The sequence below is a fragment of the Brevundimonas sp. genome, from assembly GCF_052436175.1.
Lineage (GTDB): Bacteria > Pseudomonadota > Alphaproteobacteria > Caulobacterales > Caulobacteraceae > Brevundimonas.
The window spans coordinates 1-113935 of sequence record NZ_JBQVNM010000001.1 but is presented as its reverse complement, the minus strand read 5'-3'; the positions used below and the strand labels follow the sequence as shown (position 1 = coordinate 113935).

99 protein-coding genes, 4 pseudogenes and 1 riboswitch (1 of these 104 cut by a window edge) are annotated in these 113935 nt (G+C 69.0%); of the genes and pseudogenes, 54 read left to right on the top strand and 49 right to left on the bottom strand.

The window, feature by feature from the left end; translation table 11 throughout:
* The 8 genes from ACT6QK_RS00515 to ACT6QK_RS00480 form a co-directional block, all read right to left on the bottom strand.
* Positions 1 to 866, bottom strand: partial view of a phage portal protein gene (locus ACT6QK_RS00515; RefSeq protein WP_444595863.1) — the 5' portion only. Its footprint begins 385 nt before the window's first position; the window shows 866 of its 1251 coding nt (coding positions 1-866); the start codon lies at positions 864 to 866; its stop codon lies beyond the left edge, outside the window.
* Positions 867 to 901: 35 nt separating this feature from the next.
* On the bottom strand, positions 902 to 2602 hold the full coding sequence (locus tag ACT6QK_RS00510) for a terminase large subunit (protein WP_444595862.1): 1701 nt from the start codon (positions 2600 to 2602) through the stop codon (positions 902 to 904).
* A gap of 1 nt (position 2603) precedes the next feature.
* Positions 2604 to 3236: a P27 family phage terminase small subunit gene (locus tag ACT6QK_RS00505; protein ID WP_444595861.1), complete on the bottom strand. Its 633-nt coding sequence runs from the start codon at positions 3234 to 3236 to the stop codon at positions 2604 to 2606.
* A gap of 247 nt (positions 3237 to 3483) precedes the next feature.
* Positions 3484 to 3852 (bottom strand): hypothetical protein, encoded by a 369-nt coding sequence (locus ACT6QK_RS00500; RefSeq protein ID WP_444595860.1) that lies wholly within the window; start codon positions 3850 to 3852, stop codon positions 3484 to 3486.
* A gap of 104 nt (positions 3853 to 3956) precedes the next feature.
* Complete coding sequence (locus ACT6QK_RS00495; RefSeq protein WP_444595859.1) at positions 3957 to 4964, bottom strand: hypothetical protein; 1008 nt, start codon at positions 4962 to 4964, stop codon at positions 3957 to 3959.
* A 296-nt stretch (positions 4965 to 5260) separates the two neighbouring features.
* Complete coding sequence (locus tag ACT6QK_RS00490; RefSeq protein ID WP_444595858.1) at positions 5261 to 6949, bottom strand: DNA primase family protein; 1689 nt, start codon at positions 6947 to 6949, stop codon at positions 5261 to 5263.
* Positions 6946 to 8799, bottom strand: coding sequence for a bifunctional DNA primase/polymerase (locus ACT6QK_RS00485; RefSeq protein WP_444595857.1), 1854 nt, complete (start codon positions 8797 to 8799; stop codon positions 6946 to 6948). Before ACT6QK_RS00485 ends, ACT6QK_RS00490 begins: the two co-directional genes overlap by 4 nt.
* A complete protein-coding gene (locus ACT6QK_RS00480; protein ID WP_444595856.1) occupies positions 8796 to 10019 on the bottom strand; it encodes a DNA-methyltransferase in 1224 nt (407 codons plus the stop codon). Before ACT6QK_RS00480 ends, ACT6QK_RS00485 begins: the two co-directional genes overlap by 4 nt.
* A gap of 48 nt (positions 10020 to 10067) precedes the next feature.
* On the opposite strand from ACT6QK_RS00480, the gene ACT6QK_RS00475 reads away from it, so the two are divergent.
* On the top strand, positions 10068 to 10496 hold the full coding sequence (locus ACT6QK_RS00475) for a hypothetical protein (protein ID WP_444595855.1): 429 nt from the start codon (positions 10068 to 10070) through the stop codon (positions 10494 to 10496).
* Positions 10497 to 10512: 16 nt separating this feature from the next.
* On the opposite strand, the gene ACT6QK_RS00470 is transcribed toward ACT6QK_RS00475, so the two are convergent.
* The 5 genes from ACT6QK_RS00470 to ACT6QK_RS00450 all read right to left on the bottom strand — a co-directional run bounded on the left by ACT6QK_RS00470 (position 10513) and on the right by ACT6QK_RS00450 (position 11862).
* The gene (locus tag ACT6QK_RS00470) at positions 10513 to 10704 is read right to left on the bottom strand and encodes a hypothetical protein (RefSeq protein ID WP_444595854.1); all 192 of its coding nucleotides are present in this window, start codon (positions 10702 to 10704) and stop codon (positions 10513 to 10515) included.
* Complete coding sequence (locus ACT6QK_RS00465; protein WP_444595853.1) at positions 10691 to 10813, bottom strand: hypothetical protein; 123 nt, start codon at positions 10811 to 10813, stop codon at positions 10691 to 10693. The genes ACT6QK_RS00470 and ACT6QK_RS00465 overlap by 14 nt, the downstream gene beginning before the upstream one ends.
* Before the next feature lie 84 nt (positions 10814 to 10897).
* A complete protein-coding gene (locus tag ACT6QK_RS00460) occupies positions 10898 to 11197 on the bottom strand; it encodes a hypothetical protein (RefSeq protein ID WP_444595852.1) in 300 nt (99 codons plus the stop codon).
* A 3-nt stretch (positions 11198 to 11200) separates the two neighbouring features.
* Positions 11201 to 11581, bottom strand: coding sequence for a hypothetical protein (locus tag ACT6QK_RS00455; protein ID WP_444595851.1), 381 nt, complete (start codon positions 11579 to 11581; stop codon positions 11201 to 11203).
* Positions 11578 to 11862 carry a hypothetical protein gene (locus ACT6QK_RS00450; protein ID WP_444595850.1) on the bottom strand — a complete coding sequence of 95 codons (285 nt, stop codon included), beginning with the start codon at positions 11860 to 11862 and terminating at the stop codon, positions 11578 to 11580. Before ACT6QK_RS00450 ends, ACT6QK_RS00455 begins: the two co-directional genes overlap by 4 nt.
* Before the next feature lie 48 nt (positions 11863 to 11910).
* On the opposite strand from ACT6QK_RS00450, the gene ACT6QK_RS00445 reads away from it, so the two are divergent.
* The 12 genes and pseudogenes from ACT6QK_RS00445 to ACT6QK_RS00390 all read left to right on the top strand — a co-directional run bounded on the left by ACT6QK_RS00445 (position 11911) and on the right by ACT6QK_RS00390 (position 19779).
* Positions 11911 to 12768, top strand: coding sequence for a helix-turn-helix domain-containing protein (locus ACT6QK_RS00445; RefSeq protein WP_444595849.1), 858 nt, complete (start codon positions 11911 to 11913; stop codon positions 12766 to 12768).
* A 179-nt stretch (positions 12769 to 12947) separates the two neighbouring features.
* The gene (locus ACT6QK_RS00440) at positions 12948 to 13367 is read left to right on the top strand and encodes a hypothetical protein (protein WP_444595848.1); all 420 of its coding nucleotides are present in this window, start codon (positions 12948 to 12950) and stop codon (positions 13365 to 13367) included.
* Positions 13367 to 13876, top strand: a complete 510-nt coding sequence (locus tag ACT6QK_RS00435) for a hypothetical protein (RefSeq protein ID WP_444595847.1) — start codon at positions 13367 to 13369, stop codon at positions 13874 to 13876. The genes ACT6QK_RS00440 and ACT6QK_RS00435 overlap by 1 nt, the downstream gene beginning before the upstream one ends.
* Positions 13876 to 14085, top strand: coding sequence for a hypothetical protein (locus ACT6QK_RS00430; protein ID WP_444595846.1), 210 nt, complete (start codon positions 13876 to 13878; stop codon positions 14083 to 14085). Before ACT6QK_RS00435 ends, ACT6QK_RS00430 begins: the two co-directional genes overlap by 1 nt.
* Positions 14040 to 14801, top strand: a pseudogene (locus ACT6QK_RS00425) (ParB/RepB/Spo0J family partition protein); the annotation flags it as partial. The gene ACT6QK_RS00430 and the pseudogene ACT6QK_RS00425, both read left to right, overlap by 46 nt.
* 1191 nt (positions 14802 to 15992) lie before the next feature.
* Positions 15993 to 16235 (top strand): annotated as a pseudogene (locus tag ACT6QK_RS00420) (MucR family transcriptional regulator); the annotation flags it as partial.
* The gene (locus ACT6QK_RS00415; RefSeq protein WP_444595845.1) at positions 16235 to 16660 is read left to right on the top strand and encodes a hypothetical protein; all 426 of its coding nucleotides are present in this window, start codon (positions 16235 to 16237) and stop codon (positions 16658 to 16660) included. The pseudogene ACT6QK_RS00420 and the gene ACT6QK_RS00415, both read left to right, overlap by 1 nt.
* Positions 16657 to 16848, top strand: a complete 192-nt coding sequence (locus ACT6QK_RS00410; RefSeq protein WP_444595844.1) for a hypothetical protein — start codon at positions 16657 to 16659, stop codon at positions 16846 to 16848. Before ACT6QK_RS00415 ends, ACT6QK_RS00410 begins: the two co-directional genes overlap by 4 nt.
* Complete coding sequence (locus tag ACT6QK_RS00405; RefSeq protein ID WP_444595843.1) at positions 16845 to 17684, top strand: DUF3850 domain-containing protein; 840 nt, start codon at positions 16845 to 16847, stop codon at positions 17682 to 17684. Before ACT6QK_RS00410 ends, ACT6QK_RS00405 begins: the two co-directional genes overlap by 4 nt.
* Before the next feature lie 124 nt (positions 17685 to 17808).
* On the top strand, positions 17809 to 18075 hold the full coding sequence (locus tag ACT6QK_RS00400; RefSeq protein ID WP_444595842.1) for a hypothetical protein: 267 nt from the start codon (positions 17809 to 17811) through the stop codon (positions 18073 to 18075).
* Positions 18076 to 18421: 346 nt separating this feature from the next.
* The gene (locus tag ACT6QK_RS00395; RefSeq protein WP_444595896.1) at positions 18422 to 18718 is read left to right on the top strand and encodes a helix-turn-helix domain-containing protein; all 297 of its coding nucleotides are present in this window, start codon (positions 18422 to 18424) and stop codon (positions 18716 to 18718) included.
* Positions 18604 to 19779 carry a tyrosine-type recombinase/integrase gene (locus ACT6QK_RS00390; protein WP_444595841.1) on the top strand — a complete coding sequence of 392 codons (1176 nt, stop codon included), beginning with the start codon at positions 18604 to 18606 and terminating at the stop codon, positions 19777 to 19779. Before ACT6QK_RS00395 ends, ACT6QK_RS00390 begins: the two co-directional genes overlap by 115 nt.
* Positions 19780 to 19836: 57 nt before the next feature.
* Here ACT6QK_RS00390 and ACT6QK_RS00385 read toward each other — a convergent pair whose 3' ends face one another.
* From ACT6QK_RS00385 to ACT6QK_RS00375, 3 genes are all read right to left on the bottom strand, one after another.
* Entirely contained in the window at positions 19837 to 20385 is a 549-nt protein-coding gene (locus ACT6QK_RS00385; protein WP_444595840.1) for a hypothetical protein, read from the bottom strand.
* Positions 20386 to 20493: 108 nt separating this feature from the next.
* The gene (gene gltB, locus ACT6QK_RS00380; RefSeq protein WP_444595839.1) at positions 20494 to 25017 is read right to left on the bottom strand and encodes a glutamate synthase large subunit; all 4524 of its coding nucleotides are present in this window, start codon (positions 25015 to 25017) and stop codon (positions 20494 to 20496) included.
* A complete protein-coding gene (locus tag ACT6QK_RS00375; protein WP_444595895.1) occupies positions 25014 to 26453 on the bottom strand; it encodes an NAD(P)-dependent oxidoreductase in 1440 nt (479 codons plus the stop codon). The genes gltB and ACT6QK_RS00375 overlap by 4 nt, the downstream gene beginning before the upstream one ends.
* A gap of 262 nt (positions 26454 to 26715) precedes the next feature.
* Between ACT6QK_RS00375 and ACT6QK_RS00370 the strand changes: the two genes are divergently transcribed.
* Positions 26716 to 29553, top strand: a complete 2838-nt coding sequence (locus tag ACT6QK_RS00370; RefSeq protein ID WP_444595838.1) for a M16 family metallopeptidase — start codon at positions 26716 to 26718, stop codon at positions 29551 to 29553.
* Positions 29554 to 29753: 200 nt separating this feature from the next.
* Here ACT6QK_RS00370 and ACT6QK_RS00365 read toward each other — a convergent pair whose 3' ends face one another.
* Genes ACT6QK_RS00365 through ACT6QK_RS00355 form a run of 3 tightly spaced genes read right to left on the bottom strand, consistent with a single transcriptional unit; the run spans position 29754 to position 35645 of the window.
* Positions 29754 to 31193, bottom strand: a complete 1440-nt coding sequence (locus ACT6QK_RS00365; RefSeq protein WP_444595837.1) for an efflux transporter outer membrane subunit — start codon at positions 31191 to 31193, stop codon at positions 29754 to 29756.
* On the bottom strand, positions 31193 to 34435 hold the full coding sequence (locus tag ACT6QK_RS00360; protein WP_444595836.1) for an efflux RND transporter permease subunit: 3243 nt from the start codon (positions 34433 to 34435) through the stop codon (positions 31193 to 31195). The genes ACT6QK_RS00365 and ACT6QK_RS00360 overlap by 1 nt, the downstream gene beginning before the upstream one ends.
* A gap of 4 nt (positions 34436 to 34439) precedes the next feature.
* Positions 34440 to 35645: an efflux RND transporter periplasmic adaptor subunit gene (locus ACT6QK_RS00355; protein ID WP_444595835.1), complete on the bottom strand. Its 1206-nt coding sequence runs from the start codon at positions 35643 to 35645 to the stop codon at positions 34440 to 34442.
* Between the two features lie 159 nt (positions 35646 to 35804).
* Here ACT6QK_RS00355 and ACT6QK_RS00350 point away from each other — a divergent pair, with 159 nt between their 5' ends.
* The 10 genes from ACT6QK_RS00350 to ACT6QK_RS00305 all read left to right on the top strand — a co-directional run bounded on the left by ACT6QK_RS00350 (position 35805) and on the right by ACT6QK_RS00305 (position 47215).
* The gene (locus tag ACT6QK_RS00350; protein WP_444595834.1) at positions 35805 to 36371 is read left to right on the top strand and encodes a TetR/AcrR family transcriptional regulator; all 567 of its coding nucleotides are present in this window, start codon (positions 35805 to 35807) and stop codon (positions 36369 to 36371) included.
* A 502-nt stretch (positions 36372 to 36873) separates the two neighbouring features.
* Positions 36874 to 38634 (top strand): dihydroxy-acid dehydratase, encoded by a 1761-nt coding sequence (ilvD, locus tag ACT6QK_RS00345; protein WP_444595833.1) that lies wholly within the window; start codon positions 36874 to 36876, stop codon positions 38632 to 38634.
* A gap of 3 nt (positions 38635 to 38637) precedes the next feature.
* Positions 38638 to 39645, top strand: coding sequence for a ketol-acid reductoisomerase (gene ilvC, locus ACT6QK_RS00340; protein ID WP_444595832.1), 1008 nt, complete (start codon positions 38638 to 38640; stop codon positions 39643 to 39645).
* 26 nt (positions 39646 to 39671) lie between these two features.
* Positions 39672 to 41399 (top strand): acetolactate synthase 2 catalytic subunit, encoded by a 1728-nt coding sequence (gene ilvG, locus ACT6QK_RS00335; RefSeq protein ID WP_444595831.1) that lies wholly within the window; start codon positions 39672 to 39674, stop codon positions 41397 to 41399.
* A complete protein-coding gene (locus ACT6QK_RS00330; protein WP_444595830.1) occupies positions 41399 to 41653 on the top strand; it encodes an ACT domain-containing protein in 255 nt (84 codons plus the stop codon). Before ilvG ends, ACT6QK_RS00330 begins: the two co-directional genes overlap by 1 nt.
* The gene (gene leuC / locus ACT6QK_RS00325; RefSeq protein WP_444595829.1) at positions 41653 to 43089 is read left to right on the top strand and encodes a 3-isopropylmalate dehydratase large subunit; all 1437 of its coding nucleotides are present in this window, start codon (positions 41653 to 41655) and stop codon (positions 43087 to 43089) included. Before ACT6QK_RS00330 ends, leuC begins: the two co-directional genes overlap by 1 nt.
* Positions 43082 to 43687, top strand: a complete 606-nt coding sequence (gene leuD / locus ACT6QK_RS00320; protein WP_444595828.1) for a 3-isopropylmalate dehydratase small subunit — start codon at positions 43082 to 43084, stop codon at positions 43685 to 43687. The genes leuC and leuD overlap by 8 nt, the downstream gene beginning before the upstream one ends.
* Positions 43687 to 44790, top strand: a complete 1104-nt coding sequence (gene leuB, locus ACT6QK_RS00315; protein WP_444595827.1) for a 3-isopropylmalate dehydrogenase — start codon at positions 43687 to 43689, stop codon at positions 44788 to 44790. Before leuD ends, leuB begins: the two co-directional genes overlap by 1 nt.
* Before the next feature lie 374 nt (positions 44791 to 45164).
* Positions 45165 to 46448, top strand: a complete 1284-nt coding sequence (locus tag ACT6QK_RS00310; RefSeq protein WP_444595826.1) for an ammonium transporter — start codon at positions 45165 to 45167, stop codon at positions 46446 to 46448.
* Between the two features lie 83 nt (positions 46449 to 46531).
* The gene (locus ACT6QK_RS00305) at positions 46532 to 47215 is read left to right on the top strand and encodes a TorF family putative porin (protein ID WP_444595825.1); all 684 of its coding nucleotides are present in this window, start codon (positions 46532 to 46534) and stop codon (positions 47213 to 47215) included.
* Between the two features lie 111 nt (positions 47216 to 47326).
* Here ACT6QK_RS00305 and ACT6QK_RS00300 read toward each other — a convergent pair whose 3' ends face one another.
* The 3 genes from ACT6QK_RS00300 to ACT6QK_RS00290 are packed head-to-tail and all read right to left on the bottom strand — an operon-like array spanning position 47327 to position 49026.
* Positions 47327 to 47962: a DUF1190 domain-containing protein gene (locus tag ACT6QK_RS00300; RefSeq protein ID WP_444595824.1), complete on the bottom strand. Its 636-nt coding sequence runs from the start codon at positions 47960 to 47962 to the stop codon at positions 47327 to 47329.
* Positions 47963 to 47966: 4 nt separating this feature from the next.
* Positions 47967 to 48317 carry a DUF350 domain-containing protein gene (locus ACT6QK_RS00295; RefSeq protein WP_444595823.1) on the bottom strand — a complete coding sequence of 117 codons (351 nt, stop codon included), beginning with the start codon at positions 48315 to 48317 and terminating at the stop codon, positions 47967 to 47969.
* Between the two features lie 46 nt (positions 48318 to 48363).
* Positions 48364 to 49026, bottom strand: a complete 663-nt coding sequence (locus tag ACT6QK_RS00290) for a YjfK family protein (protein ID WP_444595822.1) — start codon at positions 49024 to 49026, stop codon at positions 48364 to 48366.
* Between the two features lie 130 nt (positions 49027 to 49156).
* Between ACT6QK_RS00290 and ACT6QK_RS00285 the strand changes: the two genes are divergently transcribed.
* The 8 genes from ACT6QK_RS00285 (at position 49157) to ACT6QK_RS00250 (ending at position 60939) form a co-directional block, all read left to right on the top strand.
* The gene (locus ACT6QK_RS00285) at positions 49157 to 49831 is read left to right on the top strand and encodes a YjfI family protein (RefSeq protein WP_444595821.1); all 675 of its coding nucleotides are present in this window, start codon (positions 49157 to 49159) and stop codon (positions 49829 to 49831) included.
* A gap of 15 nt (positions 49832 to 49846) precedes the next feature.
* A complete protein-coding gene (locus ACT6QK_RS00280; protein WP_444595820.1) occupies positions 49847 to 50587 on the top strand; it encodes a PspA/IM30 family protein in 741 nt (246 codons plus the stop codon).
* Positions 50588 to 50740: 153 nt separating this feature from the next.
* Complete coding sequence (locus ACT6QK_RS00275) at positions 50741 to 51934, top strand: glutathionylspermidine synthase family protein (RefSeq protein WP_444595819.1); 1194 nt, start codon at positions 50741 to 50743, stop codon at positions 51932 to 51934.
* Positions 51935 to 52074: 140 nt separating this feature from the next.
* Positions 52075 to 54420 (top strand): beta-glucosidase BglX, encoded by a 2346-nt coding sequence (gene bglX, locus ACT6QK_RS00270; RefSeq protein ID WP_444595818.1) that lies wholly within the window; start codon positions 52075 to 52077, stop codon positions 54418 to 54420.
* Positions 54421 to 54488: 68 nt separating this feature from the next.
* A complete protein-coding gene (locus tag ACT6QK_RS00265; protein WP_444595817.1) occupies positions 54489 to 55625 on the top strand; it encodes a beta-ketoacyl-ACP synthase III in 1137 nt (378 codons plus the stop codon).
* Positions 55625 to 56302: an iron-containing redox enzyme family protein gene (locus ACT6QK_RS00260; protein ID WP_444595816.1), complete on the top strand. Its 678-nt coding sequence runs from the start codon at positions 55625 to 55627 to the stop codon at positions 56300 to 56302. The genes ACT6QK_RS00265 and ACT6QK_RS00260 overlap by 1 nt, the downstream gene beginning before the upstream one ends.
* Positions 56299 to 57237 (top strand): DUF6999 family protein, encoded by a 939-nt coding sequence (locus ACT6QK_RS00255; RefSeq protein WP_444595815.1) that lies wholly within the window; start codon positions 56299 to 56301, stop codon positions 57235 to 57237. Before ACT6QK_RS00260 ends, ACT6QK_RS00255 begins: the two co-directional genes overlap by 4 nt.
* 54 nt (positions 57238 to 57291) lie before the next feature.
* A complete protein-coding gene (locus ACT6QK_RS00250; protein ID WP_444595814.1) occupies positions 57292 to 60939 on the top strand; it encodes a hydantoinase B/oxoprolinase family protein in 3648 nt (1215 codons plus the stop codon).
* Between the two features lie 159 nt (positions 60940 to 61098).
* On the opposite strand, the gene ACT6QK_RS00245 is transcribed toward ACT6QK_RS00250, so the two are convergent.
* Positions 61099 to 61548, bottom strand: coding sequence for a tRNA (cytidine(34)-2'-O)-methyltransferase (locus tag ACT6QK_RS00245; protein ID WP_444595813.1), 450 nt, complete (start codon positions 61546 to 61548; stop codon positions 61099 to 61101).
* 194 nt (positions 61549 to 61742) lie between these two features.
* On the opposite strand from ACT6QK_RS00245, the gene petA reads away from it, so the two are divergent.
* From petA to ACT6QK_RS00205, 8 genes are all read left to right on the top strand, one after another.
* Positions 61743 to 62294, top strand: a complete 552-nt coding sequence (gene petA / locus ACT6QK_RS00240; RefSeq protein ID WP_444595812.1) for a ubiquinol-cytochrome c reductase iron-sulfur subunit — start codon at positions 61743 to 61745, stop codon at positions 62292 to 62294.
* Positions 62295 to 62302: 8 nt separating this feature from the next.
* Positions 62303 to 63631 (top strand): cytochrome b, encoded by a 1329-nt coding sequence (locus ACT6QK_RS00235; RefSeq protein WP_444595811.1) that lies wholly within the window; start codon positions 62303 to 62305, stop codon positions 63629 to 63631.
* A gap of 5 nt (positions 63632 to 63636) precedes the next feature.
* Positions 63637 to 64512 (top strand): cytochrome c1, encoded by an 876-nt coding sequence (locus tag ACT6QK_RS00230; protein WP_444595810.1) that lies wholly within the window; start codon positions 63637 to 63639, stop codon positions 64510 to 64512.
* A gap of 325 nt (positions 64513 to 64837) precedes the next feature.
* Positions 64838 to 66514, top strand: a complete 1677-nt coding sequence (locus tag ACT6QK_RS00225; protein WP_444595809.1) for a M28 family metallopeptidase — start codon at positions 64838 to 64840, stop codon at positions 66512 to 66514.
* A gap of 134 nt (positions 66515 to 66648) precedes the next feature.
* Positions 66649 to 68553 (top strand): DNA helicase RecQ, encoded by a 1905-nt coding sequence (recQ, locus tag ACT6QK_RS00220; RefSeq protein WP_444595808.1) that lies wholly within the window; start codon positions 66649 to 66651, stop codon positions 68551 to 68553.
* Positions 68554 to 68633: 80 nt separating this feature from the next.
* Entirely contained in the window at positions 68634 to 70247 is a 1614-nt protein-coding gene (locus ACT6QK_RS00215; RefSeq protein WP_444595807.1) for a M28 family peptidase, read from the top strand.
* A 44-nt stretch (positions 70248 to 70291) separates the two neighbouring features.
* Positions 70292 to 71941, top strand: a complete 1650-nt coding sequence (locus ACT6QK_RS00210; RefSeq protein WP_444595806.1) for a DUF4166 domain-containing protein — start codon at positions 70292 to 70294, stop codon at positions 71939 to 71941.
* Complete coding sequence (locus ACT6QK_RS00205) at positions 71938 to 72069, top strand: hypothetical protein (protein WP_444595805.1); 132 nt, start codon at positions 71938 to 71940, stop codon at positions 72067 to 72069. Before ACT6QK_RS00210 ends, ACT6QK_RS00205 begins: the two co-directional genes overlap by 4 nt.
* An 18-nt stretch (positions 72070 to 72087) precedes the next feature.
* Here the strand turns inward: ACT6QK_RS00205 and ACT6QK_RS00200 are convergent, their stop codons facing one another.
* From ACT6QK_RS00200 to ACT6QK_RS00150, 11 genes are all read right to left on the bottom strand, one after another.
* On the bottom strand, positions 72088 to 73677 hold the full coding sequence (locus tag ACT6QK_RS00200; protein WP_444595804.1) for a hypothetical protein: 1590 nt from the start codon (positions 73675 to 73677) through the stop codon (positions 72088 to 72090).
* A gap of 17 nt (positions 73678 to 73694) precedes the next feature.
* On the bottom strand, positions 73695 to 74795 hold the full coding sequence (gene ychF, locus ACT6QK_RS00195; protein ID WP_444595803.1) for a redox-regulated ATPase YchF: 1101 nt from the start codon (positions 74793 to 74795) through the stop codon (positions 73695 to 73697).
* An 84-nt stretch (positions 74796 to 74879) separates the two neighbouring features.
* Positions 74880 to 75356 carry a copper chaperone PCu(A)C gene (locus ACT6QK_RS00190; RefSeq protein WP_444595802.1) on the bottom strand — a complete coding sequence of 159 codons (477 nt, stop codon included), beginning with the start codon at positions 75354 to 75356 and terminating at the stop codon, positions 74880 to 74882.
* Between the two features lie 49 nt (positions 75357 to 75405).
* The gene (locus ACT6QK_RS00185) at positions 75406 to 75867 is read right to left on the bottom strand and encodes a copper chaperone PCu(A)C (RefSeq protein WP_444595801.1); all 462 of its coding nucleotides are present in this window, start codon (positions 75865 to 75867) and stop codon (positions 75406 to 75408) included.
* A gap of 11 nt (positions 75868 to 75878) precedes the next feature.
* Entirely contained in the window at positions 75879 to 77240 is a 1362-nt protein-coding gene (locus tag ACT6QK_RS00180) for a PepSY-associated TM helix domain-containing protein (protein WP_444595800.1), read from the bottom strand.
* On the bottom strand, positions 77240 to 79327 hold the full coding sequence (locus ACT6QK_RS00175; protein ID WP_444595799.1) for a TonB-dependent receptor family protein: 2088 nt from the start codon (positions 79325 to 79327) through the stop codon (positions 77240 to 77242). The genes ACT6QK_RS00180 and ACT6QK_RS00175 overlap by 1 nt, the downstream gene beginning before the upstream one ends.
* Before the next feature lie 110 nt (positions 79328 to 79437).
* Positions 79438 to 79836, bottom strand: coding sequence for a DUF2946 family protein (locus ACT6QK_RS00170; RefSeq protein WP_444595798.1), 399 nt, complete (start codon positions 79834 to 79836; stop codon positions 79438 to 79440).
* 63 nt (positions 79837 to 79899) lie between these two features.
* Positions 79900 to 80580 (bottom strand): redoxin domain-containing protein, encoded by a 681-nt coding sequence (locus ACT6QK_RS00165; protein WP_444595797.1) that lies wholly within the window; start codon positions 80578 to 80580, stop codon positions 79900 to 79902.
* Between the two features lie 29 nt (positions 80581 to 80609).
* Positions 80610 to 82853, bottom strand: coding sequence for a protein-disulfide reductase DsbD family protein (locus ACT6QK_RS00160; RefSeq protein ID WP_444595796.1), 2244 nt, complete (start codon positions 82851 to 82853; stop codon positions 80610 to 80612).
* 41 nt (positions 82854 to 82894) lie between these two features.
* Positions 82895 to 83335: an OmpA family protein gene (locus ACT6QK_RS00155; protein ID WP_444595795.1), complete on the bottom strand. Its 441-nt coding sequence runs from the start codon at positions 83333 to 83335 to the stop codon at positions 82895 to 82897.
* A gap of 108 nt (positions 83336 to 83443) precedes the next feature.
* On the bottom strand, positions 83444 to 83791 hold the full coding sequence (locus ACT6QK_RS00150) for a YMGG-like glycine zipper-containing protein (protein WP_444595894.1): 348 nt from the start codon (positions 83789 to 83791) through the stop codon (positions 83444 to 83446).
* 178 nt (positions 83792 to 83969) lie between these two features.
* On the opposite strand from ACT6QK_RS00150, the gene ACT6QK_RS00145 reads away from it, so the two are divergent.
* From ACT6QK_RS00145 to ACT6QK_RS00135, 3 genes are all read left to right on the top strand, one after another.
* Complete coding sequence (locus ACT6QK_RS00145) at positions 83970 to 84341, top strand: hypothetical protein (protein WP_444595794.1); 372 nt, start codon at positions 83970 to 83972, stop codon at positions 84339 to 84341.
* Positions 84342 to 84468: 127 nt separating this feature from the next.
* On the top strand, positions 84469 to 85356 hold the full coding sequence (locus ACT6QK_RS00140) for a diacylglycerol/lipid kinase family protein (RefSeq protein WP_444595793.1): 888 nt from the start codon (positions 84469 to 84471) through the stop codon (positions 85354 to 85356).
* Positions 85357 to 85381: 25 nt separating this feature from the next.
* Positions 85382 to 86239, top strand: coding sequence for a metallophosphoesterase family protein (locus tag ACT6QK_RS00135; RefSeq protein WP_444595792.1), 858 nt, complete (start codon positions 85382 to 85384; stop codon positions 86237 to 86239).
* Positions 86240 to 86338: 99 nt separating this feature from the next.
* Here ACT6QK_RS00135 and ACT6QK_RS00130 read toward each other — a convergent pair whose 3' ends face one another.
* From ACT6QK_RS00130 to ACT6QK_RS00120, 3 genes are all read right to left on the bottom strand, one after another.
* Positions 86339 to 86515 carry a DUF1328 domain-containing protein gene (locus tag ACT6QK_RS00130; RefSeq protein ID WP_444595791.1) on the bottom strand — a complete coding sequence of 59 codons (177 nt, stop codon included), beginning with the start codon at positions 86513 to 86515 and terminating at the stop codon, positions 86339 to 86341.
* Between the two features lie 203 nt (positions 86516 to 86718).
* Complete coding sequence (locus ACT6QK_RS00125) at positions 86719 to 87138, bottom strand: hypothetical protein (protein WP_444595790.1); 420 nt, start codon at positions 87136 to 87138, stop codon at positions 86719 to 86721.
* Positions 87138 to 87515: a DUF883 family protein gene (locus ACT6QK_RS00120; protein WP_444595789.1), complete on the bottom strand. Its 378-nt coding sequence runs from the start codon at positions 87513 to 87515 to the stop codon at positions 87138 to 87140. Before ACT6QK_RS00120 ends, ACT6QK_RS00125 begins: the two co-directional genes overlap by 1 nt.
* Positions 87516 to 87695: 180 nt before the next feature.
* On the opposite strand from ACT6QK_RS00120, the gene ACT6QK_RS00115 reads away from it, so the two are divergent.
* Positions 87696 to 88649 (top strand): aldo/keto reductase, encoded by a 954-nt coding sequence (locus ACT6QK_RS00115; RefSeq protein WP_444595788.1) that lies wholly within the window; start codon positions 87696 to 87698, stop codon positions 88647 to 88649.
* Here ACT6QK_RS00115 and ACT6QK_RS00110 read toward each other — a convergent pair.
* On the bottom strand, positions 88633 to 90486 hold the full coding sequence (locus tag ACT6QK_RS00110; RefSeq protein WP_444595787.1) for a TonB-dependent receptor plug domain-containing protein: 1854 nt from the start codon (positions 90484 to 90486) through the stop codon (positions 88633 to 88635). The two genes, ACT6QK_RS00115 and ACT6QK_RS00110, sit on opposite strands and share 17 nt — an antisense overlap.
* Positions 90487 to 90652: 166 nt before the next feature.
* A riboswitch (cobalamin riboswitch) is annotated at positions 90653 to 90845 on the bottom strand.
* A 79-nt stretch (positions 90846 to 90924) separates the two neighbouring features.
* Between ACT6QK_RS00110 and mutS the strand changes: the two genes are divergently transcribed.
* Entirely contained in the window at positions 90925 to 93612 is a 2688-nt protein-coding gene (gene mutS / locus ACT6QK_RS00105; RefSeq protein WP_444595786.1) for a DNA mismatch repair protein MutS, read from the top strand.
* Between the two features lie 128 nt (positions 93613 to 93740).
* On the opposite strand, the gene ACT6QK_RS00100 is transcribed toward mutS, so the two are convergent.
* The 3 genes from ACT6QK_RS00100 to ACT6QK_RS00090 form a co-directional block, all read right to left on the bottom strand.
* A complete protein-coding gene (locus tag ACT6QK_RS00100; protein ID WP_444595785.1) occupies positions 93741 to 94175 on the bottom strand; it encodes an IPTL-CTERM sorting domain-containing protein in 435 nt (144 codons plus the stop codon).
* Between the two features lie 148 nt (positions 94176 to 94323).
* Complete coding sequence (locus ACT6QK_RS00095; protein WP_444595784.1) at positions 94324 to 95319, bottom strand: IPTL-CTERM sorting domain-containing protein; 996 nt, start codon at positions 95317 to 95319, stop codon at positions 94324 to 94326.
* Positions 95320 to 95434: 115 nt separating this feature from the next.
* The gene (locus ACT6QK_RS00090; protein ID WP_444595783.1) at positions 95435 to 96445 is read right to left on the bottom strand and encodes a helix-turn-helix transcriptional regulator; all 1011 of its coding nucleotides are present in this window, start codon (positions 96443 to 96445) and stop codon (positions 95435 to 95437) included.
* Between the two features lie 329 nt (positions 96446 to 96774).
* Between ACT6QK_RS00090 and ACT6QK_RS00085 the strand changes: the two are divergent.
* A pseudogene (locus tag ACT6QK_RS00085) lies at positions 96775 to 97062 on the top strand (DNA mismatch repair protein MutS); the annotation flags it as partial.
* Between the two features lie 126 nt (positions 97063 to 97188).
* On the opposite strand, the gene ACT6QK_RS00080 reads toward ACT6QK_RS00085, so the two are convergent.
* Positions 97189 to 97791: an IPTL-CTERM sorting domain-containing protein gene (locus ACT6QK_RS00080; protein ID WP_444595782.1), complete on the bottom strand. Its 603-nt coding sequence runs from the start codon at positions 97789 to 97791 to the stop codon at positions 97189 to 97191.
* A 218-nt stretch (positions 97792 to 98009) separates the two neighbouring features.
* Positions 98010 to 98720 carry a CAP domain-containing protein gene (locus ACT6QK_RS00075; protein WP_444595781.1) on the bottom strand — a complete coding sequence of 237 codons (711 nt, stop codon included), beginning with the start codon at positions 98718 to 98720 and terminating at the stop codon, positions 98010 to 98012.
* 151 nt (positions 98721 to 98871) lie between these two features.
* Between ACT6QK_RS00075 and glnD the strand changes: the two genes are divergently transcribed.
* Positions 98872 to 101586, top strand: a complete 2715-nt coding sequence (glnD, locus tag ACT6QK_RS00070; RefSeq protein WP_444595780.1) for a [protein-PII] uridylyltransferase — start codon at positions 98872 to 98874, stop codon at positions 101584 to 101586.
* 110 nt (positions 101587 to 101696) lie between these two features.
* Positions 101697 to 103295: a murein biosynthesis integral membrane protein MurJ gene (gene murJ / locus ACT6QK_RS00065; protein ID WP_444595779.1), complete on the top strand. Its 1599-nt coding sequence runs from the start codon at positions 101697 to 101699 to the stop codon at positions 103293 to 103295.
* On the opposite strand, the gene ACT6QK_RS00060 is transcribed toward murJ, so the two are convergent.
* The 3 genes from ACT6QK_RS00060 to ACT6QK_RS00050 form a co-directional block, all read right to left on the bottom strand.
* A complete protein-coding gene (locus ACT6QK_RS00060; protein ID WP_444595778.1) occupies positions 103296 to 103490 on the bottom strand; it encodes a Trm112 family protein in 195 nt (64 codons plus the stop codon). It lies immediately after the preceding gene.
* A 103-nt stretch (positions 103491 to 103593) separates the two neighbouring features.
* The gene (locus ACT6QK_RS00055) at positions 103594 to 104250 is read right to left on the bottom strand and encodes an LON peptidase substrate-binding domain-containing protein (protein WP_444595777.1); all 657 of its coding nucleotides are present in this window, start codon (positions 104248 to 104250) and stop codon (positions 103594 to 103596) included.
* A gap of 7 nt (positions 104251 to 104257) precedes the next feature.
* Complete coding sequence (locus tag ACT6QK_RS00050; RefSeq protein WP_444595776.1) at positions 104258 to 105169, bottom strand: tetratricopeptide repeat protein; 912 nt, start codon at positions 105167 to 105169, stop codon at positions 104258 to 104260.
* 206 nt (positions 105170 to 105375) lie between these two features.
* Between ACT6QK_RS00050 and ACT6QK_RS00045 the strand changes: the two genes are divergently transcribed.
* Positions 105376 to 105981: a hypothetical protein gene (locus ACT6QK_RS00045; RefSeq protein WP_444595775.1), complete on the top strand. Its 606-nt coding sequence runs from the start codon at positions 105376 to 105378 to the stop codon at positions 105979 to 105981.
* Between the two features lie 77 nt (positions 105982 to 106058).
* Here the strand turns inward: ACT6QK_RS00045 and pyrF are convergent, their stop codons facing one another.
* Positions 106059 to 106817, bottom strand: a complete 759-nt coding sequence (gene pyrF / locus ACT6QK_RS00040) for an orotidine-5'-phosphate decarboxylase (RefSeq protein WP_444595774.1) — start codon at positions 106815 to 106817, stop codon at positions 106059 to 106061.
* 95 nt (positions 106818 to 106912) lie between these two features.
* Between pyrF and ACT6QK_RS00035 the strand changes: the two genes are divergently transcribed.
* Entirely contained in the window at positions 106913 to 107611 is a 699-nt protein-coding gene (locus ACT6QK_RS00035; protein WP_444595773.1) for a MarC family protein, read from the top strand.
* 99 nt (positions 107612 to 107710) lie between these two features.
* Here ACT6QK_RS00035 and ACT6QK_RS00030 read toward each other — a convergent pair whose 3' ends face one another.
* Positions 107711 to 108520 carry an SDR family NAD(P)-dependent oxidoreductase gene (locus ACT6QK_RS00030; RefSeq protein WP_444595772.1) on the bottom strand — a complete coding sequence of 270 codons (810 nt, stop codon included), beginning with the start codon at positions 108518 to 108520 and terminating at the stop codon, positions 107711 to 107713.
* A 1-nt stretch (position 108521) separates the two neighbouring features.
* Positions 108522 to 108992, bottom strand: coding sequence for an Rrf2 family transcriptional regulator (locus ACT6QK_RS00025; protein WP_444595771.1), 471 nt, complete (start codon positions 108990 to 108992; stop codon positions 108522 to 108524).
* Between the two features lie 199 nt (positions 108993 to 109191).
* Between ACT6QK_RS00025 and ACT6QK_RS00020 the strand changes: the two genes are divergently transcribed.
* From ACT6QK_RS00020 to ACT6QK_RS00005, 4 genes and pseudogenes are all read left to right on the top strand, one after another.
* Positions 109192 to 111156 (top strand): potassium transporter Kup, encoded by a 1965-nt coding sequence (locus tag ACT6QK_RS00020; protein ID WP_444595770.1) that lies wholly within the window; start codon positions 109192 to 109194, stop codon positions 111154 to 111156.
* Positions 111080 to 112573, top strand: coding sequence for an RsmB/NOP family class I SAM-dependent RNA methyltransferase (locus tag ACT6QK_RS00015; protein WP_444595769.1), 1494 nt, complete (start codon positions 111080 to 111082; stop codon positions 112571 to 112573). Before ACT6QK_RS00020 ends, ACT6QK_RS00015 begins: the two co-directional genes overlap by 77 nt.
* A 50-nt stretch (positions 112574 to 112623) precedes the next feature.
* Entirely contained in the window at positions 112624 to 113298 is a 675-nt protein-coding gene (gene rpe, locus ACT6QK_RS00010) for a ribulose-phosphate 3-epimerase (RefSeq protein ID WP_444595768.1), read from the top strand.
* Positions 113295 to 113935 (top strand): annotated as a pseudogene (locus ACT6QK_RS00005) (heparinase); the annotation flags it as partial. The gene rpe and the pseudogene ACT6QK_RS00005, both read left to right, overlap by 4 nt.

Genomic DNA, 113935 nt, shown 5'->3' with positions numbered 1-113935 from the left:
CCCCACATCCGCGCCATATCGAGGACGTTGAAGGTCCGGCTTTCGATATGCTGCGACGCCTTGTTGTCGTGCTGCAGGAACTTGACGTCCATTTCCTGATCGACCACGGCGACGTCGCCCGCACTCTTCGTGCCGGAAAAGCGGGCCTTCCAGTCCGCTCGGATTTTCGCCTTGTCCTCCGGCGCGACCTTCCCCTTTGCCGCCAGGACAGTTGAAGGCTGGGCGTTGTTTTCCCAGAACCGCGCCGCGAACCCTGCCGTGGCCACACCTGCATTGATGGCGTCCTGCATGAACTGGACGCGGTCTAGGCCCCCGATCCCATCACGGCTGAACCCCGGCACATACCAGACGTCCGCGCGGGTCAGGCGCTCCCGCGACCCGTCAGGCAGATTGACATCGAAAAACAGTTCGTGGCCGTCAGTGCGATCCCATTGCTGGCTAACCGCCGCGCCGTAAGGGTCCAACCGAGACAGAGCCGTGGTCTGATACAGCGCGTCACGGTGCTGGAATGCCAGAAACTTGCCCGCCAACAGCAGATCGCCCAGCAGGACTTCCTTGAACTGGAAATCCGATTGGATGCCGTTCGGGCGGTCCCGGAACATCTTGTAGAGGGGCGACCCGGTGGCCCGTTCTTTGCCGTCGTCGTCCAGACGGCGGTAGTAGATCATCGGCGTAAGAGCGAAGACGCCCGTCAGGATTTCCAAGGCCCGCCACGCGGCGGGCAGGGTCAGGACCGATTTTTCAGACACGGGCGCTGATCGACCGCCGCGACCTAGCAGCGCCGTAACCGAAAAACCGGTCGGATCGGTCAAGGTGTCACTTGCAGGCTCACTGGCCGATACCGCCGGAGAGGAGGTGTCGGCCATGATCCAGCTACGAAGCGCCGAACGAAAACCCATGTTCAGATCCCCGTATATTCGTGGGTGTCGTCCTCAACCTCGCCTGCGAAGGCCAAGCCGACGGCCATGACGCCGACAACGATCCCGTCGATTTTCTCGCCCGACTTTTTCTTGGCCGGCGCGAAGTTCATGTTCTCGTCGAACCGGACGACCACGTTCCCGGCCATCCACCGCAGCATCGGGTTCCCGCCGTGGTCGAGTTGTTCAGCATAGACCAGGCGTTCAAACTGTTTCGCCGGCTCGCCGAGCGTCGGGATGCCCTGCCGCATCTCGACAAACAGGTCTGGATCAGCCCCCGCCTTTTGAAGGTCGCCGACCAGCTTGCGGGCATTCCACGGGTCGTAGCCGATCAGCTGGACGTCGTAGTCCGACAACGCGTCCTCGATCGCCAACTTGACTGCGTCCTGATCGACGTAGTCGCCGTCAGTCGTCTCCAGGGCGCCGAGGTCGCGGAACTGGTCATATCCAACGCGGTCGTCGCGAACCCGATTCGCGAGCGTCACTTCCGGCACCCAGAACCGGCAGATCAGTTTCCACTTCTCCCCGTCCTCTTCAGGCGGAAACAGCAGGCCCAGCGCCGTGACGTCCTGCGTGGACGACACGTCTAGGGCAATGAAACATTTGCGGCCCAGCAGTTCCGCCGGAAGGCGTCGCCACCCTTCCTTGTCGGCAGCGCAAGCGTCCCAACGCTTGATGTTCAGCCAGCGGACTAGACTGTCCACCCACTGGTTCAGGTGGTAGCGCCGGAAGTGCGCCTCCGCCCTCGGATTGTCCTTCGCCATCGCCGCTTCGCGGCGGAGGAAGGCCACGGTCGGCGACAGGCCTATCGACGGATTGGCCTTCCGCCAGACCTTTTCGTCCTGCCAGTCGTCGTCCGGATCGGCGGCAAACACGACGATCAGCGTCGTCGGGTCGATGATCCGGCCATCCCGAATGGCGAGGCTTTCCTCCCACTGGTCGAAGCCGACCTTCTGATCTTTCAGACCAGCCGTCGAGGCATAGGCCCCCAACGGCTCAAGCCGCGCGCCCGTCCCCTGCCGTAGCGTCGTCTTGAGTTCTAGGCTGACCCATTCGTGGATTTCGTCGCCGAGGATTACCGTCGGCGACCGCCCGTGCTTGCCCTCCGCCTTGCCGGTCAGCAGTTCGAACAGCGCCCTGATCTGGGGCACATAGATCGACTTCTTGAACGACGTGACCTTTCGCGACAGCGACGGCGAAAAGGCGATCATCGCCTTCATCTTGTCGAAGACGATTTTTGCCTGCTTCTCATCGCGCGCGAAGACGAAACCCTGACCGGCGACCGGCCCTTCGAGGATGAAGAACAGCAGGCCCAACGCCGACAGAAACTCGCTCTTGCCGTTCTTGCGCGGCACCCACAGGCGGAGTTCCTGAAACAGCCGGACATGCTCGACGCGCGGCAGGCCGGTGATTTCGTCCAGCACCTCGACCGGGTGTTTCCACCCCATCAAAAGCCGGACGATGATTTCCTGCCAGGTGTTCAACCTGAACGGCTTCCCGGCGAAGCGGTCCTCCGTCAGCCGAAAGACCTTCGGCCAGGTCGCCACCGCCGCATCCGCCTTTGCATGGTCAAACCATGCGTCGGTGACCTGTTCTGATCGCCGCCAGGCGATCAGCGCCCAGTCATAGGTCGGGTCGGCCTCCACCGCCGCCAACCAGGGCGGCAGCGGACCCGCCTCGGCCATGTCAGTTCGGTCGCGGCGGCGGGGCCGAGTTCAATCGGCCCAGCATCCCGATGGGATCATCCTCAGACGCCGGTGGCGGTTCCGCCGGGGCTTCGTCCCCATCACCGCGCGGCGGCGTCTGACCGAATAGCCCGCCGAGGCCAGCGCCCGCCTGTTCCTTGAACAGCGAGTAGCGATCCCGAGGCGTCAGGCCGAACTTTTCGGCCAGTTTGAGCACCACGTCCAAGGCCCGTTCGCGGATGGCGACGGCGGGCCGGGTGCGCTCCATGTAACCGCCCGCGACCGTGGCCACGCGTTGGCTATAGCCCTTCGCCAGAACCTCTTCGTTCGCCGCCACCCACTCGCCGGCATAGACGCAGAACTGCGCGAAAATGAACCGATCCTCTTCGGTCAGGCGGCCGGTGGCGACCAGCGTCGGCGCGAGATCGCGCCAGATGCGCAGGGCCGGAGCCGACCGGGCATCCAGGAAGACCGGCGCCGCCATGGCTTCACCCGACGCGGCCGGAGCCGCCGCCAGCTGTTCGGCCAGCGCCGCCGCCTGTTCCAACTGGCGATCCGTCTTCGACTTCCGCTTGCCCGGATAGCCCCTCGCCTTTTCGTCCGCTGCCGAGGCGGCGCGTCTGCCACGAGCCATGCGCGCCCCCTAAAAAAAACTTCCGCCGATTTCTGCGGAGATGTTCACGGTGTTAGGACGCCGGTCCCGACGCGAAACGTCCTAGAGGTTGACCCACCCCCCCCCCTGGGGGAGGTGGTCCCGGCTGTGACTGCCTTCATCGGCTCCGGTCCATTGCCCGTGCGCCCCGATGTTGACGATTGCTCGCAGGTCAGTCGGATACGCCCTCGGCCGGGGCAGGACGCGTTGGGAATGGGCGCAGGGCAGGTCAGAGGGGCGGCAGGCCGAGGCGGATCGCCAAGGCGTCGAGGGCTGCCTTCCCCTTTCGTTCGATGCGCTGCTTGAAGCCGACGTGGCAGTCGTCACAGCTGCTGATCCAGTAGGTCTTGATCCAGAACACGCCTTCGAACCGGCGGTGCGGGTAGAGGTGGTCAGTCAGGGTCGCGGCCCGATACTCGCCGATCAGCAGGCAGTAGCGACAGAGCGGGTCGTTCCGAACATGACCCTTGGACGCCAAGTCCCACGCCCGGCTGTAACCCCGCTCGCGCGCCGATCCCCGACGCTGGTCGGCTTCCCGGTTCTGCTGCTGTCGTGACTGCTGTGCGGCGGGCCTGAACACGCGGGGCCGGGTCACCATGCCGGACCCTCCAGATACACGAAGCCCGCCTCGACAGATGCCGGGGCGGGCTTTCGACGCAGTTCGTGCCTTGAACCAAAGATGCTGTTATCAGCCCCGCTCTGTCAAGCGTCCCTCGAAACACGATCCACAAGCAGCTTGAGAGCGGCCGTCAGGGCCTTGGCCATCCTGTCCCGCCGCCGGGCTGAGGTGGTGATGCTGGCGATGCTGCGACCCTCGCCAGCGACCAGCCGAAGAGCGTTTAGGCCATCCGCCCCGATCTGGACGCTGACCATGGCTTCCCACTCGCGGACGTTCTGGATCAGCGCCATACGCCGCTGGGTGTAACGCGCTTCCAGAAAGCCGCTCCGAACCGCCCCGGATTGTTCGCCGTCCGGCAGGCTAGACCGAAGCGACGCCGCCGCCATCTCATACCGATCCCTGAACCGCAGGCCGATGGCCAGCAGCCTGTCGCTCTCCAGACGCGCCGCCAGGTCACGCCGCATCTCGCCTTCATCCGAGCGCGGGCGGAACGCCCCGCGTTCATGCAGCAGCTTAAGCCCATCCCTCTCGCGCAACCGACGCCCGACCTGACCACGCTCCCGCTCGACCACGGGCGCGCCCTCATCGGCCCGCAGGGCGTCAAGCGCCTCGGCCTCCCCAAGGCGCAGGCCGTCCTGACGCTTGGCCAGCGCCGCCATCCGTTCCGCCTCGACCTTGTGACGCAGGCCGAACGCCTTGCCCATGTCGGCCCGCGCCGCTTTCCGTTCCGCCGCCGAGGCCCGCTTTGCGCGCCGTTCGGCCGGGGTCGCCGCATCGGCTCCCCTATCGAGAACGGCGCGCGCCGCCGCCTCCAGGGCGTCCGCTTCCTTCAGGGACTTGGCCTGCGCCTTCGTCGGCGCGGCCAGGGTCTGGCCGTCGTTCAGGGTCCGGATGCGGACCCGATCCAGCTTGGCGCGCCGACGGGCGGCCACGTCGCCCTCGCGCCGCAGGGCTTCCCGGTCCAGGCGGGCCTGACCTTCCTCGACCGTCAGGCCCGACGCGACCAGGGCGAGCGCCCGGCGGAACGGCCCGAGGTCCATGGCCAAGCCCTTGGCCACTTCGATCTCTTCTTTCTTGATCTGGATATTCATTTTGAAAAACCGAAGGAGGGGAACGATGGAAGCGAAGGCAGGGCGAACGGACGGACGGACGATGCATGCGTTCACGCGCCTCGCGCCCGCACCACGCCCGCATAGCCGTCAGGTCGGCGGGATTGTCCGCACTGTCCGTTCTGTCCGCCGGGCCAGCGGTGGCGAGGGTTTGCGGGCCGGACATTCGCCGGACGGACGGACAGTCACCGCCCGTTCCGACCGCCCGCGCCCCCTTCCGGAGGTCAGGCGATTGTCCGTCTGTCCGTTAATGTCCGTTCGCCCGGCGGCAGGCGCGGTCATCCGAACGGGCTCTCTTCGTCGTCCATGCCCGCGCGCCACAGGGCGTCCGGGTCCATGGGCGGGCTGTCGTCCGCATCCGCCGACGAATGGCCCGCCGGGGCGCGCGCCGCGTCCGTCACGCCCTCTTCGGCAAGCTCGGCCACGGTCTTCAGCCGGATCGGCCCTCGGAACTTCAGTCCGGCGGTGTTCTTCCCGGCCACGCCGATCTGACGGTCCCGCAAGGCGTCACCGAACGACCGCACCGACATCGGCTTCTCAAAGCCCTGGTCCTCGAACCACTTCTTGAAATCGGCATAGAGGACGCCCGACAGTTCCTTGTGGCCTATGGCGTCGTTGCCCGACACGCATCGCTCCCTCAGCCAGTCGCCGAACGGGGACGACGACCGCCTGAACTCTTCGACCACGGCCTTGAGGGTCTCGGGCATGTTCAGCCCGCCTTTCTCCAACCAGTCGCCGACGCCCTCGACCAGCCAGTTCAGCACCCCCGGCAGTTCGCCGTCCCTGATCTTGTCGGGCAACAGCCGGTCCACCTGATCCAGCGGCACCTGATGCCGGAACTGGGGCGTCAGGACGCGTCGCCAGATCCCGTCGTCGTCGCCGCGCGCCACAGGGAACGAGTTGCACTCGAACGTCATGTGGCCGCGCGGTCGGAAGTTGAACGGCTTCCCATGCAGGTCGCGCGCGACGATGGGCGCGCCGCCCGTCCAGGCTTTCAGCAGGCCTTCGTTCAGCTTCGCGCCGCGCGGCGGTTCCGACAGCACCACGAACCGGGTGTCTCCGGACAAGGCGACCAGGTCGGGGCTGGCGTCCGATCCCGACCGCATGCCGCCCTCCAGGAAGGTCGCGGGCGCACAGGCCCAGCCGTAGGAGCCCAGGGCCTCGCGACAGGCGTCCAGCAACGTCGATTTGCCGTCCCGGCCCCTCCCCTGCGTCAGGGTGAAGGCCTGTTCCTCCGTCCGGCCCGTCGATGAATACCCGCACCAGCGATGGAAGAACTCGCGCTCCAGCTGGCCCGAATCCTCCCCCGCCCCCGGCTTCACCTCCCCGTCCGGCAGACTGTCCATCAGCACCCCCTTGAACAGGGGCGCCGTCGCCGCCGGGTCGAAATCCACGGCCGCCATCCGCGTGATCCGGTCGGCTGGATCGTGGGGCCACAACCGGGTCGTGAACCGCCGCCCCGGCTCACCGCGCGGGTCGAACCGCATTTTCAGCGTCCCGTTGCGACAGTTGATGGCCAGCAGGTCGCGGTCGAACACTTCGATCCGCACCGTCAGATACGATTGGGCCTGTTTCAGCATGGCCGAGGTCTTGCCGGCCGAGCCGCAGTCGTCCGCGAACTTGTAGAAATCCTTCGACGTCACGCCCCGCGCCGTGAACGCGCTCGCCGCCGCCTTGATCTCGCGCGCCGTGCGGTGGGCCAGCTTCCGCGCTTCGTCCTCCCCGCACTCGCGGTCCCAGAACTTGCCGTTGAAACCGATCCAGCCGAGGCCCAGCAACCACAACAGGCGGCAATGGGTGGTGTCCACGTCGCCGTCGTCATCGATCGATCCTCCGCCCAGCAGGATCAGCCGCATGGCGTTGCCGAAATCGTTCATGTCAAACGACGCCAGCCGGTCGGCCGACGGCGCGGTGGGCTTTTCCCGCGTCCGCGCAGCAAAGGGATTGTCCGTCTGTCCGTCGCTCACCCTGAAATCCTCTTGCTGTGGAAACCGGCCCCGGCGTGGGGCCTCAAAATGCGAATCCGGTTCGCGCCGCCGCCCCGGTTCTCGACCGGTCGCCGCCACGCCTGTTCGGCCAGCGCGCCACAGAAATCGGCCGCCGCCTCCCCGGTCAGTTCGACCCGCTGCGTCCCGCCCGCGAACTTCCGCGCCCGCACCTCCGGCGGCGTCAGGTCGCCGCGCACGGCCAGGAAGACCGAGGCCATGCCCGTCATCATCCAGGGCGGGCGTTCCGGATCGGCGGCGGGCGTCGTCGGATTGATCCGGCCATAGGCGTCGCCCATCGCCCCGCCGCAGAAGGCGGACAAGGTCGGCGTCACCGCCACCGTCATCATGTCGTCCGTCTCGGCCAGGTCGGCGGCCAGCGCCCACGCGTCCTGCATGTCGATGGCGACCAGCACCGACGATCCGTCACCACCCGGCACCACCCACGCCCGTCCGGCCGGATCGCCGACGAAGTGGGTGAACCGCTCCGCCCCCAGGTTCTTAGGCCCTCCGGCCAGCGGGATGACGCCCAGCGCCGAGGGCGGGCCCTCGACCTCGCCCGGCAGGTCCAGCCGCACCAGCAGGCCCGGCCCGCGATGACCGTGATCGCTCAACGGCGCATCGGCGTGGGCGCGACATCGCGCCAGGGCGAACGTCGCCCACGGGCCCTGGTGCGCCAGCTGACGCAGCTTCAACCATGCCCGCACCATGCCGACATCGGCCGACTGCCCCTCGGCCCAAAGCCCAGCCGCATCCGTCGCCGTTCCGGTCACAGGTCTGGCTACCACCCGAACGGGCTCGCGAAGGCGATTGTCGTCACTGACCCGCCGGGGCGAACCCCCATCCCGCCCGGCGGGCGATCGGGGCCGCGTCGCGCCCCAATCCATCGCCCGTTCGACCTGACGCGCCACTTGGGCGGACGTCCCCATCGACGGCACATGCACCTCGCCCGCCGCCTTCAGCGCCGAAACCGCATAGGCCTCGTCAATCTCGCCGCCGGCCACCAGCTGGCCGATGGAACAGGCTTCGGCATAAAGGGTCGTGTCCCGGCTCCCGACCCGCGCCGAGATGATCGTGGCGCAGGCCCGATCCAGCGCCGCCTCGCCATAGGCCGAGGCCCGGCCCTGGACCCGGACGCGCGGCTCCGCCCGCTTCGGCGTGACGTCGGCTTCCTTCGGCTCCCTCGGCTTGACCAGGTCGATCAACCACGCGGGCGCGGGCGCGAAATCCATCTCCCACGGCGCATGGCCGGGCAACCAGCGATAGACCCAGCCGGGCGCGATCCCCTTTTTGGCGTCGCCCGGATGGATGCTCGGCGCGACGACGATGTAGCCGCCCTCCCCGCGCACATCGACCGGGGCCTTGCTCAGGCCCGACCGGTTGCCCAGACCCGCTGCCTGCGCCGCCTCGCACCAGGCGAAGCACCGGTGACGGCCCCGCGCCGTCTGCTGCTCCACGGTCTCCGGCAGGGGGCTGTTCTCGGCTTCCCGCGCGGCGACCCACGCCGCCGCATCCGGCCCGTCTTCGTCCAGCACCCAAAACCCCGCCGGGGCTCCAGTCGCAATCGCCACGTTCGCCGACGGCCCGGCCGCCACCGGCCGCAGCAGCCATTCATCCGACTTACCGGGGTTCTTTTCCCGCAGTTCCTCAATCGGCTTTAGCGGCAGATAGGCCCGCCCCGACCAGCGCTCCTGCGCCAGGTCCGGATCGCGGGACGCCGTCACCTTCCAGGACGTCCGGCCATAGGGCGTCTTCATCCGGGGCCTCAGAGGAAACACCGCGATCCCCAGACCCGCCAGCCGCACGGCGGCCTCCATCATGGGCGTCGTCATTCGTCACCCATGATGATGTCGGTTCCCGGCGCGCCCTCGGCGATCCGGTTCATGGCCATGACCGCATATTCCGGGTTCAGTTCGATCAGGACCGCGTCCAGCCCACGCCGCGCGGCGACCAGCGCCGTCGTCCCCGACCCGCCGAAGGGGTCCAGCACCACCCCCCCTTCCGGACAGCTGGCCGCGATCAGGGGCTCGATCAGCGCCTCGGGGAAGGTCGCGAAATGCGCCCCCTTGAACCCCTTCGGCGCAACCTCGATCGCTACGGGCGTATCGTCCGCGCTGGCGATCAGCCCGCGCAGGTTTTCCACGCTGCTGTAGAAAGGATCGGTGTTGCGATAGCCCCGGTGCGGCAGCACCGCGCCCGCGATCACACCCTCATAGGACGCGTTCGACCGAATGCCGCCGCTGCGGTCTGGAGCCATTTTCGGGGTCGAGAAAACGGCCTTCATCGGCCGATCCGACCGCGACCCTCCGTTGGCCCTCAAGCTCCCGATCTGGGCGGCCAAGTCCTGACTGACCCGCGCGTTCGTCCGTTCGCTGGCGGGCTGCAACACCGCGTCCCGGTCATAGTGATAGCGCCGCGCCTTGGTGAACATGCCGACCCATTCCAGGGCGTTGCCTGGGCGGTCCCGGATCGACTCGGGCAGAGGGTTTGGCTTGATCCACGGTAGGATGGACCGGACCCACCATCCGTCTTCCTGCAGCGCGATGAACAGCCGCTGCGGAACCATGCACAGATCCTTCGCCTTGAGCGTTCCGCCAGCCACGACCTTGCCAGTCTGCGGCACACCGCGCTCTGACGCCTGACCCTCACCGTTCGACTTCCGCCCGGCGCGCTTGGCCATTGTGTCGGCCGAGCGCCACGCAGGGTCATAGATCGGCCCGACCGTGCTGAAAGGCTTGTCGCGGAACGTCCGGTCGTCGCCGCCCGCCGCCTTCGTATCGGCCGCGCTGCGCCCGTTCGGCGTGGTGGCGTAGCAATCCCCATAGTTGAGCCAAAGCGTCCCGCTCGGCTTCAGCACCCGCCGCACCAGCCGGAACACCTCGACCATGGCGTCCAGATGTGCGCCGAGCGTCGGCTCCAGCCCGATCTGGCCGTCCACTCCATAGTCGCGCAGCCCCCAGTAGGGCGGCGAGGTCACCACCACATCGACCGAGTCCGGCTCCATGGCCGCCAGCCGCTCGCACACGTCGCCGATCAGGATGCGGACGGTCATGGGCGCACCGTGATATGCGTCGCGCCTATGAACCCGGCCAACACAACCATGCAGACGCCCACCGCTTCAACCGAACCCCCCGAATGGTTTCCAGTGCTGGAGGCCAACCAAGGCGCGATCAGCCTCGCAGCCCTCGTCATCGCCCTGGTCTTCGCCATAATCGAACATCGGCGTGCCAACCGCGCGGCCGAGGACCGGCGGGACGAGTTTCGCAAAGCGGCGATGGCCGTCTGCGACGACATGCTTCCGATTGTGGCGGGCGACCTGTCGAACAAGTCCCGGCTTAACGGCCAGGTGCTGGACGATCTGATGCGCGCGCCGCCGCCCGCCCCCGCGCTGATCCGCGCGGTCCGCGAACTCCGGACGCAGCTAACCGGGTGGGAGATTTCCGGCGCCCTGCAAATGATCGCGCCCGGCGCAGCTGAAGCACGGACAGCCGACATCGGTCGCCTTAAGAAGGCGATAAAGGACGCGTGAATGACGGGGCTCCCACTCATCGGATCACCCGCGCCAGGGTGATCGGATCGACCACCCCGTCATCGCTGCTGACGATCTCGCGTTCGTCGTCTTCACGCTCGGCCGCACATGCGTCGCCGTCGTCCAGCCAGTCGACACCGGCCGCCACAAGGCGCTCGACCAGCCGTCGCATCCCGGCGCAATGCGGACAGGGTTCAGCGACGGACATAGGCCACCCGCATCGCCACTTCCCGCTCGAGCCGTTCGGGCGACGGACGCCCCAGGCACAGCAGGTCGAACTCTTCCAGCACGGCTTCCACCGCCTCGGCCCGCGTCATGGCGCGACCCGCGCTTGACAGCCCGCCAGGGCTGCATGGCCCTCGGCTCGGCTCGGCTCGGGAGGGACTGGCGAACCGGATTCGTCACTGGACGGCCTCCGCGCCCGTGCGCTCACGCCGATGGCGAGCCCTCGCCGCTATGAGGTTGCTCCGCCCGGCGGCCGTCGCCTCTTCGCTTGACGCGACGATCCAGGGCGCGCCGAAGCGCTGTTCCATGGCCGTCAGGCCCATCGCCATCGCGGGCGGCAGAACCGTCACCCGGCCGGCCTCGACAGCCTCCCGAATGATCCGCTCTTCGTGCGCCGTCAGCGCCGCGCGTTCATAGATCCGGAGCGACCGGGACCGGGGCGCGAAGGTCTCAATCCGATAGAGGGGCGTCTTCACCCGTCAGCCCTCCGCATAGGGATGGCGGTAACCGCCCGCCGGACTCTCGACCGGCGCACTGGGCGCGGGTGACGACGCGGCGGTCATCAGCCCGTCCACGAACCCGGCAAGGCCAAGCAGCGACGCTGTCAGCTGGTCCCGCTGCGCATCGTCCGGCGTCCGCGCCCACGACAGGGCGACCGTCGCCAGGGCGTGACAGACCAGCCCGCCCGGATAGGCCGCCGCCGGGGTCCAGGTGTTGCGCGCGCCCGACGCCAGATTGGCCAGAGCATGGCGGCGCGGCGCGGCAGGATCGGCGACGGCGGCATGGATGTCCTGAATGAGGGCGACCCAGCGCCAGCGGTCCTGGGCGTAGTTCGGCGCGGGGGTGACGGCGCGCTTCATTGGACTGCGCCTACAAGGTCGGCGGCAGATTGGCTCAGGCGCGACGGATACCAGTCAGCGGGCCCTATCTCTCCGTTCGTGTAGGCATGGACGCTTTCGATGACGCCGCGCGGCGGCGTGACGTGCATCGGATCGCCGAACGGTAGGCAGTAGCGGCGGATTTGCTCCCGCCCGACACCGCAAATGCTGGTGATGTCGCCATACACAAGGCCGCGTTCATGCAGCCAGACGGCGAGGCGCGGGCGCTCAACGGGGGGCGGGGCTTTGGCTTTCGGGTCCATGGGGCTTTCCCAGAATCAACGACCCGACCCGAAACATACTGATTTGGAGTGGTATGCAATCCTAAAAAGTGCTTTTTACAACATTCCATGTTGGCGCTCGCATCATACCGGCCCGGCGTGGCTTCTCAGGGCATGCCCCAGAAGACCACTCCGCCCGCCAAGCTCACAGAGCAACAGGCGTTGGGCCAAGCCCTTCGCCGCTTGCGGAAACGCGCCGACCTGACGCAGGAACAGGCCGCCGACGCCTACGGTGTGGTCGTCCAGTCGTGGCGTCGATACGAATGGGGGCAACGCGATCTGTCGTTCGACCAGCTGGGCAAGCTGGCCGAGGCTGTAGGCAGCGACCGCGACGAACTCATCCGGATGCGCACTGAGATACTGGGCGGCGTTTCGCCGAGAGAACCCGCGTCGGCGCCGAGCGCCACCGTCCTGCCATTCCCTGGCCGCGCCGCCAATGACGAAGGCCTGCCTATCCGAGACAAGGTCAGGGCGGGCCAGTGGCGCGAAGCTGACGACACCGACCAGAGCGAGCCCCGCTACTTCCCCGCGATCCGAGATCCCCGCTTCCCCGGCGCAGATCAGTGGATGTCCGAGGTCGAGGGCGACAGCGTCAATATGCTCGGCATCCACTCTGGAGACCTGGTCCATTGCGTTGACTGCATCGCCATCAACTACAGCCCCGAAACCGGCGACCTGGTCGAGGTCGAACGCCTTCGCTTCGGTGGCTCCGAACGCGAACTGACCATCAAGCAGATCGAGGTCACAGCCGACGGCATTTTGCTTTGGCCGCGATCCACGAATCCCAAGTGGCAGGAACCGCTTGTCCTGACAGACGGAGCCCGTGACGGGGAAGAAATCGAGGTCCGTATCCGGGCCAAGGTCTTGTCAGCCACTCGCCGGTTCTAAAAACACTCCGTTGCGGAGTGTTTTATTTGTTGACAATCGCTCCAAATAGGTGCGCTTTGCATCCCGTCGCCCGCGTCGGGTGATCGCGCCGACCCGCACGGCGCGCGGATGCCGTGAGCGTATCAGTCTGATCGGCACTCCAGCCCGGCGCGGGCGCACCCTTTCAACGGGAGCGCCCCATGTCCGCGTCGGCTTCGAACGTCATTCCCTTTCCGTCCTCCGACGACAACGTCGTCGCCGACCTGCTGCTGCAGTTGGAACAGGCCCCGCCCTGCGCCCGCATCGATGTGGCGGTCGTGTCCGGCCGCTGGCCCGTCCATCTCTGCCTGGACGAACGGGTCGTGATGCTGACCCTCGCCCAGGCCCGCACCGCGGCCGACTGTCTCTGGCATGAAAACGCCTTACCCGGCTGTCTCGGCCTCTCCGCCGCCCTTCACGACGCCGCCCTTCGCGCCCAGATCGGCGCGCCTCCCGAGCCGGTCCCCGCGACGGTCGTCCTGCCGACCCCCGGCCGCACCGCCTCCCGGACCATGGCCGTCTTCGCCGTTGGTCTGGCCTTCGGACTGATCCTCCCGGCCTTCCTCTGGGTGGTCGGCTGATGGCCGCCCGCCGCAAGTCCGGAGCCGACACGGCCGACGAGCGCGCCTATGTCACCCGCGCCGAGGCCGAGGCGGCGACCGCCGCCGCCGAATGGTCGCCGCCGCCCGGCGCGATCCGATCTGTCTGCGTCCACCTGACGCCTTTCGTCTGGGGCTGCGAAGACCTGCCGAGCGACGCCCACGGCCGCTGGCGTTATCTAACCTGGCGCAATCCGCGTCAGGTCATGATCGCCGTCCTGCGCCGCATCCAGCGCACCCCGACACAGGTCGCCCTGCGCTGGTCCGACGGTCTGGCCGGCGTCGAAGTTCACGACGGCGCCCACGCCCCCGCGCCCGGCTGCGAAACCTTGCTGGCCATCGTCTTCGACGTCCCGCCCGCTGATCTGGCCGAGGCCCTCGACAGCCTGCGCCCGGCGTCGAACGTGGTCCATCTGGCGGACCGTCGCGGCGTCGGGTCGGGAGGTCCAGATCGGCCGACGACCGCCGCGCAGCAAGAAGGCGCGGCCTAGTGGTCTCGAAGCCGCCGTCCGACACCGTGGCCAACTGGCGCACATGGGTCGCCCGCGCCATCGCGCGCGGCCCCGCCGAGGCCGCCCGCTGCGCCCGCTTTCTGGACGCCCTGCCGTCCACCCACCCCGGTCTCAAGGGCGTTCCGCCCGACCTTCGCGCCGAATGGTCCGACGACCTCTGGCGCGCCTCTCGCGCCACAGGAGCCTGACCATGGCCTTCGAACTCAACCCCGTGGCGGTCACCGCCGCGCCCCTCCTGCGCGCCATCCAGTCCGGCGGCTGGACCACCATGGCCGACCTGGCCAATCTCGCGGGTCGTCACCCCAACCACATGTCGCGAGACCTCGGCGCGCTGGAGCGCGCGGGACTTGTGACCCGCGATCCCCTGGCGCTGACGCCCGACGCCATCGACCAGCTGGCCGCCCTCGATCGCGCCGCCGACGCCTCGGCCGGCGGCGAACTTCTCCCCGGTGAAATGCTCCTGACCCACGGTCAGATGAAGCCCAACCCCGACAACCCCCGCTCTGATTTCGAGAGCGACGAAGCGGTCGAAAAGATCAACGAACTGCGCGCCTCCATCGTGGCGCGTGGCCTCAAGCAAAACTTGATCGTCAAGCCGGAACCCGACCACGACGGCCTCTGGATCGTCACCGACGGCAATCGCCGCTGGCATGGCGTCCAGCAGGCCATCTGGGATGGCGACTGGCCCGAGGATCGACCCATCCGCGTCGTCCGCGACGCGCCGGGCGAGATGGAGGCCCTGCTCACCGCCGTCGTCGCCAACATGCAGCGCGAGCCCATGCACCCCTTGGACGAAGCTCGGGCCTTCGCCACCCTTCGCGACCAGTTCATGATGTCCACGGCCGACATCTCTCGCGAGACCGGCAAACAGCCTCGCGTGATCCAGCTGCGCCTGAAGCTGCTGTCCCTGTCCGATGACGACATGGACCGCATGCGGCTGCCGTCGGACCACCCTGACCACCTGACCTACAAGGCCGCGACCCTACAGCTGGCCACGCCCCGCGACCCGCCCATGGGCGGCGGCCATCCGACGCTGTCGCAAGCCCTTCAGGAGTTCGGCACGGCCACCCTGACGCACCGCGAACCGGATTCGCCGCACGGCGGCGTCGGGTCGGCCGATCTCGCAGGGTCGGCGAGCGCCGCCCTGCAACCGGCTGCGCCTGAGAAATCCTTTGGCGAACGCCTGACCGACCGCGAAGCCCTGATGCTGGTCGAGATAGCCGACAAGATCGCCCGCGACCCCGCCACGGCCGAGGGCCTGGACGACTACACCCGCGTCCAGAACGCCCCGCCTGACGCCACGTCCAACGCCCTGCTGGCCCGGTCCATCATCGGCTATCGCAAACTGGGCGCCGCCGCCTACGTCCGCATTCTCAAAGCCTCATCCGGGGCGGGCGCATGGTTGACGGAAATCGGCTTCGACGCCCATCCGTCCGACGTCCTGTTTGAGATGCGCGCCCGCGTCCTTGGCCACGACCGCGCCACGGCGATGGCGCCCCTGATCGACTACGCCACGCCTTGGCTCAACCCCGAGAGCGAACAAGCGACGGCCGCCGCACAGCCTGCCCCCGCCGCCCCGCTCGCGCCTGAACCCGAACAGCCAGAGCTGATCGAAACGACGGACGAAGAACGCGCTCAGCGCGCCGCCATCGAACGCGAACGCGCCGCCGTCGCCCGCGACCAGGTCGTGGTGGATCGCTTGGCCGAAGACGCGATGGAGGCCCTGGCCAAGGCGCGGCGCGACGGCCGGACGGACTGGACCAACGTGCAGTTCCCATCGCCGAACTATGGCCTGTCGGATGTCGCCGACGCCATCTTTGCAGCCCTCTCCGTGGGCGATGCGCCAGGCGCTGCCGCCTGCCTCGCCGTCCTGATCCATCGGGGCGGCGCGATGGGCGCGGCCAGCGTTCTGGCCACCCAGACCGTGCCCCGCACGGAAAACGTCATGACACGCGCCCGCACCGATAAGCGCGCCCAGGCCTTCCAACCCGATCCGGAGTGCGACCGTCAACCCGATCCCGTTGAAGCCTTTGTCGAGGCCGAACCCGAGGACGGCGACGACACCGCCTACGATGACAAGGAGGTCGTCCGTAAGCCCGGCGAACCGGCCGTGCCGATCCGCAAATCCATCACGTCCGACCACATCGTCTGCCTGGAGGACGGCCGGAAGTTCAAGAGCCTCAAGCGCCACCTGCGGACGAAATACAACCTCTCGCCCGAAGAGTATCGCGCGCGCTGGGCGCTGCCCGCCGACTATCCGATGGTCGCCCCCAACTACGCCAAGGCCCGCGCCGAACTGGCGATGCGCATGGGCCTCGGATCGACGGAGGCCGGGTGATGCGCCCGCCCTGGTCGGAGGCGGCCGTCCTGCTGTCCGCTCACAACTTCACCCCACCCCCGCCGGACGGCTCGCGCCGCCGCAACTTCTGGGGCCTCAAGCCCATGCCTCGCCAACCCTTCGCCCTGTTCAAGAAGGCTGACGCCTCGGATGCCAACCCGAGCGAGTTCGCCACCCTCGCCCAGCTGGCCGCGCGCATCGAACGCAAGCGCGCCGACCGCGCGATCCAACTGGAGGAAGTCGAGAACTTGGAATTTCAGGGCGACAGACGCCTGCATGTCGGCGTCCAGGTCTGGGCCCTCGACATGGCCAATGAGAAGGACGAACTGATCGGCCTCGCATGGCTCGACGGCAAGGGCCGCTCTCCCCTGGACGCCGCCCTGCGACGCGTCCGCGCCCACCACGACCGGAGGGCTGCGGCATGACGAACGCCACCCTCGCCGAGGTCCAGGCGCTCACCCCCAAGACCCTCGGGGGGATCAAGAGCGTTGCCAAGAGCCTTAAGCGCCTCACCGCGCAGAAGCACACCGCATGCCTGGACATCGCCGCGCGGCAAGGCGGGTTCGCCAACTGGGGCGACGCCCTTAACCGAATGTCGAAAGAACGGCCATGAACGACCCAGCCGCCCGCGCGCCCATCGTCCACGAACTGCGCACATGGATCGAGCCTTACGATGCCATCGCGGCTGGCCTGAAGCCGTGGGAACTGCGCTTTGACGACCGGGACTTTCAGGTTGGCGACACTCTACGCCTTCGCCGTTTCGACCATGTCGCGGAGACCTACACCGGCGAACAGATGGAACGCCGTGTCGTCTGGATCATGCGCAACCCGGCCTTCGGAACGCAGCGCGGCTTCGTCATCATGACACTGGCGGTCACTGAACCGCCAGCGTGGCGATGCTTCCACTGCAACGAGACGTTCACGTCGGAATGGCGCGCCCGTCAGCATTTCGGCGCTAACGAGGACGCGGAACCCGCCTGCATTATCGCTGGTGCGGACGGCGGCTTGTTGGAGGCCATGCGTCGGGCTGAAGCCAGCGCCGCCGAGGCTTGGGGCCTGATCCTCTCGGAAAGCACCGAGGCCGCCAAGGCTTACATGTCGCTAGTCGGGCGCCACGCCGAACAGAACCGCGCCGCCGAACAGGCCGGGTATGATCGGGGCATCGCCGATGCCAAAGCCCACCCCGAAACAATCGGCCTGAGGCCCGCCGCCTCACCTGCCCAGCCCGATCTGGCGCGCGACGCCATCCGCAGCGTGGTTCACGAGGCTTGGCAACTTCTTGACGACACCGAGACCGGAGCCGATGGCGCGGTGACCGTCGATCAGGAGCGCTTTGCCGCCTTGGGTGAGGCAATGGCCGCGCTGGAGGCCATGACCCCCGACAGCGAAGGCCCGTTCTGGGGCGGGTTTCCGGTCACCTATTTCTGGCCCTCCGGGAGCGCCGCCTGATGCCGGATGCTCGGTTCTATTGCGCCTACTGCGACGACGTCGCCGATGCCGCGACCTGCCCGAAGTGTGGACACCAAACCCGCTCCATGACCCCCGATAACTTGCCGAAGGAGTGGCTGGCCCAATGACCACCACCCTCAACCCCACCGGCCGCCGCGCCCGCGTCCTGCGCGCGACGCAGGGCGGCGCAACGCTTAGCGACATCGTCCGCCGCACGGCGGACGCGTCCATGATGTCGGCCGACCGCCGCAAGTCGTCGGCTTTCCGGCTGAAGACCACCAGCGCCCTGCGCCGGTTGAAGGCTGACGGCCTGGTCGGACGCGCGCCGTTCGGCTGGATTCCGACCGCCGCCGGCATGGTCGAAATCGACCGGATGGAAGGCCGAGGATGACCTTCGACAAAGACCGATATTTGGAGAGCAGAGGATACCTCCGCTGTTCCTTCGACTTCAGCGACGGCGAGGAATGCCTCGGGTGTGACCGGACGCCACCTGACGGGTCGCCTCAATACTGGGTCAGCACAAGCTATGAGGTCGTCGAAGGCGACTACTATTGCCGCCGCTGCGCGTATGATCGAGCCACAGGACGTTACTGGCTCAGGGCCGGGCCGTGCTTTCGCCGAAATCGCCCGATGCACGGTGCTGGCTGGGCATACCTTCATGGCATGAAGGACTGGGAACAACGCCTCTGGGGAGGCTGTCATTGACCCCCCTCGGCCCCGCCACCGAAGCCCGCATCATGGCCGCGTTCGCCAACGCCTGCGTCCTGACGGCCGAGGCGACGGCGGCCCTTTTGGGGCTTAGCCCCAAGACCCTGACCGCCCTGACGAACGACGGGGCCATCCGCGCCGTCCCGCGCGGGAAGACGCGCGGCTATATCGAAGTCGACATCCGCGCCTATCTGACGGAGAGTGCGGCCCCATGTCGATCTACAAGCCGAAAAAGAGCCCCTACTGGGCCTACGACTTCCAGATCCGTGGTCGTCGGTTTCATGGATCGACGGGCGTTGAAACGAAAAGAGCGGCCGAGCGCATAGAGCGCGACCTGCGGGTCAAGGCGGCCGAAGGGACGCTGGACGACGCCTCCCGCATCACCCTGGACGACGCCGCCGCGCGGTGGATGGATGAAGTCGGCCGCGATCTGAAAGACATCGATCGGCTGGAGGCGCGGATAGAGCGCGCCCTGATCTGCATTGGCCCCCACACCCCAATCTGCGACATCACCGCCGACATCATGGCCAAGGCCATGACCAAGCGCCGCAAGCAGGGCTACACCAAGTCGCCGAAAAAGGGCGCAACGGTCTATTACCCCTCGGCCTCGACCGTGAACCGAGACCTGATCGACGCCGTCCGGCCGATCCTGAACCGCGCCGTCAAGACGTGGGGCGCACGCCTCCCGGCCATCGACTGGGACGACCTTCGCCTTGCAGAGCCCAAGCCCAAGCCGCGCGAGTTCGCAGGCGACCAGTTCGACCTGGTCCTGAACGAGGTGCGCCCCCACTGGCATGACCTGATCCGGTTCGCCCGCCGCTACGGCTGTCGCCTCTCGGAACTGTTCTTCGGCCTGGACGACATCGACGTGGCCGACGTCAACGCCGCCCGCGTCAATCTCCGCGAACGCAAGGGGGACGATGACCACATCATCCCCATCCTGCCCGAGGACGCGGCCATGCTCGCCGCCCGCATGGGGCGCGCCCGCGCCGCCAGGATCGACACCGTCTGGTTCCGCGAACTCAAGCCGCTGAAGTTCGGACAGCCCCGCGTCCGCGCCCTCACCTACAACGGCGCGGCCATCGCCCTCCGGCGGGCCATGACCCGGTCGGGCCTGCGCCAGAGCCGGGGCATGAAGGGCGCTCACGCCCTGCGCCACGACGCGGCGATGAAGACCCTGCGCCACTCGAAAAACCTGCGCATCGCGCAAAAGCTGCTGGGCCACGCGGACCTCAAGTCCACCCTCGTCTATGCCCACGCCATGGAAGACGACGTCCGGGACGCCCTGCTCGCCATGCACCGGAATAGTCCCGGACTATCGGAACCGGCATCCGAGATTGCGGAGGCAGATCAGCCGCTTAAAGGGACCGGCACGGAGGGTTCATAACCCACAGGTCGGCGGTTCGATCCCGCCTCCAACCACCACGCGGGGGCTTCACGAACGTCAGGACGCCGTTCTTCGGCAGGCTCGCTGCCGGGCGATTCCCTTCAGGAAACCGCGCCGCACCAGTCCGGCGCGGATCGCAGCCTGGACCTCGCGGTCATGGGCCGCCGCGCCCGACAGACGCCGCACCCAGGATCGCAGGGGGATGAAGTCCGTGGCCGTATCCCGCACCACGTCCAGAGCCAGATTCCCGGCCTGCTCTCCGGTTCCGGCCGCGGGCTGGGCCTGATCGACGTCCGGTCCCAGGGCCTCGTCCAGGTCGTCGATCTGGGCGATCACGGCCGCGCATCGGCGCAGGCCGTCAACGGCATAGGGCGCCCGGCGGGCCGAGATCAGCACCTCAGGCACCTCCTGACGACGCAGGTTCAGATCATCCAGGGGCGCCGTCGCCGCCTGACCCACCCCCGCCGCGAAAGTCTGGCCGCCCTGGGCCGCCTGCTCACGATTGACCTGCACGCCTGACAGACCCGGAACGGAGGCGCAGGCGCCCAAACCGAGCAGCCCCACGGCCATGACGGACAGGACGGTGTGGAGGCGAGCGGTCTTCATGGCGCATTCCGGTAAGCGTGACTGTAACCGCACATCAGCGCACGGAGCGCCGTCCGGTTCCCGTCCTGCCCTCGACCGTGCAGAGACCTACGCGCTGCGACTTTCTCGTCAGGCCGGCTCGGCGAGCGCCAGGGCGCCCTCCCGTTCCGCCTCGGCCCGCGCCACGGTCGAGGGCGCGATGCGCACGAACCGCGTCAGGCTGTCGGCCCAGTTCGAGACCAAGCGCCGCGCCAGGGGTGAGCCGGTCGCCGCCGCATGGGCCTGGACCAGAGCCAGCAGCCGCTCCCCCGCCGCCTCGGTCAGGGGGACGATCTCGGCCATGTCGCCGTTCAGGGCCAGTTTCACCCGCGCCTCGTCGGCCAGGACGAACAGCTCTCCGCCCGACATGCCCGCCGCCAGATTCCAGCCCGTCGGACCCAGAACCACGACACGGCCGCCGGTCATGTATTCGCAGCCGTGGGCGCCCAGGCCCTCGACCACGGCCTCGGCGCCGGAGTTTCGCACGGCGAACCGCTCGCCGCCCGAGCCTGCCACGAACAGCCGGCCCGAGGTGGCGCCGTACAGGGTCGTATTGCCCACCATGGGCTGGTGTTCGCGCCAGTCGACCGGCTTGACCACGATCTCGGCGCCCGACAGCCCCTTGCCGACATAGTCGTTGGCCTCGCCGGTCAGCTCCAGCTTCAGCCCCTTGGCCGCGAAGGCCCCGAAGGACTGGCCCGCCGATCCGGTCAGCTTCAGCGTCAGCACCCCCGCCGGACCCGTGGGGCCCCAGCGCCGGACGATGGCCGAGGACACGCCCGCCCCGATGGTCCGCATCACGTTGGAGATCGGATAGCTGAGCTCCGAGGTCTGGCCCCGGTCGAGGAAGGCCCAGGCGTCGTTCAGAACCCGCGCGTCCAGGGTTTCGGGCACCTCCGCCCGGCCCTTCTCGGCCCAAAGCTTCTTCTCCGGCGCCTCGACGCGAACCAGCAGGGGGTTCAGGTCCAGATCGTCCAGATGCGCCCCGCCGCGCCGCACCTGGCGCAGAAGGTCCGTCCGGCCGACGATCTCGTCCAGGGTCCGCGCGCCCAGCATGGCCAGGTATTCGCGCACCTCCTCGGCGATGAAGCTGAACAGGTTGACCACCTTGTCGGCCGTGCCCGTGAACTTCTCGCGCAGGCGCGGATCCTGCGAACAGACCCCCACCGGACAGGTGTTGGAATGGCACTGACGCACCATCAGACAACCCATGGCGATCAGGCTGGCGGTGCCGATGTTGAACTCCTCGGCGCCCAGGATGGCGGCGATGATGATGTCCCGTCCCGTCCGCATGCCGCCGTCCGCGCGGACCACGACGTGGCTGCGCAGATTGTTCAGGCTGAGCACCTGATGGGTCTCGGCCAGGCCGATCTCCCAAGGCAGGCCCGCGTGCTTGATCGACGACTGCGGGCTGGCGCCCGTGCCGCCGTTGTGCCCGGCGATCAGGATGGCGTCGGCCTTGGCCTTGGCCACCCCGGACGCGATCGCTCCGATGCCCGACGCCGAGACCAGCTTCACCGTGACGCGGCAGTCGGGGTTGATCGACTTCAGGTCGTAGATGAGCTGGGCCAGGTCCTCGATGGAATAGATGTCGTGGTGGGGCGGCGGGCTGATCAGCGTCGTGCCCGGCACCGCGTGGCGCATCTTGCCGATGAATTCCGTGACCTTGAACCCGGGCAGTTGGCCGCCCTCGCCGGGCTTGGCGCCCTGGGCCACCTTGATCTCGATCTCGCGGCACTGGTTCAGATATTCGGCGGTGACGCCGAACCGGCCCGAGGCGATCTGCTTGACCGCCGAGTTCATGTTGTCGCCGTCCGGACGCGTGGCGTAACGCTCCGGATCCTCGCCGCCCTCGCCCGAGACGGATCGGGCGCCGATCCGGTTCATGGCGACGTTCAGAACCCCGTGCGCCTCAGGCGACAGCGCCCCCAGCGACATGCCGGGCGTCAGGAAGCGCTTGCGGATATCCGAGACGCTTTCGACCTCGTAGACGGGCACCGGCGTCAGCCCCTCGCGCCAGTCCAGCAGGTCGCGCGGCGCATTGTCCGGCTGAGCCGCGATCGCCGCCGAATACTGCTTGAAGCGCCTGTAGTCGCCGCGATTGCAGGCGTCCTGCAGCAGGTGGATGGTGCGCGCATCATGGGCGTGGCTTTCGCCGCCGGTCCGGATGCGGAAGAAGCCGCCGATCGAGGGCACGGGCGTCGCCTCGATCCAGGCCGCCTGATGCCGGCGCAGCGACGCCTGCTCCAGCCCGGCCATGCCGATGCCCGAAATCCGGCACGGCGCGCCGGGGAAGAACTCCGCCGACAGGGCCCGGCTCAGGCCCAGCACCTCGAACTCGCAGCCGCCACGATAGGCGGAGATGACACTGATCCCCTTTCTCGCCAGGGTCTTCAGCAGCCCGGCCTCGATCCCGGCCTTGTAGTTCAGACAGGCGTCGCGCAGCGACAGGCCCGGATAGGCGCCCCGGTCCATCCGCTCTTGGAACATCTCCTGGGCCAGCCAGGCGTTGACCGCCGTGGCGCCGACCCCGACCAGAACCGCGAACCCGTGCGGGTCCAGGGCCTCGGCCGAGCGCACAACGATGGAGACGAAGGACCGCAGCCCCTTGTCCGTCAGCCGTCCGTGCACCGCCGCCGTGGCCAGGATCATCGGGGTGGACAACCGCGTCTCGGACGCCCGCTCATCGGTCAGGACGATCAGGCTGGAGCCGCCGCGCGCCGCCGCCTCGGCCTCGTCGCGGATGCGGTCGATGGCGGCCCTCAGCGAGGCGCCCGACAGGGCGCCTTCCACGGGCAGGGCGTAGGAGCAGTCGATGGTCGCGGTGGACCCGGCGCCGACCACGTCCAGCATCCGCTCGTACATGCCGGTAGTCAGGACCGGGCTGTCCAGCACGAAAACATTGGTCTGGGCCTCTTCCTCGGCCAAGATGTTGCCGAGGTTCTTGAACCGGGTCTTCAGGCTCATCGCCCCGGCTTCCCGCAGGGGGTCGATGGGCGGGTTGGTCACCTGCGAGAAGTTCTGGCGGAAATAGTGGGCCAGCGGTCGCGGCAGGGCCGACAGCACCGCGGGCGGCGTGTCGTCCCCCATGGAGCCGACCGCCTCCTTGCCGTCGGTGACGAGCGGGTCCAGCAGCATCTCCAGGTCTTCGCGGCTGTAACCGGCGGCGATCTGGCGGCGCGTCAGGGCCTCGCCCGTCGCTGCGCGCGGCTCGGGTCCTGGGCCGATCACCGGCTCCAGATCGACCATATTGTCCAGCCAGTCGGCGTAGGGATGGGCGGCGGCCAGGGCGTCGATCGCCTCGGCCTCGTCTAGCAGGGTCCCGGTCTTCAGATCGGCGACGATCATCCGCCCCGGCCCGATCGGCAGCCGCCGGGCGATCCGCGCCTCCGGCACCCCGGCCAGACCGGCCTCCGACCCCGCCAGCAGCAGGCCGTCATGGGTGGTCATGGCGCGCAGGGGACGCAGGCCGTTCCGGTCCTTGCCGCAGACGATGTAGCGGCCGTCGGTGGCGCAGATCGCGGCCGGACCGTCCCACGGCTCCATCACCGCGTTGCAATAGGCATAGAGGGCCTGATGCTCCCGCTTCATCAGCCCGGCGTCCTTGGACCAGGCTTCGGGGATCAGCAGGGCCTTGGCCATCGGCGCGGGCCGACCGGCCCGAACCAGAACCTCGAACACATTGTCCAGGGCCGCAGAGTCCGAACCGCCCGGCTGGACCACCGGCTTGACCTCGCCGTCACGATCCCCGAACGCCTGGGCGGCCATGCGGATCTCATGGCTCTTCATCCAGTTCAGGTTGCCCTTCAGCGTGTTGATCTCGCCGTTGTGGGCCAGCATCCGGAACGGCTGGGCCAGCCGCCATTCGGGGAAGGTGTTGGTCGAATAGCGCTGGTGGAAGATGGCGTAGGCCGCCTCGAACGTCGGATCCAGCAGGTCGGGATAGAGCTGGTCCAGCAGTTCGGCCCGCACCATGCCCTTGTAGATCAGCGACCGGGCCGACAGCGAACAGATGTAGAAGCCCGGGATGGCCTCGGCCTGGACGGCGTTCTCTATGCGGCGACGGCACAGATAGAGTTCGCGCTCCAGCGCCTCGCCGTCCTCGTCCCCCGCCAAATGCGCGGGTGTCGCCAGCATGATCTGCTCGATCTCCGGCCGGGTCGCCCCGGCCTTGGTCCCGACCACCGACAGGTCGATCGGCGTCTGGCGCCAGCCATAGATATAGAATCCGGCGCGCAACACCTCGGTTTCGACGATGGCGCGAGCCCGGTCCTGGGCGCCCAGATCGGTGCGCGGCAGGAAGATCTGACCGATGGCGATGGGCCCGGCCCGCAGGGTCTGACCGATGACCCGCACCTGTTCGGCGAAGAAGCCCTGGGGCGCCTCGACCATCAGGCCGGCGCCGTCGCCCGACAGGCCGTCGGGATCGACCGCACCCCGGTGGGCGACGTTCTTCAGCGACTTGACCGCCAGTTCCACCACCTCGCGACGCGGCTTGCCGTCGATGGCGCAGACCATGCCCACGCCGCAGGCGTCTTTCTCCGACGAAGCCTCATAGGCGCCGGCCTCGATCAGCCTTTGCCGATCCGTCTGATATTGTTCCAGCCAGGTCATGCGGCCTGTTCCTCGGTACGCGTACGCAGATAGCGGTCAATCTCGGCGGCGGCGTCCTGGCCGTCGCGGACGGCCCAGACGACGAGGGAGGCGCCGCGCACGGCGTCCCCGGCGGCGAACACCCCGTCCAGACTGGTGGCGAAGCCGGACGCGGCGGTCTGGTTCGTGACGACCGTGCCCCATTCCGTCAGGGCCAGTTCGGGATGGTGTTCGGCGAAGGCTTCGGGCTCGAAGCCCAGCGCCTCGATCACCAGATCGGCCGACAGGTCGAAGTCGCCGCCCGGAACGGGAATGATCTCGCGCCGCTTGCCGAACTCGGGCTCCGACAGGGCCATGCGCGCGGCGCGGACCGAGCTGATCGATCCTTCGCGCGACATCAGGGCCTTGGGCGCGCCCAGCCATTCGAAGACCACGCCTTCTTCCTCGGCGTTCTGCACCTCGCGGGCCGAACCGGGCATGTTGGCCTTGTCGCGGCGATAGAGGCAGACGACCGATTCCGCGCCCTGACGGACGGCGGTGCGGACGCAGTCCATCGCCGTATCACCGCCACCGACGACCACGACGCGGCGACCCTTCGCGTGCGTCCAGTCCTGACCCTCGGCGTCGCCCAGATCGCGGCGGTTCTGCTGGATCAGATAGTCGAGCGCCGGCAGGGTGTCGCCCGGCCCCGCGCCCGGAACCGACAGGGCCCGCGCCCTGTAGACCCCCATGGCCAGCAGGACGGCGTCATGCCGTTCACGCAACTCCTCCACCGTCACATCCTTGCCGACCTCGCAGCCGGTCACGAACTCGACTCCGCCCTCGGCCAGACGGTCGAGGCGGCGCTGGACGATCCGCTTCTCCAGCTTGAAGCCGGGAATGCCATACATCAGCAGGCCGCCCGCACGGTCGTGCCGGTCGTAGACGGTGACCTGATAGCCGGCCGAGCGCAGCCGGTCCGCCGCCGCCATCCCGGCCGGACCGGCCCCGACGATCCCGACGGACTGGCCGCGCTCGTGCAGGGGCCGGATCGGCTCGACCCAGCCGTTGTCGAAGGCGGTGTCGGCGATGAAGGCCTCGACCGAACCGATGGTCACCGCTTCCCAGCCCGAGACGTTCAGGGTGCAGGCGCCCTCGCACAGCCGGTCCTGCGGGCAGATGCGGCCGCAAATTTCGGGCATGGTCGAGGTTTCCGACGACGCCTTCCAGGCCTCGCGCAGCTCGTCCTCGGCGGCCAGGTTCAGCCAGTCGGGGATATTGTTCTGCAGCGGACAGGCGTCCTGACAGAAGGGCACGCCGCAGGACGTGCAGCGCCCGGCTTGGACCTCCACATTGGCCGCCGTCGGCTTGACGATGATCTCGCCGAAATCCTGCACGCGTTTCTCCGCCGCCGCCTTGGGCAGGCGACGAGGTTGCACGACGAAGCCCTTCGCGGGCGTGGATCCGGTCTTTTGCATGTGCGGCATAAAGCCCAATCGGGGCTTTTCGGCAAATGGTTTCCGATAAAGGCGTGTTTCAGCTCGTCGTGCGCAATTAAAATCTCGCGTCGTGTGACATCGCGATCATTTCATCTCATCCCGCGAAGAACCGATCTGCGGGTCGTTCGCCGCCGCACCCCAAACATTGCCAAAAGTTAAGGCCGGACGCCTTTGCCCCACGTCGGCTTGTCGTTACGCAGGTCTCGCGGTCACAGGATCGCCATGTTCAATCGAGGTCTCCATGCGTTCGTCCGCCCGTCGACTGGCACTTCTGGGAGGCGTCGCCGCCTCCGTCCTGCTCGCCGCTCCCGCCTTTGCCCAGGACGCCGTCGTCGCGTCGGGCGTGGCCGCCGCCCCGGCCGCCATCGCCTCCGCCCCGGCCCAGGCGCGCGGCGAACGCCTCGCCCCCCTGCCCGACATCGACATTCCGTTCACGAAGTTCGTCCTGCCCAACGGCCTGACCCTGATCGTGCACGAGGACCACAAGACGCCCGTCGTCGCCGTCAACATCTGGTACCACGTCGGCTCCAAGAACGAGCCGACCGCCCGCTCCGGCTTCGCCCACCTGTTCGAACACCTGATGTTCAACGGGTCGGAGAACTATAACAACGACTTCTTCAAGGGCACCGAACTGCTGGGCGCCACCGACCAGAACGGCACCACCAACACCGACCGCACCAACTATTTCCAGAACGTCCCGACCTCGGCCCTGGATTCCATGCTCTGGCTGGAAAGCGACCGGATGGGCCACCTCGTCGGCGCCATCGACCAGGCCCGCCTCGATGAGCAGCGCGGCGTTGTTCAGAACGAGAAGCGCCAGGGCGAGAACCAGCCCTATGGCCGCGTCTGGGATGCGATCACCCACGCCACCTATCCCGCCGACCACCCCTATGGCCACACCGTCATTGGTTCGATGGACGACCTGAACGCGGCCGACCTCGACACCGTCAAGAACTTCTTCCGCGACTATTACGGCGCCGCCAACGCGACCATCGTCCTGGCCGGCGACATCACGCCCGAAGAGGCCCGGGCCAAGGTCGAGAAATACTTCGGCGACATTCCCTCGGGTCCGCCCGTGACCCACGCCGAATCCATGATCGCCAAGATGACCGGCGCCCAGACCGAGACCATGTACGACCGCGTCGGTCAGCCGCGCATGTACAAGGTCTGGAACACGCCCGAGGCCGGCGCCCCCGACAGCGACTACCTCGGCCTGCTGGCCCAGGCCCTGACCTCGGGTCGCAACTCGCGCCTCTACAAGCGCCTGGTCTTCGACGAGCAGATCGCCACCCAGGTCGCCGCCTTCCAGTCCGAGGGCGAGATCGGCAGCCAGTTCCTGGTCATGGTCACCGCCAAGCCCGGCCAGGACATGGCCCGCATCGAGGCCATCGTCGATGAGGAGATGGCCAAGCTGCTGAAGGACGGCCCGACGGCTGAGGAGCTGGAACGCGCCCGCACCAATGTCGGCGCCGGTCTGGTGCGCGGTCTGGAGCGGATCGGCGGCTTCGGCGGCAAGTCGGACCTGCTGGCCGAGAGCCAGGTCTTCCACGGCGATCCCGCCGCCTGGAAAACCAGCTACGAGCGCCTGTTGGCCGCCACTCCGGCCAATGTCACGGCCGCCGGCCGCGCCTGGTTGACGGACGGCTCCTACCGCCTGAACGTCCTGCCCTTCGGCGACTACACCACGGCCGCTTCCACCGTCGACCGCAAGGCCGGGGTGCCGACGCCAGGCGAGGTGCCCGCCGCCGTCTTCCCGCAGGTCCAGCACGCCACCCTATCCAACGGGCTGAAGGTCGTCCTGGCCTCCCGCTCGGGCGTCCCGACCGTCAACATGAACCTGATCGTCGGCGCGGGCTCGGCCACCGACGCCTCGGGCAAGCTGGGCCTGGCCCAACTGGCGCCCCAGGTCATGACCAACGGCACCGACGAGCTGGACGCTCTGGAAATCAGCGACCGTCTGCAACTGCTGGGCGCCACCCTCGGCGCCGGTTCGGCGGCCGACTACACCTCGGTCTCCATGTCGGCCCTGTCGTCGCGCCTCGCGCCGTCGCTGGCCCTCTATGCCGACGTCATCCAGAACCCGGCCTTCCGTCCCGAGGACTTCAACCGCGCCAAGGCCCTTCAGATCGCCGGCATCCAGCAGTCGAACCGCACCCCGGGCGCCGTGGCCAACCGCGTTCTGGCGTCGAGCGTCTTCGGCGCCGACAACCCCTACGGCCGCCCCACCTCGGGCACCGAGACGACCGTCGCGACCCTGACGCCCGCCGACGCCGAGGCCTTCCACGCGGCCTGGTTCCGCCCGGACAACGCCACCCTGGTGGTCGTCGGTGATGTCACCCTGGCCGATCTGACGGCCCAGCTGGAACGCGCCTTGGCGAACTGGAAGGCGCCGTCCTCGGCCCTGCCCGCCAAACCCGAGCGCCCGGTCCCGGCCGCCGACGCCGCCCCGCGCGTCCTCGTCGTCAACCGCCCGGGCCCGCAGGCCACCATCGTCGCCGGCCGCATCACCACACCGTTCGATGCCGCGACCGAGGCCGAACAGGACGTGTTCAACACGGCCCTGGGCGGCGCCTTCACCAGCCGCATCAACATGAACCTGCGCGAGGACAAGCACTGGTCCTACGGCGCCGGTTCGGGCGTGCGCACCGGCATCGGCCCGCGCATGTTCTCGGTCTCGGCCGGGGTCCAGTCGGACAAGACCGTCGAGAGCGTCGGCGAGCTGCGCAAGGAGCTGACCGAAGTCACCGGCCGTCGTCCGATGACCGAGGCCGAGCTCAACGCGGTCAAGGCCAACATCATCCAGGGCATGGCCGGCGGCTGGGAAACCAACGGCGCGGTCATGGGCGAACTGACCCGGATGGTCGTCTACGGCGTGCCGGAGAACTACTACGAGACCTATGCCGCCAACGTGCGCGCCACCACCACGGCCGACGCCGCCACGGCGGCCCGCACCGTGGTCGGCTCTGGCCCGACGACCTGGGTCGTGGTCGGCGACGCCGCCGCCATCACCGACAAGCTGAAGGGGCTGAACCTCGGCGAGGTCGTGGTCGTCGACAACTACGGCAACCCGGTCCAGTAGGACCGGCTTACCGCCGATATGACACAGGCCCGGGAGCGATCCCGGGCCTTTCTTGTTGTCTCCCTCCCCTTGATGGGGAGGGACGGGCGAGGCGCAGCGCAGCCCAGGGTGGGGAAGTGCAAAGTCACTGCGCGTCCCGGACTTCCCCACCCGGATCGCTACGCGATCGTCCCTCCCTATGAAGGGGAGGGAGAACGGGATCAGCCTTGTTCAACCCAGCCGCCCGCCAAGGCCTTGAACAGGGCGATCTGATAGGTGGTGACCAGGGCGTCCGACGAGGCCAGGGCCGCATCCGCCGACGCCAGGGTCCGTTCGGCGTCCAGCACCGCCAGGAAGCTGTCCGCGCCCGCGTTGAAGCGCAGCCGCGACAGCTGGGCCGCCCGCGCCGCCTCGTCCCGCGCCTCGGTCAGGGCCGTGCGGCGGTCCAGCTCGTTGGCGTAGGCCGACAGGGCTGTCTCGGTCTCCTGAAGCGCCGTCAGCACCGTCTGGTCGAAGGTGGCCAGGGCCGCCTCCGACAGGGCGCCGGTCTGGGCGATGCGGGCCCGCGCCACGGCGATGTTGGGGAAGGACCAGGAGATCAGCGGGCCGAAGCTGAAACGGATATTGCCGTCATCCGACAGCTCCCCCGCCTCCAGCGCCGTCGAGCCGATCGAACCGCCCAGGCTGATGGTCGGGAACAGGGACGCCGTCGCGACATTCACCCGCGCGGCCGCGGCGGCCAGATTGCGCTCGGCCTGACGCACGTCGGGACGACGGGCCAGAAGCGCCGCGCCGTCGCCGACCGGGATCGGCTGGCTGAGTTGCGGCGGACGCGCGCACCGACGCGCGGCTTCCGAGGCCTCCGCCGGGGTGCGCCCGGTCAGTGTGGACAGGCGGAACAAGGCCGCGTCGCGCTGGGCCGTCAGGCTGGGCAGGCTGGCCCGGGTCGAGGCCAGGGCCGAACGGGCCCGCGCCACGTCCAGACCGGTGCCCGCCCCGCCGTCCAGCAGGGTCTGCGTCAGCCGAGCCGTGTCGGCCTGCAACTCGATGGTCCGCTCAGCGACGGAGATCTGGGCATTGGCCGAACAGGCGTCGGCATAGGCCCGCGTCGTCTCGGCCGCGACCGTGACACGGACGATGTCCAGGGCGGCGGCGGCGGCGTCCGCATCGGCGCGGGCGGCCCGGATCGCTGACCCGACCCGACCGAACAGGTCGATCTCATAGGAGACGTCCAGCCCGGCGGAATAGGTATCGACCTCGTCCTGAGTCGCGCCGTTGGAGCCCGGCACGGTCGAGGCCGAGGCCCGGCTGCGCTGGGCCGAGGCCGACAGGTTGGTCGTCGGCAAACGTCCCGCCCGGCTTTCGGACAGGGAGGCCCGCACGGCCCGGAGGTTGGCGTCCGCCGCCTCGAGTTCGTTGTTCTCGGCGAAGGCCTGACCGATCAGTTGGTCGAGGACCGGGTCGTTGTAGAGCCTCCACCAGTCGTCGCGTGCGGCGGCGGTGGTGACCGCGCCGGACGTAGCGGCAGAAGCCGCCCCGACCAGCGCGCCGGTTCCGGCCGTCGGCAGGACCGGTTCGGGCGCTTTCGGCCCGACGGCGCAGGCCGACAGGAGGGCGGCGGCCGAAACCACCGTCACGAGGGAGAGATTACGAACGGACATCAGGCGTCTCCCGTCCGGACCGCGGGGGCGAGCCCGTCGTCGGCCGACGAAAAGGTGGTGGGCGCGGGCGGGGTCTTCTTGGGCTCATGCGGAATGCGCGAGGCCAGGCCGCGGCAGATTACATAGAAGACCGGCGTGAAGATCAGTCCGAAGACCGTCACCCCGATCATGCCGAAGAAGACGGCGGCCCCCAGCGAACGCCGCATCTCGGCGCCGGGCCCTTCGGCCAGGACCAGAGGCAGCACGCCCAGGATGAAGGCGAAGGAGGTCATCAGGATCGGACGCAGACGGGTGCGCGCGGCCTGAACGGCGGCGTCCCAGCGATTAAGCCCCTGTTCCTCCTCGCCCTGTTTGGCGAACTCGACGATCAGGATGGCGTTCTTCGCGGCTAGGGCCACCAGCACCACCAGCCCGACCTGGACCAGGATGTTGTTGTCCAGCCCCAGGGCGTTGACCCCCAGCATGGCCGCCAGCACGCACATCGGCACGATCAGGATGACCGCCAGAGGCAGGGTGAAGGCCTCGTATTGTGCGGCCAGCACCAGGAAGACCAGCAGCACCGACATGGCGAAGATGATCCCTGCACCGCCGGACGCCGACTTCTCCTGCAGCGCCAGACCGGTCCATTCATAGGAGAAGCCCTGCGGCAGGACCTGGCCCGCCATCTGCTCCATACCCGCGATGGCCTGACCCGACGACACCCCGGGCGCCCCCTGCCCCTGCAATTCCGCTGCGGGGAAGAGGTTGTAGCGCACCACCCGCGCCGGACCGGAATCCTGGCGCAGATTGGCCACCGAACCGATGGGCACCATGGCGCCGGTGCTGGAGGGCACCTTCAGATTGGCGATGTCGGCCATGTCGTCGCGATAGGCGGGCTCGGCCTGGGCGGTTACCCGGAAGGTGCGGCCCAAGAGGTTGAAGTCGTTGATGTAGGACGACCCCAGATAGATGCCGAGGGTGTCGAACACCGCCGAAGGCTGGACCCCCATCATCAGGGCCCGGTCACGATCGACATCGGCCGCGATGCGAGGCGATCCGGTGTTGTAGATCGAGAACACCTGCTGGAACTCGGTCGGCTTCTGCGCGGCCGCCCCCATCATGGCGAAGGTGGCCCCTTCCAGCGCCTTATAGCCGGCGCCGGAACGGTCCTGGATCATCATGTTGAAGCCGTTGCCGTTGCCCAGACCCTGAACGGCAGGCGGGGCGATGACGAAGATGGAGGCGTCCTCGATGCCGCCGGTGGCCTGGGTGATGGCCCCGGCCAGAGCCGTGGCCGCCTGTTCCTTGGTGCGGTCCTCGAAGGCGTCCAGCCGCACGAACAGGGTTGCGGCGTTGGAGCCGAACGAGAAGCTGGAGCCGTCCAGGCCCGCGAAGGCCACGGTGCCGTCGACGCCCTCGGTCTTCTGGATGATCTCGCGGGCGCGCTGCATGACCGCGTCCGTCCGTTCCAGAGAGGCGCCGGCCGGAAGCTGGACGACGCCGATCAGGAAGCCCTGATCCTGTTCAGGGATGAAGCCTGCGGGGGTATCCACCAGGCGCCAGGCCGTCATGGCCAGCAGTCCGGCATAGACCACCAGCATCAGCACCACGAGGCGCACCAGCTTGGCGGTCAGACGACCATAGCGGTCCGACAGCCAGTCGAAGCCTTCGTTGAACTTGCGTCCGGCCCAGCCGACGTAGTGGAAGGCGGTCCCGATGGGGCCCTTCTTGCGGGCGTGCTCATCGTGTTCTTTGTGCGGCTTCAGCAGCAGGGCGGCCATGGCCGGGGACAGGGTCAGGGAGACGAACAGGGAGATCACCGCCGCCGCCGCGATGGTCACGGCGAACTGGCGATAGAAGATGCCCGGAATGCCCGGCACGAACATGGTCGGCACGAACACGGCCACCAGCACCAGACCGATGGCGATCAGGGCGCCCGACACCTCCTGCATGGACCTGTAGGCGGCTTCGCGGGGACTGAGCCCCTCGCGGATGTAGCGTTCGACGTTCTCCACCACGACGATGGCGTCATCGACCACGATGCCCACGGCCAGAACCAGGGCGAACAGCGACAGGGAGTTGATCGAATAGCCGAGCGCCAGCTGGACCGCGAAGGTGCCGACCAGGGCGATCGGGATGGCCACGATGGGAATGATGGCCGCGCGCCAGGTCTGCAGGAAGACCATGACGACCAGAACCACCAGGAAGATGGCCTCGACCAGGGTGTGCTGAACCGACTCCACCGAGGCGGCGACGAACTCGGTCGGATTGTAGGGGACCGAGATCGCCATGCCCGGGGGCAGTTCGGCCTTGATCGCCTCGACCTCGGCCAGAACCCGCTCGGCGGTGCCGAGGGCGTTGGCGCCGGGCTGTTGCACGATGGCGATGCCGACGCCGCGCTGGCCGTCGAAATAGCCGCGAATGCCATAGTCCTGGGCGCCCAGCTCCACGCGGGCGATGTCGCCCACGCGGGTGACCCGACCCTCGGCGTCGGTCTTGATGACGACCTGGGCGAACTGTTGGGGATCCGTCAGACGGCCCTGGACCTGGACAGGCTGGGCGAAGGCGGCCGAGTTGGTGGCGAAGGGCGGCTGGCCGATCGAACCGGCCGCGGCCTGGACGTTTTGGGCCTGGAGGGCGGCCACGATCTGGCTGGCCGAGAGGCCGCGCGCTGCGGCCTTGGCCGGGTCGATCCAGATCCGCATGGCGTAGTTGCCGCCGCCGAAGACGTTGACCGTCCCCACCCCGTCGATCCGCAGCAGGCGGTCGCGCAGGGTCGAGGTGGCGTAGTTGCCGACATAGTCGTTATCCAGCTGCCCGCCCGGAGAGGTCAGGCCCAGGATCATCAGGAAGCCGGTCTCGGCCTTGTTGACCGTGACCCCCACCTGCCGCACGGCGGCGGGCAGGCGCGGTTCGGCCAGGGCGACGCGGTTCTGGACCAGCACCTGGGCCGAATCCAGATCCGTGCCCGGCTGGAAGGTGACGGTGATCGCCACCGCCCCGTCCGAAGTCGAGGACGAGGTGATGTAGAGCATCCCCTCCACCCCGTTGACTTCCTGCTCGATCGGCGCGGCGACGGTCTCGGCCAGGGTCTCGGCCGAGGCGCCCGCATAGGCGGTGTTGATGGTGATCGTGGGCGGGGCGATCTCCGGATACTGCGACAGGGGCAGCAGCGGATAGGCGAACACCCCGATCAGGGTGATGAACACCGCCAGCACGGCCGCGAAGATCGGCCGGTCAATGAAGAAACGAGAGATGTTCATGGGTTCAGTCGCCGCTGCTCAGGGCGCCGGCCGAGGTCGCGGTCGCCGCGGGCGTGGAATAGGTGACGGGCGCGCTGGCCGGCTGCGGCGTGCGGGTGATGGTGCCGTTGACGGGCTTCACCTTCTGGCCGGGCATCTGCACGCGCTGCGCGCCATTGATGATGATGCGGTCCCGGGCCGTGACGCCCGAGCGGATCACGCGCAGACCGTCGACGAGCGGCCCGAGCTCCACCGCCTTGGGCGTGACCGTGCCGTCGGCGGCGACGACCGAGACCGTCCGGCGTGGGCCGTCGGTGCCGATGGCCGAATCGGGGACCAGCAGGGCGTCATAGGCGCCGGCGCCGGCGACGCGAGCCTGACCGAACATGCCGGGCTTCAGGAAGCCGTCGCCGTTCGGCACCACAGCGCGCAGACGGATCGTGCCCGAGGCGCTGTCGATGGCGTTGTCGGTGAAGTCGAGGGTCGCCGTCCGGGTGAAGTCGCTCTCGTCCTGCAGACGGATGCGGACGGGCGCGGCGGCGCCGGCGCGGACCTGACGCTGATACTTCAGCAGGGTCGCTTCCGACCCTTCGAAGACGAAGTAGATCGGCGCAGACGAAACGATGGTGGTCAGGACGTCGCCGGCCGAGGAGCCGCCGCCGACCAGGTTGCCCGGATCGACGCGGCGATCCGAAACCCGGCCCGAAACCGGGGCGGTGACGCGGGTGAACTCCAGATCCAGCTGGCGTGCGCGAACCGAGGCCTGGGCCGCGGCGACATTGGCCTCGGCGGTTTTCAGGGCGCCGGTGTTGGCGTCGACCTCGGCCTGACTGACCGCCTGCGAGGCCAGCAGACCCTGCGAACGGGTCAGGTTGGCGCGGGCCAGGGTCACCTGGGCCTCGGCCTGGGCCAGAGCCGCGCGGGCCGAGGCCAGCTGGGCCTGGGCCGGACGCGGGTCCAGGGTGAACAGCAGCTGGCCGCGCGAGACGAAATCGCCGTCACGGAAGTGGACCGACTGGACATAGCCGCCGACGCGGGCGCGGACGTCCACGCTCTGGGTCGCCTCGAACCGGCCGGTGAAGTCGTCCCAGTCGACGACCCGCTCGGCCAGGGGACTGGCCACCGTGACTGGAGGCGCCGGCGGCGGACCCTGGGCCTCGCCCTTGCCGGAACAGCCGTAGAGACCGCCCACCACGACGGCGGACAGAACGAGGGTCTTCAGCCTGCGCATGCGGGCGTCTCCAGAATCGGGAATTGCATTTCGACCTGCGCGGACGGGGAGGACACGCGCAGGTCAACGATTGATGACATGAACCCGGCCGTGACGCTTGTCAACAGGCGATGACATAGCCATAAGGGGCGTGGGGGAATTATTGGAGTACCAAGGCCTATGCTGGCGCCCTGCCAAAGACCGCGCAACGCGGCGGCGACACGGGAAGCGATTCTCAAGGCGGCGAACCGTCGATTTTCGGCCGAGAGCTATGATCAGGTCGGCATGCGCGACGTGGCGCGCGACGTCGGCGTCGATCCGGCCCTGATCTCCCGCTACTTCGGATCCAAGGAGGATCTGTTCGTCTCGGTGCTCGAGGACTGCGGCAACGGCTCGTCCATCACCGAAGGCCCGCGCGAGACCTTCGGCGAGCGCATCGCCCACGACCTGGTCTACGGGCCCAAGAAGGAGGGCAAGCTGGAGTGGCTGCTCATCATGCTGCGCTCCATCGCCTCGCCCAAGGCCGCCGAGATCGTTCAGCGCAACAGCCGCGAGCGCTTCTACCAACCCTTCACCGACTGGGTCGGAGGCCCTGACGCCGAGATCAAGGCCCGTCTGGCCGGCGGCATGATGATGGGGCTGGCGATCAGCCGCGACATCACCGGCGGCTTCGGCATGACGCCGGAACAGTGCGACCAGATGTGCAAACGCTTGGCGGCCACGCTTCAGTCCCTGATCGACGACTGACCGGTTCGGCCATTGACTTCAAAAAGGCGTTGATGATGCGTGAATCCATCATTTAGGCGGGTGAAATTTCCCGCAACGCAGCATCGAACAAGATTATCACCTGATTTGGCGTCATTTTAGGTTTTCTATTGCATCATTTGGTGTAAAAACCCCGGCTGGTTGGAATATTTATCCGTCCGGGCGCTTGTGCGGCTCCGAGCCTTGGGTCTATATGCCCGGGCAATCAGGAGCGGGCCGTGCCGCAAGCCTATCGTCATAACCACCGGAAGCCGTCGGCCGTCGCCGTCGCGGCGGTCCGCGAGCGAAGCCCGGCGGCGCCCGTCGCGGCCCGGACCACCCTTATTGTCAGCGTACTTCTCACCCTCCTCGCCCAGGCGGGATGGATGCCGCTGACCTGACAAACACCCCAGGTTCGAACGCACCCACCCGCTCCCCTCCGGAAGCGGGTTTTTTCTTGCACCCGAAATCCAGCCTCCCCCGACCGATCTGAAGAGCCTCAATAGTGACCGACGAAGCGTCCCCATCCTCGAACGATCCCGGCCCGGCCAATCGCCGCAGCCGCACGATCACCGCCGGCCCGAACCGGGCGGCGGCGCGCTCTTATTTGCGCGCGGCGGGGATGCAGGACGCGGATTTCGACAAGCCCATGATCGGCATCGTCAACACCTGGTCGACCGTCACCCCCTGCAACATGCATCTGGACCGTCTGGCCAAGGACGTGCGGGCGGGCATCGTTGCGGCGGGCGGCTGGCCGGTCGACTTCAACACCATCGTCGTCACCGACGGCATCTCCATGGGCTCGCCGGGCATGAAGGCCTCGCTGATCTCGCGTGAGGTCGTGGCCGATTCGATCGAGCTGGCGATCGAGGGCCACCAGCTGGACGGCGTCGTCTGCATCGTCGGCTGCGACAAGACCATCCCCGCCGCAGCCATGGCCCTGGCCCGGATGGATATTCCCGGCCTGGTCTATTACGGCGGCACCATCCTGCCCGGCGTCCTGCCCACGGCCCAGGGCGACAGGGAGGTCTCGGTTCAGGAGGTCTTCGAGGCCATCGGCGCCCACTCGGCCGGAACCCTGGACGACGCCGGTCTGAAGGCGGTCGAGAGCGCGGTCTGCCCCGGCGCCGGCGCCTGCGGCGGCCAGTTCACCGCCAACACCATGGCCATGGCCCTGTCGGTCATGGGCATCTCCCCCATGGGCGCCAATGACGTCCCCGCCGTCGATCCGGCCAAGGGCGCGGAAGGGCTGCGCTGCGGCCGCCTGATCGTCGAACGCACCCTGGCCGGCGACAACGCCCGGAAATACATCACCCGCGACAGCCTGAAGAACGCCGCCGTCGCCGTCTCGGCCTCGGGCGGCTCGACCAACGCCGTGATGCACCTGACCGCCATCGCGGCCGAGGCGGGCGTCGATTTCGGCGTCGAGGACTGCCATCAGGCCTGTGTCGAGGCGCCGGTCATCTGCGACCTGAAGCCCGGCGGCCGCTTCCTGGCCTCGCATCTCTATGCCTCCGGCGGCACCCGTCTGGTCACCCAGCGCATGGCCGAGGCGGGCAAGATCGTCGACGCCCCCACCGTCACCGGCCGCAGCCTGTTCGCCGAAGCCGCCGAGGCCGAGGAGGCCCCCGGCCAGATCGTCGTCACGACCTTCGACGCCCCGGTCATGGCGCGCGGCTCCTACGCCGTCATCTACGGCGATGTGGCGCCCGAAGGCGCCGTCATCAAGCTGACCGGCCACAAGGTCGATCGCTTCGAGGGCCCGGCCTGCGTCTTCGATTCCGAGGAGGACGCCTTCCACGCCGTTCAGGACGGCTCCGTCGGCGAAGGCGACGTCATCATCATCCGCTACGAAGGCCCGAAAGGCGGCCCCGGCATGCGCGAGATGCTGCAGGTCACCGCCGCCCTGAAGGGCCGCAAGATCGAGAACGTCGCCCTGCTGACCGACGGCCGCTTCTCGGGCGCCTCCTATGGCTTCGTCGCCGGCCACGTTTCTCCGGAAGCAGCGGCGGGCGGCCCCGTCGCCCTGATCCGCGACGGCGACCGCATCACCATCGACGTCACCAACCGCCGCATCGACGTGGACGCCGATCTGGCCGCCCGTCGCCCCGGCCATGTGGCCCCGGCGCTGAAGCCGGCCACGGGCGTCTTCGCCAAATACCGCGCCTCGGTGGCTTCCGCCGCCCAGGGCGCCGTCACCATCCCCAACCCTCCCCCGGCCCAGACCCCTGCGTCTGTCGCCGCCAAAGCTCACGAGAAGGCCTGACCCATGCAGATCTACACCAATGACGACATCCGTCCCGGCGCCATCGCCGGCCAGCGCATCGCCATCATCGGCTATGGGTCGCAGGGCCGGGCCCACGCCCAGAACCTGCGCGACTCCGGCCACGACGTCGTCGCCGGCGTCCGCGAGGGCGGCAAGGGCTGGAAGCACGCCCAGGCCGATGGCATCCCGACCGCCGAGCCGGCCGAAGCCGTCAAGGGCGCCGACATCATCGCCATCCTGACGCCCGACATGGCCCAAGCTGAGGTCTACAAGACCGTCATCGAACCCAACGCCAAACAGGGCTCGGCCCTGCTGTTCGCCCACGGCTTCTCGATCATCTATGGCCGCATCGTCCCGCGCGAGGACATGGACGTCATCCTGGTCGCCCCCAAGGGCCCCGGCGACCTGGTCCGCCGCGAGTTCCAGCGCGGCCGTGGCGTCCCCAGCCTGTTCGCCATCGAAAAGGACGTCACCGGCAAGGCCCGCGACCGGGCCATGGGCTATGCGAAAGGCAACGGCGGCGCGACCGGCGGCCTCTTGGAAACCTCTTTCCGCGAAGAGACCGAGACCGATCTGTTCGGCGAACAGGCCGTCCTGTGCGGCGGGGCCAAGGAACTGGTCATCTCGGGCTTCAACACCCTGGTCGACGCCGGCTACCAGCCCGAGATCGCCTATTTCGAATGCCTGCACGAGCTGAAGCTGATCGTGGACCTCTTCTACGAAGGCGGCATCACCAAGATGAACGAGTTCATCTCCGAGACCGCCAAATGGGGCTCGGTCGTCTCCGGCCCGCGCGTCATCAACAACGAAACCCGTGCCCGCATGAAGGATATCCTGACGGAGATCCAGGACGGCACCTTCGCCCGCGAATGGATCGCCGAGAACGAAGCCGGCAAGGGCGCCTATGACGCACTGGTCAAGGCCGACAGCGACCAGCCCATCGAGGCCGTCGGCGCCTCCCTGCGCGAACGGATGGCCTGGCTGCAGGCTCCGAAATCCGAAGCCGCCTGAGCCCGGATCGAACCAGAGCAAGCATGATGAGCGCCGCCGCCACCGCATTGAAACCCGCCGCCGAAGCCGCCGCCCGTTCGGGCGCGCGTCTGGTGGTCTCCACGCTTGAAAAGCTGGGGGTCGAGGTGCTGTTCGGTTACCCCGGCGGCGCCATCATGCCGATCTACGACGCCCTGGCCGGGTCGTCGCTGCGCCATTACCTGTGCCGCCATGAACAGGGCGCGGCTTTCGCCGCCGACAGCTACGCCCGCGTCTCGGGCAAGGTCGGGGTCTGCATGGCCACCTCGGGCCCCGGCGCCACCAACCTGGTCACCGGCATCGCCAACGCCATGCTGGACTCGGTGCCCATGGTCTGCATCACCGGCAATGTCGCCCAGGGCGTCATGGGGATGGACGCCTTCCAGGAGGTCGACATCCTGGGCGTCACCCTGCCGATCGTGAAACACTCCTATCTGGTCCGCCGCGCGTCCGATATTCCGGCCGTCATCGAGGAGGCCTTCCACCTGGCCCGCTCGGGCCGTCCGGGTCCGGTCCTGATCGACCTGCCCAAGGACGTCCAGTTCGAGCTGACGACCGAGGTCCGCGCCTTCCACGTCCCCAACGATCAGGTCGTCGCCGACAGCGCGATCATCGCCGAGGCCGAGGCCGCCATCCGCGCGGCGAAAAAGCCCGTCCTCTACATCGGCGGCGGCGCCAAGATCTCGGGCGCCGTCGAGGCCGTGCGCGACTTCGCCCGCATCACCGGCATCCCCCAGGTCTCGACCCTGAACGCCCTGGGCACCATCCCGTCGGGTCAGGACAACTACCTGGGCATGCTGGGCATGCACGGCACCCCGGCCTCCAACGAGGCGGTTCAGGAGAGCGACCTGCTGATCGTCGTCGGCGCCCGGTTCGACGACCGCGCCACCGGCAAGCTGGCCGAGTTCGCCCCCCACGCCGGCGTCATCCATTTCGATATCGACCCGTCCGAGATCGGCAAGCTGCGTCCGGTGGCGGTCGGCGTCGCCGGCGACCTGAAGCCCAATCTGGAGGCCCTGAACCGCCGCCTGGCGCAGGGCGCCCCGATCGAGGTCTCGGACTGGGCCGACCGCTGGCGCGCCCGCACGGCGGCGACGACCGTCAGCTACGACGCCCCCGGCGACAAGGTCTACGCCCCCGCCCTGCTGAACCAGCTGTCGAAGATGGCCGGGCCGAACTTCATCGCCGCCTGCGACGTCGGCCAGCATCAGCTGTGGGTCGCCCAGCACTGTGACTTCGCCCGGCCCGAGGCCCACATCACCTCAGGCGGTCTGGGCTCGATGGGCTTCGGCCTGCCCGCGGGCATCGGCGCCAAGCTGGCCGAGCCCGACGCCTGCGTCGTCACCGTCACCGGCGACGGCGGGGTGATGATGAACATCCAGGAGCTGGCCACAGTCAACCGCTTCGGGATCCCGCTGAAGATCATCATCCTGGACAACTCGCGTCTGGGCATGGTCCGCCAGTGGCAGGAGTTCTTCTTCGAGCGGAACTTCTCCGAGGTCGATCTGTCGGACAACCCCGACTTCGTGAAGGTCGCCGAGGCCTTCGGCATCGAGGCCTTCCGGATCGACCGCCGCGATCAGGTCACCCCCGGTCTGGAGCGGCTGCTGAACACCCCCGGGCCGATCCTCGCCCATGTGATCATCGACCCCGCCGAAAACGTCTGGCCGCTTGTGCCGCCGGGCAAGAACAACGCCGAAATGATGCACGCCGCCACCCACGAAGGAGACCTGTGATGACCGACACCGTCCACATCCTGATCGACCGGGCCGACGGCTCGCTTCAGCGTCTGATCGGCCTGGTGGAACGTCGCGGCTTCCACATCGACGGCATCGACATGGGCGACGAGGGCGCGCTGCGCCGCATCTCGCTGAAGGTGCGCGGCCATGACGTCGGCCGTTCGATCGACAATCTGGGCCTGCAGATCGACCGCCTGGTCGGGGCGCGCCGGATCTCGAACGACGCCGCCTTTCGCTCCGAGGCCGCCTGATGAGTGACGGCGTATCGGACAAACCCCGTCCGAAAACCCTCTATGAAAAGGTCTGGGAACGTCACCTCGCGGTGGACGAGACCGAGGCCACGCCCGCCGTTCTCTATATCGACCTGCATCTGGTCCATGAGGTCACCAGCCCCCAGGCCTTCAGCGAGATCGAGGCGCGGGGCCTGAAGGTCCGCCGCCCCGACCGCACCTTCGCCACCCTGGACCACTCGACCCCCACCCTGCCCGCGATCGACGGCGAGCGCCCCTATGTCTCGGCCGAGGCGAAGAACCAGGTCGCGACCCTGGAGGCCAACTGCGCCCGCCACGGCGTCGAGCTGGCCGGCTGGGGCTCGGACCAGCGCGGCGTCGTCCACGTCATGGGGCCGGAGCAGGGCCTGACCCAGCCGGGCATGACCGTGGTCTGCGGCGACAGCCACACCGCCACGCATGGAGCCTTCGGGGCCCTGGCCTTCGGCATCGGCACGTCCGAAGTCGGCCATGTGCTGGCAACCCAATGCCTGTTGCAGCGCCGGGCGAAGACCCTGCGCGTGACCGTCGACGGACAGCTTCAGCCCGGCGTTTCCGGCAAGGACGTCGCCCTGGCCGTCATCGCCGCGATCGGCTTCGGCGGCGGCACCGGCCATGTCATCGAATACGCCGGCGAGGCCGTCCGTTCGCTCGACATTGAAGGGCGGATGACCCTGTGCAACATGTCCATCGAGGCGGGCGCCCGGGCGGGCATGATCGCGCCGGACGAAAAGACCGTCGAATGGCTGCGCGGCCGCCGCTATGTGCCGCAAGGCGCGGCCTACGAGGCCGCCGCCGCCGACTGGCTGACCCTGGCCACCGATCCCGGCGCCGTCTTCGACACCGAGGTCCGGCTGGACGGCGCGGCCATCCGACCCATGGCCACCTGGGGCACCACGCCCGACGCGGGCGCCCCGATCGGCGAGGCCGTGCCCCAGCCGCAGAGCGACAACGACCGCAAGGCCCTGGCCTATATGGGCTTCACGCCCGGCGAGGCGACGACGACACAGCCGGTGGACGTCGTCTTCATCGGCTCCTGCACCAACGGCCGCCTGCCCGACCTGCGCGCCGCCGCCGAGGTGCTGCGCGGCCGCCGGGTCAAGCCGGGCGTGCGGATGCTGGTCGTCCCGGGCTCGGAAGCCGTCCGCCGCGACGCTGAGGCCGAAGGTCTGGATCAGGTCTTCATCGCCGCCGGGGCCGAATGGCGCCTGCCCGGCTGCTCCATGTGCATCGCCATGAACGGCGACGTCGTCGGGCCGGGCCAGCTGGCCGTCTCGACCTCCAACCGCAATTTCGAGGGCCGTCAGGGCAAGGGCGCCCGCACCATCCTGGCCAGCCCCGCCACGGCCGCCGCCTCGGCGGTCGCCGGCGTCCTGACCGACCCGCGCGTCTTCCTGAAGGAGGCGGCCCATGTCTGATACCGCCCACCCCGAACCGTTCACGGTCCTGACCTCAAAGACCGTAATCCTGAGCCAGTCGAACATCGACACCGACCAGATCATCCCGGCCCGCTTCCTGACCACCACCACCCGCGACGGGCTGGGCAAGGCGGCCTTCTACGACTGGCGCTATGAGGCCGACGGCTCGGTCAAGCCCGAGGCCATCCTGAACCGCATCGACCCGACCGAGCACCGCATCCTGCTGGCCGGGCGCAACTTCGGCTGCGGCTCGTCGCGCGAGCACGCCCCCTGGGCCTTGGCCGACTACGGCTTCCGCGCCGTGATCTCGACCGAGATCGCCGACATCTTCACCTCCAACGCCCTCAAGAACGGCGTCCTGCCCATCGTGGTGGATCAGGCCGTCTGGGAGGACCTCGCCGCCCAGCCCGACCAGCCCGTGACCGTGGACCTGGAGGCTAACGAGATCCGGCGCGGCAACGCCCACCCGGTCCCGTTCAAGGTCGAGGCTTTCGCCCGCCAATGTCTGCTGGACGGCGTGGACACGCTCGGCTGGCTGCAATCCAAACTGCCTGACATCGAAGCCTTCGAGGCTTCCAGAGAATCGGAACCCGCCTGATGGTCGATCCCCGCACCTACAACATCGTCCTGCTGCCCGGCGACGGCGTCGGCCCGGAGGTCACCTCGGCGGCCAAGTCGGTGCTCCAGTGCATCGGGGATTTCTACGGCCATCGGTTCGAGTTTTCCGAACACCTGATCGGCGGCGCCGGCATCGACGCGGTGGGCGATCCCCTGCCGCCCGAAACCACCGAGGCCTGTCTGGCCGCCGACGCCGTTCTGCTCGGCGCGGTGGGCGGGCCCAAATGGGACGGCGGCGCCCGTCGCCCTGAGGAGGGCTTGCTGTCGATCCGCAAGGCCATGGGCTTGTTCGCCAACCTGCGCCCCCTGCAGGTCTCGCCGGTTCTGGCCCACCGTTCGCCGCTGAAGAAGGAGATCGTCGAGGGCGTCGATCTGATCGTCTTCCGCGAACTGACCGGCGGCGTCTATTTCGGCGACAAGGGCCGCAAGGAGGACGGCTCGGCCTATGACGTCTGTTCCTATTCGGTCGAGGAGATCGAGCGCATCGCCCGCGCCGGGTTCAAGACCGCCCTGCAGCGCCGCGGCAAGGTGGTTTCGGTCGACAAGGCCAACGTCATGGAAACCAGCCGCCTGTGGCGCGAGGTCGTGACCCGCATCCACGCCGAGGAGTTCCCGCAGGTCGAGCTGAAGCACGCCCTGGTCGATTCCATGGCCATGCACCTGATCCAGAAACCGCGCGACTATGACGTCATCCTGACCGAGAACATGTTCGGCGACATCCTGTCGGATGAAATCTCGGTGCTGGGCGGCTCCATCGGCCTGTTGCCGTCGGCGTCTCTGGGGTCGGGCGGCCCGGGCCTGTTCGAGCCGATCCACGGTTCGGCGCCCGACATCGCCGGTCAGGACCTGGCCAATCCGGCGGGCGCCATCCTGTCGGCCGCCATGCTGCTGCGCCACGGCCTGGGTTTGGACGATGAAGCCTCGTCGATCGAGGCCGCCGTCGCCGCCGTCCTGGCCGCCGGCGCCACAACCGCCGACCTGGGCGGGGAACTGGGCACGCGTGCGGCCGCAGGCGCCATCATCGACGCCATCCGCGCCATCCACTGGGCGGCGGCGCATCGCGTGCAGATGCACTGGGGCTAAAGCCCCCTCCTCATCGGAATCGGCATGCCTCCTACTGGGGGTGTGGCGCCGGACTGCGGCCGCGAGGACACGATTTTTGCGCGAAAGGCCAAGCTTTTCATCGCGCCGTGATTTTGCGCTCGCGAAAATGTGATTTTATCCAGAGATCACGGATTCCGGTCATTAATGCCTTAAGACCTTGGTCATGAAGGCAACAGAGGCATGAAAATTGCGCCGTTCCCGGTGCAGACCCCTTGCATATCGCAAAAGCGTGATGGCTAGTTCGCATCTGCGAGATCGCATGAGGGGATAACATGTCACAGCTAATGAAACGCGTAACACCACGAGCGGGGGCTCTTGGCGCTCTGGCGCTCGGCGCGCTGACCGCAGGCCTTATGGTCGCCGGCGCAGCCTCGGCCCAGGACGCGGCTCCGGCCCTGCTCGGCCACCAGGCCGCCTTGGAGCTCGACGCCGCCGGCACGGCCTGGCTCGGCACCTCCACCGCCCTGGTCCTGCTGATGACCCTGCCGGGTCTGGCCCTCTTCTACGGCGGCATGGTCCGCCGCAAGAACGTCATCGCCACCATCACCCAGTCGGTCGGCGTCTTCGCCGTCGTGTCTTTGGTCTGGTTCATCGCCGGCTACTCCATCGCCTTCGGCAAGAACCCCTCCGAGGGGCTCCAGCCCTACGTCGGCAGCCTGGAGATGCTCTTCCTCAACGGCGTGAACCTGCAGACGGCCAACAGCCTGCTGCCGGGCATCCCCGAGTTCCTGTTCATCTCCTTCCAGATGACCTTCGCCATCATCACCCCGGCCCTGATCACCGGCGCCTTCGCCGAGCGGTTCAAGTATTCGGCCCTGCTGCTGTTCACGGCCCTGTGGTCCTTGCTGGTCTATGCGCCGATCTGTCACTGGGTCTGGGGCGGCGGCTTCCTCGGCTCGGCGGGCGTGCTCGACTTCGCCGGCGGCGCGGTCGTTCACGTCAACTCGGGCGTCGCGGGCCTGGTCTGCGCCCTCGTCCTCGGCCGTCGCAAGGGTTACGGCACCGACGCCATCACGGCCCACAACCCCGTCCTGACCATGATCGGCGCCTCCCTGCTGCTGGTCGGCTGGATCGGGTTCAACGCCGGTTCGGCGGGCGCCGCCAATGAATTGATGGGCGTGGCCCTGCTCAACACCGTCCTGGCCGCCGCCGCCGCCGCCCTGACCTGGAAGCTGATCGAGGTCATCGAGAAGAAGAAGGTCTCCCTGATCGGCATGCTGTCCGGCATCGTCGCCGGTCTGGTCGCCATCACCCCGGCCGCCGGCTTCGTCGATCCCAAGGGCGCCGTCCTGATCGGCCTGATCGCCGGCCCGGTCTGCTACGCCTCCTCGGTCTGGATCAAGAAGCTGCTGCGCTACGACGACAGCCTGGACGCCTTCGGCATCCACGGCGCGGGCGGCCTGATCGGCGCCCTGCTGACCGGCGTCTTCGCCACCACGGCGATCAACAGCCTGTCCGAAGGCGCCAACATCGGCGCCCAGGCCATCGGCCTGATCTGGACCATCGTCTACAGCGCCGTCGGCACCCTGGTGATCCTGATGATCTGCAAGTTCACCACCGGCCTGCGCGTGTCGGAGGCGGAAGAGGCCGAAGGTCTCGACACCGTCCTGCACGGCGAAGCCCTCGACCACTCATGACCCACCACCGCCGGGCGCGTCTCCTCCCTCGCGCCCGGCGTCTCTCTCCCACCACCCACAAAAACAATCATCGGGGACATCCAATGAAACTCACCACCGCCTGCGCGGCCGCCGCCCTGGCCCTCGGCCTCTCCGCCGCCGCCTCGGCCGCCTCGGCTCAGGACGTCGACGTCAGCCTCAACGCCGCCGTCACCTCCGACTATGTCTTCCGCGGCTTCAGCCAGAGCTCAGAGAACGCCGCCATCCAGGGCGGCGTCGACGTGACCATCGGCAGCTTCTACGCCGGCGCCTGGGCCTCGACCGTGGACTTCGGCGACAACACCAATGCCGAAATCGACGTCTACGGCGGCTTCCGGGGCGAGGCCGCCGGCTGGGCCTGGGACGGCGGCATCGTCTTCTACGGATACGCGCCCGGCGCGAACTCCGACTATGACTATGTGGAGCTGAAAGGCGCCGTCTCGCGCGCCATCGGCCCGGTCACGGCCGGCGCCGCCGTCTACTTCTCGCCCGACTTCTTCGGCGTGGACGACGAGGCGACCTATTATGAGGTCAACGCCGCCTTCACCCCGATCGAGAAGCTCAGCGTTTCGGGCGCCGTCGGTCAGCAGCTGCTGAACGTCTCGGACGACTATGTGACCTGGAACCTCGGCGCGACCTACGCTCTGGACGACGGCCTCGGCCTGGACGTCCGTTATCACGACACGGATATTGACGGCGTGCCGGGCGCCGCCGACCGGTTCGTCGTGACCCTCAAGGCCACCTTCTAGGGCCAGATACTGTTTCGGCGCCGTTCCTCCCGGATCGGCGCCGACTTCAAGGAAACGCCGCCCGTGGTGTGAGACACGGGCGGCGTTTTCAATTCCGGTCGGGCGAGGCGATCAGCCGCCGTAGCCGCGCCCGCCGCCGCCGAAGCCGCCGCGCGACACCACTGTGGTCCGGCTCTGCACCCGACTCGGCGCCTGACGGGTCGCCGGGACGTCGTCACGTCCCCGGGCCACGGTCCGGCCGGTGCGGTAGTCCCGGCCCAGATAGCCGCCGTAGCCGTTGGAGTACTGGCCGTCGCGATCGCGATACAGGGGACCGCCGCCACGATAGCCGCCGCCGTTCAGCATCTGGCCGATGATGAAGCCGGTCAGCAGGGGGGTGAAGAAGGAGCCGCCGCCGTTTCCGTTGCTGTTCGGCTGGCACTGGGACGGACCCCACTGGCCTTCGCACTCTTCCCGCGTCGCATAGCGGGGCGCGGTCTTTTCGGCCTCGGCGCGGGCGTTGGCGTAGCCGGCGTCGCATTCCGCGTCGGGAATGTCGTTGGCCGTCTTGCACTCGTCCAGCGAGGTATAGGCCAGGGAGGGCGGGGCCTCGGGGGCGGCCACCTGGGGCGAGCCGCAGGCGGACATCGAAAAGGCGGCCGTGGCCATCAGTCCCGTGACGTGCAGGACGCGCGATCGCTTCATCCGTCGCATCGTCGTCGATTGCGGCAGGTCGGCGGCGGACGTTTTCGGCTTGGTGTCGGTCATCGGATCAGGCCGTCATGCAGGCGGCGTTCAACAGGCCGGCGCAGATCGAGATCGCCCCCAGATAGAGAGCCGGCGCCATCTCGCCCGCCTCGATCCGCGTCTTCAGATCCCGCAGCAGCAATCGGCTGACCACCAGGAAGACCAGAATCTGGATGCCGCCGGCCAGCAGGGCCCAGGCCGCGAACTCCGCCAGGGTCACCGCCGCCGCCGTGTTCCCGGCCCGGATCAGAGTGTGCTCGTGATAGGGGGTGATCCACTGATAGATCAGCTTGAAGGCGATGGTGAAGGCGCCCGCCGCCGCGAAGGCGATCAGGAAGGCCGTGGCCCCGTGCTGAAATCCGTCCAGATCGAACATTCTCGTCTCCTCCCCTGCGCCTCGACGCGGACTGTAGTGAACGCCCTCAGGCGCTGAACTCGGCCATTTCCAGCGGAATGCCGACCATGATCTCGTGCGTCGTCTCGCCCGTCTTCCCGGAGGCGTCCTGCGGCTGCATCTCCAGCGCCAGCATCAGCTCGCGCCCGCCCGCCAGATCCCGCGCATAGAGCATGCAGGTCTGGAAAATCTTCGACCAGGGCATCGTCGCGGCCCGGTCGTCCCAGACCGTCTCCCACAGAGTGACCGGCGGCTGGACCGCGTCGCTCTCGGCGAACCAGTAGCGCGGATAGTCGGGCAGCTCCTCGGCCGCGCCGTGGAACACCGGGTCCGACAGCCGGTCGCGCCAGATGCGCCGCTCCCGCTCGCCGGGCGGATAGGCCGAGGTCCAGGGCACGAACAGGCTGAAGTCATAGCTCTCGCGCCCCTCGGCGTCGTCGCTCATGGCCTGCAGCATGACATGGTCGTCGGTATAGAAACGATGCACATGCTGGCCGCTGTCGAGCGCGATCGATCCCTGGGCCGAGATGTTCAATACGTCGCGATCCAGGCTGAACACCGTCTCCTCGCCCAGCCGGCGCCAGGCCAGCGGATCCAGCGACACGGTGCGGCCGATGGTGATGTTGCGCACCTCCGCCAGCCGGTTGGCCGCCGGGGCCGGGTCGTTGCCACCAAACAGACGCTTGAACATGGCCCTTATCTAGCCCTTGCCCGCGTGGTGCGCGAGCCGCCGTCCGCAATATGTCGCATCCTGCGCATAGGCTGAACTTCACACGCCGCTTGCAGGCGGTCAAGAGTTCATGTTACGCGTTACATGTAACATGGCGCAGGACGACGACATCCCGCCTTCTCCCGGCTCGGACCGTATCCGGGCCTGGCGAAAGGCCCGCCGCGAGGCCGGCATGGTCAAGCTCGAGCTCTGGGTGCCCCAGGCCGTGCGCGACGATGTCCGCGCCGCCGTCCGCGCCATCGTCACCGACTCGACGCGCGGACCCACACTTGCCGCCCGCCCGCGCCGCCCCACTTCACAAGCCATCACCCCCGGAGAGACCCATCAGATGGACGCCGTGATCGAAACCCCCTGGACCGTGCCCGCCATTCGCGACGCGCTGGACGCCTCGAGCCTGACGCGGGAAGGCGAACTGACCCTGCGCGTAATCGAAGGCGCCGATCCCGTCCTGTTGGCGACCATGCACGAATACGGCGACCTGCCCATCTATCTGTCTGTGGGCGGCGCCCAGATCGTCTGTTCGGTCCTGCTCTGGCCGGTGGCCGAGCAGGCCGACCCGGCCGCCTTCAATGAGTTCCTGCTCAAGGCCCAGCGGGTCGTGCCCCTGTCCAACTTCGCCATCACCACCGTCGGCGATCAGGACGTCTATGAGCTGATGGGCGAGCTCTCGTCCAAGACGACCCTCCAGACTATTCTCATCGAACTGCGGACCCTGGCCGAGAACGCCATCGAGGCCACCGCCCTTCGTGAAACCTTCGCCGCCTGATCGGAGACCTCAGACATGTCCATGCTCGCCAAACTCTCCGCCCTGTTCCGCGGCACCGCCCATGAGGCCGGCCAGTCCCTGGTCGACGCCAATGCGCTGAAGATCCTCGATCAGGAAATCCGCGACGCCGACACCGCCCAGGGCAAGGCCCGCGACGACCTCGCCGGCCTGGTCGCCCGCCGTCGCATGGCGGAAAACGAGATGCAGAGCTTCGGCGACCAGATCGCCAAATATGAATCCTCGGCCCGCTCGGCCCTGTCCCAGGGCAAGACCGATCTGGCTCGCGAGGTCGCCCAGCGCATCGCCGAGCTGGAGACCGAGATCGGCACGCGCGGCCCGCTGATCGAGGGCATGAAACAGGCCGAGGCCCGCCTGCGTCAGGCCATCGCCGCCACCGACCAGAAGATCGAGACGCTCAAGCGCGAGGTCGACATCGTCAAGGTCAACGATTCCGTCCAGCGCGCCCAGACCTCGGTCGCCCTCCAGTCCCAGGGCGCTCATTCCCGCATCGGCTCCGCCGCCGACAGCCTTGCCCGCATCAAGCAGAAACAGGCCGTGCAGGAAGAGAAGCTGCGCGTCGGTCAGGAACTCGAGGACCGTCGCACCGGCGCCGACCTCGACGCCAAGCTCAAGGAGGCCGGCATCCTGCCCGGTCATTCCTCCGCCGACGACATCCTGGCCCGCCTCTCGGCGCCGAACACCACCATCGTCGCCCCGCAGATCGAACAGAAGTCCGCCGACAAGGACCCGGCGTAAGGCCACTCGTATTCTTCCCCCGTTGGGGGAGGTGGCGCGGCGCTTCTTTAGCGCCGTGACGGAGGGGGCCTGATCCAGACACGGCGTGCGCGGTTGGCCCCCTCCACCGCTACGCGGTCCCCCTCCCCCGGTGGGGGAGGAATGTAGGCGACCATGGAACGCATCACCCTCGACCCTCGCCCCGACTGGAACGAAACCGCCGAACGCCTCGGCTTCACCTGGCGCCATGTCTCCGGCGAGGTTTACTGGGACGAGACCGCCGCCTACGCCTTCACCCTTGAGGAGATCGAGGAGGGTGTCGAGGCGCCGACCGCCGAGCTTCAGGACCTCTGCCTGGCGCTCGTCGATGAGGTGGTCCAGTCCGAACGGCTGATGGAGACGCTCGAAATCCCCGAGCCCATGCGCGACTATGTGGCCGACAGCTGGAAGCGGAACGACCCCAGCCTCTACGGCCGGTTCGACCTCGCCTATGACGGCGCCCAGGAGGGATCGCGCGGTCCGGCCAAGCTCTACGAATACAACGCCGACACCCCCACCAGCGTCTATGAGACCGGCGCCTTCCAGTGGCTGTGGCTCGAGCAACAGATCGCCGCGGGCGTCCTGCCGCCCGACGCCGACCAGTTCAACAGCCTGCACGAGGCCCTGGTCGAGCGGTTCCGCGCCATCTTCCCGGCCAGTGAGGCCGGCGAGCGCGGCTTCGTCCACTTCTCGTCCGACCCGGACTTCGTCGAAGACCGCCAGACCGTCCGCTATCTGGAAGACCTGGCCCAGCAGGCCGGGCTCGATCCCCAGTTCGTGGCCCTCGCCGACATCGGGCTGAACGCCGACGGCCGGTTCGTGGATCACGAGAACTTCCTCATCAACGCCCTTTTCAAACTCTATCCGTGGGAAGAGATGCTGCGCGACGACTATGCCCGGCCCCTGCCCGACGCCGGGGTCACGGTCCTGGAGCCGGCGTGGAAATCGATCCTGTCCAACAAGGGGATCCTGCCCCTGCTGTGGGAGCGTCACGCGGGCCATCCCAACCTGCTGGAAACCTATTTCGACGACGACCCGGCCGCCGCCGCCCTCGGCGCCTCCTACGTTCGCAAGCCCCTGTTCTCGCGCGAGGGGGCCAACGTCGAGCTGACCCTGGACGGCGCGGCCCAGCCCGTCCTCGACGGCGGCTACGGCGGGGGCCGCCACATCCGTCAGGCCCTGCACGCCCCGGCGGTGTTCGGCGGCAACCACGTCATCATCGGTTCCTGGCTGGTCGGGAACGAACCGGCGGGCATCGGCCTGCGCGAGGATTCTGGGCCCATCACCCTCAACACCTCACGCTTTGTGCCGCACTTCATCCACGGCTGACCCAGGCCAAATGGCTGGGCGAAATCTGAGCCGCGTCGGACGACGATCGTCGCGACCGATTTCGCCTGAGGTGCGGCTTTTCGTCGGGCGGCGGATTGCCAGTCTGGCGTAACCGGTTACATTCCGACTAGAAGTTCGTCATGATGATCGCCTCGACCGCCGCCATGACCTATGCAGTCCCCCAGATGTCTCGCCGGTCCGCCATGTCCAAGCTCGCCACCCTCGCCGCCCTTGGGGCCGGACTGTTCTCGGTCCCGTCGAAAGCGAAGGCCCAGACCCAGGGACCGACCCCGCCTGCGGGCCTAGATCACGCCGGCCACATCGAATGGCTGATCGGCCAGATGACCCTGGTGGAGAAGGCAGGCCAGCTGAACCTGCTGGGCGATCCGTTCCGCTTCCGGCCCCAGAACGTCAATCCGCTGGACGGTCAGGGCGACCCCGCGCGCGTCACCCGGATGATCCGCTCCGGCGAGGTCGGCGCCCTGTTCAACGGCGTCGGCGCCGAGGCCGGTCGTCGTGTCCAGCGCATCGCGGTCGAGGAAACCCGGCTGAAGATCCCGCTGCTTTTCGCGGCCGACATCATCCACGGCCTCTACACCGTCTTCCCGGTGCCCTTGGCCGAGGCCGCCGCCTTCGACGCCGACCTGGCCCGCCGCACCGCCCGCGCCGCCGCGCTTGAGGGCGCCGTTTCCGGCATCCACCAGAACTACGCCCCCATGATCGACGTGGCCCGTGACCAGCGCTGGGGCCGGGTGGTCGAGGGCGCGGGCGAGGACGTCCTGCTCAACCAGATCCTGGCCGAGGCCCGGGTGCGCGGCATCCAGGGCGACCACGGCCTGAACCATCCCGACGCCCTCGTCGCCACGCCCAAGCATTTCATCGCCTATTCGGCGGCCCAGGGCGGGATGGACTACAACACTACCGACATGTCCGAGGCGACCCTGCGGGGCGTCTTCCTGCCGCCGTTCCAGACGGCGCTGGACGCTGGGGCGATGTCGGTGATGAGCGCCTTCAACGACCTGAACGGCGTGCCCACCTCCGGCAATCATCACATGCTGACCGAGGTCCTGCGCGGCGAGATGGGCTTCGCCGGCTTCGTCGTCTCCGACTATACGTCCGAACAGGAGCTGATCGCCCACGGCTTCGCCGAGGACGGCCGTGACGCCGCCCGGATCGCCATGCTGGCGGGCGTGGACATGAGCATGGTCTCGGGCCTCTACCTCCAGCACCTGCCGGGTCTGGTCGAAAGCGGCGCCGTCCCCCTCGCCCGGCTCGACGAGGCCGTGCGCCGCGTCCTGACCGTCAAGGCCGCACTCGGCCTTTTCGACGATCCCTATCGCGGCATGGACCCGGTGCGGGAAAAGGCCGTCTGCGGCTCCCGCGCCCACTACGACCTCGCCCGTGAGGCCGGCGCCAAGTCCATCGTCCTCTTGAAGAACGACGGCGACCTCCTGCCGCTGAAGCGAGAGGGCCAGAAGATCGCCCTCATCGGTCCCTTCGCCGACGACGTCGACAATGTCTTCGGCCCCTGGACCATCTGGGGCGACGAGAAGCACCGCATCTCGCTGGAGACCGGCTTCCGCGCCGCCATGGCCGATCCGCAAGGGCTCAGCATCACGCGCGGCTCCGACATCGAGGGCCCGCTGTCGGGCGGCATCGACGCGGCGGTCGCAGCCGCCGAACGCGCCGACATCGTCGTCCTGGCCATCGGCGAGGGCTCGCGCATGTCGGGCGAGGCCCAGTCCCGCACCGAGATCACCCTGCCCGCCGCCCAGCAGGCCCTGGTCGAGGCCGTCGCCGCGACCGGCAAGCCCGTCGTCATCCTGCTGCGCAACGGCCGGGCCCTGGAGCTGTCCGGCGCCGTCAAGGACGCCCCGGCCATCGTCGTCACCTGGTTTCTCGGCTCGGAAATGGGCCACAGCGTCGCCGACGTCCTGTTCGGCTCCCATTCGCCGTCCGGTCGCCTGCCGGTCAGCTTCCCGCACAAATCGGGCCAGCAGCCCTTCACCTACGACCACAAGACTACGGGCCGCCCCGCCGATCCGAACAAGGCGGTCGAGGAATATACGGCCCGCTATCGCGAGACGACCAACACCGCCCTCTATCCCTTCGGCCACGGCCTGACCTACGGCCGGATCGCCTATTCGGCCCCGACCCTGTCGTCGGACGTCATGCCGTGGAACGAGGCGATCGAGGTCTCGGTCAACATCACCAATGCCGGGTCCGTCGATGTCGTCGAGACGGTCCAGCTCTATATTCGCGACCGGGTCGCCAGCCTGACCCAGCCGGGCCAGCGCCTGCGCGATTTCCGCAAGGTCCCGATCAAGGCGGGCGAAACCGTCACGGTCAGCTTCGGTCTGAAACGCAGCCAGCTGGAGTTCATCGGCTCGGCCGGAACGCCCACCGTCGAACCGGGCGCCTTCGACCTCTGGCTGACCCCCTCGGCCCAGACCGGAACGCCGGTGCGGTTCACCCTGGCGCGATAGGCGGCTGGTTCTGCGGTCTGATCTCGATCGCCGCATCCCCGTCGCAATTCCTCTGCTAAACCTGCGGCATGAACGCCCTTCGTGACGTCTTCATCACCGGGACCGGCGCCTTCCTGCCCGGTGCGCCTATCGGGGCCGAGGCGATGGAGGACCATATCGGCCGCATCCATGGCCGGGCCTCCGCCGTCGGCCGCCGGACCCTGCGCTGGAACGGCATCGAAACCCGCCACTACGCCCTCGACGCCGAGGGAGTCCCGCTGCACTCCAACGCCTCCATGACCGCCCGGGCGGTGGAGGCGGCGCTCGAAGCCGCGGGCCTGGCGGCCGGCGACCTCGATCACCTGGCCACCGCCACGACCCAGGGCGACTACCTCGTTCCGGGTCACGCCGCCGCCGTTCACGCCGAACTGGCCTGCGGCCCCCTCTCCATCGCCAGCCACCAGTCGGTCTGCGGCTCGGCCCTGACGGCGGCCAGGGACGCCTGGCTGAACGTCCGCGCCGGAGAGGCCGGTGTCGCCGCCGCCTCGGGCGGGGAGTTCTCCTCCCGCTGGTTCCGGCCCGGCTTCTACGAGGGCACGGCCCTGGTCGACGCCAAGGGCCGCTTGCGGATGGAGGCCGACTTCCTCCGCTTCACCCTGTCCGACGGCGCCGGGGCGGTGGTGATGGAGCCCAAGCCTCGCCCGGACGGCCTTTCGTTACGGGTCGAGTGGATCGACATGACCTCGCTCGCGGGCCGGTTCGACCCCTGCATGTGGGCTGGCTCCACCTTCGCCGACCGAGCGGACATGAAGAGCGCCTGGAGCCACGCCGGCCCCATCGCCGCCCACGCCTCGGGCGCCGTCGCACTGGTGCAGGATTTCGACCTCCTCAAGATCGTCATCCGCGCCTGGATCGGCGTCTGGATGGAAAAGGTCGATCAGGGCCGGATCGACCCAGCCCGTGTCGATCATCTGCTCTGCCACTACTCGGCCCGTTCCCTGCGTCAGGAAATCGTCTCGATCCTGGAGACGACCCGGGCCATGATCCCGGAGACGAAATGGTTCTCAAATCTGGCGACCGTCGGCAACATCGGCTCGGCCTCGATCTGGGTCATGCTGGATGAGTTCATCAAGAGCGGGCGGGCGAAACGCGGCGAGCGCATCCTGTTGGTCGTCCCCGAAAGCGGCCGCGCCATGATCGGCTTCATGATGCTGGAGGTGGTGTGATGACCCCCGAGACCGAAACCGCCGTCGCGGACGTGCTGCGAAAGCTGACGGTCGTCTTCACCGACTTCGAACAGCGGCTGGAGGCGACGCCCCTGATCCGCAAGCTGACACGCGGTCGCTTCGAGCTGGCCGACTATCACGCCTTCCTCATCAACCTGCGGCAACAGGTGAAGGACGGCGCCCTGTGGATGAGCCGCGCGGCCTCCAACATCGGCGAGGACCATCTCGAACTCCGCTCGACCCTGATGCGCCATGCGGTGACCGAACACCGCGACTTCCGCCTGCTGGAGGCCGACTTCGTCGCGGCCGGCGGCGACCTGCACGACATCCGCAGCGCGCCCAAGAACATCGGGTCGGAGGCCCTGTCGGCCTGGATGTTCCATCAGGCGTCCCAGCCCGACCCCTTCGGCCTGCTGGGCGCCATGTTCGTCATCGAGGGACTGGGCTCGATCAAGGCCGCGCCCTGGGGCCGTCTGGTGAAGGAGCGGCTGAACCTGCCCGATGAAGCCGTCCGCTTCCTCCTCTATCACGGCGAGAACGACGCCGAGCACATGGAGGAGTTCCGCGAGATGCTGGCCATGGTCCTGCCCGACGAGGTCATCGCCGAGCGCATCGTCACCACCGCCCGCGTCACCGCCCGCCTCTATGCGCTGCAGATCGAGGAGGTCACGGCGTGACGTCCCGTCTGTCCCCGGCCGCCGATCCCTTCGACGCCGCGCGCCACGACCCGCGCGACCCCGACCCTTGGCTGGCTCTCTATCTCGACCACAGCCTGCCCATCGACGAGGACGCCAAGCGGGCCCTTCTCCTCGGCGCCCGGTCCTGGTCGCGCCGCTGGCTGTTTCCGGTCGCCCGGCCGCTGGTCATGCTGTTCTTCTGCCTGGTGAAGGTCTTGCGCGCGGTCTCGCCCAACCACCCCAATCTGAACGGCCTGCTGCACCGGACCATCCACTGGGGCCTGCGCACCTTCGCCACGCCGGAAGCCAACACCGTCATCCTGCGCCATTTCCACGTCGGGTCGGAGCTGACCGCCTTCGTGCGGGTGAACTCGGGCGTGGCCGACCGGGTGCCGTCGCGGCCGTTGCGCCCGACCCGGCTGAAGGACATCGAGGCCAACCTCTTCCTCGAACACGACCTGAACATCTTCAACTTCATCATCGAGTTGAACGCGGCCCTGCGCGCCGAAGGCCGGGAGCTGACGCCGCCGGCCGAGATCGACTTCTCCATGATCTCCGACGAATTCCCGGCTTTCGAGACCTTCCCGCGCAAGGCGCTGAACCGGATCGACGTCCAGACGGCGGTTGAGTTCTACACCCCGATCTACGCCCTGATGCTGCCGCGCGACGACTTCGTGCGGGCGTCCAACTCGCTGCAGCTGGACGAGGTCATGGCCATCTACATCGGCCGGATCATCGGCTCGGACTACCACATGAGCTTCGTCAAGAACGGCCATCCCCTGGTCGCCCTCTCGACCTTGCAGGCGGGCTACCGGCTGATGATGCACGGTCTGGATTCCGAGGCCATGCATGGCTGGCTGCGGGTCCTGAAACACCGTCAGGCGGCGGGCCTGCCGCTCGATCCGCGCAACACGGTGGGCGCCGCCCTCGGTTAGCCGCCCCATCCAGTCGCCCCTTGTAAGCGCGCCGGACCTCCGTCTAATCGGACCATGGCCGACATCCCCGCTTCCGACCCGACCGCCCCAACTCCGAGCGGTTGGCGCTTCTGGATCGACCGGGGCGGCACCTTCACCGACATCGTGGCGCGCGATCCGGCCGGAGAGGTCAGGACGGCCAAGCTCCTGTCCAACAATCCCGAGCAATACGCCGACGCCGCCGTCGAGGGCGTGCGACGCCTGACCGGGGCCGGCCCCGGCCCCCTGCCCCCCGGCCTGGTTCAGGAGGTGCGCATGGGCACCACCGTCGCCACCAACGCCCTTCTGGAGCGCAAGGGCGAGCCGACCCTTCTGGCCATCACCTCGGGCTTCGCCGACGCCCTGAGGATCGGCTGGCAGAGCCGCCCCGAACTCTTCGCCCGCTGCGTGCGTCCCATTCCGCCCCTGCACGGCGCGGTCATAGAGATCGAGGAACGTCTGGGCGTCGAGGGCGAGGTCGTCCGCCCGCTCGACGAGGAGAAAACGCGCGCCGATCTTCAAACCGCCTTCGACCGGGGCTACCGCGCCCTGGCCGTGGTGCTGATGCACGGCTGGCGTTTCCCGGATCACGAGCGGCGTGTCGCCGCCCTCGCCGTCGAGATCGGCTTCCCCCAGGTCTCTGTCAGCCATGAGGTCGCCGGTCTCATCAAGCTGATAGGGCGCGGCGACACCACGGTCGCCGACGCCTACCTCTCGCCCGTGCTGCGCGCCTATGTCGACCGGGTCGGCGCCGATCTGGGCGAGGCGACCCCGCTCCTGTTCATGCAGTCCAACGGCGGCCTGACCGCCGCCGACGTTTTCCGGGGCAAGGACGCCATCCTGTCCGGCCCGGCCGGGGGCGTCGTCGGCATGGCGGCCACCGCCCGCGACGCCGGTTTCGACCATGTCATCGGCTTCGACATGGGCGGCACCTCGACCGACGTCTCCCACTATGCGGGCGAATACGAACGCACCTCTGACAGCGTGGTGGCAGGCGTCCGGCTGCGCGCGCCCATGCTGGCCATCGAGACGGTGGCGGCGGGCGGAGGGTCCATCTGCCGCTTCGACGGATCGCGCCTGAGGGTCGGTCCCGAAAGCGCGGGCGCCGTGCCGGGTCCGGCCGCCTATCGACGCGGCGGCCCCCTGACAGTGACCGACTGCAACGTCCGCCTGGGCAAGCTGAGCCCGGACCACTTCCCCCCGGTCTTCGGCCCCAACGCCGACCAGCCGCTGGACGCAGATGCCGTCCACGCCGCCTTCGACGCCCTGGCGGAACAGGTCGCGGCCGCCACCGGCCGCCCCGCCGACCCGCTCGACCTGGCCGAGGGCTTCATCGCCATCGCCGTCCAGCACATGGCCGAGGCGATCAAGACCATCTCCATCCAGCGCGGCCACGACGTGACCCGCCATGTGCTGAACGCCTTTGGCGGCGCCGGGGGCCAGCACGCCTGCCTTGTCGCCGACGCTCTGGGCATGACAACGGTGATGCTGCACCCGCTGGCGGGCGTCCTGTCCGCCTACGGCATGGGTCTGGCCGATGTCCGGGCCGTGCGTCAGGAAACCGTCTCCGCGCCGCTGGAGGACGCGCCCGTCGGCGCCTTGATCGACCGGATCGAGGCCCTGACCCAGGCCGCCCTGGCCGACCTCAGCGGACAGGGACCGGGCGACGTCGTCTCCACCGTCGCCCGCGCCGAGATCAAATACGCCGGGTCCGACACCACCCTGACCGTCCCCTTCGGCACGGCCGAGGCCATGCGCCGCGATTTCCGGACCCTCCACCGCCAGAGATTCGGCTTTGTCGCCGAACAAGGCCTGATCGTAGACACGCTTCAGGTCGAGGCCATCGCCTCTCCGTCCGGCGGCGCACAGGCGTCCTCGACCGCCGCAGCCTCTCCCTTCGCGCCCGACCCGGTCGGCCGCCAGTCCGTCCGCATGGGCGGCGCCGACCACGACGCCCCGGTCTTCCGCCGCGAAGCCCTGTCGCCCGGCGCCCGCATCGACGGCCCTGCCCTGATCTTCGAGGGCGTCGGGGCCGTCTCGGTCGAACCCGGCTGGCGCGCCGAAATCGCCGCCTCCGACACCCTGATCCTGACCCGGGTCCAGCCCCTCGCCCCGCGCAAGGCGGTCGGGACGGAAGCCGACCCCATCCTGCTGGAGGTCTTCAACGCCCGCTTCATGGCCGCCGCCGAACAGATGGGCGAGGCCCTGCGCGCCACCGCCTATTCGGTCAACATCACGGAGCGGCTGGACTTCTCCTGCGCCGTCTTCGACGCCTCCGGCGCCCTGATCGCCAACGCCCCGCACATCCCCGTCCATCTGGGCTCGATGGGCGAGAGCATCGCGGCGGTGGTCCGATCGCGTGGAGATGCGCGCGACGGCCGGGGCCTCCGACGTGGCGACGTCTATATGCTCAACGCCCCCTACAACGGCGGCACCCACCTGCCCGACAACACCGTCATCCGGCCGGTCTTCCTTGACGCAGCCGACGACAGCCCCGCCTTCTTCGTCGCCGCGCGCGGACACCACGCCGACGTCGGCGGCCTGACCCCCGGCTCCATGCCCGCCACCTCTCGCACGGTCGCGGACGAGGGCGTCCTGATCGACGACGTGCTTCTGGTCGATGAAGGCCGACTGCTGGAGGAGGAGACCCGCGCCCTGTTCGCCTCGGGTCGATACCCGGCCCGCAACATCGACATGAACCTGGCCGACCTTAAGGCCCAGGTCGCCGCCTGCACGCGCGGCGCCGACGAACTCCACGCCATGGTCGCCGAGTTCGGCCGTCCGGTGGTCGAGGCCTATATGGGCCACGTCCAGTCCAACGCCGAGGAGGCCGTGCGTCGCGCGATCTCGGCCCTGAGACCCGGATCGTTCGCTTACGAGATGGACAGCGGCGCCGTCATCCGCGTCCGCATCGACGTGGACCCGATCGCCCGCACGGCCGTCGTCGATTTCACCGGAACCAGCGCCCAGCTCGACAGCAACTTCAACGCCCCCTTGTCGATCACCCGGGCGGCGACTCTCTATGTCTTCCGCACCCTGGTGGACGACGCCATCCCGCTGAACGAGGGCTGCCTCAAGCCCATCACCCTCATCGTGCCCGACGGTTCGATGCTCAATCCCCGCTATCCTGCCGCCGTCGTCGCCGGGAACGTCGAGACCTCCCAGGCGGTGGTCGACGCCCTCTACGGCGCCCTCGGCGTCCTGGCCGCCAGCCAGGGCACGATGAACAACTTCACCTTCGGCGACGCGACCCGCCAGTATTACGAGACGATCGCGGGGGGCTCAGGCGCCGGCCCCGGTTTCGACGGCGGTTCGGCCGTCCAGACCCATATGACCAACAGCCGCCTGACCGACCCCGAGGTTCTGGAGACACGCTTCCCCGTCCGGCTGGAGGAGTTCTCCATCCGTCGCGGTTCGGGCGGCGCCGGGCGCTGGACCGGCGGCGACGGGACCGTCCGCAGGATGCGTTTCATGGAACCCATGACCGCCGCCATCCTGTCCAACCGCCGCCGCGTCCCGCCCTTCGGCGTCGACGGCGGCGAGCCGGGCGCCTTGGGCGCAAACCGGATCGAACGGGCCGACGGTTCGGTCGAGCCCCTCGGCTCCACGGCCGAGGCCGCCCTGTCCCCCGGCGACGTCTTCGTCATCGAAACCCCGGGCGGAGGTGGCTACGGGCGGACCTAATCCCAATCTCCGTCACCCTCGGGCTTGACCCGAGGGCCGGACGTTCCGCCCCTCGGGCGAAAGAACCGGGGCGCTGGCAGAGCCTGCCTGCAGTTCAGCCCCCCCCCCCGGAAACCTCGATCCTCGGGTCAAGCCCGAGGATGACGGAGAGGAGGACAGCTACGGCAGCCCCTGAACCTTCCTCAGCCCCTCCCACAGGGCGATTCCCGCGCTCACCGACAGGTTCAGCGACCGCGTCTCGGGCCGAATCGGGATGAAGACCCGCGCATCGGCCGCCGCATGGACGAAATCGGGCGCCCCCGCCGTCTCCCGCCCGAACAGCAGCATATCGTCGCGCTCGAACCGGAAGTCGCTCAGCGTCCCCGCCGCCTTGGTCGTGAACAGCACCAGCCGACCAAGCCCGCGATCCCTCTGGAAGGCGTCCCAGTCCGCGTGGCGCGTCATATGACCCAGAGGCCCATAGTCCAGCGCCGCCCGCTTCATGGCCCGGTCGCCGAAATCGAAGCCGACCGGCTCGATCACATGCAATTCCACGCCGAAACATGCGCTCAGCCGGATACAGGCGCCCACGTTCTGAGGAATGTCCGGTTGAAAAAGAGCGAGCCGCATTCTAAGGCCCTCATACGCGCTACCCGGGGGTTTGTCGCGGCCTGAATTGCGAGCGTTTCGCAAGTGACTTCCGTCGCTTGAGCAAAAACTCCCGCAACCGTCCGGCCGGGCATCCGCAGGGTCTGCGATCCGATACCCTACCGACGCGGCGACCCTCTTCCCGGGGCCGGGGCGCGGACATTCAGAGGTGAGACGTGGCCGAACCGGTCGTGACTGCAGATCTGGGCCATGGGCCTGAAGGCGATCCCAACCGCCGCGACTTCATCCACATCGCCGCCGGCGCCGCCGCCGTTGGCGCGGGCGTGATGGTGGCCTGGCCGCTCATCAACCAGATGAACCCCGCCGCCGACACCCTGGCCCTGTCGACCATCGAGTTCGATACCTCCAAGGTCCAGGAAGGCCAGCAGGTCGTCATCACCTGGCAGGGCAAGCCTGTCTTCGTGCGCAACCGCACGGCCAAAGAGGTTCAGGAAGCAGTATCGACCCCCCTCGGCGACCTGAAGGATCCGCAGACCGACGCCGAGCGCACCAAGCCTGGTCATGAGCCGATGCTGGTCGTGATCGGCTCCTGCACACACCTGGGCTGCATCCCGACCTTCGGCTCCGGCGATTACGGCGGCTGGTTCTGCCCTTGCCACGGCTCTCACTATGATACCTCGGGCCGCATCCGTAAGGGTCCGGCGCCGCTCAATCTGGCCGTGCCGGAATACGAATTCACCGCCGGCTCCAAGATCAAGATCGGCTGAGGACGACGATGAGCGAACACGAATCCACCTACGTCCCCAAGACCGGCATCGAGAAGTGGCTCGACACCCGTCTGCCGATCATCCGCTTCGGCGCCGACTACATGTCGCTGCCGACGCCGCGTAACCTCAACTACTGGTATACGTTCGGCGGCATCCTGATGCTCTGCCTGGTGATCCAGATCGTCACCGGCATCGTCCTGGCCATGCACTATACGCCCAACACGGGCATGGCCTTCGCCTCGGTCGAGCGCATCATGCGCGACGTCAACGGCGGCTGGCTGATCCGCTATGTCCACGCCAACGGCGCCTCGATGTTCTTCATCGCGGTCTACATCCACATGCTGCGCGGCCTCTACTACGGCTCCTACAAGGCGCCGCGCGAGATGATCTGGATCCTCGGCTGCGTGATCTTCTTCCTCATGATCGCCACGGCCTTCCTCGGCTACGTCCTGCCCTGGGGCCAGATGTCCTACTGGGGCGCCGAGGTCATCACCAACCTGATCGGGGCCATCCCGGTCATCGGCGAGACGGTCCTGATCTGGCTGCGCGGCGGCCCGGCCATCGACAACGCCACGCTGAACCGCTTCTTCTCGCTGCACTACCTGCTGCCGTTCGTGATCTTCGGCGTGGGGGTGGTGGACCTGTGGGCCCTTCACACCGCCGGCCAGAACAACCCGGTCGGGATCCTGATCCCCAAGGAGCGGACGGCCAAGGACACCCTGCCCTTCCACCCCTATTTCACGGTGAAGGACGGCTTCGCGATCATCCTCTTCCTGATGCTGTTCGCCCTGTTCGTCTTCTTCATGCCGAACGCCCTGGGCCACGCCGACAACTACATCCCGGCCAACCCGCTGCAGACGCCCGCGCACATCGTGCCCGAGTGGTACATGCTGCCCTTCTACGCCATCCTGCGCGCCATCCCCGACAAGTTCGGCGGCGTGGTGGCGATGTTCGCGGCCATCGGCATCCTGTTCATCCTGCCCTGGCTGGATACGTCCAAGGTGCGGTCGATGCGCTATCGCCCGACCATGAAGATCTTCTTCGTGATCTTCGTCATCGTCGGCCTCGGCCTCGGCTGGTGCGGTGGCCAACTTCCAGATGCGCACGTCATTCCGAATGTCTCGACCTTCAACCTTGGTGACGGCGACCTGAACTCCTACCTGTGGCTGACCCGCTTCCTGACAGCCTACTATTTCATCTTCTTCGCGATCATCATGCCGTGGGTGGGATTGAAGGAAACGCCGTTGCCGATCCCGGCCACCATCTCCGACCCGGTCCTGACCGGCGCCCCCGCGGTGTCCCAGGCCGTCCCCGCCCAAGCCGAAAAGAAGGGCTGAGCGCGATGACGCTTTCCATCCGTAAATCCCTCAAGGGCGCCCTGGTCGCCGTCGCGGCCGTCGCCGGCCTGGCCTTCGCGGCCTCCCCGGCCCTGGCCGCCGGCGGCGGCGCCCACAAGCTCAAGGACGGCGGTTTCTCGTTCGAGGGCCCGTTCGGGACCTTCGACCAGGGCCAGCTGCAGCGCGGCTACAAGGTCTATCGCGAGGTCTGCGCGGCCTGCCACTCGATGAACCTGCTGCACTTCCGCGACCTGGGCATCAAGGGCGGGCCCTTCTACGACGAGCACGCCGCCAACCCGGCCGAGAACCGCTTCGTGCGCGCCATCGCCGCCGAGTTCCAGATCGCCGACATCGACAACGAGACCGGCGATCCGATCCAGCGTCCGGGCATCGCGGCCGACAAATTCCCCTCGCCCTATCCGAACCACACGGCGGCGGCGGCGGCGAACGGCGGCGCGGCTCCGCCCGACCTCTCGGTGATGGCCAAGGCCCGTCACGGCGGCGCCGACTACATCTATTCGCTGCTGACCGGCTACAACGCTCCGCCGTCCTATCTGACGATGACGCCGACCCAGCACTACAACGCCTACATGGCCGGCGACCTGACGCCCTTCGTGCCCGAAGGCGCCCATGTCCCGCCCGGCGGCTTCATCGCCATGCCCAACCCGCTGGCCTCGGACGGTCTGGTCACCTACGACGACGGCACCGCCGCCACGAAGGACCAGATGGCCAAGGACGTCTCGGCCTTCATCGCCTGGGCCTCCGAGCCCCATGGCGTCCAGCGCAAACAGGCCGGCCTCGGCGTCCTGATCTTCCTCGCCCTGTTCGCCGGCCTCACCTACATGAGCTACCGCCGCATCTGGGCCGGCGTCGCTCACTAGGCCCGACACGCAACCTCGACGATCAAGCCCGCCTCGGTCCGCCGGGGCGGGCTTTTTCTTTTGATCCATCCTCTCCCGGCGGGAGAGGGCTTGAGGCTCGCAGAGCGCAGCGATGCGTCAGCCGAAAGGGTGAGGGGCTGGCGTTGGAAGTCGGCGCAGCCGTGTCTCCGGCCGTGCGACGGCTAACGCCGACTGACGCGCCAACCCCTCATCCGTCTCGCTTCGCGAGCCACCTTCTCCCGCCGGGAGAAGGAATCACTCTGACGCATCGACACCGCCTCCCTCGCTGAATAGGGTCGCCGCCGTTCCCTCGACCGGAGTCCCCATGCGCATCGTCCCGTCCCTCGCCGTCCTCGCGGCCGCTGTCAGCCTCGCTTCCGGCGCCGTCGCCCAGACCCAAACCACCCCCGACTTCAGCGCCGTGCGCCTGTCCGAGGACATCCGCGTCCTGTCTTCTGACGAGTTCGAGGGTCGCGGCATCGCCACCCCGGCCGAGCAAAAGGTCGTCGACTATCTGTCCAAGGGCTATGCGGGCGCGGGCTTCGAGCCCGGCGGCGACCTCCAGCCCGACGGTTCGCGCCTGTGGACCCAGGCCGTCGGCCTGAACCGCTTCCAGGTCTCCAACGCCCGCGCCCAGCTGAAGGTCGGCGACTGGTCCCTGCCCCTGACCCAGGGCGAACAGATCGTCATCTCGACCCGCCTGCCGGCGGAAGGTCACGTCATGCTGATGAACAAGCCGGTCGTCTTCGTCGGCTACGGCATCGACGCGCCCGAGCGCAACTGGGACGACTTCAAGGACGTGGACGTCCGCGGCAAGATCATCGTCGTCCTGGTCAATGACGCCGATTTCGAGGACCCGTCGCTCGACACCTTCGGCGGCGCGGCCATGACCTACTACGGCCGCTGGACCTACAAGTCCGTGGTGGCCGCCCGTCAGGGCGCCGCCGGCGTCCTGATCGTGCATGAGGACAAGCCCGCCTCCTACGGCTGGGGCACGGTCCGCAACTCGTGGACCGCCCCCCAGTTCGACATCGTCCGCGCCGATCCGTCCAAGGAACGCGTGCCGGTCGAGGCCTGGATCCAGCGCGACGTCGCCGTCCAGCTGTTCCAGCAGGCCGGTCTCGACTTCGAGGCCCTGAAGCTTCAGGCTCGCAGCCGCGACTTCCGCCCCGTCGAACTGCCCGGAGCCAGCTTCTCGGGCATGTACGATCTGGCCTCCAGCAAGATCGAAACCCACAACGTCGTGGCCCGCCTGCCCGGCTCGACCTGGCCCGACGAGACGGTCCTTTACACCGGCCACTGGGATCACATCGGGGTCGGGACGCCCGACGCCAACGGCGACGCCATCTTCAACGGCGCGGTGGACAACGCCTCAGGCACCGCCGGCCTGCTGGAGCTGGCCCGCGCCTTCTCCGCCGCCCCGCGCACCAAGCGGTCGATCGTCATGATCTCCTTCACCGGCGAGGAAAGCGGCCTGCTGGGCTCGACCTACTATGCCGCCAACCCCCTCTATCCCCTGGCCACCACGGCGGGCGGCATCAATATGGACTCGGCCAACATCTATGGCCGCACCACGGGCTTCTCGATCGTCGGCTTCGGCCAGTCGCATCTGGACGAGCGCACCACGGCGGCGGTGGAGGCCCAGGGCCGCGTCGTCACCCCCGACGGCGGCGCCCCGGCCGGCATCTACTTCCGCTCCGACCACTTCCCCCTGGCCCAGAAGGGCGTGCCCATGGCCTATGGCGCCTCGGCCGGGGACTTCCGCGACGAGCCTCTGGCCGCCCGGATCGCCGCCCGCGACGACTACCGCGCCCGGCGCTACCACCAGGCCGATGACGAATGGTCGGCCGACTGGGACTATCGCGGCCAGATCGAGGACCTGACCGTCTACTACAATGTCGGCCGCGCCCTGGCCGACAGCCGCGACTGGCCCGAATGGAAGCCCGGCTCCGAGTTCGGCCCCGCCCGCGCCCCGACCGCCGACCAGCGCAAGACCGACTGAGACGCTCCTGTCCTCCCCATCGCTCCGCGATGGGGAGGTGGCGCGGCGCGCTTGCGCCGTGACGGAGGGGGTGCTTTCCCCGCACACCTACCGTCCCGCTGGCCTCCCGCCCGCATCGGTGACACAACCCGCCCATGCCGCCCGACTCGCTCGCCATCGCCACGCATCCCGCTTCAGGGCTGGCCGCGCCCGGGCTGGATCAGGCGCGCGAGACCCTGCACCGCCTCTGGGGCCACACCGACTTTCGCGGACTGCAGGCCGGGGTCGTCGCCGAAATCCTCGCCGGGCGCGACGTTCTGGCGGTCCTGCCGACTGGCGGCGGCAAGTCGGTCTGCTACCAGATCCCCGCCATCCTGCGTCCCGGCCTGGGCCTCGTGGTCTCGCCCCTGATCGCCCTGATGGCGGACCAGGTCGAGGCGCTGAAACAGCTCGGCGTCCGCGCCGCCCGGCTCGATTCCGGCCTGTCGATGGACGAGCGCTCCGCCGTCTGGCGCGCGGCGCGGGCGGGCGAATTGGACCTGCTCTATGTCTCGCCCGAAGGTCTGGCCCAGCCGCATCTGATCGACCGGCTGCACGAGCTGCCGCTCAGTCTGATCGCCATCGACGAGGCCCACTGCGTCTCCCAGTGGGGTCACGACTTCCGCCCCGACTACCGGACCTTGGGCCGCCTGTCGGAGCTCTTCCCCGGCGTGCCCCGCATCGCCGTCACAGCCACCGCCGACGCCCGCACGCGCGAGGACATCCTGCGCTCCCTACGGCTGGAGGGCGCCGCGGTCTTCGTCGACAGCTTCGCCCGGCCCAACCTGCAGCTTTCGGCCGTGCGCAAGGAAAGCGCCTCGCGCGCCAAGACCGACGCCGCCGTCATCGAACTGGTTCGCCAGAGGCGCGGCAAGTCGGGCGTCGTCTATTGCGGCAGTCGCGACGGCTGCGAGCGCGTCGCCGACGCCCTGTCCGGCGCCGGGGTCAACGCCATCGCCTATCACGCCGGGATGGACGCCCGCGCCCGCGACCTGCGCCTCGAACGCTTCCTGGCCGAGGAGGGGGCGGTGATGGTCGCGACCATCGCCTTCGGCATGGGGGTGGACAAGGCCGACGTCCGCTTCGTCATCCACGCCGATCCGCCGGGCAGCCTTGAAGCCTACTGGCAGGAGATCGGCCGCGCCGGTCGCGACGGCGAACCGGCCGAGGGGATCACCCTCTATGGCCCCTCCGACATCGCCTGGTCCCTGCGCCGGCTCGAGGGTCGCCCCATGGCCGAGGAGGTCAAGGCCGTCCAGACGTCCAAGGTCCGCCGCCTGTTCGCCATGCTGGACGGCGCCGTCTGCCGACCCCAGGCTGTGCGTCGCTATTTCGGCGAGATCGACGCCGACGTCTGCGGCGTCTGCGATGTCTGTATCGACCCTCCGCCCCTCTATGACGCCACCGTCCAGGCCCAGAAGGCCCTGGCGGCCGTCCAGCGGCTCGGCGGCCGGTTCGGCCGGGGCCGGGTCGTCGACCATCTGCTGGGCAAGACGAAGGACGTCCAGCCGTGGGAGACCCAGCTCTCCACCTGGGGGATCGGCAAGGAGACCTCGCCCAACGGCTGGCGCGACGTCATCGACCACCTGCTGTTCGAGGGCCTGCTGCTGGAGGATCCGAACGACGGCAAGCCCTTGCTCGGTCTGGGCGAGGCCGAGGCCGTGCGCGCCGTCTATCGCGCCGAGCGTCCGATCGAGATCCGCCGCGTCCCCGCCGGGTTCGACGCCTCGACCCGATCCGGCAATCCGCGCAACCGCACCCGAAACGATCGCAACGCCGCCGTCGAGGCTCTGGACCCCGACGTCCGCGCCCGCTTCGACATCCTGCGCGCCTGGCGCCGCGACCGGGCCGCCGAACAGCATGTCCCGCCCTATGTCATCTTCCAGGACAAGACCCTGCTGGAGATCGCCGTGGTCGAACCCGGCTCGCTGGACGCCCTGGGGCGCATCTCCGGCGTCGGCCAGTCCAAGCTGGACCGTTACGGCCATGCCGTGCTTGAGGCCCTGGCCGCCCCCAACTGAATCCCGCCGCATGACGAAACTTTAATGAACGGTCCCGGCGGCCGTCCCTAAGGTGCCGCCGCATCTTCACGGAGTTCCCGATGTTCGCGCGTCTGATCTGCGGCGTCACCGCCTCGGCCCTTGTTCTGGCCGCCGCCGGCGGGGCGAGCGCCCAGAACTTTTCGGCCCGGCGCCTCTCCGACGAGATCCGCACCATCAGCGCCGACGACTTCCAGGGCCGCTATCCCGGCACGGAAGGGGAGAAGAAGACGCTGGACTGGCTACAGGCCCAGTATGAGGCCATGGGGCTGGAGCCCGGCGGTCCGAACGGCCAGTGGCTGCAGGTCGTGGATCTGAAGCGCTACACCCCCGTGGCCGACTCGGCCAAGGCCAGCTGGACCGACGCCGAAGGCCAGGTCCATATCCTGACGCCCGGAACCGACATCACCCTGCGAGCGGTGACCAATGACGGACAGGCCGCGATCGACGGCGCCGGCCTGGTCTTCGCCGGCTACGGCATCCATGCGCCCGAGCGCGGCTGGGACGACTACGGCGACCTCGATGTCACTGGCAAGATCGTCATCGTCATGGGCGGCGAGCCGGACGGCGACCTGTTCAACGGCCCCTACGCCACGACTTACCGGTCGGGCGAATACAAGGCGGACGAAGCCAAGCGGCGCGGCGCCGTGGGCGTCATCACCCTGTCCAGGGCCAAGGCGACCGACCCCGCCTGGACCCGCTCTGCGCAGGCCCCCGGCCGCACCCGCACCCTGACGCCGGGCGCGGCCGATCTGGAGTTCTCGGGCGCGATCAACGCCGATACGGCCGCGGCCCTGGGTCTGGACGTCGCCGCCCTGGGCGAGCGCATCGGCACGGGCGATTTCCGCGCCTTCGACCTGCCGGGAGTGACGATGAGCGTGCAGGCCTCGGAAACCATCGAGACCCTGCGGACCCACAACCTCCTGGCCAGGATCACGGGCACGACGCGGCCCAACGAGACCATCATCTATTCGGCCCACTGGGACCATGTCGGGGTCAATGAGCGCGCCCCCGGCCGGGACAAGATCTTCAACGGCGCCTGGGACAACGCTTCGGGCACCGTCGGGGTCGTGGAGATGGCCCGCCAGCTGAAGGCCGCGCCCGCCCCCGAACGCTCCTTCGTCTTCGCCCATATGGCGGCCGAGGAAATGGGTCTGCTGGGCGCCTACGCCTATGTCGCCGATCCAGTCTATCCGCTGGAGACGACGGTGGCCGACATCAATATCGACATGCTGCCCCTCAGCGGCCCGACCCGCGACGTGCCCATCTTCGGCAAGGGCCAGAACAGCCTCGAGGACGACCTGCAGGCCCTGGCCGAAAAGGAAGGCCGCTACGTCTCCGACGACGGTCAGCCGGAACAGGGCTTCTACTACCGCTCCGACCACTTCCCCTTCGCCCGCGCCGGCGTTCCGGCCCTGATGCCGTGGCACGGGGTGGACTGGGTCGAGGGCGGCCGCGAGGCCGGTCTGGCGGCCTGGAAGGCCAAGTTCGGCGCCGACTATCACAGGGCGAGCGACGAATGGTCGGCCGACTGGGACCTGACCTCGGCGGTCGAGAACCTGACCCTTCTGTATCGGCTCGGTCTGGATCTGGCCAACGGCGACGAATGGCCGACCTGGAAGCCGACCTCCGAGTTCGGTCAGGTCCGCGCCGCGAGCGACGCCGCGCGGCGGTAGTGGACGAACCCGACGGCCTGATCGCGCCGGGGGCGATTCCTCGCATGAACGCTGTCTTCCTCATCGGCGCGGGCGGCGTCTTCGGCTCCCGCCTCGCCCAGGGTCTGGCCCGCGACGGGTTCGAGGTGGTCTGTGCGGGCCGCGACCTGAACCGCGCCCAGACCGTGGCCGCCCGGCTGGTCGAGACCGGCGGAGCCGCCCGCGCCGTCGCCCTCGACGCCCGCACCCTCACGGCCGAGGCCCTTCGCTCAACGGGCGCCGCCATCGTCGTGGACGCTGCGGGCCCATTCCATAATGCGGCGCCGACCGTGGCGCGGGCCGCCATCGCGGCGGGACTGCCCTACGTCGATCTGGCCGACGCCCGCGACTTCGTCGCCGCCTTTCCCGCCCTCGACGCGGCCGCCCGCGCGGCGAGTGTCGTCGCCCTGACCGGCGCCAGTTCGACCCCGGCCCTGTCCAACGCGGTCCTCGACGACCTGACCGCCGGCTGGTGCGAGGTGATGTCCGTAGAGGCCGCCATCTCGCCCGGCGCCCGGGCCCCGCGTGGCCGTTCGGTGGTGGAGGCGATCCTGTCCTGGACCGGCCGCCCCGTCCGCGTCTTCGAAAAGGGCCGGTGGCGCAGCCGTCCGGGCTGGAGCGGCCTCGTCACGCGCGATTTCGGCCCCGCCGGTCGCCGTCGCCTGTCCCTGTGCGAGACGCCCGACCTCGACCTACTGCCCGCCCGTTTCCGCCCGACCCGCAGCGCCCTCTTCCTCGCCGGGCTGGAGCCGCCGATCCTGCATTGGGGCATGAGCCTAACGGCCGCATTCGCCGCCGCGACGGGCTTCCGTCTGCGACCTCTGGCCGGGCTCCTGACCGCCCTGTCCGGCCTCTTCGCGCCCTTCGGTTCGGATCGCGGCGCCATGCGGGTCGAGGCCTTCGGCATCGACGCCCGAGGCCGCGCCGTCCGCGCCGAATGGCGGCTGGTGGCCGAACCCGGCGTCGGCCCCGTCGTCCCCACCCTGGCCGCCCTCGCCGCGGTCAAGGCCATCGCCGCCGGGACTCTCGTCCCCGGCGCCCGCGCCTGCGTGGGCGACCTGCCCCTCGCGGCCCTCGAAGCCGAGTTGGACGCCCACCCCCTGATCCGCACACGCACCACCGAACGCGCCGCCCTGTTCGCCCGCGCGATCGGTCCGGACTTCGACGCCCTGCCCGACCCGATCCGCGCCCTGCACGAAAGCCTGGGTCTCAGCCAGTGGCGGGGCGAGTGCCGCTGCGACGGCCCGGCCAGTCCTCTGGCGGGTCTCGTCGGCCGGATCATCGGTTTCCCTGGCCGTTCAGGTACGGAGCCCGTCGAGGTCTCCATCGACGCCGACGGCCGCCGCTCGATCTGGCGGCGCCACATCGGCCCGGCCCGGTTCCAGAGCGTCCTCTCCAACCCGCGAGCCGGCGGCCGCATGACCGAGCGGTTCGGTCTGGTCTCGGTCGAACTGGGCCTGCATCGACAGGCCGACCGGCTGGTCTATGACGTCCTCGGCTGGCGTCTGGGCCCGATCCCGCTACCCCGCGCCCTCGCCCCGCGCACCACGACCCATGAGGCCATCGACGCCCAGGGCCGCTTCACCTTCGACGTCGAGATCGGCCTGCCGCTGCTGGGCCGGATCGTTCACTACCGGGGCTGGCTGACCCCGGCCGAAGGCGAAGACCGACCATGAAGAAACTCAAGGACCGGCTTCTGGCCGCCATGCTGACCTTGGGCGGGCTGGCGGCGATCGCCTCCGCCGCCTGCTATGTCGTGATCTTCGCCATCATCCTCGCGGCGGTGTTCAGCCCCGCCGGCTGACAGTCAGGCCGTCGCCCGTCAGGGATAGAAGCCGCCCTCCGTCGGGCTTGTCCCGTCGCCGTCCGCGCTCAGCCGCGACGTCACCCCGGCTCCCGAACGGGTCAGGGTCAGGCGATGGGTCCATAGGGGAATGGTCGCGACCCCGTCCTCAAACTCCGTGGTGACGGCCAGGACGACAGCGTCCTCGTCGCCCTTCCGGGCGATGAACCTGACCGTGACGGCCGTGTCCGACAGCCGCTGGATCTCGACCCGGAAACCCCGGGGGTCCAGCAGGGAGGTCGGCGACGGCGTGATCTCGAACCCGCGCGCCTGAAGCGCGGCGACGCTGCCGGTCGTCTGGGTCGTGCCCAGCCAGGGCCGGCCGGTGCTGGGCCAGAAGGCCTCCAGCTCTCCGGTCAGACCCCGCCTCAGACACATGGTCACGCGGTTACGGCTCCAGACGGTCGGCGCGCCGATCGGGCCGCACCAGATGCGGGTCATGGTCCGTGCGCCCACCGGCGAGGTGCGGGCGAACTCCAGCTGGTGCAGGATCAGCCCCTCGGGCGCCGTGTCGTTGATCAGGGGCGCGCGCAGGTTCAGCGGCTTGGCCAGCCGCCCCGTGACCGCATACTCGGCCTGACCGGACAGGACGACGCCGCCACGCCCCAGAACCCCCTCCCCGACCGTCAGGGCGGCGGGATCCAGCTTCACCCCGCCGATGACGAAGGGCGTCGGTTCGAGCTCGTCTTCAGCGTTCACAGCGGCTTCGGACAGGGCGGCGGCCAGCTCGGGATTAGCGGCCGCGACACGGGCGCGCAGGGCGGCGAGATCGACCGGAGGGGCGATCCGCTCCGCCGCGATCGTCACCCCCTCTGGGCTGCCCCGGGGCCTCAGGCGCAGCTGCAGCCCGTCATAGACCAGGCGCGCGGCGCCGTCCGTCAGCGGCAGGGTCTGCCTCTGCATGTTGTAGCGATACGGCCGTCCCCCGATCGACATTCCCGGGCCTTCAATCGCCGCTCGGACGCTCACGCCGTCGGTCCTCAGCCGATCGAAGTCGATGATGAGGGTGAAGGTCGAGGGTGTCTCCGGCGTCTCGACCGCCACCCGTTCCGTCCGCGCATCGGCCGAGGCGAGACTGACGGTGCTGGCCATCCACCACGAGCCGGAGAACAGCTGCGGCACGCCCAGCGTCGCCTTGCCGCCGGCGGTGTGGATCATGCAGACGGTGATGCCGCCCGCCCATCCGAACATGCCGCGCTGCTCGCCCGGTCCGCACCAGGCCTGCACCGCCTCGGCCTGATCGGTGTTCCTCGGCTTGAACTCACGATGGACGACCGGGGCGCCCGCCGCCATGCGATAGGCATCCGTGGCGATGTCGGCGACCAACCGCCCCTCTTCCTTCAGCCTCAGCGGCACGGTCAGCACGGCTTCGCCGCGGCCCGCAGCCGGGCTGACGACAGGCTCGCCCACGGGCTCGAAGCCCAGGACCTCGACCATGATCCGCTCGCGGCCCAACTGCGGAGCGGCCGTCCCCGGCGGCGTCGCCGAGGGCTCCTGGGCGAAGGCCGGACCGAACAGCCCGCAACCCAGCCAGACCGCCGAAACGATCGCGGCAACACCTCTCGCCATGGCCGGCCTCACGCGTCTCAGTTGAACAGGAAGTTCATCACGTCGCCGTCCTTGACGACATACTGCTTGCCTTCCGCCCGCAGCTTGCCGGCCTCGCGGGCCTTGGCCTCGCCGCGCAGGGCGACGTAGTCGTCATAGGCGATGGTCTCGGCGCGGATGAAGCCCTTCTCGAAGTCGGTGTGGATGACCCCGGCCGCCTGGGGCGCGGTGTCGCCCACATGGATGGTCCAGGCCCGGGCTTCCTTCGGCCCCACGGTGAAATAGGACTGCAGGCCCAGCAGGGCGTAGGCCTCGCGGATCAGGCGGTTCAAGCCGGGCTCCGCCAGACCCAGTCCCTCCAGGAACTCGGCCTGCTCCTCGGGATCCAGCACGGCCAGCTCGGCGTCGATCCTGGCCGAGATGACCACCGACTTGGCGTTATCCTCGGCGGCGCGCTTGGCGACCAGATCGGAAAGGTCATTGCCCTTGTCGGCCGAGCCCTCATCCACATTGGCGACATAGAGGGCCGGCAGGGCGGTCAGCAGTTGCAGCATGTCCCAGGCCTTGCGATCCTCCTTGGACACCTCGGGCAGGGCGGTGCGGGCGGGCTTGCCGGCGTTCAGTTTCGACAGGGCCAGATCGACCAGCTTGAGGCTCAGCTGGCTCTCCTTGTCCCCGCCCTTGGCCCGCTTCTCCATCTGCACCCGGCGACGTTCCAGGCTCTCGAGGTCGGCCAGCATCAGCTCGGTTTCGATGATCTCCAGATCGCTGATCGGGTCGATGCGGTTCTCGACATGGGTGATGTCGTCGTCGACGAAGCAGCGGGCCACGAAGGCCACGGCGTCACAGTCACGGATATTGGCCAGGAACTGGTTGCCCAGTCCCTCCCCCTTGGAAGCCCCGCGCACCAGTCCGGCGATATCGACGAAGGTGATGCGGGAAGGGATGATCTCCTTGGAGCCGGCGATCTCGGCCAGGACGTCCAGACGCGGCTCCGGCACCGCCACGTCGCCGGTGTTGGGCTCGATGGTGCAGAACGGATAGTTGGCGGCTTGGGCCGCCGCCGTCTTGGTCAGGGCGTTGAACCGGGTGGACTTGCCGACGTTGGGCAGGCCGACGATCGCGACTTTGAGGGCCATGGGGCTTTCAGACTTTGAATTGAGGGCGAGCCTTTAGCGGCTCCGGGGCCGTTTGTCAGGCTCGCCCTCGATTTCAGGTCGCGATCAGGCCTTGGGCTGGCGCACCGGCGCCTGGACCGTCATGGCCGGGGTGTCGGAGAAGGTGAAGGTCAGGGCCACCGCCGACCCGTCCGTCAACGGCCCGGTCAACTGCATCAGCATCAGATGTTTGCCGCCGGGCGCCAGCTTCGTCTCTTCGTCGGCGACGAGCGGCAGGCCGTTGGGCATGGGGCTCATCTTCATCATGGCGCCGTCCATGACCATGTCGTGGATCTCCACCATCCCGGCCTGGGGGGTGGCGACCCCGGTCAGCCGGTTGGCGGTCGAGGCCTTGATCGTGGCGTAGCAGGCGCCGACCTGGGCCCCGTTCGGGCTCGGGCGGCACCAGGCGTCGCGGATTTCGACAGTGGCCTTGACCCCGTCCTTCTCCATCGTCGCGGTGGTGACGGTCTTGTCCTTGTCGCCGCAGGCCGCGAGAGCGACGAGCATCAGCGGGGCGGCGAACAGCGCGAGAGCTTTCATCATCCCCCCTCAATAGGCCAGTCCGCCGCCCGCGCAAACCGTCTGCGCCTCAATGGTGCATGGCGCCTGTCGCGACCGCCGGCTGGGCGACCCGTGCGCGCACGCCGATCGGACCCGCATGGGCGAAGCTCAGGGTCAGGGAGACCGTGTCCCCCGCCTTCAGCGGCTGGGTCAGGCCCAGCAGCATGATGTGGTTTCCGCCGGGCTTCAGCGCCACCGCCTCGCCCGCGGGCAGGGCCAGGCCGTCCTTGAGTTCGGCCATCGACATGACGCCGTTCTGGACCTTCATCTCGTGTATCTGGCCCTCGGCGGCGACGGGGCTGGCCACCCCGACCAGCCGGTCGTCGCGGCTGGCCGTCAGGGTGATGTAGCAGCCGGTGGCGTCCCGCCCGTTCGGCGTCGGACGGCACAGGGCGTCGGCGGGCGCCACGACGGCCAGGGCGTCGGGCTCGGACGATCCGCCACAGGCTGACAACAGCATCAGGGCGGGGAGGATGAGCAGGCGTTTCATGAGTGAGGCTTTCAAATCCTGGCCGCGACGCGAGGCCGCAGGCTCTGGAACAGACGATCGAGGATCAGGGCGGCGATCAGGCTCAGCCCCGTCAGCGGATAGAGAAGGGCCAGGGGCAGGACGATGCCGAGGACGGCGGCCCGAACGCGCGGTCCGGGCGGCGCGACGGGCGCACCCAAGCCTTTGGCCGGGCGGCGCTTCCACCACATCACCAGCCCGCTGATCGCGAGCAGCCAGACGGCGATACAGCCCCCCAGCATCAGATAGCGATTGATCCAGCCGTACTGGGTTCCCTGATGGACGGCGATGCCCCATTCAAAGGCCTTGGCGCCGACGCCAAAACTGCGCCAGCGGATGTCGGCCCTGACCGCCCCGGTCGCCCCGTCGAGATAGACCGAGCGCGTGTCCTCCACCCGTTTGATCACCCGGGCGGCGGTCCAGGCCAGGTCGGGGCTGCGCGGGATCGATACTATGTAGGGCCGCACCAGCCCCTCGCGCTCCGCCGCCGCCACGACGACCGACAGCCGGGCTGCGTGCGAGGGTTGCGGATTGGGCATGACCACGCCCTCCATCGTCCAGCCCACGCCCGCGGGCGCGTCGCCGTGTCCGGCATGGGCGAAGGGGCTCGCGGCGGCGGGAGGCCTGGGCCGCCCCAGACCGTGATCCTTGACATAGGCCATGTACTGCCCGCCCCAGAAGGCCGACCAGGGCATGCCGGTCACCACCAGAAAGGCGATCACCGCTCCCGCATAGAGGCCCGTCACCGCATGCAGGTCGCGCCAGAACGGCCGACGGCCCGCATCCCTCGCCTTGACCGTCACCACGCCCACGTCGCGCCCGCGCGGCCACCACATGAAGACGCCCGTGGCGACGAGGATCAGGGCCCAGCCCGCGACGATCTCGACGACGTAATTGGCCCAGTCTCCGACCAGGGCCAGGCTGTGCAGCTGCTTGACCGTCTCCATCACCCCGCCGAAGGGCGTCACCCCAATCAGCTGGGCGTCGTGCGGATCGACGAAGGCGGTGCGCTTGCCGCCGTCCGGCAGGGTCACGGTCAGTCGCACCGCCTGGTCCGGTCGGGCGGGGATCAGGACGTTGGACACCTTTCCGCCCGTGCCGGCCTCGGCCGCCGCGACCCATCGGTCGGGCGAGGCCGTTCCCGACCGCGCCTCGACCTGGGACATCGAGCGATAGACAACGCCGTCGATCTCGTCGTGAAACAGATACAGGGCCCCGGTCAGGGCCATCAGCATCAGCACCGGCAGGACGATCAGCCCGGCGTAGAAATGCCACCGCCAGACCGCCCGATAGGCGCCGGACAACGGGGCGGGGGCGACCGAAGCCGCCCCCGAAATCCTGTCCCCCCGGGCCATCAGTAGGACAGCCTCAGGCCGACGAAGGCCGACACGCCCTCGCCGGGCCAGAAGACCGCCGTCGACACGGTCCGGGCGTCGGTCACCGCGCTGAAGTTCGACACATACCGCTCGTCCAGCAGGTTGCGCGCATCGACGTAGATTTGGCTGCGCCGATCGATCCTGTAGCCAAGACCCAGATTGACGACCGTGTATCCCGGCGCCTTCATCGTGTTCATGTAGTCGACCCAGCTGTCCGACGGCGTCCATTCCACCGAGGGCGCCACGAACCACCCGGCCGGATGGTCATAGCGCAACTCGGCCCGATAGACGTGCGGCGGAACCAGCGGCAGGTCGTTGTCGCCATAGGCCTTGTCGTTCTCGAAGAAGAAATCGGAGAAGGTCCAGGTCTGGCGCAGACGCCAGGCCCCGCCCAGCCAGTTCTGGGCGAAGCGCCAGTCCAGCCCGGCCTCGATGCCCTGGTGCACGGTCGCTCCGGCGTTGAAGGTCGCCGCGGGAATGCCGAGCGCCGGATTGACCACGAAGTTCAGCAACTCCTTGTCCAGCTCGGCCCGATAGACGGCCACGTCCCACGAGAACCGCGCCGTCCGGCCGCGCAGCCCGGCCTCATAGGTCCAGGCCTCCTGGGCCTCGACGGGGGCGAAGCCGCCCACGGTCGGCGACAGGGAGCCGAAGTTCGGCGGCTCGATCGAGCGGGTGACGTTGGCATAGGCCTGGGCGCCGGACGGACCTTCCCACAGCAGGCCGAGGCGCGGCGCGAACCACTCATAGTCTTTGCCCGTGGTCAGGTTGAAGGTGGAGGCGACGCCCGGCAGGGCGAAGCTCTGATAGTCGCGCTCGGCCCGACCCCAGGCGCCGCCGGCGACCACGGCCAGGGTGTCGGTGACGAACAGGCGTCCCTCTGCGAAGACGTCCAGGGCCTTGGCGTTTTGACGCGCCTTGGCGGTGCGGGCGCCGCTGGAGCCGCGCACATTGACGAACTGCTGGGCGTCCAGATCCCCGACCCGGTACCAGGCCCCGCCGAAGGCGTCGGCGCGCAGGCCGAACAGTCGGCCTTCCCAGTCCAGCCGGCCGAAGGCGCCGTAGTTGCGGCTCTGCTGGTCGATGACCTGGAAGATCGGGTGGTGCAGGTCCTTCCAGGTGCCGTAGACCGCGCCTTCGAACAGCAGGTCGGACGACAGCCGCCACCGGGTCGACAGGGTCGTCCGCACCGAGGCGTAGTCCCGCTGATAGTCGTTGGCGACATTGGCGGCGGCGGCCATCACCGGGGTGGTCAGGGCCTGTGCCAGGGTCAGCGACCCGGGAATCTGCTGGTGGATATAGGCGCCCTGGACGATCAGCCGCGCCTCGCGGTCCTCGCCGAACGCGCGGCCGATGTTGGCGGTGACATACTGCTGCTGGCCGTCCGAGTTCTGACGCCAGCCCTCGGCGGTCGCCCCGGTCACGCCCAGAAACCCGTCCCAGTCGCCGCACACGCCGCCGACCTCGGCATGAAGTCGCCCGGTCTCCCACGACCCGAAATCGGCGCGCAGGCTGGCCGTCTCGCCCGAGGAGCGGCCGTTGGGCGTGACCAGATTGATGGCCCCGCCGAGCAGGGCCCCGCCGAACCTCAGGGCGTTGCCGCCTTTGTAGACCTCAGTGTAGCGGGCCAGCAGGGGATCGACCATCTGCACGTCGCCGAAGCCGTCGGCCTCGTTGAACGGGATGCCGTCCTGGGACACGAACAGGCCGCGCAGGTGGTTGGCGTTGCCGATGCCCGATCCCCGGATCGAGATGCGGGCGTCGCCGCCCCACTTCTTCTGGGCATAGACGCCGGGCACGTCGCGCAGGACGTCCGACATATTGGGTGCGAACCGGCTTTCAAGGCTTTCGGCGGAGACGACCGCCACGGCGCCGGGGGTGCGCGACAGGCGTCGGCGCGCCTCGGCCACCACGGGCGGGTCTTCGGGATTGCGGGCGCCGGTGACGATGACCTCGCCGAGATCGACGGCGGGTCCGGTCGGGGCGGTCTGTGCGAAGGCGGGCGCCGCGACGCCGAACACGGCGAGCAGCAGGGCGGCCGGAGCCGCGCAGGTGGAAAAACGCATGGAGAGGATGTCCTGAACAGAAGAGGACGCACGCGCACCGGATCCCGTCCCGGGACGGCCGCGCGCGTCGGATCACGCCGCGACGAGGCCGCGACGGCGAATGGGTCTGTTCAGGCTTGGGGAGGGGCGGTCGACGGCGGCCGGGGCGGGGCCCGGGCGAGCGGCCGGGCATGGGCCGTTTCGGCCACGAAGACCGAGGCCGGGCGGGTGGCCGGGGCGGCGGCCTTCACCACCATCGGCGGCTGGGGCAGGTCGGCGGGCGCGACCAGCAGACAGGCCGCGCATTTCGGTCCGCCCCCGGCCTGTTGCTTGCCGTCGATGGGGTTGCCGTGGGCGTCGAGCGCCACCGTCTGCGGCCCCTCGGCCGAACAGAGGACCAGCACCTGGCCCGGCCGCGCCGCCGCCTGGGCCGCGAACGGCGCCAGCGACCCGAACACGACGGCGAACAGCGCCGCCAGCAGAGCCAGCGAACGCGAGAGCGACCAGTCTTCGGCGCGAGGCGAGTTCACGCCACGGCCCTTAGCCGCCGAAAGGGCCAAAGGGAAGCGCGACATAAAGACGAAACGAGGGGCTCAGGTCCCGATCGTCTCCGGATATTTGATCGCGCAGCCATAGGGCTGGGCGAAGCCGTTCTGGACCGTCCGACCGGCCTTGATGTCGCCCAGCGCCGCCTGGACATAGTTGTTGGCGCCTTCGAGGTCCTCGACCTTGTTGGTCGGCCGGTCGTCGATGCCGCCCTCGTAGAGCAGACGGCCCTGGCCATCGATCACCCGCATGTCCGGGGTGGTCTTGGCCCCGTACAGCTTGCCGACGCGGCCGGTCGGGTCGAGCAGCAGATGGGTGAACTCAGCCTTGTGCGTAGCCTTCCAGGCGGCCGCCTCGGCCCCCTCGACAAAGCCCTGGGTTCCGGGCGCCGACGAGATGATGGTCAGCCAGACCACCCCGTCGTCGGTCGCCGCCTTCTGCAGGGCCTGCATGGCGCCGGTATAGTGTTTCTGCACATAGGGACAGCCGGCGTTGGTCCATTCCAGCACCACCGTCCTGCCCCGGAAGGCCGCCAGTGACCGCTCGGTCCCCTCGGCGTCGACCAGGGTGAAGTCCGGCGCGATCTCGCCCAGTTTGGCCTGGGTCACCGCGACGCCCGGGGCGGCGGGAGCCGAGGCGGCGTCGGTCTTCGCGGTTTCCGACTGCTGCGGATTGCAGGCGGCCAGAAGGATCAGGGCGGTCGAGGCGAGGGCGAGGGTGCGGATCATGGCGTCGTCTCCTTCGGTGTGCGGCGGGTTCAGGGTCGGGCGGAAGTCCCTTGCGATGCGGTCTTCAGGGCGTCGATGATGACCCCCTCGGTCAGGATCTGCGGCAGGATGCGCGCCGCGCCGCCTCCCGCCGGATAGACCAGATAGAGGGGAACGCCGGATCGACCGTGACGCTCCAGGGCGGCGGTGATTGCGTCATCGCGTCGCGTCCAGTCGCCGACCAGATAGACGGCGTTCGCCGCCTGAACCGCCTCTGCCGTGCGGCTCGAGGACAGGGCGGCGCGCTCGTTGATCTTGCAGGTCACGCACCAGTCGGCGGTGAAGTTGACCAGCACCGGACGGCCCTCGGCCTGGGCCGCGCTGACCGCCCCCTCCGACCACGGCTGGGAGGCCAAAGGGCCGGACGAGGCGGCGGCGTCCGTCGGACCCGCGCGCGCCTGACCGACGGCGACGCCGGTCAGGGCCACGGTGCAGATGACGGACAGCGTCGCGGCGACCGCGCTGACCACGGCCTTGCCACCCTCCGCCCGGCGCGTCTGGCTGACTCCGACCAGCCACAGGCCGAGGGCGAGGCAGAGCGCCGCGAGGAACAGCACGCCCAAAGCATCCTCCCCCGCCTGCCGCGCGAAGACCCAGACCAGCCACAGGGCCGCGCCATACATGGGGAAGGCCAGCAGACCCTTCAGCCGCTCCATCCATGGGCCGGGCCGCGGCAGTTTCGCCAGCAGGCGAGGCGACAGGCTGACCACCACATAGGGCAGAGCCAGCCCCAGACCCAGCATCAGGAAGACGACCAGGGCCATCGGCCAGGGCATCAGCAGGGCGGCCCCAAGCGCGAAGGCCATGAAGGGCGCCGTGCAGGGCGCCGCCACCACCACCGCCAATACGCCGGTGAAAAAGGCGCCGACGCCGCCCGGCAATCTCGACAGGGGGCCCGAACCGGCGCCCTGCAACCCCGCCCCGACGTGGAAGACGCCCGACAGGTTCAGACCGACCGCCATCATCAGCAGGCTCAAGCCCGCCACAACGCCCGGCGACTGCAGCTGGAAGCCCCAGCCTACGGCCTGACCGCCCGCCCTCAGGGCCAGCAGCACGCCCGCCAGCACGAGGAAGGTCGTCAGCACCCCGGCGAGAAAGGCCAGTCCGTCGCGCCGCGCCTCGGCCGGGGCGTGGGCCCCCGCCGTGAGGGCCGCCGCCTTCATGGCCAGTATGGGAAAGACGCAGGGCATCAGATTGAGGATCAGCCCGCCCAGAAGGGCGAACAGGGCCGCTTGGAGAAAGACGAGGGCACGGGTCGCGGCCGGCTTCGCATCGGGATCGCCCAGCGCCGCCCCGCCGTCCGCCCCGGCCAGCGGGTCTCCGGGCGCCGCCGAAATCTCCCAGGCGCCGAGGTCGGTCGCCAGAACCCCCGCCAGCGGCTGGGTCGGGCCCGTCGCGGCCATGCCCCGCCCGGGCGTCAAGTCCAGCGTCAGACCCTGCGGCCCCGTCCGGCCCGGCTGCACCGCCGGATGGTCGATCTGGCCGCCAGCGAACGGAAAGAACCACGCTGTCTTGAGGTCCGCCCCTGCCAGCGGCCCGCCCGTGGCGGTCAGGATCAGGCGGCCGTCGCGCATCGTCGCCCGCGCCTCGATCCCGGCCGGCTGGGGGGCGGTCTCGATGACGTTCTGGATCGCCGCCCCGTGCTGGGGGTCCAGCGGCGCGGCGCCCTCGCCGACCTTCAGGTCGAGGCTGAGGGTCAGCTCGTCCGGCACGCACATCTCGGCGCTGCACACCATGAACAGGGTCTGGGTGGACAGGCGCAGGGTCTGGCCCGGCCGCGCGCTCGCGGGGATGGCGATGGGGACCGGCAGATAGACCTCGCCGGAATAACCGAAATTCATCAGGCTCTGCAGCTGCTGCCGCTCGGGCAGGGGCCAGACGATCTCTCCCGCCGTCACCCCGGCCGGCAAGGTCCAGTTCAGGGTCGTCGGCCCGCCGGAATCCCCCGGATTGCGCCAGTAGGTGTGCCAGCCCGGCTGGATTTTCTGGCGCACGGCCACGATCGCCGTCGATCCCGGCGTCGCCCAGGCCGTCATCGGGACCAGTTCGGCCTCGATCCGCTCTGTGCCCTGTGGCCCGGTGTGTTGCGGGCCGGTTATCTGGACAGGCGCGGCCGTCACGGCGGGCCGGCTTTGCTGGAGCGTGGATTGCGACCGTGCCGCGCCCACGTGCCCGGCCACGAGGGCCAGCGTGGTCGCCAGAACCAGGCTCAGATGTCGAAATACGCGCAGCATCGGCCGATCTATAGCGGCCCGGACCGGGCCCGGCGACCGCGCTATTTCGGCGCGGCCTCGACCACAACCTCGGTGCGTCGGCGCAGAGGCTCGACGACCCCGGTCGAGGCGGTCGCGCCCTGATCCCCCCCGGCCTCGACCTCGAAGGCCGGCGCGGGCCACCCCGCCGCCGCCAGGGCCTCGACCACCGCCTGGGCCCGTCGTTCCGACAGGCTCAGATTCGCCGCCGCCCCGCCGCGCGCATCCGCCAGCCCGGTCACCTTGACCGACTTGATCGCACAGGACTGCAAGGCCGTCGCCGTCAGGGAGATCGCCTGCCGCGCCGCCGGGGTCAGCCCGGCCTGGCTATCCGCGAAATAGATGTCGAAACGCTGCGTCCCGCACGCGGACGGCTGCGCCACCAGCGGCTTGGCGCCCATCGACCCGCATCCCGACAGGGCCGCCGCGCCCAGCGCCAGCGCCATCATCGATCGACGTCCCATCATCTTTTCTCCGTTCGGCTCGCCAGGCGCATGCGCGATGCGAAAGAGGCGGCCCGTCTCCCGACCGGCCGCCTCTATCACCTCACGACGAAAACGCCGGAAGATCAATCAATAACGGCGCTGGCCGTTTTCCCAGTAGCACTCGCTCTGACGGCCGTCATAGCAATAGTAGTAACGGCCGGCGGAGTCGCGGTAACGCTGCTGGTTGGCGCGGTCCTGGTTGGAGCCGCGGATGGCGCCGGCTGCGCCGCCGACGACGGCGCCGATGGCTGCGCCGGTCGCGGCATTGCCGCCGCCGACGTTATTGCCGATGATCGCGCCGGCGACTGCGCCGATGCCGGCGCCGACCGCGCCCTGGCGAACCGTCTGGTTCGGACCGGTGTTGCCGTAGGGGTCGGTGGCGCAGGCCGAAGCCAGGAGGCCCGCGGCGCCGATGGCCAGAATTGCCTTTTTCATCTTCTCATCCTTCATCCCAGATGGGTCCATGCGGCGGACCTGTGAGTTCGCCCCGTTGGCGAGAACGCTGGATTATGGCTCAGGTTCCCGTCCCAATGGCGGGATTGTCTGTAAAACAAGGTTTCGAGGCGCAGCCCCTTGGGGGAGGGCTGGTATCGTCGGCGCTGGAGGGGTCCAGATGAGGTTGCTGCAACCGGTTCATATGTCCGACGACGGCCAGGCCCCGCGCTGGGCTCGAAGTCGCCGGCGCAAGCGTCGCGCCAACGCAAGCCCCTTGATCGGCTTTCTGGTCACCCTGCTTTCCCTGTTCGGCGTCCTGACGGGGGTGATGGCCGTCAAGGAAGGTTCAATCGCCCGGGGCGGGGCGGTCATCGACGGCTGGATCGGGACGGGCATCGTGGCTGTTCGCGACCTCGCCGACCGGACCCCGCCCCCTGTTCGGACGGTCGCGGAGGGCGCACGCGGCATGTTCCTGACCGTCGCCCACAAGGTCGCGGACGCTTACAGGGCCGTGACCGATCAAGGCGCCGACGAGCCCGACCCACAATAGTGACGCTTGTCGCGGAACACCGGGGCCCGGGTGGCGTTCGGGCAGGATGGATATGACGACCGACCTTCAATCTCCCGCCGCTGACAGCGCTGGCGGCGACGCCGCGCCCGACGCGGATGCCCGCGCCTTGACCGCGCATGCCGAGATCCGGCGTATCGTTGTCCTCGTCAACGCCCTGTCCGGGTCGGTCGGTCCGCGCGCCGTGGCCGATGTTGAGCGTATCCTGGCCGACTATCCGTGCGAGGCCGAGGTCGTCGCCCTGGAGGGCGGCCGGTTCGACGAACAGATGGACGCGGCCCTGGCCTCCAATCCTGACGTCCTGTTCGTCCTGGCCGGAGACGGCACGGCGCGGGCGGCGGCGTCCAAGGCGGGGCCGAAGGGACCGCTGATCGCCCCGCTGCCCGGCGGCACCATGAACATGCTGCCCAAGGCCCTCTACGGCACGGCCGACTGGAAGCTGGCCTTGCGCAACGCCCTGGAGAACGGCGCGCCGCAGTTCGTCTCCGGCGGGGTCGTCGAGGGCGAGGCCTTCTACTGCGCCGCCATCCTGGGCGCCCCCGCCCTCTGGGCTCCGGCGCGCGAGGCCATCCGCACCGGCAAGTTCTCCAAGGCCTGGACCCACGCCCAGCGCGCCCTGAAGCGGGCCTTCACCGGACGGCTGCGCTATGCCCTTGACGGCGGCAAGCCCGGCAAGACCGAGGCCCTGGTCCTCATCAGCCCGATGATCTCTCGCGCTCTGGACGAGCCGGTCGGGCTGGAGGCGGCCGCCATGGACCCCCACGACACGAGCCAGGCCTTCCGTCTGGCGGCCACGGCCCTGTTCAGCGACTGGCGCTCCGATCCCTCGGTTACGACGAGGCCGGCCCGCAAGATCGATGTCCGCGCCCGCTCGAAGATTCCGGCGGTCATCGACGGCGAACCCATGCAGCTGCCGATCGAAACCCGAATCCTATTCATGCCCAAGGCCTTCAGGGCCCTTGCGCCCCTGCCGCCCGCAGCCGAAGACTCCGTCTGATGAGGCAGATCGGGAGCCCCCGCGCGTGAGTTCAGGTCGGCTCCTCCAGTTTTCGGACGTGCATTTCGGCGTCGAACACCGACGGGCCTGCGCCGCCGCCCTCGACTACGCCCACGCCACGCCCAACGACCTGATCCTGATCACCGGCGACGTGACGCAGAAGGGCCTGCCGGACGAGTTCGCGGCCGCGGGCGACTGGATTCGCGCCATGCCGGAACCGCGCTTCGTCATCGTCGGAAATCATGACGTCCCCTACTACAGCCTGACCGCCCGCCTCTTTGCGCCGTGGAAGGCGTTCGAGGCCGCGACGGGCCACCCGGCCCATGACGGTGAGTTCGTCAGCGACAATCTGATGGTGCGCGGCGTCACCACCGCGCGCGGCTGGCAGGCGCGGCTGAACTGGTCCAAGGGGGTCATCGACCTGGACCAGACCCGACGCGCGGCGACGGCCCTGCGCCAGGCCCCGATCGGGGCGCTGCGCATCCTGGCCTGCCATCATCCCCTGATCGAGATGATCGGCGCGCCGATGACCGGCGACGTCAAGCGCGGCGACGCGGCGGCGGAAATCTTCGCCGAGGCGGGGGTGGATCTGATCATGACCGGCCACACCCACATTCCCTTCGCCCTGCCGATCGATCTGTCGGACCGCTGTTCCTATGCGGTCGGCTGCGGGACCCTGTCCCACCGCGAGCGAGGCGCGGCCCCCAGCTTCAACCAGCTCGACTGGGACGCGCATCAGGTCACGGTCACCGCCATGGCCTGGACCGGATCGGCCTTCGAGCCGTCCCAGACCTGGCGCCTGCCGCGACGCCAGGACACGCTCGACATCGCGACCGCGCCCGATCCGGCGACGCCGGGACGGAAGGAACAGGCCGCCGTCTGATCCGCCTGTCCGCCCGGGGGCTTCCGACGGCGGGCAGACAGCATAAGAAAAGGCCGCGCCCCTTGGGACGCGGCCTTACTTTTGGGGCTGTTCGGCGCCCTAGATTCGGGTGCCGCGCCCGCGCATCCCGTTCATGACGAAGGAGACGATCGCCAGGATCACGGCGATGACGGCGACGAACTTGGCGATGTCCATGGACATGCCGGCGATGCCGCCGAAGCCGAGAACGGCGGCGATCAGAGCGATGACGAAGAAGATGATGGCCCAGCGCAGCATGGAAAAGCTCCTGTTGAAGAGGAATTCGGAAAACAACCTCCGCGCCAAAGCTGTGTTCGACGCCTTGTCCAATAAACGCCGCGACGCCGCCCGCGTTCCCTCTCGTCGATTACTTGAACGTGATCCCGGACATTCGGCCGAAGATACAAAAACGGCCCGGACGAGGATCCCGCCCGGGCCGTCTCGCTGTCGTGTAGCCGGCGTCAGCGACGACGCTTGCCGTATCCCCGGCTTTCCATCCGCTTTTCCGTAACCATGCTGGCGACGATCGCCGCCAGGGCCGGGTTGCGGATCAGGAAGAACAGGGCGCCGAGGCCGAGACCGGCGCCGACGATGGGACGATCGCGCAACAGGTGCACCGCGCGGGCGGCCAGCCCCTCAGGCTCGTCGTCATCTTCATCGTCGTCGTCATGCATCATCCCGCCGTCCTTGAGGAAGACGAGGGCGACGATGGCCGCGACGGCCGCGAACAGGGCGAAGGTCAGGGCGGCTGCGCCGAGCGGCGGCAGGACCAGAAGCAGGGCGTAAAAGATCGCCGCGCCCAGGGCCACCACGGCGACGAAGGCCGCGCCGGCGGCGGCGAAGCCCGCCACCAGCTTCTTGATGAGGCTCCTGCCGATCATCAGCGGCGTCGGCCGGCCAGCAGCAGGCCGATCACAACCCCAACTCCCAGGGCGATGGCGGTGGACTGGACCGGACGTTCCTGGACCCGCTCGGTGACATAACGCTGGGCTTCGTCCAGCCGTTCGGCCGCGTCGTCGTAATATTCACGGCCGCGCACGCGGGCGGTGTCGTAGTAGCCGCGGGCCCGCTCGCGCAGTTCCTCGGACTTTTCGCGCAGGACCGCCTCGGCCTCCGAAGCCTTGGCCTTGGCGCGGCTCTGGGCGGCTGCGGCCTTTTCCTTCAGGCGCGCGGTCTCTTCGCGCGCGCCCACCTTGAGATCCTCCTTGAGGGTCTTGAGGTCGTTCTTGATGTCTTCGCGCGCTTTGGTGGTCGCCATGTGCGTACTCCTGATGGTCAGCTTGACCGTAAATAGGTGTCCCCGCCTGTCAACGCCACATCACGGCGCCGGTTCCTTCACGTCTTCGGCGGCGCAGCAATGTCGCACCGGCTTTCGGCGCACATCGGTCGCCGGGTAAGGTTCTGTAAGCTTCCCGCTCAGCCTCCCTTAAGCTTTCTGGTGCAGGGTCCGGCCGTGTTCTCGTCGCCCGACCCCTCCGTCGCCGGAAAGCTCGCCATCGCCGTGGTGACCCAGCCCGAGCGTGTCCAGGGTTCGGTCATGGCCGCCCCCCCGGGCGCACGCGAAGACGCCATGCGCAACCTTCTCCAGACCGCCGCCGATGCCGGCTGCAGCGTGGTCGCCACCCGGCCCGAGGGCGACAACGAGCGTCTGCTGGGCCAGGCCTGGCCCTTCCCCAGCCCCTTCGCCGTCACGGTGCGCACCGTTCCCCTGTCCGAGGGTCTGGACCGGGTCGAGGCCCGCGCCCGCCGCTCTCTGGAGCGGATGGGCCTGCCGCGCGGCGAGGTGCTTCTGATCTCCAGCGCCAATGATCTGGCCGGCGCCGAAGGGCGGGCCCTGTGGGACCGCGCCCGCGCGCTGAAGGACCGCGGCCTGTTCAGGAAGATCGGCTTCTGCGCCACCGTCGAGGACGGGCCCGACCTGCTCGCCCGCCGCTTCCAGCCCGACGTGGTGCAGACACCCTGCAACATCCTGGACCAGCGCGCCGTGACCGAGGGCGTCCTGTCGGATCTGGCGTCCCAGGGCGTGGAGGTCCACGTCGGCTCGCCGTTCGCCGGGGGCCTGTTGTTCATGGCCGGCGACAGCCTGCCGCATGGTCTGGCGGACTACGCCGGCGACCTGTCGCGCACCCGCCGCCGTCTGGCCGAGGCCCGCGTCGATCCGATGCAGGCGGCCCTGGCCTTTGCGCTCGGCCTGCCGCCCGCCGTCTCGGTCGTGGCCAGCGTCGCCTCGGCGGCCGAGATGCGCGCCATGCTGGCGGCGGCCCATGCCCCCCGGCCCGATCTGGACTGGGAGGCCCTGGCCCTGCCCCAGGCGGCGGCCCTGTCGCGGGCGATCCACCGCTCGGGCGGATCGCCGCACGACGATCTCTACGCCATCAGTAGCGCAGCCTGATCCCGACATAGCCGGACCGACCCGGCTCGCCGTAGCCGAGCACCTGTTGGTAATGCTCGTCCGCCAGGTTCTCGATCCGCGCCGTCAGGGCGACTTGATCCGTCAGCTGGAAGGCGCCGTTCAGATTGGCGGTGACGAAGCCTTCGCGCGTCGCGGACGTGGCCGAGTTGTTGTCGGGCTGATCGCCCTCGGCCCGGATGGTCACGGCGCCGGACAGGCGGTTTCCGGTCCAGCCCAGGGTCGCCGATCCGGAATGCTCCGAAACACGCGCCAGCGGACGGTCGTTGCTCTCGTCCCTGGCGTCAGTCCAGGCATAGGCGAGCGCCAGGTCGAAGCCGCCGCCCAGCCGCGCGCGGCCTTCCAGCTCGACCCCGTCGGTCCCCGTCTCGGCGACGTTGACATAGTAGCTGTCGAACGTCGCCGTGTCGGTGAAGTAGGTGATCTGGTCGTCGACGTTCAGGCGATAGATCGTCGCGCGACCCGACAGGCGCCCGTCGGCCGAGGCCCAGCCGATCGCCGCCTCGAGGCTGTCGGCCGTCTCGGGCCGCAGCACCGGGAAAGGGGTCGAGGAGAAGCAGAAGTCGCACACCGCCTGGCTGATCGACGGCGCCTTGAAGCCCGTGCCGTATGCGCCCGACAGGACAAAGCCGCCGCCCAGTTCATAGGCCGCCGAGACCCGGCCCGTCGTTTCCGAGCCGAAGTCGTCCGTGTCGTCCCAGCGCAGGGCGCCGGTGAGATTCAGACGCTCCGTGGCGTCCCAGTTGGCGACGGCGAAGACCGAGGTCGTGCCGAGCTCTTCGGACAGGCCCGACGAGAGGCTGCCGGAGGTGTCTTCACGCTCGGCGCCGAAGGCGAAGGCCAGGCTGTCGGACAGGGCCTTGCCGTCCGCCTGCCAGCGCCAGACCTGACGGTCGGCCTCGAAGTGCGACGGGAAGCTGGAGACCGTGTCACGGCTGATGTCCGAGGTCGAAAGGCTGAACTGATGGTCCAACGACAGGGCGCTGAAGCGGGCGCGGGCGAAGCCGGACCACTGGGTGCTCTCGGTCGTGTCGAGGGTGTCGGCCAGGGCGTAGGTCGGGGCCGGGAAGCCGTCGATGTCGGCCTCGCTCTTCGACCAGCGGGCCGAGCCGTCGATCGTGAGGCCGCCGGTGAAGGCATAGCGCCCCTTGGCGCCCAGGGTGGTGTTGTCGAAACCGTCGGCCTCGGTGTTTCCATCGGCCTCGTCGGCGGCCGAGATGCCCCGGGTGTGGAAGCGCGACGCCCAGGCCCCCAGGGCCCAGATCTCGTTCGCCGTCCCGACGGCCAGCCGCCCGCGCAGGGTGCTGAAGCTGCCGGCCTCTGCCTCGGCGCGCAGACCGTCGACCTCGCGAGTGGTGAAGGCGATCACCCCGCCGATGGCGTCGGAGCCCCAAAGCGACGACTGCGGGCCCGACAGGACCTCGATGCGGTCCACGTCTCCCAGCTCAAAGCCGGAGAAGTCATAGGCGCCGTTGATCTCGGCCGGGTCATTGACCGGAACCCCGTCCACCAAAACGAGCGTCTTGCCGGGCGTGGCGCCGCGCATGCGGACCTGGGCCACGCCCCCGAAGGCGCCGGTGCGCACCACCGACAGACCCGGCACGTCGGCTAGGATGTCGGCGGCGAAGACGGCGCCGCGCTGCTCGATTGTCGCGCCGTCGATGACGCGGGCGCCGGGGGTCTCGGCCACGATGGCCGGCAGGCGGGCGGCGGTGACGACGACGTCGTCGACCTCGACCGGCTCTGTCGTTTGCGCGTTCGCGGCGAAGGCGGTGAAGACGGCCAGCACGGCCGTGGAGGCGAAGAGAGAACGCTTCATGGAGCGTGTTCCTTGTCGGTCCGGGCGACGGCGCGCGCCGGGACGTGAAAGCGACCAATCCGCCCCCGACAGGGTCGGAGACGGCGCAGAGATCGGGTCGCTTCGACGGAACATCCCTGCAGTCAGCAGGGGGCAGGCCCCACGCCTCTGTCTGGTCCCGGACAGCGGACGAGCGACGGGGGCGGCCAGGTCTCCTGGCTTGCGGGTCGCCGGATCGCCGCCCTCGCCTTCCCGCTCTCGCAGTGGCGCCGGGATCGCTCCCGGATCGGACGACGGCCCTCGCCGCCTACAGTTGCGGGCACAGCCGCGGTGTCTGACCGCGTTCCCTTAACCGCCTGACCGCGCCTTTCGCAGATGCGGCGCCGGGGAGCAATAGCGGAGCGTGCGCCGGAGGAATCGCTTGAGCCGCTGTGCCCGATCCGTCACCTTGCGCGCTTCATGAACGCCCCCGTCGTCCATCCCCCCGTCCTCGAAGGCGTGACACCCGTCATGGGCCAGTATCTGGCGGCCAAGGCGGCGCAGCCGGATGCGGTGGTCTTCTTCCGCATGGGCGACTTCTACGAACTGTTCTTCAAGGACGCCGAGATCGCTTCGGCGGCGCTGGGCATCGCCCTGACCAAGCGGGGCAAGCATCAGGGCGAGGACATCCCCATGGCCGGGGTGCCGGTCCATGCCCTGGACGGCTATCTGGCGCGGCTGATCCGGCTGGGTCACCGGGTCGCCATCTGCGAACAGATCGAGACCCCTGCGGAGGCCAAGAAGCGCGGCTCCAAGGCCATCGTGGCGCGCGACATCGTGCGGGTCGTGACACCCGGCACCCTGACGGAAGACACCTTACTGGATGCGCGCGGCGCCAACCGGCTGGCGGCGGTCGCCGTGCGGCGCGGCCGGGCGGCGGTGGCCGTGGTCGAACTGTCGGCCGGAGCGGTGGACAGCCTCGCCTGCGACCTGCGCGATCTCGGCGCGGCCCTGGCGGCGTTCCGGCCGTCCGAGGTTCTGGTCCCCGACAAGCTCTATTCGGACGCCGAGGTGCGGCCGGCGCTCGACGGCTCGGGCGGGCTGGTCCAGGCACTGGCCTCCGCCGTGGCCGAACCGGGCGCGGCGCGGACGCGGGTCGAGCGGCTGTACGGCGTGGCCTCGCTGGACGGCTTTGGCGCCTTCGAGGAGGCCGAGGTCTCGGCTCTGGGCCTGATCGCCGCCTATCTGGAGACGACACAGGCGGGGCGCATTCCGGCCCTGTCGCCGCCGCGCCGTTCGGGCGAGAGCGGCTTCCTCGCCATCGACCCGGCCACCCGCGCCAGTCTGGAGATCGACCGCAGCCAGAGGGGCGAGCGCGAGGGCAGTCTGCTGCACGCCATCGACCGGACCGTCACCTCGGGCGGGGCGCGGGCCCTGGCCGAGCGGGTGTCGCGGCCGCTGCGCGATCCGGCGGCGATCAATGCGGCGCTGGACAGCGTCGAATGGCTGCTGGAGCGGCGCGATCTGAGGCGCGACCTGCGCGACGCCCTGCGCTCCTCGGCCGATGTGGCGCGGGCCGTGTCGCGGCTGGCGCTCGGCCGCGGCGGACCGCGTGATCTGGCGGCCATCCGTTCGGGACTGGCCACGGCCGAGGCGGTGGGCGGGTTGTTCCTGACGGCGGGTCATCCGGTCGGCGATCCGCTGAACCCGCCGCCTGAGCGTCTCACCGCCTGTCTGGACCGGCTCGCCACGACGGCGGAGGTAGGGCGGCTGCTGGCCGATCTGATCGACGGGCTGGTGGACGAGCCGCCGCATCTGGCGCGCGACGGCGGGCTGGTGCGCCCCGGCTTCCGGCCCGAGCTGGACGAGGCCCTGCGCCTGCGCGACGACAGCCGCCGCGTGGTCGCCGAACTGGAGGCCCGCGCTGTCGCCGAAAGCGGGGTGCCGTTCAAGGTGCGCCACAACGCCGTCCTCGGCTATTTCCTCGAGACCAATGCCAAGCACGCCGAGCCGCTGTTCCGCGCCGGCCCCGAAAGCGCCTTCATCCACCGCCAGACCCTGGCCAATCAGGTCCGCTTCACCACCGTCGAACTGTCGGAGCTGGACGCGAAGATCAGCCAGGCGGGCTTCCGCGCCCTGGCCATGGAGGGGGAGACGTTCGAGGCCTGGCGCGCCGAGGTGCAGCGTCTGGCCACCCCGCTGCAGGCCGCCGCCGACGCCCTGGCCGACCTCGACGCCTCGGCTGCGCTCGCCGAATGGGCCGAACAGGTCGGGGCGGTCCGCCCTGTGGTGGATGACAGCCTGGTCTTCGACGTTCGCGCCGCCCGCCATCCGGTGGTCGAGGCGGCGGTCAAGGCGGCGGGCGATCCCTTCTCCCCCAACGTCTGTCGACTGGACGGGGCGGGCGTCGGTTGCGCCCGGCTGTCGATCGTCACCGGGCCGAACATGGCGGGCAAGTCGACCTTCCTGCGCCAGAACGCCCTGCTGGTGGTGCTGGCCCAGGCCGGCTGTTTCGTGCCGGCCGCCGCCATGCGGCTGGGTGTCGTCGACCGGCTGTTCAGTCGCGTGGGCGCCGGAGACGACCTGGCGCGCGGCCGCTCCACCTTCATGATGGAGATGGTCGAGACCGCCGCCATCCTGACCCAGGCGACGGACCGCAGCTTCGTGGTGCTGGACGAGATCGGCCGCGGCACCGCCACCTATGACGGCCTGGCCATCGCCTGGTCGGTGGCCGAGGCCCTGCACGAGACCAACCGCGCCCGCACCCTGTTCGCCACCCACTATCACGAGCTGGCGCGGCTGGAGGACCGGCTGGCCCACGTCTGCAACCTGTCGATGAAGGCGCGGGAGTGGAACGGCGATCTGGTCTTCCTGCACGAGGCGACGCCCGGCGCGGCCGACCGGTCCTACGGCGTCCAGGTGGCGCGGCTGGCCGGGGTGCCCGGCGCCGTCGTGGCCCGCGCGGCCTCGGTGCTGGAGCGGCTGGAAACCGAAAAGTCCGCCCACGGACGACTGGACGACCTGCCACTGTTCGCCGTCATGGAACCGGCCGCCGCCCCCGCCGGCCCCTCCCCCCTCGACCTCGCCCTCGCCGACCTCGACCCCGACGCCCTCAGCCCGCGCGAGGCGCTGGAGGCGCTGTATCGGCTGAAGGCGCTCGGGACCTAAAGCCACACGGCAAGCCGATCACCCCGCGATCAAATCAGACCTGCCGAAAGTCGCTATGGGTGGCGCAGCGAACGTCGAAACAGCCCCGCTGTCGCCAACGAGGCCGTTCACGCTGTTCTGGTTGGTGATCAGACCAGCCGGCGACGTTGCTCAATATATAGAGCCGCACCACCGGCAAGGGCGATCGCGAACAGGATCATCGCCCACTCCGACAGGGTCGGCACGGCGGAAACAGCGGGTTGAACGGTGACGTTGTAGGTCCGGCTTCCGGTGACCGGCGTCATCCCCACCATGCCGGATGAGTTGATCGTGAAGATGTAGGGGCCCGCCGTCGTCGGCGTGCCCGCCAACGTGGCGCTCATCCCATTGTTCGTGAACGTCAGACCGGGCGGCAGCGTGCCTGACTGGGAGAATGAGAAGGCCGGGAAGGGCGCGGTAAAGGTCTGCGAATAGGCTACCCCGACCTGCGGGTTGCTGATGGTCGAGGGATCGACGCCCTGAGCGGCGGCCGGAGCGACCATGGCGAACAGGACGGCGATGGCCGCGAGAAACGAGCGAAGCATGAATGACCCCCAGGGCGCGCCGTTCGTCTGACGATTGGGCGCGGAAAGCCGAAGGTTAGCAATCGCCCGGCTCAGCGGGGTTCTATTTCTTGTATTTCCGTGCCGAACAATTGAACGGGCGCACGTTTCACCTTCCGTGGGCCGCTGCTCAGACCGTGCGCCGACGCCTGTGGATGAACAGCGCGGCGCCGCTCGCCAGCATCAGGCCGAACAGGATCAGCGCCCATTCGGACAGGGTCGGCACGGCTGTGACCGCCGCCGGCGGACCCGCGCCGATGACCCGGGTTATGGTTCCGAGGATCCCGTTGGAAATGTAGAGATCGCCTTCCGCGTTGAACGCCAGCTTCACCGCGTAGGGCGCGTCCGCCGCAGCGACGAGGGTCGTGATGCCGCCGACCTGCGTAATTTTCAAGATGCCGGCGCCGTTCACCACCGCATAGACCGTGTCGCTGCTGTCGATGGCCAGACCCAGACCCAGCGGCTGGCCGTATGCGCTGAGGTCCGCGAAAAGGCTGACGGTTCCTGTCGGCGTCACCTTCCTGATCGTGCTGTCGATGACATCCGAAACATAGATGTTTCCGGCGCTGTCGCGCGCCACGTCGGAGGGCTGAGGAAAGCCGGCGACGTCGGTGACCGTGGTTCCGTCCGGCGCGACCTTGCGGAGGAGGCGAGTGTTGCCGGTGGGGTCGGCCGGGGCGAATTGAAGGTCAGCAACATACAAGCTGCCTCCAGAGCCGAACACCAGATCCGACACGCCGAAATATCCCGTCGATGTCGTCGTCCCATCGGAGAAGGTCGACACCGTGCCGCCGGGTGAGACCCTGCTGATGTAGTCGCCGTCGCCGAAATACAGATTGCCCGCTGCGTCGAACGCCAGCCCCTGGGGGTTATTCGCCGGCGTGGCGACAGTGCTCGATACGCCGCCCTTCGTGATCTTGAATATCCGCCAGATCGGGCTGGGCGACGTGACGCGAGCGGCGACATAGAGATTGCCCGCCGCGTCGAAAGCCAGCGCTTCCGGACGATTGAGCCCGCTGAAGAACGGCGTCGGAACGACCGTCTGGGCGTTGGCGGGCGTCCCCCCCAGGATCGCGGCGCCGAGACACAGGGTGAGCGCCAGGCCGACGCGGAGGAGACTAGCCAACACTGAAACGCCCCAGGACTACGGAAGACCGGTCCTCAGCTTAGCCTTGCAAGATACGATCACGGACCGCTCCTTCTTGTATCTTCGTGCCCAAAACTTGAACGGATGTGCCCGCCTATCCCTCAGGCGGGAGCATCTCGCGGTCCGCGCGAAGCAACTGCCGGTACTGGCTGGGCGTCATGCCGTAGTGGTTCCGAAAAGCGCGGCTCAGGTGGGCGGCGTCGGCAAATCCCAGCCGGTGGGCGATGGTGGCGATGGCCTCGACCCGGTCCAGGTCGGCCAGGGCCTGACGGCTGCGTTCCAGCCTCTGGGTCAGGATATAGGCGCGCACTCCACCATCGCCGTGAAACGCCGCGAACAGCTTTCGGCGCGTCGTGCCAAGGGTCCTGCACAGATCCTCGATGGCCGGATCGTCGCGGACGCCGAGACGCTGATCGATCCGCTCGACCGCGCGGCGGCGAAGCGCCAGCTCCGCGCTGACCGGCGATCGGGTTCGAGGCCGGACTGCCGCCAGGGCGACGGCCAGGGTCTCCACGAACATCCGGCCGAGGCTTTCGGCCTGGTCGGCGTCCATGTCCGTCAGCATGTCGCTGACCTGTTCGGCCAGGGCGAAGGCCAGTCTGGCCTCCTTTTCGGGCACCACGAGGCCATGCAGGTCGCCGATCGGGCCGAACCGATTGATCGCCAGTTCGCGCGGCAGGACCAGGTTGTAGGTCAGGCTCCCGGTCGAGACGTGCAGTGACCGTCGGGCCAGGTCGTGGAAATGGAAGGTCCCGGGCGTCTCGCGCAGGGCGCGGCCATCGAAGTCTCCATGCGCCTCTCCGGCTTTCATCATGCTGACTATGATCGGATCGAAGTCAGAGTTGCGGACATCGGCCAGTCGGCGTTCCCAGCGCATGGCCGTGATCTCAACCCGGGCGAACATCACCGGTCCCAGTTGGGCGGAGACCCAGCGGGTGTCGAACGGCTCGATCGGCTCGGTGCGGTAGATCGGCTCGGCTCGCGGCCAGTCCCTCAGATACCAGGCGCGATACCGTTCCTCTTGCGGCAGATCGTCCGTGGAGAAATGCAGCAGAGGTATCAGATCTCTGGACCGCGACCCGCCGCCCAGGCCGTCTATGGTCAATCGCCCGCTCATACAACGCCCGTCCGCATCCCCACCTGCGACGAGCCTAGATCAGGGAAATCCGCCTGTCAGGGACAAATGAACTGGATCGTTCAGCCGTTGACGGGACGCAAAGACCCGGCGCATGTTGATCGACGATCCCGGCCGCCGCAAAGGGATTCGATCGCGGCCATCGACTGAGGCATCGGCCCGAGACGCCAAGGCCCCCCTCAGTCCCGCACAACCGGCTCATATCCGTAGTCGATGACGCTCATGTAGGAGAACCGCGCATGCGGGCCGCAGCCGACGCCGGCGCGGACGTAGTCGGGGCGGAACGGGTTGGCCCGGTGGCCACGCCCGGCCCGGCCGACCGGTCCTATGGCGTCCAGGTGGCGCGACTGGCCGGGGTGCCCGCCTCCGTCGTCGCCCGCGCCGCCTCGGTGCTGGAACGGCTGGAAACCGAAAAGTCCGCCCACGGCCGACTGGACGACCTGCCCCTCTTCGCCGTCATGGAACCGGCCGCCGCCCCCGCCGGCCCCTCCCCCCTCGACCTCGCGATCGCAGACCTGGACCCCGACGCCCTCAGCCCGCGCGAGGCGCTGGAGGCGCTGTATCGGCTGAAGGCGCTGGAGGGGTGAGGCCGGTCTCGGGTTCAATCTGTCGCGAAAGCGGACGCGGCGAATTTCCGAGATAGGTGGATATCAGACATTCCAACGGCCCCGCCCTCGCCAGCAGGGCCGTTTCCGATACGATCGGAACGCTGATTATGCGGAGAGCTGACGCCGCTGGATGTAGAGCGCCGCACCACCCGCGAGCATCAGGACGAACAGGATCATCGCCCATTCCGACAGGGTGGGAACCGGGGCAGCGGCGACCTGTACAACCTCGAAGGCCAGATTGTTAGCGAAGTTTGGTGTGTTACCCGAGAAATAGAGGAGCCCATCGGCGTAGGTGGCCGGACCTCTTCTTAAGGACGAAGACTCGAATACGAACGTGTAGACGCTACCTGCTGTTACGGGCAGCGGGGAGTTTAGTGTAATCGTCTGGAAAGCTAGGCCAGGACGCGAGTCTGTAAGAGCGACAGCTTGGCTGCGCAGAGGCGCAACCACGTTGTTAGTGACCCCCGTGCCTGCTCCGCTCACTAAGTGCAGAACCGTGTTGGTATCGGCGTCAGATACGACGCGGATCTGGGTCACAGTTCCCGTCACAGTGGCTTTGAAGGAATGCCCCACATACGGAAGTAGACCGTTGCTTACACTTCTGTCGGTTGCGGAAATTGTTTGGGCTGCGGCAGGGCTAGCAAGGGCAATCCCCAAGCAGGAGAGCATCACCAGCCCAAGCCCGCGCGACAATTCAAAAATTCTCATGGAGTTTGTCTCGTCGGAAGAATGATGTTCTCTCGATTAAGGTAAGCTTTGCCTTAGTCAAGTTGCCCTGCAGCCTTTCGGCTTGACACACGACCATGGGCGAGGCCGTTCGCCCCGGAAGGGGCGGCAGGTTCGGTAGAGGTCCGCTTAGGGTCGTAGGCCGCCATCGCCCGATGGTCTGATTCCCGACATACCGGCCGCGCCCAGGATTGGCCCCCTCAGTCCCTCTCCACCGGCTCATACCCATAGTCGATCACGCACATGTAGTAGAACATCGCATGCGGGCCGCAGCCGACGCCGGCGCGGACGTAGTCGGAGCGGAACAGGTTGGCCCGGTGGCCACGCCCCCGGACATTGTCGTCGACCAGAAGCTGGATCACCACCTCGCGCGCGGTGTCGTAGCCGTAGGAGATGTTCTCTCCGCCATAGGGGTCGCCGCCGCGTCGGGCGATGCGGGCGGCGAAGTCCCGCCCGTCCGAGCCGTAGTGGCCGATGAAGCCGGTCGGGCCCTGGTCCACCACATGGTCGCGCGCCGCCCGTTCCAGCACCGGATCGAGCCGCAGCGGCGGCAGGGGCGGCTGGCGACGCAGAAAGCGGATGGCCTCGTCCACGGCCGCCACGCCCTCAAGGGTCTGGATGGTGACGCGACCGGGCCGGATGACCTGATCGCCCTGAAACTGGGCGCGATACTCCTGCAGCACCGCCACATAGGCCCCGGGGTCGGTCCGCAGCCGGTTCATCTCGTCCAGAACCTCGCGCGCCAGCCAGGCGTCCCCGCCGACGGGGCCGGGGCCGGTCATGACGCGCGGCGTCCCGTCAGCCGTCGGCGCGGCGGGCCGGTGCGTCTCCCGCCCCTCGGCCGGACGCGCCAGGGCGCCGATCGCCGCGAGGGCGATACAGCCGCAGAGAGACAAGACGCCGACCTTCACCCGAACCCACTCCAGAGGTGCGACGCCGAACCTGCCAAAAGGCGGCGAACGACGCCATAAGCCTCTCGCCGCCGGCCGAACCTCATGCGGGCTTTCGCCCGTGCGGAAGGCCGCGACGGATCGGCGTCGCGCCCCTATAGTCCCCGGGCCTATGCCGACCTCTCACCCTCCCGACGCCGTGAAAGACGCCCGCCCCGTCGCCCTCGACGCGGCGCTGGACGCCTTGGCCGACGCGCCCGACGTCCGGGCCGCCGTCGCCGGCCTGCTGAAACGCCACTTCCACGCCGCGCGCGAACGCATCGCCGCGAAACTGACGGCCGGAATGGCGGGCGTGGAGGTCGCGCGTCTGTACTCGGCGGCGGCCGACGAGATGCTGATCGCCCTGTGGCGATTCACGACCCAGACCCTTTATCCGCCCCAGGGATCGACCGAGGCCGAGAAGCTGGCCCTGATCGCCGTCGGCGGTTACGGCCGGGGGGTTCTGGCGCCCTTTTCCGATCTGGACCTCCTGTTCCTGAGGCCGTGGAAGACCACGGCCCGCACCGAGACGGTGGCCGAGTTCGTCCTCTATGTGCTGTGGGATCTGGGGCTCAAGGTCGGGTCGGCGGCCCGGTCGGTGGAGGAATGTCTGGCCCTGGCCCGCACCGACATGGTGGTGCGCACCACCCTCTTGGAAGCGCGGATTCTGGCCGGCGACCTGCCCATGGCCGAGGACTTCCTGTGGCGCTTCCGGGGCATGGTGACCAACGCCGACCCCCGGCCCTTCATCGCCGCCAAGATGGAGGAGCGGGCCGTTCGCCACGAGAAGGCCGGGGCCAGCCGGTACCGGGTCGAACCCAATATCAAGGACGGCAAGGGGGGGCTGCGCGACCTCAACACCCTGTTCTGGATCGCCCGATCCCTGGCCCCCGACAGCGTCCTGGGCGCCCGGGTGCTGGACGACATCCTGACGCCCCGCGAGCGCCGCACCTTCGAGGTCGCCTTCGACTTCCTGTGGCGGGTGCGGTGCCATCTGCACCTGACCGCCGGGCGGGCCGAGGAGAAACTGACCTTCGACCTCCAGCCCGAGGTGGCGCGGCGAATGGGCTGGCGCGGGCGGGGAGACGAGCCGGCGGTGGAGCGGTTCATGCGCCGCTACTTCCTGGTCGCCCGCGACGTCGGCGCCCTGACCCGCGCCGTCAGCGCCAGTCTGGAGGCCCGACATCAGAAGAAGCCGCAGGGACTGTCGCGCCTGTTCCGCCCCAACCGGCGTCGCGACCTGGGCGACCCGGCCTTCATCGAGGACGGCGGCCGCCTGTCCTTGGCCGGACCGGATGTGTTCGAGCAGGATCCGGTCCGGCTGCTGACCCTGTTCGTCACGGCGGACCGGCACGATCTGGACCTGCATCCCGACGCCTTCTCGGCGGTCATGCGGTCCCTGGGTCTGGTGACGACCAAGTTCCGGCGCGACCCGCGCGCGGCGGCCGCCTTCCTCAACGTCCTGGCCCATGGCCAGAGGCCCTATCGCGTCCTGACCATCATGAACGAGACCGGGCTACTCGGCCGGTTCCTGCCCGAATGGGGGCGGATCGTCGGCCAGACGCAGTTCAACATGTATCACGCCTATACGGTCGACGAGCACAGCCTGGTCGCCATCGGCATCATCAACGACATCGCCCGCGGCAAGCTGGAGGAGGACCACCCTCTGGCCACGGAGGTGATTCACCTGATCGCCGACCCCGACGCCCTGATGCTGGCCATGCTGCTGCATGACGTGGGCAAGGGGGGCGAACGGGGTCAACTGGAGGACGGCGCCATCGCCGCCCGTCGGGCCTGCGAGCGGCTGGGCGTCGATCCCCGCCGGATCGAACTGGTGGTCTGGCTGGTGCGCAACCATCTGGCCCTGTCGGACTATGCCCAGAAGCGGGATGTTTCCGACCCCGGCACGGTGCGCGATTTCGCCGAACTGGTCGGCGATCCCGAGCGGCTGCGCGCGCTTCTGGTCCTGACCGTGGCCGACATCCGCGCCGTGGGTCCGGGCGTCTGGAACAGCTGGAAGGGCCAGTTGATGCGCAGCCTCTACGCCCGGGTCGAGGGGGTGTTCCGGGGCGAGGATCCGGAGGCCGTCGATCCCCTGGCCGACCACGCCGATCTGGTCGCTCGCGCCGAGGCCGCAGGCGCGGCGGCCGAGGCCCGCAATGTCATGGACGAGGGCGAGGCGACCACCGAGATCGCGCTGGCCGCGCGCGACCGACCCATGCTGTTCGCCGACCTGGCCGCCGTCCTGGCCGCGGCCGGGGCCGACGTGACCGGCGCCCGCGTCGCCACCAGCCCCGACGGCATGGCTCTGGACGTCTTCCAGATCCAGGATGGGGCGGGCGAACCCTATGGTCGGGCCGAGCCGCGCCGCCTGACCGCTCTGGTCCGCATCCTCGAGCGCGCCGCGCGCGGGACCGGCGCCCCGCCGCCCCCGCCGCGCAATGTCGCCAGCGCCCGCCGCGCCGTCTTCGACGTCCGCCCCGTGGTCATGATCGACACCGCCGCCAGCGACGACGCCGTCATCATCGAGGTGTCCGGGGCCGACCGACCGGGCCTCCTGGCCGAACTGGCCCTTACGCTCAGCGACCATGGCCTGTCGATCCGATCCGCCCATGTCGCCGGCTTCGGCGAGCGGGCGGTGGACAGCTTCTACGTGACCGACGCGGCGGGGCGGAAAGACCTGTCCGAACTGCTGATCGACGAGGTGCACGCGGCGCTGGAGGCGGTGCTGAACCGCACGCCTGAACCCGCCGCTTCCGGTCGCCGCCTGACGCCCGCCCGGGCCAGCGCCCGCGACGTGTCCGAACTGGGCCGGGCGGCGCGCAAGGCTCGGCCGACGGGACGCTGAATCCGCTTCGCAGCCGCCGGATTTGATTCTAGAGCGAGGGCCGACGCGCCGGTCCTGCGACACCCTGTCGCCGCCGTCCGCGATGAGACCGTTCCGATGAGCCCAATCTCTTGAGTCTGGCCCGCAACACCCTCGTCCAGTCGGGCCTGACGCTCGGCAGCCGCGTGCTCGGCTTCGCCCGCGACCTGGCCCTGTCGGCCAACTTCGGACAGGGGGCGATGATGGACGTCTGGGCCACGGCCCTGATGCTGCCCAACCTGTTTCGTCGCCTGTTCGCCGAGGGCGCCTTCGCCCAGGCCTTCGTGCCGGTTTACGGCGCCGCCCGGGCGCGCGACGGCGAGGAGGCCGCCGCCGTTACCGCCTCGGAGGCCGTCAGCTTCATCTTCGCCGTGGTCGCCGGCTTCTGCATCCTGATGCAGGTCGCCATGCCCTGGATCATGCCCTGGCTGCTGTCGGCCTGGCGCGACGATGCGGGCGTGATGCGCACCGCCGTCATCGCCACCCAGCTGGCCATGCCCTACCTCGCCTGCATGACCATCGCCTCCCTGCTGTCGGGGGTGCTGAACACCGGCGGGCGCTTCGCCCTGTCGGCTGCGGTGCCGGTCTTTCTCAACCTCTGCACCCTGTTTCCCCTGCTGGCGGGCCGGTTCATCCAGGCCGATCCGGCCCTGATCCTTCTGGCCACCAGCGCCGCCGTCACCGTCTCGGGCGTCATTCAGGCGGGCCTGCTGTGGTGGGGGGTCCAGCGTCTGGGCGTGCGCATCCGGCTGGGCCTGCCGCGCCTGACCCCGACGGTGAAGCACGCCCTCGCCCTGGCCGTGCCCGGCGCGCTTGCGGGCGGGGCCATGCAGGTGAACTCGGTCGTGTCCCAGGTCCTGACGGGCTCGGACGAGGGCGCCCGCTCGGTGCTCTACAACGCCGACCGCCTCTATCAACTGCCGCTGGGACTGGTGGGGGTGGCTATCGGCCTGGCCCTGGTGCCGCGCCTGACCCGGGCCTTCGTCACCGGCGACCACGAGGGCGGACGGCGAACCATGGACGACGGCTTCACCCTGGCCATGGTCTTCACCCTGCCCGCCGCCGTGGCCCTGTTCGTCATCCCCTGCTTCATCATCGACGCGACGGTGACGCGCGGCGCCTTCACCTCGGCCGACGCGGCCCGCACCGCCGACGCCCTGCGCCAGTTCGCCTGGGGGGTGCCCGCTTTCGTCCTGGCCAAGGTCCTGACCCCGCCCTTCTTCGCGCGGCAGGACACCCGGCGGCCGATGATCTTCGCGGTCAGCTCGGTGGTCTTCACGGTGGTGGTCGGGACCGCCCTCTTCTACCTGTTCCGGTCGCGCGGCATCGACGGGGTGCTGGGTCTGGCCATCGCCACCAGCCTCTCGGCCTGGCTGAACGTCGCCCTGCTGGCCGGAACCCTGATGCGCGAGAACAGCTGGCGACCCAGCCCCCGCTTCCTGTCGCGCATGAGCCGGGTCATCGCCGCCAGCGCCGTCATGGCCGCCCTCCTGCTGCTGGCCGGATGGCAGTATCCCCTGCTGTCGCGCCTGTTCATGGCCAAGGAAATCGCCGTCCTGGTCGTCTGCGGCGTCGGCGCCGTGGTCTACGGCGTCAGCCTGCTCGCCCTGCGCGCCACCAGCCTGTCGGAACTCAAGGGCGTCCTGCGCCGCGAACCGGGGGCCGCCGCGCCGTCGGGCGGGCTGGACTGATCAGTCCTGCCGCCGCGCCTCTTCCGCCAGCATGATCGGCACGCCTTCGCGGATCGGATAGGCCAGCTTGGCGCCCTTGGACACCAGCTCATTGGCGTCGCGGTCATAGGTCAGGGGCCCGCGCGTCACGGGACAGACCAGCACCTCCAGCAGGCGCGGATCGACGGTGTTGGGAGTGTGGAAGGCGTCGGACATGAGTTCCGGGGCGTAGGGAGTGGGGAGTGGGCTGTGGGGGGGTCAGGGGCAAAAAACGGGATCACGCCCCTACTCCCTACTCCCTACGCCCTACACCCTTCAATCACTGCATCGACGAGGGGCTCTCGTCGTCGCCGCGCTCGGCGGCGTCGATCTGGAGCAGAGCCTTCAGGCTCTCGGCGCGGACGTCCAGATCGGGCGCCTCCAGCAGGGCCTGTTTCTCGGCCGGCTCGAACGGCAGGGCCATCGACAGGCTGTTGACCAGGGCCTCGCGCGGGGCGGCGTCGGCGGTGTCCCAGTCGATCTCCAGCTGGCGGCGCTCCAGATAGGATTTCAGCGCGGCCAGAAACGCCGGGCGGTCGAACGGGCCGTCTGGCGGCGGAGACAGGTCGGCCTCGTGATCCGAGAAATCGGCCCGCACCTGGCGATAGGGCGTCGGGCTGGACAGCTCCGCCGCCACCCGGAACCGCGACACCCCGGTCAGGGTGATCAGATACCGGCCGTCCGAGGTCTCGGCGAAACTGGTGATCCGCCCGGCGCAGCCGACCGCCGTCAGGCTGGGCAGGTCCGGCGGGCCGCCGGCCGGCTGGATCAGGCCGATCATCCGGTCCCCGGCCATGGCGTCGTCCACCATGTTCAGATAGCGCGGCTCGAAGATGTTCAGCGGCAACTGGCCGCGCGGCAACAGGATCGCCCCGCCCAGGGGGAAGATCGGGATGACCTGCGGCAGGTCCGACGCCTTGACGTAGCCCTGGGCCATCTCCGGCTCACGAAAACAGGATCGACGACAGACGACGGCGGCCGTCGCGCGCCACGTCCGACCCGGCCCCGGCGGCGTCGAACACCGTCAGCAGCTGTTTGCGCGCCGCCTGTTCGTTCCATTCGCGGTCGGCGGCGACGATGTGCAACAGACTGTCCACCGCCCCCTTCAGATCGCCTGCCGAAGCCTGGGCCAAGGCCAGATCGAACCGGGCCTGATGGTCGCCCGGCGCCGCCGCGACGGCCGCTCGCAGCGCCTCTTGTTCGCCCGTCGGCGCCTGGCTGGCCAGGCTCAGCTTCGCCCGCACGGCCTGGATCGCGGGGTCGCTGGCGTCGGCCGGCGCCATGGCCAGGGTCTGGCGCGCCTGCTCTTCGTCGCCGTCGGCCAGATAGACGCTGGCCATGCCCGCGATGGCCTTCAGGTTGTCCGGCTCGATCTGCAGCACATGGGCATAGGCCTGGGCCGCGCCGCCCAGATCGTTGAGCGACAGGGATTCGTCGCCGAGCGACAGGAGTTGCTCGACGTCCGTGTTGACGCCCGCCCCCCCGGTCAGCTTGTCGATGAAGGCCTTGATCTGGCTTTCGGGCACCGCCCCTTGGAAGCCGTCGACCGGCTTGCCGTCGACGAAGGCGTAGACGGTCGGGATCGACTGCACACGCAGCTGGCCCGCATAGGCCGGGTTGGCGTCCACGTCGATCTTGACCAGCTTGACGGCCCCGCCAGCCGCACGAACGGCCTTTTCAAGCGCGGGCGTCAACTGGCGGCAAGGCCCGCACCAGGTCGCCCAGAAATCGACGATGACCGGCCGCGAGCGCGAGGCCTCGACCACATCGGTCATGAAGCCGGCATCGGAGCCCTCGACGATCAGGGCGTCTTGGTCGGTGGATTTGGGCGTGGCTTGCGGATCGGCGAAGGTCATGGACGGTCCTGGACAGACGGGTTTCCGGGTAAACGCGAAAGGGGTCAGATGGTCCCTGCGGGAGGGAAACTCAAGCATATCCCCATCCCGCGACCTCACTCCCGCTGCGCGAGAAAAGTAACGATGTTTTGCCCACTCCCGGGTGCAAGGCGAACAAATGTCGTTCATGGTCCGGTAAGGATTGCGAGATTGGGGAGACCATCAACGTGAAAACAGTTCTGTTCCTGGCGCTGGGCGCCACTCTCGCAGCCGCCGGATCCGCCGTGGCTGCGGACCATGGCGCGACCGCTTCGGTCCCCGTCAATGTTCTGGTCGGCGGTCCGGCGCGCGCATCGGCCGTGTCGCTGGACGGCGCGCGCTGGGCCGGTCGCGGCCCCGGCGGTCGCGATTGCGAATGCAATGTCCCGACCATCAGCGTGCCCTTCTACACGGTTCGCCCCGCCTCGCCGCCGGTCCGCGTCCGGGCGCCCGGCATGCGCATCTCGTCGCCGGCGATCTACGCCCCGTCGCCCTCCGTCTACATCCAGGGCCCGCCCATCTACGTCGACGCTCCGCCGGTTCAGGTCGCGCCCGCCCAGGTCTACGTCGAAGCGCCCGACGTCCATGTGCGTCCGTCCGACGTGACTGTGGCCCCGCCGGAAATCCACTTCACCCCGGCCAGCCCGGATCACCCGGACGAGCACTGCTGTGACGTGGCCGCCCCGCCGTCGGCCCCGGTCGCCGCGCCCCCTCCGGCCACGCGCTATCCGGCCCCGACCCGCGCCCCCGCCACCGGCTCGGGCTACCGCCAGGAGCCCGGCGAGCGCGGCTGATCCGCGGCCCGCAGGTCCCAACGCCATCAAGGCGGCCGTCCTCGCGACGGCCGCCTTTTTGCGGCCGACAGGGAGGCTCAGATCAGGGCGATGGATTCGGCGATGGCCAGGGCCGCCGCGCGCGGATCGGCCGCCGCCGTGATCGGCCGGCCGACCACCAGATGGGTCGCCCCGTCCTTCAGGGCCTGTTCCGGCGTCGCCGCCCGGCTCTGGTCGTCCAGGGCCGCCCCGACCGGACGCACCCCGGGGGTGACGATCAGGAAGTCCTCGCGTCCGGCCGCGCGGGCGATCTCGCGCACCCGCGCCGCCTCCTGCGGGCTGGCCACCACCCCGTCGATCCCGGCGTCCAGGGCTTGACGCACCCGATGTTCGACCAGTTCGGCGGGCGACAGGCTGTGGTCGTCCGCCGCCACGTCCTCGGCCGACAGGCTGGTCAGGACGGTGACGCCCAGAACCTTCAACCCCGACCCCTCGACCCCGCGCCGCGCCGCCGCCATCACCTGGGGCCGGGCGTGAACGGTCAGGAGGTCGCATCCGGCCTCGGCCAGGGCGGCCGCCGCCTTCTCCACCGTCGCCCCGATGTCGTGCAGCTTCCAGTCCAGAAAGACCTGGCGTCCCTCGGCCTTGAGCGCCCGCGCCAGTCCCATGCCGTCCGTGGCGAACAGCTGCAGTCCGATCTTGTAGAAACCGACCGCATCCTGAACCCGATCGACCAGGGCCCGCGCCTCGTCCGCCGTCGGCACGTCCAGGGCGCAGATCAGGCGCGGGTCGGGCCGACGATTGGGCGCCGGGGCGGACGCCGGGGCGTGATCGGCGAAGGATTCAGCAAGGGTCATCGACGGACTCCACGCGAACGGCTATGGCGGAACGGTGCCCCGAGGGAGGGGCCGCGACCGGCGCGCCGGTTTCGATTTCAGGCTGAGGGGGACTGATGGACGCGCTCGATCTGGGGGTCAACCTCTTCGTCACCCTGTTCGCCCTGCTGGACCCGCTGGGCAATATCCCGATCTTCGCCGCGGCGACGGCGGGCGCCTCCCTGCGTCAGCGCATCTCGGTCTCGGCCCTGATCTGCGCCTTCGCGGCGGTCTTCCTCGGCTTCTTCTTCTTCACCGGCCTGGGCCTGCTGCAGTTCTTCGGCATCTCCCTGGCGGCCTTCCGCATCGCGGGGGGCATCCTGCTGCTGCTGCTGGGTCTGGACATGGCGCGCGAGGACTTCCTGGCCACCTTCGCCGACAAGGACGCCGCCAGCGACGCCAAGGACGTGCGCGGCTATGCCCGGCGCCGGTTCCAGCGTCTGGTCGTGCCCTTCGCCATCCCCCTGATGATCGGCCCCGGCGCCATCTCGGCCATCATCATCCAGGCGGGCGAGGCCGAGAAGATCGGTGCGGCGGGCACGGCCGCCTCGCTCATAGCCATCGCGGCTGCGGCCCTGGTCTCCTTCGTCTGTTTCGCCCTGACCGGACCGCTCAGCCGCCTGCTCGGCGACGTGGGTCTGGCCATCATCGTGCGCGTCCTGGGCCTGATCCTCTGCGCCCTGGCCATCCAGTTCATCCTGATGGGCCTGTCCGAAGCCCTGCCCGGCATGTTCGCCGGCTCGGTGACGACCCCCTATCCGGCCGGGGGGCACTGAGAAGAGGGATTAGGGACTAGGGATTGGGAACAAGCAGGAAGTGCAGCCTTCAGCCCGCCTGGTCTCTGCCCCTAATCCCTAATCCCTAATCCCCAATCCCTAAATCCGCTTCAGCCGCTTCGCGTGGCCGCCGATGATGTTCAGGGCCATGCCGTCGGGCAGGAGTTTCGGGATCGCGGCGAGCAGGTTGTTGCGCCAACCGGGAATGACACGCGGCCGGTTTTCTTCCACGGCGGCATAACCCACCCGCGCCACATGCTCGGCCGTCTGCCACATCCATTTCGGATAGGCGGCCGAGACCTCGGCGCGCGAGCCGTTGACGTCGTGGAATTCGCTGTAGGTGTAGCCGGGGCATAGGGCGGTGACGTGGACGCCAGTCCCGCGCATCTCCAGCCACAGCCCGGCCGAGGCCTTGATCAGGAAACTCTTGATCGGCCCATACAGGGTGTCGCCGCCCGTCGCCGGCATGGTCCCGGCCAGTGAGGCGACGTTCAGGATGCGGCCGAAGTCCCGCTCGACCATGCCCGGCGCCAGACGCCGCGCCAGTTCGACCGGCGCCAGCAGCATGACCTGCAGCATCGCCTGCTGGGCGGCCGGATCGGTCTCGATGAAGCCCGCCGTATTCGAGAACCCCGCATTGTTGACCAGACCATCGACGGTCAGGCCCCGACGGTCGATCTCGGCGATCAGGGCGGCGGGCGCAGCTGGATCGGCCAAGTCGGCGGCGATGACGGCGGCGTCCACCCCATGCGAGGCCCGCAGCTCCGCCGCCAAGGTCTCCAGCGCCGCCTCGCGCCGCGCCGTCAGGATCAGGTTCCAGCCGTTGCGGGCGTACTCCCGCGCCAGGGCCGCCCCGATCCCGGCCGAGGCCCCGGTGATGAGGGCCGTCCGATGCGGACCACTTCTCACCTCAGGCCGCGACCGGACAGGAGGCGTGCGGGCCGAACCCGGCGAGGGACGGCGGGTTCTCGGCCAGAAGGTCGGCGATGGTGATCTTCGACAGGGCGGCGCCGGCGGCCTCGTCGGCGGCGGTCAGCGCGCGGGCGACCTGACGCGGAATATGCTCGCTGATCGGACAGCCCTTGGCGCCTTGGGGCGGAGAGCCCAGCTGGGCGCAACCATTCACCGCGCGCAATACATGATCCAGGGTCACCGCCTCGGGTTTGGCCAGCAGCCAGGATCCGCCCGAGGCGCCGGGACGGCTGGCGATCAATCCGGCCTTGGCCAGCAGAGCCGTGACGCGGCGCACCACCACCGGATTTGTCGGGATGGAGGCGGCGAGCGCCGCGCTGGGTATGGCGGAGGCCGCATCCACCGCCCCCTTGTGGGCCATATAGGCCAGGGCATGGGCGGCGACGGGGAAGCGTTGGCTGTCGGACATGGTTTCACCGGAACGGAGACCGAAGGTAAGCCTTCCCCCCCGGATTCACAAATCGACGGCCCCGGATGGAGATGGGGCCTGTGGCCGCGTGAACACCGTGATACGGATTGCGTCCGACCACGATTGAACGGGGATCGGAAAGGGCCTATGGGCGCTCCGCTTTGATGGGCGCGCATTCGGCGCCGCCCGGAGGATATTCATGGCTGGGGATGATCCCCGAGGCGACGGCGCTCCCCCCGCTCCGCCCTCCTCGACCACCGACACCACCGCCGTCGCGCCGGCGCCCGCCCATGGACCCGCGCACAAGGCCGGATTCTGGGCCCTGACCATCGGCGCCATCGGCGTCGTGTTCGGCGACATCGGCACCAGCCCGCTTTACGCCCTGCGCGAGGCCATCGATCATGCCCGCGGCGGCGTGGGCGGCGACCTGGCCGTCGTCGGCGTCGTCTCCCTGGCCTTCTGGGCCCTGATGGTGGTGGTGACGTTCAAATACGTCTTCTTCCTCATGCGCGCCGACAACAAGGGCGAGGGCGGCACCCTGGCCCTGATGGCCCTGGCCCAGCACGCCATCGGGCGACGCAGCGCCTGGATCTTCATTCTGGGCGTCTGCGGCGCGGCCCTGTTCTACGGCGACGGCATCATCACCCCCGCCATCTCGGTCCTCTCCGCCATCGAGGGCGTCAAGGAGGCGCCCGGCATCAACGGCGCGCTGGACCCCTTCATCGTTCCGATCTGCGCGGCCATCCTGATCGGCCTGTTCCTGGTCCAGTCCAAGGGGACCGAGGGTCTGGCCAAGTTCTTCGGCCCGATCACGGCCGTCTGGTTCCTCAGCCTGGGCGCCCTGGGCCTGTTCCACATCTTCGACGACATCTCTATCCTGCGCGCCCTGTCGCCCCACTACGGCGTCATGCTGCTGATCAACGACGGCTTCCTGGGCTTCGTCATCCTGGGCAGCGTCTTCCTGGCGGTGACGGGGGCCGAGGCCCTCTATGCCGACATGGGCCACTTCGGTAAGGCGCCGATCCGCATGGGCTGGCTGGCCTTCGTCCTGCCCTGCCTGACGCTGAACTACCTCGGCCAGGGCGCCCTGATCCTCGACAATCCGGCGGCGTCCGAGAACCCGTTCTGGAGCATGGTGCCCGAGATCGCCTACTGGCCGATGCTGCTGCTGGCGACCCTGGCGACCATCATCGCCTCCCAGGCGGTCATCACCGGCGCCTTCTCGGTGACCCAGCAGGCGGTGCAGTTGGGCCTGCTGCCCCGCATCGACATCCGCTTCACCTCCGAGACCCAGGCCGGCCAGATCTTCGTCCCGGCGGTCAACAGCTTCCTGCTGATCGGGGTGCTGGTGTTGCTGTTCGTGTTCCAGAGCTCCCACAACCTCACCGCCGCCTATGGCGTCGCGGTCACCGGCACAATGCTGGTCAACACCCTGATGGCCTATTCTGTCATCACCAAGAAGTGGAAGTGGCCGATGTGGGCGGTGTTCGGGACCCTGATCCCGTTCGGCTTCATCGACAGCGTCTTTTTGACCTCCAATCTGCTGAAGATCCCCGACGGGGCCTGGATGCCTCTGGTGCTGGGGGCCTTCCTGGTGCTGATCATGTGGACCTGGACGCGAGGCTCGCAGATCCTGTCGGCCAAGGCCAAGAAGGACAGCCTGCCCCTGGTGGACCTGATCGAAATGCTGCGCGCCCGGCCGCCTCACCGCGCGCCCGGCACGGCCATCTTCCTGACGAGCGACCCCGACGTCGCCCCCGTCGCCCTGATGCACAACCTCAAGCACAACAAGGTGCTGCACGAGAAGAACGTCATCCTGACCGTGCGCACCACCGACCGGCCGCGCGTGCCCGACAGCGAGCGCACCCTGATCGAGCCGATCAACGACGACTTCAAGAAGATCACCCTCAGCTACGGCTTCATGGAAAGCCCTGTGGTGCCGCGCGCCTTGAGCCTGTGCCGCAAACAGGGGGTGAAGTTCGACATCATGTCGACCAGCTTCTTCCTCGGGCGCCGCTCGGTCGTGCCCTCGTCCAGCCAGGGCATGCCCCTGTGGCAGGACAAGCTGTACATCTTCCTGATGCGCAATGCGGCCAACCCGACCGACTTCTTCCACATCCCCCCCGGCCGCGTGGTCGAGCTGGGCACGCTGGTGTCGGTTTGACCGGAGGGGCGAGGGGCGAGGGACGAGGGGTCACGACTCCGGCGCGCGCGGACGACGCCTGGCCGAAAAGGGACGTGGACCTCGAAAGCCCGACCGGCCCTCCCCCGACCCTCATCCCTCGAACCTCGACCCTGCGACGGACATCGGCGTCGAGGCCCGCGTCGCCGCCGGCGTCCTGCTCAATGCGGCCCTGACCCGGCGCGGCGGTCTGGACGAGGCCCTGGCGCTTCCGGCCGTCGCCGCCCTGCCCGGGCCGGACCGCGCCTTCGCCCGCGCCGTGGCCATGGCGGCGCTGCGTCGTCTGGGCGAGATCGACCAGATCCTCGACCGCCGCCTGAAGAAGTCCCCGCCCGAGGTGGTCCGCACCCTGATGCGCGTCTCCCTGGCCCAGACCCTGGTGCTGGAGACCCCGGCCTTCGCCGCCGTCTCCACCGCCGTCAAACTGGCCGAGCGCGATCCCAAGGCCCGCCCCTACAAGGCCCTGGTCAACGCGGTCCTGCGCGGCATCGAGCGCGAGGGGCCCGGCCTGACCACCGCCGTCTCCAACCTGCCCGACTGGATCGCCGCCCGCTGGCGCGCGACCTGGGGCGAGGCCGCCGTCGAGGCCCTGGCCCTCGCCGCCCGCGAGGAACCGCCGACCGACCTCAGCCTGAAGCCGGGCGTCGATCCGTCCGCGATCGCCGACGCCGTCGAAGGCGAGGTCCTGCCCGGCGGTACGGTCCGCACCGGCCGTCGCGGCGACATCGCCGGCTGGCCCGGCTTCGACGACGGCGACTGGTGGGTCCAGGACGCGGCCGCCGCCGTCCCCGTCCGCCTCCTCTCCCCGCAATCCGGCGAGACGGTGCTGGACCTCTGCGCCGCCCCCGGAGGCAAGACGCTTCAGATCGCCGCTGCGGGCGCCTCGGTCACGGCGCTGGACCGCTCCGAACCCCGGCTGCGCCGCCTGCGCCAGAACCTGGAACGGACGAGGCTTTCCGCCGAGATCGTCGTCACCCCCGGAGAGGAGTGGGAGGACGCCCGCACCTTCGACGCCGTCCTGCTCGACGCCCCCTGCACCGCCACCGGCACCTTCCGCCGCAACCCGGAGGCCCTGCGCGCGGTCAAGCCCGCCGATGTGGCCAACCTGGCCGACGTCCAGCATCGGCTGCTCGACGCCGCCGCCGGTCGGGTCAAGCCGGGGGGGCGGATGGTCTATTGCGTCTGCTCGCTCGAACGCGAGGAGGGCGAGGCCCAGGTCAACGCCTTCCTGCGCCGCAACCCGGCCTTCGCCACCGCCCCCGCCGACCCGGCTGCCCTCGGCGCCCCGCCCGAGGCCCTGACCCCCGAAGGCTGGCTGCGCATCCTGCCCTCCATGTGGGCCGAACACGGCGGCCTCGACGGCTTCTTCATCGCCCGACTGGAGCGCCTGAAGGACTGATCGGCAGGCTGCGCCTTGCTCCCGGCGCCGTCCCGCCTTATCCACCGGCCATGGCCGCGCCCCTGATCTGTCCGTCGATCCTCGCCAGCGATTTCGCCCGTCTCGGCGAGGAGGTCGCCGCGCTCGAAGCCGCCGGCGCCGACTGGATCCATGTCGATGTCATGGACGGCCATTTCGTGCCCAACATCACCCTCGGCCCGGACGTGATGAAGGCGCTTCGGCCCCACACCCGCCTGCCCTTCGACGTCCACCTGATGGTGGCGCCGGTCGATCCCTGGCTGGAGGCCTATCGCGCCGCCGGGGCCGACGTGCTCAGCGTCCATCCCGAGAGCGGACCCCACCTGCACCGGACCCTCGGCCGCATCCGCGACCTGGGCGCCAAGGCGGGCGTGGTCTTCAACCCGGGCACCCCCCTGTCGATCCTCGAGGAGGTCGTGGACCTCGTCGATCTGGTGCTCATCATGTCGGTCAATCCGGGCTTCGGCGGACAGAAGTTCATCGACAGCGCCCTGAACAAGATCGGCCGCGCCCGCGCCATTCTCGACGCCGCAGGATCGCCCGCCCATCTGCAGGTCGACGGCGGGGTGGTCGCCGCCAATGCCGGGGCCTGCGTCGCCGCCGGGGCCGACGCCCTGGTCGCCGGCTCCTTCGTCTTCAAGGGCGGACCCGACCACTACGCCGCCAACATCGCCGCCCTGAAGGCCGCCCCGGGGCAGGCCGCTTGAACCCCCTCGGCGCCTTCGCCCGCCGCGCGACCGAGGCCGACGCCCCGGCGCCCGACGCCATTCCCGGCCTGCGCGGCGCCCCGGTCCGCACCCCCGTGCGGGCGGGCGGACCCATGACCGGCCCCTCCCTGTGGCCCGCTCTGGCCGGTCGCCTGCTGACCCGGCAGATGTGGATCGAGCTCTACGGCCTGCCGGGCTATTCCCTGACGCTGAAGGGGCCAAAGGTCACGGCCCTGTCGGCCGCCCCCCGCGATCTCCGCCCCGTGGACGCCAACCTGGGCAAGGCCATCCTCGGCGGCCGGTTCAGCTTGGCCGGCGCCAGTCTGGAGATCGAGCCCGACGAAATCCCCTGGGACCGCCCCAGCCCCAGCCGCGCCTTCGCCGTCGACCTGCACGCCTTCAACTGGCTGGGCGGGCTGATGACCCAGGGCGAGCGCGGCGCGCGCGAGGCCCTGCGCCTAACCCTGGCCTGGCCCGATCATTTCGCCCGCTGGTCGCCCTTCGCCTGGGGGCCGGAGATCCTGTCGCGGCGGGTGTTCAACCTCGCCTGCGCCGCGCGCCGCATGGACGCCGTCGCGACCGTGGCCGAGCGGCTGAAACTGTCCGACCTGATCGGCCGACAGGCGCGCCAGCTCCT

Bases quoted from the DNA above. Each gene is read 5' to 3' on its own strand.
- ACT6QK_RS00285 (WP_444595821.1), top strand. From the start codon at position 49,157: ATGGCGCAGGACGACGACATCCCGCCTTCTCCCGGCTCGGACCGTATC.
- ACT6QK_RS00035 (WP_444595773.1), top strand. From the start codon at position 106,913: ATGGACGCGCTCGATCTGGGGGTCAACCTCTTCGTCACCCTGTTCGCC.
- ACT6QK_RS00510 (WP_444595862.1), bottom strand. From the start codon at position 2,602: ATGGCCGAGGCGGGTCCGCTGCCGCCCTGGTTGGCGGCGGTGGAGGCC.
- ilvG (WP_444595831.1), top strand. From the start codon at position 39,672: ATGAGCGCCGCCGCCACCGCATTGAAACCCGCCGCCGAAGCCGCCGCC.
- ACT6QK_RS00300 (WP_444595824.1), bottom strand. From the start codon at position 47,962: ATGACCGACACCAAGCCGAAAACGTCCGCCGCCGACCTGCCGCAATCG.
- ACT6QK_RS00475 (WP_444595855.1), top strand. From the start codon at position 10,068: ATGCAGACGCCCACCGCTTCAACCGAACCCCCCGAATGGTTTCCAGTG.
- ACT6QK_RS00280 (WP_444595820.1), top strand. From the start codon at position 49,847: ATGTCCATGCTCGCCAAACTCTCCGCCCTGTTCCGCGGCACCGCCCAT.
- ACT6QK_RS00190 (WP_444595802.1), bottom strand. From the start codon at position 75,356: ATGAAAGCTCTCGCGCTGTTCGCCGCCCCGCTGATGCTCGTCGCTCTC.
- leuD (WP_444595828.1), top strand. From the start codon at position 43,082: ATGTCTGATACCGCCCACCCCGAACCGTTCACGGTCCTGACCTCAAAG.
- ACT6QK_RS00145 (WP_444595794.1), top strand. From the start codon at position 83,970: ATGAGGTTGCTGCAACCGGTTCATATGTCCGACGACGGCCAGGCCCCG.
- ACT6QK_RS00365 (WP_444595837.1), bottom strand. From the start codon at position 31,193: ATGTCCGTTCGTAATCTCTCCCTCGTGACGGTGGTTTCGGCCGCCGCC.
- leuB (WP_444595827.1), top strand. From the start codon at position 43,687: ATGGTCGATCCCCGCACCTACAACATCGTCCTGCTGCCCGGCGACGGC.
- ACT6QK_RS00025 (WP_444595771.1), bottom strand. From the start codon at position 108,992: ATGTCCGACAGCCAACGCTTCCCCGTCGCCGCCCATGCCCTGGCCTAT.
- mutS (WP_444595786.1), top strand. From the start codon at position 90,925: ATGAACGCCCCCGTCGTCCATCCCCCCGTCCTCGAAGGCGTGACACCC.
- ACT6QK_RS00370 (WP_444595838.1), top strand. From the start codon at position 26,716: ATGCGTTCGTCCGCCCGTCGACTGGCACTTCTGGGAGGCGTCGCCGCC.
- rpe (WP_444595768.1), top strand. From the start codon at position 112,624: ATGGCCGCGCCCCTGATCTGTCCGTCGATCCTCGCCAGCGATTTCGCC.
- ACT6QK_RS00125 (WP_444595790.1), bottom strand. From the start codon at position 87,138: ATGATCGGCAGGAGCCTCATCAAGAAGCTGGTGGCGGGCTTCGCCGCC.
- ACT6QK_RS00200 (WP_444595804.1), bottom strand. From the start codon at position 73,677: ATGGCGAGAGGTGTTGCCGCGATCGTTTCGGCGGTCTGGCTGGGTTGC.
- ACT6QK_RS00495 (WP_444595859.1), bottom strand. From the start codon at position 4,964: ATGAATATCCAGATCAAGAAAGAAGAGATCGAAGTGGCCAAGGGCTTG.
- ACT6QK_RS00080 (WP_444595782.1), bottom strand. From the start codon at position 97,791: ATGAGAATTTTTGAATTGTCGCGCGGGCTTGGGCTGGTGATGCTCTCC.
- ACT6QK_RS00500 (WP_444595860.1), bottom strand. From the start codon at position 3,852: ATGGTGACCCGGCCCCGCGTGTTCAGGCCCGCCGCACAGCAGTCACGA.
- ACT6QK_RS00060 (WP_444595778.1), bottom strand. From the start codon at position 103,490: ATGTCCGACGCCTTCCACACTCCCAACACCGTCGATCCGCGCCTGCTG.
- ACT6QK_RS00390 (WP_444595841.1), top strand. From the start codon at position 18,604: ATGTCGATCTACAAGCCGAAAAAGAGCCCCTACTGGGCCTACGACTTC.
- ACT6QK_RS00160 (WP_444595796.1), bottom strand. From the start codon at position 82,853: ATGCTGCGCGTATTTCGACATCTGAGCCTGGTTCTGGCGACCACGCTG.
- ACT6QK_RS00155 (WP_444595795.1), bottom strand. From the start codon at position 83,335: ATGGGACGTCGATCGATGATGGCGCTGGCGCTGGGCGCGGCGGCCCTG.
- ACT6QK_RS00310 (WP_444595826.1), top strand. From the start codon at position 45,165: ATGGTCGCCGGCGCAGCCTCGGCCCAGGACGCGGCTCCGGCCCTGCTC.
- ACT6QK_RS00050 (WP_444595776.1), bottom strand. From the start codon at position 105,169: ATGACCTTCGCCGATCCGCAAGCCACGCCCAAATCCACCGACCAAGAC.
- ACT6QK_RS00100 (WP_444595785.1), bottom strand. From the start codon at position 94,175: ATGCTTCGCTCGTTTCTCGCGGCCATCGCCGTCCTGTTCGCCATGGTC.
- ACT6QK_RS00020 (WP_444595770.1), top strand. From the start codon at position 109,192: ATGGCTGGGGATGATCCCCGAGGCGACGGCGCTCCCCCCGCTCCGCCC.
- ACT6QK_RS00375 (WP_444595895.1), bottom strand. From the start codon at position 26,453: ATGCAAAAGACCGGATCCACGCCCGCGAAGGGCTTCGTCGTGCAACCT.
- ACT6QK_RS00385 (WP_444595840.1), bottom strand. From the start codon at position 20,385: ATGAAGACCGCTCGCCTCCACACCGTCCTGTCCGTCATGGCCGTGGGG.
- glnD (WP_444595780.1), top strand. From the start codon at position 98,872: ATGCCGACCTCTCACCCTCCCGACGCCGTGAAAGACGCCCGCCCCGTC.
- ACT6QK_RS00400 (WP_444595842.1), top strand. From the start codon at position 17,809: ATGACCACCACCCTCAACCCCACCGGCCGCCGCGCCCGCGTCCTGCGC.
- ACT6QK_RS00350 (WP_444595834.1), top strand. From the start codon at position 35,805: ATGCTGGCGCCCTGCCAAAGACCGCGCAACGCGGCGGCGACACGGGAA.
- ACT6QK_RS00260 (WP_444595816.1), top strand. From the start codon at position 55,625: ATGACCCCCGAGACCGAAACCGCCGTCGCGGACGTGCTGCGAAAGCTG.
- ACT6QK_RS00275 (WP_444595819.1), top strand. From the start codon at position 50,741: ATGGAACGCATCACCCTCGACCCTCGCCCCGACTGGAACGAAACCGCC.
- ACT6QK_RS00410 (WP_444595844.1), top strand. From the start codon at position 16,657: ATGACGAACGCCACCCTCGCCGAGGTCCAGGCGCTCACCCCCAAGACC.
- ACT6QK_RS00470 (WP_444595854.1), bottom strand. From the start codon at position 10,704: ATGTCCGTCGCTGAACCCTGTCCGCATTGCGCCGGGATGCGACGGCTG.
- gltB (WP_444595839.1), bottom strand. From the start codon at position 25,017: ATGACCTGGCTGGAACAATATCAGACGGATCGGCAAAGGCTGATCGAG.
- ACT6QK_RS00230 (WP_444595810.1), top strand. From the start codon at position 63,637: ATGACGCTTTCCATCCGTAAATCCCTCAAGGGCGCCCTGGTCGCCGTC.
- ACT6QK_RS00150 (WP_444595894.1), bottom strand. From the start codon at position 83,791: ATGAAAAAGGCAATTCTGGCCATCGGCGCCGCGGGCCTCCTGGCTTCG.
- ACT6QK_RS00180 (WP_444595800.1), bottom strand. From the start codon at position 77,240: ATGGCCCGGGGGGACAGGATTTCGGGGGCGGCTTCGGTCGCCCCCGCC.
- pyrF (WP_444595774.1), bottom strand. From the start codon at position 106,817: ATGACCCTTGCTGAATCCTTCGCCGATCACGCCCCGGCGTCCGCCCCG.
- ACT6QK_RS00205 (WP_444595805.1), top strand. From the start codon at position 71,938: ATGAAGAAACTCAAGGACCGGCTTCTGGCCGCCATGCTGACCTTGGGC.
- ACT6QK_RS00305 (WP_444595825.1), top strand. From the start codon at position 46,532: ATGAAACTCACCACCGCCTGCGCGGCCGCCGCCCTGGCCCTCGGCCTC.
- ACT6QK_RS00360 (WP_444595836.1), bottom strand. From the start codon at position 34,435: ATGAACATCTCTCGTTTCTTCATTGACCGGCCGATCTTCGCGGCCGTG.
- ACT6QK_RS00120 (WP_444595789.1), bottom strand. From the start codon at position 87,515: ATGGCGACCACCAAAGCGCGCGAAGACATCAAGAACGACCTCAAGACC.
- ACT6QK_RS00395 (WP_444595896.1), top strand. From the start codon at position 18,422: ATGGCCGCGTTCGCCAACGCCTGCGTCCTGACGGCCGAGGCGACGGCG.
- ACT6QK_RS00210 (WP_444595806.1), top strand. From the start codon at position 70,292: ATGAACGCTGTCTTCCTCATCGGCGCGGGCGGCGTCTTCGGCTCCCGC.
- ACT6QK_RS00235 (WP_444595811.1), top strand. From the start codon at position 62,303: ATGAGCGAACACGAATCCACCTACGTCCCCAAGACCGGCATCGAGAAG.
- ACT6QK_RS00440 (WP_444595848.1), top strand. From the start codon at position 12,948: ATGTCCGCGTCGGCTTCGAACGTCATTCCCTTTCCGTCCTCCGACGAC.
- ACT6QK_RS00130 (WP_444595791.1), bottom strand. From the start codon at position 86,515: ATGCTGCGCTGGGCCATCATCTTCTTCGTCATCGCTCTGATCGCCGCC.
- ACT6QK_RS00250 (WP_444595814.1), top strand. From the start codon at position 57,292: ATGGCCGACATCCCCGCTTCCGACCCGACCGCCCCAACTCCGAGCGGT.
- ACT6QK_RS00450 (WP_444595850.1), bottom strand. From the start codon at position 11,862: ATGGACCCGAAAGCCAAAGCCCCGCCCCCCGTTGAGCGCCCGCGCCTC.
- ACT6QK_RS00295 (WP_444595823.1), bottom strand. From the start codon at position 48,317: ATGTTCGATCTGGACGGATTTCAGCACGGGGCCACGGCCTTCCTGATC.
- ACT6QK_RS00265 (WP_444595817.1), top strand. From the start codon at position 54,489: ATGAACGCCCTTCGTGACGTCTTCATCACCGGGACCGGCGCCTTCCTG.
- ACT6QK_RS00245 (WP_444595813.1), bottom strand. From the start codon at position 61,548: ATGCGGCTCGCTCTTTTTCAACCGGACATTCCTCAGAACGTGGGCGCC.
- leuC (WP_444595829.1), top strand. From the start codon at position 41,653: ATGAGTGACGGCGTATCGGACAAACCCCGTCCGAAAACCCTCTATGAA.
- bglX (WP_444595818.1), top strand. From the start codon at position 52,075: ATGATGATCGCCTCGACCGCCGCCATGACCTATGCAGTCCCCCAGATG.
- ACT6QK_RS00465 (WP_444595853.1), bottom strand. From the start codon at position 10,813: ATGACGCGGGCCGAGGCGGTGGAAGCCGTGCTGGAAGAGTTCGACCTG.
- ACT6QK_RS00165 (WP_444595797.1), bottom strand. From the start codon at position 80,580: ATGATCCGCACCCTCGCCCTCGCCTCGACCGCCCTGATCCTTCTGGCC.
- ACT6QK_RS00505 (WP_444595861.1), bottom strand. From the start codon at position 3,236: ATGGCTCGTGGCAGACGCGCCGCCTCGGCAGCGGACGAAAAGGCGAGG.
- ACT6QK_RS00415 (WP_444595845.1), top strand. From the start codon at position 16,235: ATGCGCCCGCCCTGGTCGGAGGCGGCCGTCCTGCTGTCCGCTCACAAC.
- ilvC (WP_444595832.1), top strand. From the start codon at position 38,638: ATGCAGATCTACACCAATGACGACATCCGTCCCGGCGCCATCGCCGGC.
- ACT6QK_RS00355 (WP_444595835.1), bottom strand. From the start codon at position 35,645: ATGCGCAGGCTGAAGACCCTCGTTCTGTCCGCCGTCGTGGTGGGCGGT.
- ACT6QK_RS00215 (WP_444595807.1), top strand. From the start codon at position 68,634: ATGTTCGCGCGTCTGATCTGCGGCGTCACCGCCTCGGCCCTTGTTCTG.
- recQ (WP_444595808.1), top strand. From the start codon at position 66,649: ATGCCGCCCGACTCGCTCGCCATCGCCACGCATCCCGCTTCAGGGCTG.
- ACT6QK_RS00175 (WP_444595799.1), bottom strand. From the start codon at position 79,327: ATGCGTTTTTCCACCTGCGCGGCTCCGGCCGCCCTGCTGCTCGCCGTG.
- ACT6QK_RS00055 (WP_444595777.1), bottom strand. From the start codon at position 104,250: ATGGCCCAGGGCTACGTCAAGGCGTCGGACCTGCCGCAGGTCATCCCG.
- ACT6QK_RS00330 (WP_444595830.1), top strand. From the start codon at position 41,399: ATGACCGACACCGTCCACATCCTGATCGACCGGGCCGACGGCTCGCTT.
- ACT6QK_RS00485 (WP_444595857.1), bottom strand. From the start codon at position 8,799: ATGACGACGCCCATGATGGAGGCCGCCGTGCGGCTGGCGGGTCTGGGG.
- ACT6QK_RS00185 (WP_444595801.1), bottom strand. From the start codon at position 75,867: ATGAAACGCCTGCTCATCCTCCCCGCCCTGATGCTGTTGTCAGCCTGT.
- ACT6QK_RS00290 (WP_444595822.1), bottom strand. From the start codon at position 49,026: ATGTTCAAGCGTCTGTTTGGTGGCAACGACCCGGCCCCGGCGGCCAAC.
- ACT6QK_RS00225 (WP_444595809.1), top strand. From the start codon at position 64,838: ATGCGCATCGTCCCGTCCCTCGCCGTCCTCGCGGCCGCTGTCAGCCTC.
- ACT6QK_RS00480 (WP_444595856.1), bottom strand. From the start codon at position 10,019: ATGACCGTCCGCATCCTGATCGGCGACGTGTGCGAGCGGCTGGCGGCC.
- ACT6QK_RS00405 (WP_444595843.1), top strand. From the start codon at position 16,845: ATGAACGACCCAGCCGCCCGCGCGCCCATCGTCCACGAACTGCGCACA.
- ACT6QK_RS00015 (WP_444595769.1), top strand. From the start codon at position 111,080: ATGCGGCCAACCCGACCGACTTCTTCCACATCCCCCCCGGCCGCGTGG.
- ACT6QK_RS00455 (WP_444595851.1), bottom strand. From the start codon at position 11,581: ATGAAGCGCGCCGTCACCCCCGCGCCGAACTACGCCCAGGACCGCTGG.
- ACT6QK_RS00110 (WP_444595787.1), bottom strand. From the start codon at position 90,486: ATGAAGCGTTCTCTCTTCGCCTCCACGGCCGTGCTGGCCGTCTTCACC.
- ACT6QK_RS00435 (WP_444595847.1), top strand. From the start codon at position 13,367: ATGGCCGCCCGCCGCAAGTCCGGAGCCGACACGGCCGACGAGCGCGCC.
- ychF (WP_444595803.1), bottom strand. From the start codon at position 74,795: ATGGCCCTCAAAGTCGCGATCGTCGGCCTGCCCAACGTCGGCAAGTCC.